We start from the raw sequence: 80984 nt of genomic DNA on the forward strand, positions 1-80984 counted from the left end.
ACAGTTTTGAAATAGTTTTGACATAAGAATAACACAAACATTTCTTATGTTAAAACTACTTGTCTTTAGTGACATTATTTACTAAGTTTTAGTAAATTTAATGCTCATAGATTGTAAAAAATGAAATAAGAGGAGTAAAGAATGACTCGAATTATTAGCAAATGCAAATTACAAAAGATAATAATCCTATGTATTGGCTGCCTATTCCTTAGTCTATTTATTATGAAGTTAAACACATCTGCTAAGACTGGTTCACCTTATTATATTAAGGTAAATAAACAGCAGAATTGTGTAACGGTATACGAAAAAGATAAAAACGGTAAATATACAAAACCGGTGAAAGCGATGACTTGTTCCACCGGTGTTGACACACCGCTTGGTACATATAATACCCAATCAAAATACAGATGGAAGTTATTGATGGGTGATGTATGGGGACAATATTCTACACGTATAGTAAACGGTATTTTATTTCATTCGGTATGGTACTATAAGATGGATGAAACCACATTATCCGCGACCCAGTATAATAAGCTTGGGATTGCCGCATCCCATGGATGTGTCCGGCTTGCGGTTACAGATGCAAAGTGGATTTATGATAATTGTCCGCTTGGAACTACAGTTGAGATTTATAACGCGAAAGATCCGGGGCCTTTGGGAAAACCGGAGACGATTAAAATTCCGGCAGGCTCAGGCTGGGATCCAACAGACCCAAGTAAAAATAATCCCTACCATAATAAAATACCTACTTTTAAAGGTGTAACGGACAAATCCATTACCTGGGGGAAGAAAACCAGTTTATTAAGCGGAGTAAAAGCTTCTTCAACAACAGGAGAGGATATTACTTCAAAGATACAAGTAACAGGAAAGATTGATATCTATAAAGCAGGAAAATATAAGGTTAAATACTCTGTTACCGATGTAATTGGGAGAACTGCCAGTGAAACAGTTACCTATACAGTAAATCAATGCAAAGAAAAGCCAAAAATTCTTGGTGTGGCCGATACAGTAATTGCTTCAGATACCACAGTTGATAAGAAATATGCCTTAACAGGAGTAACAGCATATTTATCCACTAAGAAGCTTCCAAAGTGCGACATTAATGTTAAGATTACAAAAAATACAGAAGATACTTATACAATTGATTATTCCATCAAAGCGGAAAATAAATTGACAGGTAAAGCTAAAGCTATTGTTCATGTGGATAATACACCGCCTGTAATAGAAGGCATCTACTTTAAAGAAATTACGCAGCAACAACTTAAGGCAGGTGCTGCTGAAATTAAGAAATTGGCTTTAAAAGGTATTACAGTAAAAGATAATTATTCTAAACTAAGTGCTGATAAAGTAAACATCACAGTAATGAAAAAAGATGATTATTCCTATTTCGTAACCTATGATTTAACGGATAACGTTGGTAATATAACAAGTGAAACAGTTCAATTTACTTATTTTAAAGGTGTAAGAATTGATGGTGTTGCGAATCATTTCAACCTCCCGGACAAAACCGTAATGTCAGAAGATTTCGTAAAACAAGGAATTACAGCTGTTAATAGTGAAAACGAAGAATGTACGGATACCATGACAGTTACTATAAACAGCACTGATAATAAAGTTTTTGAAGTTACGTATACCGCAAAAGATAAAGATGGCTCGGAAGTAAAAATCGTTTCTTACTTTACTATTAACGGGGAAGCGGGAACGGGTAGCGGAGTGACCGAAGACAGTGAGGGCGAGACAGAGAATAGTATGATAAAGGATCAAAAAGCCAATACAGGGAATGATGCCGCTGCAAGCGGTGAAGAAGATCAGAGCATGGATTGATATAAAGAAAGTATAAGAATAAAGCCGTTGATATATCCGGTTTACAGCAGCCTCAGACTTAGTTAATATTAAGTTTGAGGCTGTTTTTATATGGGAAAGGTATTATTGGGTAAGTTTAGTATAAATTTTATAGCTGCTAAACCGAAATAGATATACAAGGTTGTTTTTGTCTTATTTTATGTATCGTTATTATTTGCCGCCGAATTTATTAACTTGTTTTTGGGTTTCATCAATAATGTCCTGTAAACCGACTTGATACATTTCGTCATACATCTGAGGTACAATCTTTTCCGGATCGCTGGCTCCGCAGGCAAGTTCTGTCCAGTATTTATCATAAATCGCCCTGCAATTGGCAATCTGCGTCTCTATATTGGTTTTATCTAACGCGAAGCCACAGACTACGGAGGATTTTGCCTGTTCATTCATTCCCTTTATTAAATCGTATTTGTTGGCAGGATCCGTATCCAGAGGCGACATATTAAAGAAAGTGGCCTGATAAAAAGCGGGAAGTGTCCAATTATCGGAGAGTTTTGTAACCGTACCAGAGTCACCCTCCACATATTCCCAGTCTTTGCCGCGAATGCCGTAAGCCATCATGTTTCTTAAATAAGTATCGGTATTTAATAACTCAAGATATTTTAAGCATTTATCCGCATATTTTGAACCGGAGGAAATGGCATTTAAGGAGCCCTGAATGGTGCCGGTATCGTAAAATGGATCACAGATAGGAGTAATTACCGTTTCTTTGCAGCCTAAAGTGCCGGCCCATATACTTTCGGCTCCGGGAAAACCCTGCGCACACAGTATATTAGTTTTCGAAGGCATGGAGGAGAGGGTGGGAGCATCCTGATTAATAATGCCGTCCTTATACCATTGATGGTATATCTTTAAGGCATTCATGGGAGTTTCCTGTTCTAATACCGGAACGACTTTAAGTGATTCATCAAACATACCAACACCTATTACATAACCCAGGCCGGAAACTAAAGTACTGTAATCCTTGTAAAACCAGTTGGAAGCACCTCTCGAATATCCGGAGCAGGTCCAGACGTTTTTACCGGTATCCTTATTGATTTTATACATCCAGTCACTTACCTCTTCAATGGTGTCAACGTTTTTATAATCAATACCATATTTATCGATAAGTGCTTTGTCCCAGCAGACATAAAAAGTTGCTGAAGAGTCCTTATAAGTGGGTACACTGTATATTTTACCGTCAACCAATACGCCGTCCCATAAGTTTTGAGGAATAAAATTATAAAGTTGTTCCGAAACCGTCTTAACTTTATCCGTTATATCCGCAAATGCTCCCATTTGGGCATATTTCTTATAATTTGTGACATCAGTCCACATCATGTCGAAATATTCTCCGCTGTTAATGACCATGTTGACTTTTTCAGAATAATCGCCTGAGGAAGCAAGCTTTAAATCTAATTTTACACCTATTTTTTCTGCAGTGTAATCATTCATGACTTTTAATGCTTCATCAAAATCTTCAGGCTGGTCTCCGCCAAGCCACCAGGTGATAGTTACCGCACCATTATCCCCTTTGCTGCCGGAACTGCATCCGGTTGAGGATAATACCAGCACGGCAGCTGTAAGTAAGAGAATAAGACTTTTTAACACATTTTTCATAATAGCCTCCTTTTAAACTGTTTGTACTTATTCAGTGGAATTTTTTGGAACGTCCCACGGAATAGCTTTTTTATAGGAAATACATCATATAGAGTATAATCTATATCTGTCGTTACGAAATACACCTTATCCTTTTACTGCGCCGATTGTTAAGCCGGTTATGAAATACTTTTGGAAAAAGGGGTAAACGCAGGCGATAGGTAAAATAATAATGACAGCCATAGCCATACGAAAAGATTCTTTGGGAAGACTGGCAATCAGTTCGGCTTGTGAGAGCCCCATTTGGGAAGCATTTTGAGTAAGGAACTCTATATTTTTGGTGATTTTCTGCAATAAAGCCTGCAGGGAGTACAAGCGTTGATTATCAATATACAGCAGGGAACTGTACCAGTCATTCCAGTAACGAAAGCTTAAAAATAAGCCTATGGTAGCCAATAAAGGCTTGGATATTGGTAAGGCGATCCGAAAGTATATTCGGAACTGGGAAGCTCCATCGATTTTAGCTGATTCCAGCAATGCCTCAGGGATGGTAGTTTTAAAAAAAGTCCTGCAGATTATGATGTTGTAGGAGGACACCAGCAGGGGCAGAATAAGGGCGAGAAGTGAGTCCTTTAAATGCAGCAGGTTACTGTTGATGTAGTAGGTGGATACCAGCCCGCCATTAAATATCATGGGAATAAAAATATACCAGGTTAAAAAATTTTTACCTTTAAAGCTATGTATGGATAACACGTAACCCATGGCAGTTGTTAACAGGATTCCTGCAATTGTTCCGGTAACCGTGACAATAAAAGAAACGGAAAGTGCCCGTATCACAGAATTTATCTGTCCCCACAGGTATTCGTAAGCATTAAGGGAAAAGGAACCGGGAAACAATTGGTAGCCATAGGTATCTATATAGGTTTCATCAGTAAAAGAGATGATTGTTACAAAATAAACAGGAACAAGACAAAGAAAAGAAAGGGCGGCAAATAAAATATGAAAAATAAGATTCCAGGCTCTGGAAATTTGATTTAAATCTTTTTTACTTTTTTGCTTAAGAGATTTCATTTGTTCTCCTCCTTAGATCAGGGCACTTTCAGCGTCCAGTTTTGTTACAATCTTATTTGTTATCAGTACCAGACAGCAGCTTAGCACAGACTGTATAAAGCTTGCCGCCGAGGCCATACCGATATTGCCGTTTTCCCTTAAAGCTTTGTAAACATATACGTCCAGAACAATAGTCTTATCATAAAGAGAATTGGAGTCCTGTGTAATCTGATAAAACAGACCAAAGTCGGAGTAAAAAATGCTGCCGATATTCAGAATAAACATCATGATTATAATTGTCTTTATCAGGGGCAGGGTTATAAATCTTACCTGCTGGCGTATAGAAGCGCCGTCAATAACGGCGGCTTCATAATAGGAGGGATCGATGCCTGTGATTGCTGCGAGGTAGATAATCATTCCATAACCGGCTCCTTTCCATACATTCATAAAAACCAGAATAAAGGGCCAGTGGGTACCCTCCATATACCACTGAATTGGTTCCTTTCCAAGCTGAAGAAGTATGTGATTGATAAATCCGTCTTCATAGCTGAGGAAAGCCCAAACAAAATAGGTAACTACTACCCAGGACATGAAATGTGGGAACAGCATTGCAGTCTGATATAATTTTTTGGCACGTTTGCTTCTTATCTGACTGATTAACAGAGCGAGAGTTACCGGTATAATGATACCCAGTAGAATAAATATCAGATTATAAACTAATGTGTTACGCACGATAATTCGCATATCCCGGGATTCCAGAAGAAATTTAAAGTTAGAAAGGCCGGCCCAGTCACTTTTAAGCAGGTTGTATAAAAAGCTTTTTTGACCATCCACAATTCGAAATTTCTTAAAGACGATGATGATGCCGAACATAGGCAGATAGGAAAATACAAAAAACCAGATTATAGTCGGCAGTGACAGCAGGGTTAATTCCATATCATCCTTTCTTAAGTGAAATTTCTTTTTTATTTTCTTCTCCATTTTTTTCACATACCTCCCTATATTATTGAAAATTTAGGATCGAGTGTCAAAAGGTTCCTCAACCTGCATTTTATGAATATCGGTGTATATATATTCGATTTTGGTCGAATTATTTCGACTTCGACCGGCCGTGGACACTGCGTATATTTTGTTAAGACTCTGGCCATAAATCAAGCCTGACGGCTTGATTTTCCCGACGGTAGAGGCTTGTAAAAAATATAGTGTTTGAGAGAAAGGCAGCTAAATTGAATATATATTTACTATAGTAAATATTACGCTGGTATTCATTCATAATACAAAATTGACCTTTTGACACCCTAATCCTATTATTGAAAAGGAGCAAACTCATTATAACTAGAATTTGCTCCTTCGCCATTAAAATATTATTTTGTCATTTATGTATCCAAGAATATAAAACTCATAAGATAATGATAGTTCAGATTATTCATAATGTCAATCAATATTTGAAATAATATTTCACAAAAAATAATAAATCATATATTTTATTTCAAAGCCGGACAAAAAAATTAACTATATCTCTATAACTTATGAAAAAATAACCCTAAATAATAGCACTGACTGCGGCATTGTTAAAGGTATGCCTGAGAGTAACCAGCCCTGTATTTTCCCGTGAGGGATGTACCCGGTTGGTTAGCAGAATAAAACCTTTTCCTGCTTTTATATCTGCCAGTGCGGAAGTTCCTGTAAAGCCTGTATGGTATAAGCTTTCATCCGAGATAAAATCGCAGATATCATTCTCACTATATGGGTGGATCCAGCCAAGGCCCCTGTTAGTGCCCATTCCTTTTGTATGGTTTTGAAACAAAACCTGAACAGTGGAAGGATTTAATATCATCTGGTCATTTAAAATGCCACGGTTTAGAAGCATTTGCATAAACTTGACCATATCCAAAGAGGTGGAGAAAAGTCCTGCATGCCCGGTTATTCCTCCTAAAAGCCGGCATTTTTCATCATGTACCACACCCTGAATTATCCGGCCGCTTTGTTTGTCGTATTCGGTTGCGGCGCAAAGCTCCATTTGTTTTGCAGGCGGGTTATAAAAGGTATGGGTCATTTCAAGCGGTTTCAAAATATGATCTGTCACATAGGTTTCTAAGGATCCGGTAACATGTTCTATAACAAATCCAAGAATTATGTATCCGATGTCGGAGTAAATTACTTTCCTGTCGAAGTTCTCTTCCTTAATCCTGTCTGCATAAATAGCATCAACCAGTTCCCGTCTGTCGGTCATATTCAGGCAGTTGATATCGGCGGCATGGCCTGATGTATGGGTAAGCAGATGTTTTATTGTTACTGTAGGATTCTGATACTGTGGTAAAATGCGGCTGACCGGTGTAGACAGGCAGAATTCGCCGGATTCCATTAATTGAAGTATTGCAGTTGTTGTAGCTACGACTTTAGTAAGGGAGGCAAGATCATATAAAGTATCTCCTGTAACAGGCTGGGGGGAGGGGAGCAGGCGCCGATTCCCCAAATAATCTAAAATATATTCTGTTTTGGTAACTAATGCGTAACTCATTCCTGGCGCGGCACCGGCTTCTGAAGCTTTTGTGAGAAGAGTATGAAGAACTTCTTTTTTGGATGGTAGTATCATATTTAAATGCTCCTTTCTTATTTTGCAAATGATTGCTATTATAGGCAATTACAACCCATTGATTGCCTGGATACTCCCTCAGGGAAGTATTATAACCTGTATTATATCATAAGCTGCAATAATTTCATCACAGTTTTTAAATTTATATCTTTGATAAATATATAAGTAACTTAAGTACTCGGATTTATCAAAATTATCACTTATTATTTTAATAGATGTAAAGCACTTGTTAAAAAAATGCATAGTTACTGTGCGCTCTCCCTGCAAAAAGCAGCAATTCCGCGAACAATAACACACTTCGCGATGCACATAAAACATGAAAACAGTGTTCCTACGCTGCAATTTTCCGGTTTTCTGTGACAATACACTCACGAAAAACACGTCGTCTTGTTGCCTGTGAACAGTAACAATACATATATTATTAAGTTTTATTTTATTCTATTTAATTTGATTTTATAAAAATTGCATGTTATAATAAGTCAAGCAATGTCGAAACATGTAGAAGAGGAGTGATATCATAATAACTTTGAGGGCGGCAGTAAAAATCAGGTATTAACAGGATATTAAATAATATCAGAATAATTAATAAGATAATACAAATACAATAAGATTGCCAAAATTCCAAAAATAATTATGCTTATTAAGACAAATAAAAGATGAAATTATTAAATCACCCTATGGAGGAAAAAATATGAGCATTAAAAACAAATTGGTAACCGCATTCAGTATTATTTTAATTTTATTAACCGGATTGGGAATCATATCAATTAATTTCTTAGACCGTGTTAATCAGACCTCCACGATCATAGCAGAGAAGGTTATACCGCGCCTAGATTGTATAAATCAACTAAATTATGATATTGCAAGATTCCGTTCTTTTGAATTTGAACATATCACATTATCTAAAAAGGAAGATATGGATGCTTTGGAAAAAAGAATGGAGGAAAAGAAAACAATTATTAATAAAAATATAGATCTATATCAAAGTTATGATAATGATGAACACATACATATTGTTAAAGCAGAATGGGATAAATATTTAGCGGAACATGATAAATTAATACAAGTAAGTCGACAATTAGATATAATAAAGTCCACCGAAGTTATTAATGATGTAAGCAAAAGTGCATTTTATAATCTTTCTGACGCATTAAAGAGCTTAATTAAGGAAAATGAAGAAAATGCAAATAAAACGAGCCATAACGGAGATGAGATGTATGGATATATCAGTATGATTATTTTGGCTATAGTTACTGGAACCATCTTATTCGGAATAATTATGGCAGTTTTTATTACCTATAGTGTTACAAAACCAATAAAGAAACTAAAAATTAGATTGCAGGAATTGGTTCAAAAAGGCGGAGATTTAACTCAGTCTATAGATTTAAAGTCCAGGGATGAGATTGGGGAACTGGCAAGTGCCGTAAATCAGTTTATTGACAATATAAGGGGTATTATAATTGAAGTGAACCACAGCGTCAGCGGTGTTGACAATGCAGTTTATAGTGTAAAGGAGTGCCTGAATGTTTTAAATGAAAACGTAGATGAGTCTTCCGCTACAATTGAAGAATTATCTGCCGGTATGGAAGAAACCGCGGCGGCGGCAGAAGAAGTAAACGCTTCCTCCGCTGATATAGCAAGCGCTTCCGAAGCTTTAGCGGAAAGAGCTCAGCAAGGAGCGGAAGCGGTAAGTAAAATAAATGAAAGAGCTGCTTACCTGAAAAAAGGTGCAAGTGATTCCCAGATAGCTGCAAATGCTGTATATGAAAACACGAAAGTAAACTTGGAGGCAGCCTTAAAAAAATCTGATGGGATATCTCAGATTAATGTGTTGTCTCATGCTATACTTGAAATTTCTGAGCAGACAAATCTTTTGGCCCTTAATGCAGCAATCGAAGCTGCCAGGGCGGGGGAAGCGGGGAAAGGTTTTGCAGTAGTTGCAGACGAAATAAGAAAACTTGCAGAGGATTCAAAAACAACAGTAAGTGAAATTCAAAAAGTAACCGTGGAAGTATTATCATCAGTAAATGAACTGGCAGCTAACTCTAAAACGATTATGGAATTTTTTGATACGACGGTCTCAAACGATTATAAGGAAATGGTTAAAATCGGCACAGCATATGGTGACGACGGATTATTTGTAGATAATCTTGTAAGTGACTTCAGTGCCACTTCTGAGGAATTAACTGCTACGATTGATGGAGTTATAAAAGCTGTTTCAGAAGTTGCAATAACAGTAGGAGAAGGAGCAGCCGGAACGCAGGATATAGCAGAGAGAATCATTAAAATAGTAGAACTTGTGGAAGAAGTGAATAAACAAATGAACATAAGCTTGGAGAGTTCAGACAATCTAAAGAATGCGGTGAATAAATTTAAAGTTTAATATAGTTAAGGGGCTGTTGGAAATACAGCTCCTTTTTTAGACTTCCTGTATTGACTAATTGTAACCTTTTACGACTTTATCTACAGATGAGCTGGACAATATTTATACTAGTTATTTTCTTTAGAAAAATTCATTATTTTATGTAACTGAATAAAGGCATTACGTATACATAAATTTTATGAATAACGATGTTAGAATCTGCCGGTAACCGGTTCAGAGATTAGTGCAATACCATAAAAGCTGCCGGCTGCATAATCTAAGTTTTACCGGAATATGCAGCCGGAGTCAATCATTTAAGTATTATTTTAAAGAATATAGCTCCGCGTTTCCCAAAAGCCAATATCTTTAAAGATTTTGGAGAGTATTATTTTGGATGGTATTAGTTGGCATTTTTTAATGAAAATTAGTAATTATTTCTTTTTTGGAATTAATTTTTTAATCATTTCCAGTTTCTGCTTATCTGCCGGCGACATGTCTTTCGTTAAAATTTCAACCATTAAATTTGATTCATCGGGAGTAAAGGTAAGACCTAAGGCCTTCATTTTAGCATTCGCTTTAATAAGCAGCGGTAAGGCTTTATCTGCAGGTTTTCCTTCTGCCTCATTAGCTAAATCAACTAAAATTGCTAATTTTCTGGCGTCGATATTTTTCATTGCAGGATGGTTAATCCATTCTAAATCTTTCATATCTTCTCCTGTCTGCGTTTCAACGCTTATATTATATTATGGTTTATAAGTTAATCGGTCACTGCATTGCACTGAACATCGTATTAATATTATCAAAGGTGCTTTTTTGCTCCGGTGTTAACATGGAACTTAAGATTTCCATCATATCCGAGTTTCCAAAGCCGCTTGAACCGTCAGAATTTTCTGAATCTCCGGATTGTGAAGCCATCGTAGATGCAAAGGCAGAGTATGTATCATATAAGCTTTTGGCTTTCATAAAATTTAAGAACATATCAATTAATTCCCTTTCTTGATCGTAACAGACACCTCTTATATTGGTCAATAATGCTTCTATGTCAATATTTTCTTTCTTGAGGCTTAAGGTAGTTACTGAACTTTTTTGTTTCATGGTCTGAAAAGCATCCATTAATTCTCCTGTCTTAATAAACAAATTTACGGACTGCTGAGAATCACTGTCAAGATAAGGAAAAGCTGCTTTAATTATGTCCAGTATATGGCTAAATCCGTTTCGATTAGGTCTGACTGATGAAACTTTGGGGTTATTGTCGATATCCATGGCTTCTCCAATTCTCTTTTATCATTATACTATATTCAAAGGAAATGAAAATATTACTATTTAACATGCCATAAAGGGCAAGCCCTAAGTTGAAAGTATTGAAAGACTGGCATCTTCGTACTTAAACGGGCTTCCAGTCAATTGAAAGGCTCTTTCCGCCGGTCGGGCTTTTATTATATAGGAGGTTCGGAGTACTTTAATAAAATAAGAAAAAGAGGCTGTTGGTAACAGCCCCATTTATCGCATTAAATATAATATAGAGTTTTCAAAAACATGTTTATAGAGGTTATAATTTTAAACCGGATAAACTAAGTTAGGTTCGGCAATATCTAACAGAGTCTCTTCTAAAAATCTTTTTGCCAAATATTTAGCCATATTTAAGTTCATGTCAAGGTAATTTCCGCAATTTACAGCAGCAGCACCAGGGACATCACCCTCAAAATCTCTAATAAATTCAAACATATCCGTTAATAGCGGAATAATATCTTTTGATTCATAATCACCTGCAAGTATTAGGTAAAATCCGGTTCGGCATCCCATAGGCCCAAAATAAATTATTTTAGAAGAATAATCAGGATGATTTCTTAAATAAGTTGCAGCAAGGTGTTCGATCGTATGAATTTCCGCTGTATTCATTACCGGTTCAAAATTAGGTCTGGTCATACGAATATCAAAGGTGGTAAGGACTTCTTTTCCTGCCGTATCCTTTCTTGAGACATATACTCCTCTTAATAATTTCATATGATCAATAGTAAAACTGGCGATTTGTTTCATGATTTCCTCCTATAAAATTAATTAGCTTATTTTAAATTCTAGATTATTTATTTTGCATTATAGTTATAATAAAAATTATATTAATTATAACATAGAATGTCCAAACAAAGAAGAACAAGTTTTACGAAAATTTTAATTGATTCAACTGGATTTTTTACCTTTTTTCGTTTATAATTCAAGAGAATAGCAATTATAACAATCTGGAAAACTACTACATAAAGAGAAGAAAGGACATTAATATGATTGACAGCATAATATTTGATTTAGACGGTACCTTATGGGATTCTACCGATGCTGCTGCTGAGATATGGAGGGAAGCAGCAGGAAAGTATACAGAGGTAAAGGATATTATTAATGCCGACAGATTAAAGGCCTTATATGGTCTGCCTCTTGAAGAAATAGCCATAAAGTTGTTACCAAGCCTTTCTAAGGAGACAGCGATTGAAATTATGCGGGAAAGTACTACGAAACAATGTCCCTACTTAGAAAAAGTCGGTGGTATCCTGTTCGATGGTTTGGAAGATACGTTAATAAAATTAAAAGATAAATACAGACTTTTTATTGTCAGTAATTGTGAAGAAGGATATATTCAATGCTTTCTTAAAGCACACCAGCTTAAGGATTATTTTGATGATTTTGAATATCCCGGCAGATCCGGTCTTTTGAAAGCAGATAATATAAGAACGATAATAAAACGTAATCATTTAAATAAACCGATATATGTTGGTGATACTTTAGGTGATGCTTTAGCTACCAGGGAAGCCGGTATCCCCTTTGTTTATGCCAGATATGGTTTTGGACATGTTACTGAGTATGATTATGTAATTGATTCTTTTCCTGAACTTCTTAAGCTGTAAAAAGGGGATTGACTTTTCGAATTATCATAGATATACTTTAATTATAATATTTATCAATGTTGAAAATGAAATCCGGTGATTTCTCGGGACAATTTAATAGTTACAGATTTCCGATTATTAAGAATAGTAAGTATAATAATATATTAACAGAGAGCTGCAGAGGGTGGAACTGCGGTAATAAAGTTATACCGAATGGACTTATAGGATCAGGAAGAACAGTGCAAACTTAGTAAAACCTGACGGGACTCCGTCCGTTATCAAAGGAGAAGGTATATGAGAGGGAATGGTTTCATATACAGAATAGAGCGGGTGTTAAAACACCAAACCGGGTGGTACCGCAGAAGCTGATAAAACTTCTGTCCCAGTAATAAATACTGTGACAGAAGTTTTTTTATCGTATAAAAAATATGTCCTGTACGATAAAAAAGCCCGACCGACAGGATGCACAAGAAGTGACAGAGGAAGATTGTCACTAAAGTGACAGCATGTCAGCGCTAGAGTTTAGCGAACCGGACTACTGAATTGTATAAAAATTACGTATATGAAGGAGAATAACTTATGTTAGATGGAAAAAAGACATTATTTAGTGGAATGCAGGCTACAGGCAATCTTACGTTAGGTAATTATTTAGGCGCTTTAAATAACTGGCTGACTTTAAATGAAGAATACGAATGTTTTTATTGTGTTGTGGATCTTCATTCTATAACAATCAGACAGGACCCGGCTGAACTGAGAAAGAGAGCGAGAGCATTATTGACACTTTATATTGCTGCCGGTTTGGATCCGGTAAAAAACTGTATCTATTATCAGTCACATGTATCAGGCCATGCAGAATTAAGCTGGATTTTAAATTGTTTTACTTATATGGGTGAATTAAACCGTATGACTCAGTTTAAAGACAAAGCTGCCAAACATTCGGATAATATTAATGCAGGTTTATTTACCTATCCTGTATTAATGGCTGCTGATATTCTTTTATTTCAATCCGATGTAGTTCCTGTGGGTGCCGACCAGAAGCAGCATTTGGAGATTGCCAGAGATATTGCGGAGCGTTTCAATGGAATCTACGGCAATGTATTTACGATTCCGGAACCTTATATCGGTAAAGTCGGAGCTAAGATTATGAGTCTACAGGAACCATCAAAAAAGATGTCAAAATCCGATGAAAATGTAAATGCCAGTATCTATTTAATGGATGATCCGGATACGGTAATCCGAAAGTTTAAGAGAGCGGTTACGGATTCGGATAACCAGATTATCTATACCGATGATAAGCCGGGTATCAAAAATTTAATTGATATCTATAGCTTAACAACCAATAAAACCGTAGAAGAAGTAGTTAAGGAATTTGACGGAAAAGGATACGGTGATTTTAAAATGGCCGTAGGAGAAACGGTAGCTTCCATATTAAAACCGATTCAGGACAGAGTGGCTGATCTAAATAAGGATAAGGCATATGTTGATGGTATCATTAAAGATAATGCGGAAAAAGCAAACTATTACGCAACTAAAACTTTAAGAAAAGTACAAAAGAAAGTCGGCTTTCCGGAGAAGATACGCTAGTCTGCCGTATTTGTAAGCGGACAGCAAAATTTCGAACTGTAAAGCTGTGGAGGAATTACATGAAGGTAGTTTTTTTAGAAACTGATACCTTAGGTGAGGATGTGGATTTATCCATATTTCAAGAATTTAGTGAAGTCATAAAATATAATAAATCGGAACCGCTTTTGAATGCTGAAAGAGCAGCACAAGCCGATATATTGGTTGTTAATAAGGTACCCATGGATGAATCTACCTTATATAAAGCGGATAAGTTAAAACTCATCTGTATTACCGGTACCGGAACTAATATCGTTGATTTTACCTATACCAACAAGCGAAGTATAGCGGTGGCAAATGTGAAAGGATATTCAACCAATTCCGTAGTACAGCATACGTTTGCCCTGCTTTTCTATCTTTATGAAAAATTAAATTATTATGATAACTTTGTAAAAAGCGGAGATTATGTAAAAAGTGATATATTCAGCCGATTTGATATAAAATTTAATGAGCTTTACGGTAAAACGTGGGGAATCATTGGGCTTGGAGAGATTGGAAGAGGAGTAGCTAAGTTAGCAGAAGCATTCGGCTGCCGTGTTATTTATTATTCAACTTCAGGTAAGAATGTTAATACAGAATATGAGAGGGTAGATTTTAATACTCTTTTGACAAACGCTGATATTATATCCATTCATGCACCTCTGAATTCTGATACGGAGAATCTGATTGATGAAGATTCTTTACAGAAGATGAAAAATACAGCAATCCTATTAAATCTGGGAAGAGGGCCTATTGTAAATGAAGAGGCATTGGTAAAAGCTCTTGAGACAAATAAAATAGCCGCTGCCGGACTGGATGTTATAAAGGTAGAACCAATGACCCCGGATAATCCATTACTGCGGATTAAAGACAGCAATAAATTGATCATTACTCCTCACATAGCCTGGGCAACCGTGGAAGCACGACAGCGCTGCGTACAGGAAGTGTATGAAAATATGAAAGCTTTTTTACATGGTGAGAAAAGAAATATTGTAAAAGGCTAAGCGAAAGAATGGCAGAGATACGATTGATTTGAATCGGTTCAATCGTATCTCTGCCATTAACTATAAAACACAGCTGCAATTTAATTTGATTTTACTTCATTCCATTTATCCAGGTACAGTTTTTCCAGATCAGTGCCAAGATAATGATAAGTGGAGCAGCGTTCCAGAACAGAAGCATCCGGAAATGCTACTTCGCTGTTTTTAATATCTTCATCTTTGATTAAATCCCTGGCTGCTTTATTCGGAGTGGAATAGGTAATATATTCAAAGTTTTTTAAAGCTATTTCCGGATCGCACATAAAATTAATCCATTTTTCAGCATATTCTTTACTTGGTGCATTTTTAGGAATTACCCAGCCGTCAATCCAAACATTGGAACCCTCTTTTGGAACAACATATTCTAAATCAGAATTTTCCCTCTGTGTAAAGATTGCTTCACCGGAATAGATAACACCAATCGGATTTTCGCCACCGATCATTTTATCCCTTACCTGGTCTACAACATAAGCATCTACCATTGGAAATTGCTGCTGCAATAATTTTTTTGCTTCTTCCAGTTCAGACTCCTTAGTTGAGTTAATGGAATAACCCAAATAAGCTAAAGCAATACCAAAAGCATCTCTTACACTGTTAATCATAAGAATATCACCGGAGTATCCATTGGTTTTGATAAAATCCGGATCAAAAAGTGCGCCCCAACTGTCAACCGGACCTTTAATCATTGATTTGTTGTATAAAATACCGACAGTTCCCCAACAGTAAGGAACACTGTATTTATTACCGGGATCAAATTCTTCTGCGCTTTTTAAATAGGTTGGATCAATATTTTTGATATTTGGAACATTATCGTAATTAATTTCTGCCAGCATATCTTCATCAATCATTTTTTGAATCATATAATCAGAAGGACATACCACATCATATTTAACGGAACCTGTCTTTATAACGGGATACATATCCTCATTCTGTTCAAATTCCTGATAATTAACACGGATTCCGGTTTCTTTCTCAAATAAGTCTTTTACCTCAGGGTCTATATATTCACCCCAATTAAAAACATTGACAGTAGGTTTGCTGCTTTTCTGGCAACCGGTTAAACCGATCATACAAACAAAAGCGAGCAGTAAAACAACTGTAATTTTTTTCATTGTTATTCTCCTTTTATATTTGTTTGACAGGATTCAAATGTCAAAAGATCAATTTTTGACACTCGAATCCTATTGTTAGATGAGAGTAATATTGTGCCAATAATTAGTATCAGTTATTTATAAAGTATAAGTGTCAATCATTTATTTATCTGCTTTCTAGGGCTTTTACAGTTTTCACCGGTTTTCGCATCCGGTCGTTTCTGCGGTTAATTAAAACCAGAAGTACTAAAACCGAGACAAATAACAGAGTGGACAAGGCATACATTTCAGGTTTAATACCTTTTCGTACCTCCGTATAAATTTTGGTAGATAAGGTATCAATAGAAGCACCTTTTGTAAAATAGGTAATCACAAAATCATCTAAGGACATTGTAAAAGCAAGTAAAAATCCGGAGAGTACACCGGGAAAGATATCCGGAAATACAACTTTATAAAAAGCATAGCGCTGTGTAGCACCTAAATCTAAGGCTGCCTCGTAAGTACTTAAGTTTAACTGCTTTAATTTGGGCATGACGCTTAGGATGACATAGGGTATGTTAAAGGTTATATGAGCCATCAGAACACTGGAAAATCCTAAGGAATAATTTAAGGCTACAAACAATAACATGAGGGAAATACCGGTTACAATATCTGCATTTAACATAGGTATATTGGTGATGCCCATTAAAACAGCCCTGGGGATCCGTTTCATATTGTTCATTGCCAAGGAAGCAGCGGTGCCGATCACGGTGGCAATCAATGCAGACAATAATGCAATAAGTAAGGTGCTGTACAAAGCAGTCATAATATCTTTATCCTGAAATAGTCTGGTATACCAGTTAAAGGTAAAGCCGCCCCATTTGGAACGGGACTTTGATTTGTTAAAAGATAATATAATCAAAATCAGGATAGGTGCGTAAAGAAATAATAATATGAGTGCTAAATAGAAGCGTTGTAGAACTTTTTTTACCATACGCTTTTGCCCACCTCCTCTTTATCATATTTAGCAAGTACAGCCATACTGATTAAAATAAATATCATCAATACTAAAGACAGACCTGACCCGGTATGCCAGTTATTCATTGTCTTAAATTGCTGTTCAATTACATTGCCTATTAATACTACCTTACTTCCGCCAAGTATATCAGATATAACAAATGTTGTCAGAGAAGGGACAAAAACCATTGTGATTCCGCTGATTACACCGGGCAGACTTAAGGGTAAAATAATTTTTATAAACGTCTGCAGTGTGTTTGCACCTAAATCCCTGGCTGCATTGATGATATCGTCATTAATCTTTAAGATAACATTATAAATAGGCAGTATCATAAAGGGCAGGAAGTTATAAACCATGCCGAATACAATAGCCGACGGAGTATTGATAATATTTAAGGCGGGCAGATGAAAAAACCCAAGGATCGTATTAATAACACCGGTTTTCTCCAGTATATTCTGCCAGGCCAGGGTCCTTAATAAAAAGTTCATCCACATAGGTAAAATAAATATCATAACAATAAAAGAATTACTTTTTAATTTCATATTGTGGAGAATCAATGCCACAGGGTAGGCAAGGACCAGACATAATATGGTGCTGATAACAGATAACTTTAAAGAAAGCCAGAGTGCCTTCCGGTTAATGGGGTCTGCAATCATAGTCAGGTTAGTCAAAGTAATTCCGCCGTCTTCAGAGGAAAAACCATAATAAATAATCATTAGTAACGGAACAATGATAAACACTGCCATCCAGATAATATAAGGAAAGGATAGCTTAAGTTTACTGTTCATCCATAATCACCGCCTCTTCATCCTCCGATTCCGGTTTATTCATGATCTGGATGTCAAATGGATTTACCGAGATACCAACTTCACTTCCTACCAAAGAGAGATCTGTACTGTGTACCAGCCACTCATGACCTGCGGCCATAACTTCCATTTCATAATGAACTCCTTTAAAGATTAAAGAAGTCACCCGGCCGGTAATTATTCCGTCCTCCGGTTTCACCAAATCAATATCTTCCGGGCGAATTACAACATCAACCGGTTTATTTTTACCGAATCCAACATCCACACACGGAAAATTAGTTCCTAATATATTAACCAGTTTATCCTCAATCATTGTAGCGTGTAAAATGTTACTTTCTCCGATAAAATCTGCCACAAAAGCATTCTTTGGCTCATTGTATATCATTTCCGGGGTTCCCACCTGCTGGATGTAACCCTGATTCATAACGACAATCGTATCAGACATGGTTAAGGCTTCTTCCTGGTCATGGGTTACATAAATAAAAGTAATACCAAGTTCATTCTTAAGACGTATCAATTCATATTGCATATCCTGTCTGAGCTTTAAATCCAACGCACCTAAGGGTTCATCAAGAAGTAATACCTTGGGTTCATTTACAATCGCTCTTGCGATTGCAATACGCTGCTGCTGACCACCGCTTAAGGAATCAGGTGTCCGGTTTTCAAAACCCTCCAGGTTAACAAGTTTTAGTGCATATTTTATTTTATCACTTATATAGGATTTACTTTTTTTCTTTATTTTTAAGCCAAAAGCTATATTCTCGGCTATAGTCATATGGGTAAATAAAGCGTATTTCTGAAATACTGTATTTAATTGCCTTTCATTAGGGGGTAACTTTGTAATATCCTTATCATCAAATATTACTTTACCGGCATCTGGATTTTCAAATCCGCCAATAATACGCAGGGTAGTTGTTTTACCGCAGCCGCTTGGTCCTAGCAGGGTTAAAAATTCATTCTCCCTGATATACAGATTGAGAGAATCTAATACTGTATTATCATCATAAGTCTTTGTAATATCAATTAGATTAATCAGCTTATTACCAGCCATGTTATATCCTCCTTGGTATTATAATTTTAAAGTAAAACTTTCGTTACTAATCAGGCTGACTCTAGAAATTGGGTGGTGTGGAAATCCACAGCAGGGAAGCACCTTGTTTTTCCGAGGAGGTAATATAATGCTTTTTACCGGCTTTAAAATAAAAGGATTCACCTTTTTTGGCTTTGAAAGTTTTATTTCCAATATGCAGTGTAATACTGCCGTTTAATACGTATCCGAATTCTTCACCCTCATGGGGATTATCCGGGTAAGTGGAACCGCCTGGGTCAAGTGTCAATAGAATTGGTTCCAGCATATTTTTTTGAGCATTTGGAATGATCCACTTAATATCATTCTTTAAGTCATTATCATATTTTTCAAAATAATCCGACTTTTTAAAAACAACCTGTTCGGAAGTTGAATCTGAAAAAAATTCTTCTAAATTCGTACCTAAGCATTGAAGAATATCTACAAGGGTGGCAATAGAAGGAGAAGTTAAATCCCTTTCTAACTGAGAGATAAATCCTTTAGACAGTTCCGCCCGGTCTGCCAGTTCTTCCTGAGTTAAACTTTTTTGCACACGCAGCTCTTTAATCTTTTCTCCTATCTTCACAATATGCCTCCTTAATAAAGTTAAACTTTTTGTTTAGTCTCGCTAAACAAGCGGCATATTTTATTATACACGTAATCTTTGCTATGTCAATAAATTAATATGTAATTATATTAGTTTTTTGTATATATAAAACTCTTCATAAATAAAAACGAAGATATATGATAAATTCACTGATTACAGGGCACAAAATAAGGCCAAAATGCAAAAAGCCGGATGCTTAGTGAATTTTGACCTTACATATAAATAAAAGCAGTTTATTGAACATAGGTAACCTCTGAAAATGAATACCTTTTTCAAATCAATTTTAATGATCAAAAAAATGAATACTTATTAATTTTATAACATTGACAATTTCTTCGTCCATTCTGATGTAATAATATAACCCTTTTTTAATGATCAAAGAATTTTTTAATATTATCTATTCTTGAAGTCATACTCATAAACAGCATATCTACAATTGTAACCGCTGTCATAGCCTCAACAACAACTACCGCCCTAGGAACAATGATCGGATCATGCCGTCCTTTAATATTAACTTTTATATTTTCTCCGGATTTATTTATAGTATCCTGTGTCTTTGCTATGGAAGGTGTTGGTTTAACGGATGCTCTGAGAATAATTTCTGTTCCGTCACTGATACCTCCCAAGATGCCGCCTGCATGATTCGTTACTTTTCGTACTTTACCTTCCGTATCGAATCTGAAGTTATCATTATTATCAGAGCCCGACATCTGTGAGGACTTAAAACCTGAACCGAATTCAATCCCTTTTACCGCACCGATGGATAAGATGGCTTTGGCCAGATTCGCATCCAACTTATCAAATACAGGTTCACCTATTCCAGTTGGCATACCGCTTACAATACATTCAATAACCCCGCCTGCGGAATCAAGTTCTTTTATTTTGTCATCCAATAGAGCCTGAGCAGCTTTAGATGCTTCCAGATCGGGCATAGCGAGAGGGCTGAGTAAGATGTTTTCTTTATTGCAGCTTTTATAATCAATGGATATATCACCAATGGATTTGGTATAAGCACAAACATTGATACCCAGTTGATTCAGGATAGCCATAGCTATGGCACCGGCAGCTACACGTCCTATGGTTTCCCGTCCGGAGGAACGGCCTCCTCCCCGGTAATCACGAAATCCGTATTTTTCATCATACGTATAATCTGCATGTCCGGGACGATAATAATTTGCAATCTCAGAGTAATCACCGGATTGCTGATTGGTATTCATTATTACCAGGGAGATAGGGGTGCCGGTAGTTTTTTGTTCAAATACACCGGATAATATTTCGACCTGGTCCCTTTCTTTTCTGGGTGTAGCATATTTCGTCTGTCCGGGTCTTCGCCGATTCAGATAAACCTGTATCATTTCCTCCGTAAGAGTTAATCCTGCAGGACATCCGTCTACAACAACTCCAATGCCCTTACCGTGGGATTCACCCCAGGTTGATATTTTAAATAAATTACCGTATATAGAACCTGACATAATATTCACCTCTTTTTCTTTCTTATGTACATTCATACATTAATAGACATAGTATATAAGAAAAGATAGCCGTAATCAATATGTATTATGGACATTTGGGTAATAAATTCATATATTGTTATGATTGATAAATTAATTGGATTATAGAAAGAAATACATTTATAATCATTATAAGAATTAATTGATCAGTTTACAATGTATTTACTATACAAGGAGGTTACTATGCCAAATTATTATGACTTTAATAAAAGTAATGAATATCCAATACCAAGAAACTCACAAAGTGACTATTTATACACTTCCGGTGATACAAAAAGAGGCCGCGGTGAGAGATTATCAGATGATTTAATTATTGATGACAATTCCGTTTATGAAATAGATCAGGATTGCTATGAAAGGGTAAAACAGTTAAGGCTTAATCAAAAGCAGGACTGGAATAGGAAATAAAGATTGTGACGCTTCAGTTAGCGGAACTGAAGCGTCACAAATTAGAATAATTACAAGAAAAAAAGCTGCACCAGCAGCTTTTTTTCTTGTCACTTTTCAGTTAAAAACAGATAGGTATTAAGTAGATTAACAGAAGTTATTACCACCGCATAAGCAAAGGATTAAGATGATCCAAATGATAGAACTGCAGCCATCATTTCCACATCCAGTTCCACATCCACTGCCAAATCCGCCACCAAATAATCCATTATTACCATTGCCACAACAGCAAAGTAAAAGGATTATAAGGATCCAAGAACCGCCGAAACCTCCATTACAACCGATACCGCAATTTGTTGCTGCTAAATCACTCATGTAAGAGCCTCCTATTTGTTATTACACTGTATCATATGATTTATTGCTTGCCTCATTTCCTATATTTCCATATAAAAACGTACTCTTTTTATCGCAATTAACGACATTATTATCATATTAAGTTATGCTAAGGAGCAGGTTTTAGTTTTATTTTGAGAAATTCCGCATACATAGGCAGTAATTAAAATATAATTATCAGAAGTTGGTTTTCAAACTTCTGATAAAAGGCGCTGCTATTGCGCCGTGCATCCGACAATAGAAACAGCTTTTTGTTTCTATAACAGTTTAATGCTTTAATCAAATTATACAATTAGTTGTCGATATATCCGATAATGTGTAATAATATAAAATACAACATCTAAATATCAGAAATTATGGTATTAATGTTGAAACATTTATATAATTAAGGTATAATATCTGTAATAATTTAGAAAAGGAGGAAGGTTATGTATAACATTTTAATTGGTGGAGCTGCCGGTCAGGGCGTTGAAACAACGGCAGCAATACTGGAAAAATTATTAAAAAAGTCCGGTTATTTTGTATTTACTATAAGGGATTTTATGTCACGTGTCCGAGGCGGACATAATTTTTCCATGATACGTTTTGGTACTGATATAATTACATCTCATAACGATAAACTGGATGGCATGATAGCACTGAATGATGAAACAGTTTCATTACATAAAGATAAATTAAAAGAAACAGGTTTCATATTATGCGACAGTAGTTTAAAAGCAGAAGGCTCCCAGGTTGTAAAACTGGATATGGATAAAATGGCTAAAGAAATGGGTAACATCAGAGCTTCCGGAAGTATTGCCGTTGGAGCGGTATTGAAATTGTTTGGTGAGACTTTGGATTATGCAAAAGAGACAATGAGAACCTCCGTTAAAGAACAATACCTGGAGGTTAATTTAAAGGCAATTAAAGCCGGATATGATAGTGTGGGTAAAAAATTTGAACATATAGAGGGAAAGTTCAGTGATTGGATGCTTATATCCGGCAGTAAGGCTCTTTCTTTAGGAGCAATCGCTGCGGGGCTAAAATTTTACTCTGCTTATCCAATGTCACCCTCTACTGCAATTATGGAATATCTGGCATCTAAAAGCAATGAAACAGGTATCGTGGTTGAACAGGCAGAAGATGAGATAGCAGCGATTAATATGGCCCTAGGGGCTTCCTATGCCGGAGCATGCGCTATGACAGGAACTTCAGGCGGTGGTTTTTGCTTGAAAGTGGAGGCTCTGGGATTCTCAGGCATTGCCGAAATTCCGTTAGTTGCCGTTGATGTTCAGAGGCCGGGACCGGCTACCGGATTACCGACAAGAACAGAACAGAGTGATTTAAAGTTCGTAATTTCTGCAGCCCAGGGTGAATTCCCCAGGATGGTAATAGCATTGAGAAATCACAAAGATGCGTTTTATCAAACTGCAAGAGCATTTTATCTGGCGGAGAAATATCAGATACCGGTAATTATATTAAGTGATCAATACCTTGGTGATTCTACGGCATGCGTAGAACCTTATGATATAAGTAATATTCCTAAAGCTGAAACTGCAAAATCCGATGAAATAGACGGGGATTACTTAAGATATCGTCTAACCGAGAATGGTATATCACCAAGATTAATTCCGGGTAACTTAAGATACTTTGTCTCTGCAGATAGTGACGAACATGATGAATACGGATTTATCACTGAATCGGCTGAGGTTCGTAAGTCCATGATGGATAAGCGTATGAGAAAACTGGTGAAATTAGAAGAGGAATTATTGGAACCGGAGTTTATAGGTGAAGAGAACTGCACTACCCTGTTACTTGGATGGGGGTCTACGTATGGTCCGATAGCAGAAGCGGTTAAGAGTTTGAATTCCAAGGAACAAGGTAAATACGGCGCCTTAGTATTTGGTGATATATATCCTTTGCCAACTAGAAAGCTTAAAAAATTAACAGCTTCAGCGGAAAACATTATTAATGTAGAGCAAAATGCAACCGGTCAACTAGCTGATTTAATTTGCGAAAAAATTGGAATTACGTGCACGGATTCCATACTAAAATATGACGGCCGACAAATATCCGGTGAAGAGATTGTAGAGAGTCTACTGAAAGGAGGCTGTATTTAATATGGATACATTCACCACTTATGAAACAGCCTGGTGCCCGGGCTGCGGTAATTTTAATATCTTAAGATGTTTAAAAATTGCTTTGGAGGAACTTGGTAAAGATCCTTTTGAAGTACTTATGGTAGCTGGTATCGGCCAGGCTGCCAAAACTCCCCAATATATCAGCGCTAACCGTTTTTGCGGTTTACATGGAAGGTCACTGCCTGCTGCAGTGGCTGCTAAAATTGCCAATGAAAAACTTACGGTAATCGTTAATACCGGTGATGGTGACTCCTATGGTGAGGGCGGCAATCATTTTATACATAATATAAGAAGAAATGTAGACATAACTCATTTTGTTCATGATAATCAGATTTATGGTTTAACCAAAGGCCAGGCATCACCTACATCTGGAGAAGGGCATAGGACGGATGTACAAATAAACGGTAACAGTAATACACCGTTAAACCCTATACTTATGGCAATCTCAGCAGGGGCCGGATTTGTTGCAAGGTCTTTCAGCGGGGATACAGAACATCTGGTTTCTGTTATGAAAGAGGCAATCAGGTATAAAGGATATGCTTTTGTTGATATCCTGCAGCCATGTATCAGCTTTAATAAGATAAATACATTTTCGTTTTACAAAAGCAGAGTGTATCATTTAGAAGAAGAATATGATCCAACGGATAAAATGGCTGCATTTAGTAAAGCCATGGAGTTTGAAGATAAGATTCCCATAGGTATCATTTACCGTGAAACAAAACCAGATTTTCATACGAAAAATCAGATATTAAAATCAGGAGTTCCTTTATTAAACAGACAAACGGAACCAAAGGTTATCCAAAAATTGATACAGGAGTTTGTATAAAGGGAATTTATAGCTTCATACTATAAAACAGGTTACTATAAAAATGGTATAAATATAGGAGGTACATTATGGCAGTTAAAAACGCAATGACAAGTGACTTTTTACATTCCGCATATGGTGGTGAAAGTATGGCGCACATGAGATATCTGACCTGGGGTGCTGTTGCTGAAAAAGAGGGTTTCCCCAATATAGGTAAATTGTTTGAGGCCATATCCTTTGCGGAAAGAGTGCATGCCAACAATCATTTTAAGGAAATAGGCGGAGCAACTTCAGATGCTACCGTTACAGCCGGTGCAGTATTTGGAATGGGCAAAACAGTTGATAATCTGCAGGGAGCAATTAATGGTGAACTCCACGAAGTAGAGCAGATGTACCCGGTATACTTAAATGCTGCAGAATTTCAAGCAGAACAAGGTGCGAAACGATCCTTTCATTTTGCTCTTGAGGCAGAAAAAATACATGCAGATTTATTTGCGCAGGCACAAAATGCGGCAAAAGAAGGAAAAGATATGGAATTGAAATCTGTATATATCTGCCCGGTCTGCGGTCATACCGTTCTTGACGGAGCTCCGGATAATTGTCCTGTTTGCGGAGCTAAAAAAGAGATGTATAAGAAATTTTAATCGCTGCATACAGATGTTTATGTATTTATATATTGGTTGTATAATGGGTAATGGCCAAACAAGATTAATACAAAAATAAAATGTTTCGCCAAGGTTTGTAAATAAAAAAGCTGTTACAAGATAATTATTCTATCTTGTAGCAGCTCTTTTAATGTCTTGTTTTATTCCAATAATTTGGGAATATTTAACAATCCCCATCCCTGCTTTGACCAGGGATATCCTAAATCAACTGCGCTTTCCCTTAGTTTTAATTTAACTTCTTTATTTGTCATCTTCGGGTATTTGGAGAGTAATAAAGCAATCGCCCCGGAGACGATGGGAGTTGCCATTGAAGTTCCGCTTTTTATGGTATACATTAAATTGGAGTAGTCATTGCGCGGATTGTTAAGTAAATTATACCGATATCTTTGATAATTTTTCATTGTACCGCAGGATATAATATTAGAACCCGGTGCCACGATATCCGGTTTTTTAATACAGGAAGCCGTTGGTCCCCGTCCTGAATAGTCCATGGTTTTATTACCGAATAACTCAACGGTAATCCGGTCGTCGGAGGAACCAACCGTAATTACTTTTCTGCTGATACCCGGTGTTGATATGGACATGGGGCCGGGACCATTGTTACCGGCGGCTACAACCACCACAATTCCTGCATCCCAGACGGCATTAACACCTTTGACTAATAAAGAGTTCTCATCCACATTTTCTTTCGTAGTGGTTCCGACGGATATATTAACGACACGGATATTATATCTTTCTTTGTTATCAATAATCCATTGTAAACCGGCTAAAACATCTGATATATTGCCGTCACCCTTCTGGTCTAATACTTTAATACCAACCAGATTGCATTTTGGCGCTACCCCAATATACTTGCGGTTTGATAAAAATCCATTACCACCGATAATACCGGCCACATGACTTCCGTGCCCGTTGTCATCATAAGGTTCCGTTCTGCCGTGTATCAGATCATAAAAACCCAGAATGCGGTTACCGCCTTCCGTAAAATCTTTATGCATACATAGGCCTGTATCTACAACGGCTACTCCGATATTCTCCCCAAATATCTTTCTTTCATGTGCCCACTTTAACTCAATGATTTCCGCTGCGCGGTTCATTTGGGCGGTGATATGGGTGTCGACCTCATAACTCCATAATGCATTTTCTTCTTGCAGCTGATCCAGTCTGTCTTGTTCCACTTCAATGACATAAGAATCAATCATAGGTAGCCGATATTTAACCTTTCCCATAGCTGCTACTTCATTATAATTATTCTCATAGTCACTGCAACTAACAATGATTTGTATATTTTGCTTTGTATTCATGGCAGCCCAAATTCTTTCTTTATATCATTATTAATCTTATGAACTGCCGCCTTGTCTTTATGCAAATAATTACAAGATTATTTTATAATATGACAAGTATACTTATCATTTTAATACGAAATATGTTACAGTCAGCCTACGATTGAATTGTAACATATGATACCCAGAAATAATTTATGCATTCTGCAGATTCTCGCACATGCAGGTCTCGGGGTTTTCATTAACTTTGGCTTCGCTTCACTCACAGAAGGCAATCAGGTTCAGGACAATCTTTGGCAGCTTTCACAAATGTAAATACTACCGCCTAAATAAGCTTCTTTTTTAATGATACTACCGCAGACAGGGCAAGGTTTTCCGACAGTATTTTTACTTAATATTGTATGATATCCGCCGTTTTTTCCATACAAATCTTTTTCCGTATCCCGTCCGCCCTCGACCGCCATCCGGTTAATCACTGTTTTGACAGCATCAAATAAGCCATCAATTTCATCACTTGACAGGGTATTGATTTTTCTCTTCGGGTGAATATTTGCATAAAATAAGATATCTTGAAGAACACCATTACCAAGTCCCGGAATACGTTGATCTGTGGCCAAAAATGCTTTCACGGTTAAATTTGTTTTATTCGCTTCCTGAAATATGGTGTCAAAATAAGATTTTGTAAAATTCGAACTTAAAGGCGAAGGCATTCTTTTGGCAACCAGATAGTACGGATTCTCATTTTCACCCTCCTGATAGACCCATAAACCACCGTACATCTGTACACTGCAGACAAGGGAAGAATCATCTTCAAAATCGATCCGCAATTGATGCTTAGCCGGTATTTTAGTACCTTTTTCAAAAAAACGAATATTCACACCGTCATTCAATAAAATCCGAATGTTGCCCGCATATATTTCCACCTGACCAGCTACTGCTTTGCAATCTGAAATAGTCTGGTCTGTAAGTAAAAGACTGTAATTATTTGGATCACCAAAATACCAGGCAAACTTATGAGGTGAAGTGTTAGCAACGGCATTTTTAATTCTTTTACCTTTCAGAGTTTGATAAATCTGTTTTGATATTGAATAACTTTCCGGTAGTTCCAGCATGATATGCTCCTCCTTAAATACCATAATTTTACATACATTATAACAGTAATGTAATTATTTCTCAACATTTTTACATCTTAAGATAAACTTAAGATGACTTCTTACAAAAGTAAGAGTAGAATAAAGATCAGGGCGAAATTACATAATTTGAAGTATTAAAAAATTATTACCTTTAGGTATGGTTAGGCAATTGCGAAACTATATAGTTTTTTAATATACCTTACATTAATACGAATTTTGTAGCTTCAGTTGCCCCCCGGGCAAAATTCAGGTCATAAATTGTATTAATTGCATGGAATATAGAGACAATATGTGAGTTTCGCATTTACCTATTCAGGTATTACATTTATGAAAGGAAGAGAAGTATGTTAAAAAGAAGTAAAAAATTATTTGTATTAATACTTACTTGTATTATGGCTGTTTCTTCGGTTTTAATCCCCAAAGAAGTTAACGGAGCTGTAAAACAATATGGAATAATCGTTGCTGATAAAAATGGTAAGTATTCCTTTTATGATTTGAACGGTAAAACAAAAGCCGCCGGAATAGAAGTAACGCAAGGCGGCAGTATCATGGTACCGCTGGAGCAATTAACCAGTCTGATGCCGGTTTTAAGCTTTAGCTATGATTCAAAACTAAAAAAAGCAACAGTTACCAATACAACAAACGGCAAGAAAGTAACGTTTACGAAAGATAGTAATTACTGTAATTATTATGCTAATTCCAAATCCAAACCGGTTAAAAAATCAATGCCCTATAAAGCTTATATATCCACAGATAGTTCAGTAATGATGATTCATATGTCAGCCTTAAAATGGGTTATGTCAGCAACAACAGGAGTAAAATCTTTTAAAACGGAAGAAATGCAGACAGCGGGCTACGATACTTATACATACAGTGGTTTAATCGCATATAATCCATATGGTGCGGTATCAGCGATTCCTAAGTCTACCGGTGTTACAAATATATCGAATACAGTTAAAGTTACAATTCCTGAGGGGTATTCCGTAGCTCAGGTTTTTGATCTGCTTGTTAAAAAAGGAGTATGTCCCAATAAGGACGGATTATATGATGCGCTTAATAAGTATGATTACAGTAAATATTCCTTAGTCAGTGAGATAGCGCCTAATGAAAACAGGTGTTTTCGGTTGGAGGGTTATCTATTCCCTGATACCTATGAATTTTACCGGTTAAGTAAACCGGAAGATGCAATCGGCAAGTTTTTACGTAATACAGAGTCTAAGATTACTGCTGAAGACAGAGAAAAGGCGGAAACCCTGGGATATTCTATGGATGAGATATTAACAATTGCATCCCTGATTGAAAAAGAAGCGGGAAACTCACAACAGAAGGCGATGATCTCATCGGTTATCCATAACCGCTTGAATGATAATATGAAGTTACAGTTGGATGCTTCCATTTTTTATGTGGAACGTTATATTAAACCTTATATTTCTGGAGATATTAACCGTTACAATGCATATTATAATACTTATAAATGCAGTGCCTTACCCGCAGGACCGATTTGTAATCCGGGTATAACCTCCATTCAGGCAGCGCTAAATCCTGCGGATTCGGATTATTTATTTTTTGGAAGCGATGAAAACAGTAAATACTATTTCACGTCAACACTCGAAGAAATCCAAGCAATTTTAGGCAAATAAGTATGTATTTATAAGAAAATATTTTATATACGGTAATCGGATATATATTATTAAACGATAGTCAAGTTTGAACACTAAGTATCATACGTGTTCAAACTGACTATTTTTTTATTATATAAGGAAGTTCTCCGATTAGGATGCACATGATGCGATAGAGTCTAAGCAGACCATACTCTTTCTTATAGTTTATAAATAATTTAGAAATAATTAATAATTACTTAATTGTATATTTGTTATATATGATGTATAACATATATTACAAGGATGAGAAAAATATTGGATCCTTTACAATAGAAATGGTTCTATTGCAAATTAAAAGAATGGAGTGATTTTTATGTTAAGACCAATGTTATTTGAACAAACACAACCTTTATTATTCAGTAAGTTGTACAATGATTTCTTCGGAGATCTGATGAACCGCTTTGATAGTTTCAGTACCGATGTAATCGATAAAGGTGATCATTATCTGCTGCAGGCTGAAATGCCCGGTTTTAAGAAAGATGAAATTAATATAGATTTAGATAATGATACCTTAAGTATTACAGCTAATCACAAAGAAGAAAGCAAAGAGGAAAAAGATAACTATATCAGACAGGAGAGGCATTATAATTCTTACTCAAGAAGTTTTAGTGTAAGTGGTATTAATAAAGATAATATTTCAGCGTCCTATAATAACGGAATATTAGAATTAAAACTTCCGAAAGAAAATGCTGAAATAGTTGAAAACAAAAGAATTGAAATTCAATAAGCTTTATAAATAAAAATGGGGTGTCCTGGCAAAGGGGTCAGGACACCTCATTTTTATTTATAAGGATTTGAGTGCCGGCAGGCGGGTATGCTTAACTGATTTAACACCCTAATCTTGATTTATATTTGTGAAAAAAATGTGTCTCAGCATTTCTCCATAAAACCTCCACATAAATTAAATATACTCTAGGAGAAGATTAAGTTAAGGAGGCAGTATTAAATGAGAAAAAATGCAGTTATTATCTTAGCAGTTATTGCAATTTCAGTTGCATCTGTTAAAACAGGCTATGCTTTCTATGGAAAACAAATATCGAATAATCAGACAAATGTAACAAAAGTAACTAGTAATACAGGTAATTCAAAGGAAGGAGCAGCACAAACCACTTATTTTAAAACAGGAAATACTCTTGATAAAACGAATGAAACAACGGATTCAACATATGATTCCAGTGATCCTACACTGGCAGCTTCCGGACAGGCGGATAATAGTATAAACAGTGCGAATTGCTGTGGGAGCGGATCTATTTCCATGCTTGATGATAATGGTAATCTGATAGACCGTAAAACCTTTGAAAAAGAATTAAAGGATGCTTTGAATAATGGAGACATTACGGAGGATGATGTAGAGTACTATTCCTTTATGTATGAACAATGTGCCAAAGTATTTGGACCAGATTCTTCCGGTGCAGGCAATCCATCTGCCAATAATAACGGAAACTTTCCCTCCTGTCATTAATAAAACGATGCAACTACTTAGATTAGAAGAGAGGAATAAATAATGGCAAATAAGAAACAAATTAAAAAATCAGAAAAACAAAAGGTGAATCCCCTTATGATTGGAGCAGTAGCCGTAGCTGCTATTGCTGTGTCACTGGTTTTATTTGCACCAAAGGGCAGTAAAAATTCAAATGCAGGTTCTGTTAATACAACAGAAACAATTGCTTCCGCTAATACAGCAGAAGCTGCCGCTTCAAGTAAAAAAGCAGCTTTAAATGATGATGGAGATGTAGTGATTAATGTAGCTGATATTACGGAAAATGCAACATTTTATGAATACGATTTCAATGGAACAACGATGGGATTCTTTGCGGTAAAAGCAAGTGACGGCACCATCCGTACAGCATTAAATACCTGTCAGGTATGTAACGGCAGCCCATACGCTTATTTTGAACAGCAGGGCGATTCTTTTCAATGTCAGAACTGCGGTAACCAATTCAGCCTGGATATGATTGGACAGGAACGCGGCGGTTGTAATCCTGTACCTATTACGGAAGATGACGAAAAAGCTAATGATACTAAGATCGTAATTCCGGCTAAATACTTCAAGGATAATGCCGAGAGATTCACGAACTGGAAGAAGTTCTAATGAATCTGATAAAAAAGAAATTATCAGTTTCCGGTATGAGCTGCGCACATTGTGAACTGACAATCGAAAATACCTTATCCGGTATAAAAGGTGTAGAAACTGTTAAAGCAAGTTTCGGTAAAGGTGAAGTCTACGTATCTTTTGATGAGGATACTGTTAAACTTATAGAAATAAAGTCTGCTATTAGCCAGTTGGAATATAAAGTACTGGAAGACTCACCTGAAACGAAATCAACCATTAATTCTCAGGCTATCTATATTTTAATAATGCTGTTTGGCGGTTATGTCATATTAAAACATTTTGGATTATTGGATTTTACTAATTTTTTTCCTCAGATACAAAACAATATGGGATACGGAATGTTATTTCTGATTGGATTGCTCACTTCTCTTCATTGTGTAGCAATGTGCGGCGGTATCAATCTGGCGCAAAGCGTTAATTCAGTTAAGGACGGTCATTCCGTGATATTACCGAATCTTTTATACAATCTCGGACGTGTGGTATCTTATACAATTATCGGTGGTATTGTAGGTGAACTGGGTTCCGTAATTAGCTTCGGTGGAGGTTTCCGCGGTGCTATTGCAGTATTTGCAGGAGTTTTTATGGTAATCATGGGATTAAATATGCTTAATGTTTTTCCGTGGCTTTACAGGTTTAATATAAGAATGCCAAAGTTTATAGGTAAGAAGATCAGTAAAGAAAAATATAAAAAACATTCATCCTTTTATATTGGTTTGTTAAATGGATTAATGCCATGCGGTCCACTGCAAAGTATGCAGCTTTATGCTCTTTCTACCGGTAGTTTTATGGCAGGTGCTATCTCTATGTTTTTATTCAGTCTTGGTACAGTTCCATTAATGTATATCTTAGGTACCTTAAGCAGTAAATTAAATAAGCGATTTACAGAAAAGATGATGGCTGTCTGCGCTATGCTGGTTGTTGTATTGGGTATTGGGATGCTTAATAATGGACTTGCATTATCTGGTATAACGGTTCCACAGATACAGACAGGTTCAGAATCTGCTGATGTTGCAGAAATCAATGGTGATTATCAGACGATAACCACTTTCCTGGATTATGGAAGATATCCGGCAATAACTGTGAAAGCAGGGATTCCGGTTAAATGGACAATTAGAGCCGGTAAAGGAATGATTAATGGCTGTAATAATGAAATGATTCTTTCGGAGTATGATCTTAAGGTTAAACTGAAAGAAGGGGATAATGTTATAGAATTTACACCAACCAGAGCAGGAACATATGGGTATAGTTGTTGGATGGGTATGATACGCAGTTCCATTACAGTTATGGAATAGTTAATAATACAAGTCTGCAAATACGCAGTTTCTATTGTTTGACAAGAAGGGACATGATGTGAATGTAAATTTTACATCAAGGTCCTTTCTTCATTTGCGGGGTATTTTTTCTGTTTCTTTACATAAATTTAACAATTCATAAATACACACTTTACTTAAAATTGATATTCTGATTAGGAGAGAAGAAGAAAAAAGTAGAATATAAGTGATAAGAAAGTTGGGAAAAACTTATGAAAAAAGTAAAAGCAAAGTACAAAAAAGCCGGTAAACAAATAGGACAGGGCGGGATAAAAATAAGAGGAATCAACTATTACCGGAATAAATTTTTAAATTTATCCATCTATAAAAGATTAAATCTGACCTTTTTATACATAGGATTTATTGCTTTACTTATTGTGACAATTGGTATAATTAATATGAAGATAATTGATAGTAAATTAAATCGGTTTTATGAGGGACCTTATACGGTTGAGGAAAATGTTCTAAGGTCGCAGGTAGCCATGAAAAATATAGAAAATAATATTTATAAGGCTTATATGACTAAAAAAGAGGAACTGTGCAAAAAGTATATTGAAGCTTCAGAGGAGGAATACGATACATTAGAGTTAAGTGTTACTAAATTATCAGATGCCTTAAGTTTACTTAAAAATGATAATATAGAAACGGTTAATAATTTAAAATTAGAATTTGAGAAAGGTAACCGGTATCGAAGCCAGATATTAGAGAGCGCCAATTCCTTTGATCAGGATAAAATATATAATATCTATAAAAATGATTATGTTCCTATACTGGATCATATTGTTACAGAACTGAGTGATATTGAAAGTAATTTTGTAATCTATGGTAAAGATTATATGAAACAGTCGGACCAGACTGTTAGTATAAGTATAGTTGTATTTATTCTTTTAATTCTTACAGGAGCGGGCAGCTGCATATACTTATTGAAATTAACCTTAAAAAGTATTACGGAACCTATTGTCAAACTGGAGAAAGCAATGGGTTCCTTATCCAAAGGAGATTTAGGAATAGAAATTGTTAAATTCTCAGAAGATGAAATGGGAAAATTATGTGATTCTGTAATGGAAACCGTACATAAACTTAAAAATTATATTACGGATATTACGGATACGGTAAAACAACTGGAAGAAAAAGATATGACCGTTTTTGCCTCAATTGAATATGAAGGGGATTTTAAACCGATTCAGAATTCACTCAATAATACTGTAGTCGCGTTACGTAATATGATGCAAATAATTTCAGATACTGCAGATCAGATAATAACAGGGGCAGATCAAATCGCTCAGACTGCCAAAATTGTTGCAGAGGGTGGAATGGAACAAATGTCCGCAATTAATCAATTGACTGAACAGATTCAACATATTGTTGTTTTAACCGGTAAAAATGTTAAAGATGCCGCATATATTCGTGAGTTATCTAAAAATACAGTGACTGCGGCACAACTCGGCAACAGCCATATGACAGCATTGGAACATGCAATGGAAGCAATTGCAGAACACTCCGGTAAAATATCAAAGGTTATTCAAGTAATAGAAGCCATAGCGGAGCAGACGAATTTACTTTCCCTTAATGCTTCCATAGAAGCTGCAAGAGCAGGTAAAACGGGAAAAGGATTTGGAGTAGTTGCTGCCGAAATAGGTAAACTAGCTTCGGAATGCAGAGATGCGGTTAGATCCAGCACAGAACTTATAAATGGTACGGTTAATGCAATCAAAGATGGGGTTTTGGTAGCGAATGAAACAGCAGATCAATTTCAACTAATTCTTACAGAATCCGAAAAAACAAACCAGGTTATGGGAAGTATAGCAGATAATTCACAAAAAGAGGAAGAAAAATTACAAGAATCAATGACATATTTAAAACAGATTGCACATATTATTGAAACGAATTCGGCAGCTTCACAGGAAAGTTCAGCTATGAGTAATGATTTCATAAACCAGGCTGAAAAGCTTGAAAAACTGCTTCATTCTTATACTTTATCCTGATTAGTATAACCGGTGGAAAATGAGCTGGGTCTTATGTTAAATAAAATTGAATAATGATGAATTTTGTTGCACCTTTTTTATGCGAGAACCATATTATTATACTGTAAGGATTATATATCCTGATCTATTCAGAAAGGAGTTTTTGCATGAACGCTGATCACAATTCATCAACTTCCATATCTTCAAGTGATAATTTAAATGTAGATAAATCTGTTGTAACAGCTGCCAGTATGGGGAATTCATGGAATCAGGGACGCTCATCCGGCCCGTCAAACCAATGCCCGCCGGATTCCCCAAGACCCCCATATCCACCATGTCCTCCGGAACCGCCATGGCCGCCATGTCCACCCGGACCTCCGGGACCTCCAGGACCACCAGGACCGCCCGGACATCCAGGCCCGCAAGGCCCGCAAGGTCCACAAGGATTAATTGGTCCTATGGGACCTAGAGGCCCGGCAGGCCCGGCAGGTCCTCCCGGTCAACAAGGTCCGGCAGGAGCAACGGGAGCAACGGGAGCAACCGGTCCGGCAGGATCACCAGGTCCAATCGGTCCAACCGGCCCGCAGGGAGAACAAGGTCCTATTGGTTTAACGGGAGCAACAGGAGCAACCGGTGCTGTGGGCCCGGCAGGCCCTCAAGGTGAAGCAGGTCCTGCAGGTCCGACAGGAATTCCAGGTCCGGCAGGTCCAGCAGGCCCAGCAGGAGCAACCGGCCCGGCAGGCCCACAGGGTGAAGCAGGTCCGGCAGGAGCTACAGGGGCGACAGGAGCAACCGGTCCAGTAGGCCCAATTGGTCCAATCGGACCTGCAGGTCCGGCAGGTCCGGCAGGAGCAACCGGCCCAGTAGGTCCAATTGGTCCGGCAGGACCTCCAGGAGCAACGGGAGCAACCGGCCCAGTAGGTCCAATTGGTCCGGCAGGACCTCCAGGTGCAACGGGAGCGACCGGTCCGGCAGGCCCAGTAGGTCCTATCGGTCCAGCAGGCCCAACGGGAGCAACCGGCCCAGTAGGTCCGGCAGGACCTCCAGGACCTCCAGGACCGGCAGGTGGTTTAACGAGTTATGTATATCGTTACAGTACTGACCCGTCCATTACAATCCTTGGAGGAGATGATTTCACTTTTGCAAGCGGTAATGTACCGGCAGTACCAACAGGTATAACTCTTCCAAATGCTACAGAAACTATTTTAACAGAACCGGGTTTTTATCTGGTATCCTTTACTGCAGATGTTATTGGAGCTTTAACTTCAATATCCATTAATTTAAATGGTACACCAGTTCCCGGCGGAACGGCAGGAGCTTTTGCTGCTACCAATATTATTGAAATTAGTGCTATTATACAGGTTACTCAAGCTCCGGCAATTCTTACCATATCAAATAATTCATTTGCGACCATCGGATTCCCGATTCTTGCACCGGGCAGTGTAGTAAGTTCCTTATATATTTTGAAATTAGCATAATAAGTTTAGACAGAGGAGGGCTGTTGCTAAATTTTTAGCAGCAGCCCTGTTTTTATTCTTGACAAGAAAAGATAGTAGGAGTAAAGTAATATATACTAGTATACAAGATAAAAACGGAGGATATTATAATGAATATGACATTACGTTGGTTTGGAAGCAGATTTGATTCTGTTACCCTGAAACAAATAAGGCAAATACCCGGAGTTACGGGGGTAATAACAACTTTATATGATATACCCGCAGGAGAGGTATGGCCTTTCGAAAAAATTTTGGAACTGAAAAATGAAGTTATGGCTAGTGGACTTGAAATAGCCGGGATAGAAAGTGTTAATATTCATGATGCTATTAAAATCGGCCTTCCGGAAAAGGAAAAATATATCGATAATTATATTACAACCTTAGAAAACCTGGGAAAAGCAGATATACATATGGTCTGCTATAATTTTATGCCGGTTTTTGACTGGACTCGTTCTGATCTGGCCAAAATGAGACCGGATGGTTCTACGGTATTATCTTATGACCAGGATTTAATTGACAAAATTGATCCGGAGAAATTATTCGGACAGATAGACGGCAAGAGTAATGGTTTTATACTTCCTGGCTGGGAGCCAGAACGTCTGACACATGTAAAAGAATTATTTGAATTGTATAAAGGTGTAGATAATGAGCTGCTGTTTTCTAATTTAATATATTTCTTAAGAAGAATACAGCCTGTATGTGAAAAATACAATATAATGATGGCAATTCATCCGGATGATCCTGCATGGCCGGTCTTTAATCTGCCTAGAATCATAACCAATAAAGAAAATGTAATAAGGTTGTTAAATACGGTTGATGCTGAATTTAACGGACTTACATTATGTACCGGTTCATATGGCTCCAATCCTAACAATGATATATGCGGAATTATTCGTGCGGCAAAAGGCAGGATTCATTTTGCACACGTAAGAAATTTAATTCACCATGCTCCGGGCAAATTTGATGAAGCAGCACATCTGTCAAGTGATGGTTCTTTTGATATGTATGAAATAATGAGAACTTTATATGAAGTTGGATATGATGGCCCGATTCGCCCTGATCACGGACGTGCTATCTGGGATGAGGTAGCTATGCCTGGATATGGTCTGTATGACAGGGCTTTAGGTGCATCCTATTTAAACGGATTATGGGAAGCAATTGATAAGAACGATAAGAATAATAAAAAGTCTGTTAACTAAATATTGGTATCAAAAGGGGTAAACATATGAGATTAAAACAGAGTGAATTAAGAATTACGTCAGAATGGGAAGAAAAAGGATTTGAACTTCCCAAATTTAACCGTGATAAAATGATAGAACAGACCTTAAAAAATCCGGAGTGGATTCATTTTGGTGCAGGTAATATTTTTCGTGCTTTTCCGGCAGCAGTATGCCAGGAGCTTCTGAATAAAGGAATATTAAAGTCCGGAATCATTGTAGCGGAGGGTTTTGATTATGAAATTATTGAGAAAAGTTATAGGACATATGATAACTTAAGTTTGCTTGTAACATTAAAACCTGACGGTAACCTGGCTAAGAAAGTGGTTGGTAGTGTGGCAGAATCCCTTTGTATGGATACAGAGAATAAGACCGATTGGAACCGCTTGACAAAAATCTTTAAAAATCCCGGTTTAAAAATAGTTTCCTTTACCATTACGGAAAAGGGTTACAGTTTAAAAAATGATAAACAGGAATTTATCCCAAGCGTGTTAGAGGACTTTAAACATGATCCTGCTCAGGCAGTCAGCTATATCGGGAAATTAACTGCATTATTATATGAGAGATATCTTGCTGACAGATTACCTTTAACTTTAGTCAGTATGGATAACTGTTCCCATAATGGAACCAGGCTTTTTGAAGCTGTTACGACTTTTGCAGATAAATGGGTCGAGAATGGTATGGTAGAAGAGGGGTTTAATAACTATGTCCGGGAGAATATTTCATATCCCTGGTCAATGATCGATAAAATTACGCCAAGGCCCTCGGAATCAGTAATTCATATGCTGGAGGCGGTCGGATTTGAAGATACTTCGGTAGTTATTACAGCAAAAAATACATATGTTGCTCCGTTTGTAAATGCAGAAGAACCGCAATACCTTGTTATCGAAGATAACTTTAAAAACGGAAGATTACCTTTAGAACAAGGCGGAATTATTTTTACTAATAAAGAAATTGTAGATAAAGTTGAAAAGATGAAAGTATGTACCTGTTTAAATCCCCTGCATACCTCCTTGGCTATCTTCGGCTGTTTATTATCTTATGATAAAATTTCAGATGAAATGAAAGATAAAGAACTGTCAGCGTTAATAAATAAAATAGGGTATGTTGAGGGAATGCCGGTGGTATCTAATCCGGGAATTATAAACCCGGAAGCTTTTCTTAAGGAGGTTTTAAGTGTCAGATTTCCAAATCCCTTTATGCCCGATACACCACAGAGAATTGCCTGTGATACTTCCCAGAAGCTGGCCATCAGGTTTGGGGAAACGATGAAAGCATACATTGAAAATGAACATTTGAATGTAGAGAATCTGACATTTATTCCATTAGTATTAGCCGGTTGGCTTAGGTACCTTTGTGGTATTGATGATCAGGGAAAGCCGTTCACCTATAGTCCTGATCCTATGCTTTCTGATTTAACACCGGTTATGGAACAGATTAAATTAGGGGATAAAGAGGGAATTCATGAAATAGTGAAAGGAATACTTAGCAATAAATCTATATTCGGAATTGATTTATATGAAGCAGGTCTGGGTTATAAGGTGGAAAGCTTTTTTACTGAACTAATACAGGGACCTGGAGCCGTTCGGAATACACTTAAAAAGTATCTTGACTAGCTGGTTCTTTTATAATAACATGAATTCGGAGGGAATATCATGTACATTTTGGAAAGAAACGGCAAAGAAACAGCAAGGGAATATGCTTACAGGGTTATAAAATATAATATTATTTCATTAGATCTTGTTCCCGGCAGTATGGTTAGCGAAAATGAGCTGGCAGAAGAGATGGGTATCAGCAGAACTCCCGTCAGAGAAGCTCTGATTGAATTAAGTAAACTTAAAGTAGTTGAAATATATCCTCAAAGAGGAAGTTTCATTTCCCTGATTGACAATCAGTTAGTTGATGAAGCAAGATTTGTCAGATTAATTTTAGAACAGGCGATGGTTGAAACAGCTTGTGATAATGCAGATGATACTAATTTTCTTGCTTTGGATGAAAACCTTAGATTACAGGATTTTTATCTGGAACACAATGCAAAAGACAAATTGCTTCAGTTAGATAACGAATTTCATGAATTGTTGTTTTTAATCAGTAATAAGCAGTTTACGTATGATTTATTAGGTGGTATGATGACTCATTTTGACAGGGTGAGGAGATTAAGTCTTTCTGTAATAAAAGATTCCAAGAATATCTCGGACCACCGTAGTTTAGTCAATGCTATCAGAAAAAAAGATAAAGAATCAGCTAAAAGTATCATTACAAAACATTTAACCAGATATAAATTAGATGAAGAAGAATTAAAGAAACAATATCCGGATTACTTTAAAAATAACAAATAAAAATGGGGCTGCCGCAATAATAAAACCTGTTGCGTCAGCCCCTATGTAATAGGAAGAAAAATAAATATTTTATTAGGTGAGCTGGGGAGTATTATTTAAAATGACTTCCTAATTACCTTTTGATTTATTGCTTTTATTCTCTGATTTAGAATCATTTTTATCAGATTTTGATACTGAGGAAGATTTTGTATCTTCTTTAAAATCTTTATTATCTTTATTTGCTGAGCTTTCAACTGATAATTCCTGATTAATATCACCACTAACGGATTTACTTGCGACAGAAGACTTGTCCTTATTTATAGACTCTTTTTCCGCAGTTTCTTTAGCTTTATCAGCTTCTTTTTCCGCAGCTTCTTTAGCTTTATCAGCTTTTGTTTCCGCAGCTTCCTTAGCTTTATCGACTTCTTTTTCTGCAGTTTCTTTAGCTTTTTTTGAATCCTTATTTATTTTGGAAGTTTCTCTTGCAGATGCGGCAGTTATTTTTTCTGTCTCTTTTGAAGTTTTGGAAATTTCTTTTGCAGCAGTTTTATCCGCTTTCTTTTTATCCTTAGCAGCTTTCTCGGCAGCTTTTTGTTCGGCAGTTTTTTCTGCCTCTATGGAAACATCTTCAGAATCGGTTTCATCAGTAATTAATACTGCTTCTGAATTTGAATCAAAGGCATTAGCAATGGCAGATGTTTCATCCGTAGTTTCAGTGGTATTACCATCTTCTGAATCAGTGGTTTCCTTCTCCGATGCAGAACCGCTTTCTGCAGTTATCTGCCCGTCTGTAACAGATATGTCTGCTTTAGCAGCCTTTTTATTCGCTTTAATGGCACTCATTATTTCTTTTACTGGTTTATTCAGCCATTCTTCCAAAACTATGCTGTCCGGATTTTCAGAACTTGCAATTAATTTTTGGACAAGATTTAATTTTCCGGGAGTTACTCCTAATTTGGCTGCTTCTTTTACTCGTTCCAATCCAACACTGATTGCTTCTACTTCAACAACTTTATCGGTTTCCTTTAGGGTTTTTTCAACACTTTCTTTAAGGTCCTCAGCCATTTCCTCGGATTTATCATTATTTTCACCGGCAGTGGTAATAACAAGACCACCCTCCGCAGTTACGTCGAAATATCCCTCTTCAGCAATTTGGCCAACTGTTGAGGTTAAAGCCTGATTTATTGTTTGGTTTTCTAAATCACTTAGCTGTATTTCTTTCAGGATTTCTTCACCGTCATCATTTACAGCCTTAACACGTAATACACGGTCAAAGCGGTTTACTGTAAATTGGATGGATGGATTTACATCAAGACTCACGTAGGTATAAGGACTGGCATATGCAAAGCCGCCACTAAGACCGAGTAAAACTAAGACTGTGGCCGCAGCACAGGCTGCGAATTTTTTCGTTTTGAATATTGTATTTTTTTTCAGTTCAATCACCTGCCCAATCGTATAATTATGGTTTTTAATTTTCGTTATACAGCCATCATCAGTCAGGATTGCTGCAAAGTCATCTCTAATTTCTACAACAACGGATTTCATTTACCAATCTCCTCTCTGATGTATAGCAGATATTCTGCTAGGTGTGGATACTCTCCGGATAGTATCTCTACTGCTGCTATTATATACTTTCGGTGTCGTTCTAATAATTTTCGGGGTACTTTTGTATTTTTTTCAATAATTTTTAGTGGTAATTGTTTTGTATTAAATAAGTCCTGTTTAAATAAAGGATTGCTCATAATATAAGTTATTGCTTTCGCACAGGCTGATTTTGTTTTTTGGGAATGAGGGGAGCAGTCCGTCAGTTCAAAAAAAGTAAAGCCATAATGGGATAGGGTCTCATTTGCAGCAGCTATCTCCAGTTTGAGACTGTCATCCTTTTCTACCGTAACCTGTTTTACCACAGCCAGATGTACGGAGATATTATCGGTTTCTTCCTCCGGCTCAGTTTCAAAAATAACTGGGTCCACAAATACTTCCTGCTGATATTTTTCCTGGGACCTGTAATAATCGATAAGCCGTCTTCGAATAACCAATTCAGAATAACTGTAAAAACTCCCTTTTTCAAATTGATAACCTTGTACGGCTTCAGTAAATGCATGCAAAGCAATGGACCATTCATCATCACTTTTGGTTATAAATCGGTGGGTTATTGCAGAGACACACTTTATTATGTAATATTCATTTTGTTGTATAAAAAGGTTAAGCATATCATTGTCAGTGGATGCTTTCACTGCCATAGAATCGATTTCTCTCAATATAAACCTCCAAAAATGTTGTCGATTTAAGACGTTTTATTGTACAACTTGTAAAATAAAATATATTACAAGTATAACTTTTAATTATTCTGAAAGCAAGAGAGTATTTTTGAATGTGAATTTTTATTGAGAAAAGGTGGAAAAATGTGGTTATAATTCAGATAAAGAAATACTATTCTGTTATTTCTTGACAACCTGGAAAGCGTGATATATGATGCAGACATAAGGTTTATTTAAGAAAGAAAGGAGCATTATTATGCAGCAGGAAAATGTTTCAAAAAACAAGCTGATATATTTAGCAGGAGGATGTTTTTGGGGAACAGAGAAATATTTATCCGGCATTAAAGGAATTATAAAAACTGATGTGGGTTATGCCAATGGGAATACAGAAAATCCAACTTATGAAGAGGTATGTCATAATAATACCGGACATGCAGAAACGGTCAGAGTTGCTTATGATCCTGAAATCATAAGCCTTACCTTTATTCTTAGCCTGTATTATGACGTAATTAACCCTACTTCAATAAACAAACAGGGTGCGGATTCCGGAACACAGTACCGTACTGGTATTTATTATATTGATGTAGCGGATAATGAAGTGATAAAAAAATCTATCGCGGAACTTCAAAAACAATATGACAAACCTATCGCAATTGAAGTGTTGCCTTTAAGGAACTATTATTTAGCAGAAGAATACCATCAAAAGTATCTGGATAAAAATCCAAATGGCTACTGCCACATAGGCAGAGATAAGTTTGAGAAAGCAAAGACAGCAGTTAATTTAAGTAAAAACTCTGTATTATAAGAGCTTACTTAAGAAATAGTGAGGAAATAAAAATATTGATTAAAAAATATAGCGTTCCAAATGAAGAAATTATCAAAGAAATAAAAGCAGTTGAAACGATCTGTAAAGAATATGATAAGTTAAATGGTTATATATTTCTTGATACCTCAATAAATTTTAATCCAGAAATGAAAAGTTTATTTCTGCTTTATAAGGATGACAAGTTAGTTAGCCTTATATCAGTTTTCACTCCGACAAGTGAAGAGGCAGAGCTTTCAGCGTATACTTTACCTGAATACAGGAGGAAAGGATATTTCAAAAGTTTACTTAGTGAGGTTATACAGGAATTAAAGTTTTACAATATATCGGATATAATACTTGTATGTGAACCGCAATCAAAAGAAGGAATAGAAGCAATTAAAGGCTTAAAGGCAGAATTAGAATTTACAGAGTACTTTTTAAGGTATAAAGACTCATTAATTGAGACAGGCATAGAGCAGTTACCTGAAATAATGTTAGAGAAAGCAAAACAAAAGGATTTAGAAACTATCATTCATTTGAGCCAGGAGATTTTTCATGATAATTATGACGATGCCAAAAGCTTGATTACTAAAACTTTTAATTCATATAATAGAGTACAATATATGGCAGTGTTAGGTAGTAATATTATTGGTATGGTTTCCGTTGGTATTGAAAATGACGAAGTATCTATCTTTGGACTCGGAATTACACCCCAATATCAAGGAAAGGGTTATGGACAAATTATTATGAAGCTGCTACTGAAAAAATTAAAAAGTTCTGAAAAAGATAACATAACAATCGAGGTAGACAGTAGTAACGATAGAGCTTTTAAATTGTATAAAAAGCTGGGATTTATAGTTGAGACATCTTTTGACTATTATCGAAAGAGAATTAATTAAATTTTCTTTGAAAATATGAAACAGATTAAGGGAACCTTAAAATTGGGGTTTCCTTAATTTTTTTGCATGCCAGGTGGGCACACGTTCTAATGGGTGAAAGTCTCCAATCCGCTCGGCAATGGGGAGGATAGCCGAAGCCAAGGGTGTCCACGCGAGGTGGAATCTGAAGAAAGGATTAGGTAAAGCTCTGGCTTGTCACGAGAGGTCCGCAGAGGTAAAGGGTTACTGGAGAATGGCACAGGTGTTGAACTGCACCAAAATAAAATTTGGTTTTTGTTGGGCGAATCCTAATAATATTATAATCATAATTTTATAAGAATTGCAGATGATATTAGACGGGTAACAGTTTCAACCATTAATTCATGTAAATGATAAATGTTCTCATTTGTGTTATTGACAATTATTACTCTAATTATTTAAGATAGTAAATATTATATAAATGAGAACCATTTTCAATAAAATCACATAGATGTCAGGTTGAAAGATAATAACGAAGAGAAAGGATACCATATAATAAAATGTGCAATGATATTTTTAGTATGAGGGGAGATAAAATCACCTCTTATGTAGTATTTATATTAGCCAATAGCTGCATGCCGACATTACTAAAAACAAAACCCTCAACTTTGGTTAGTTTCCAAAAAAGGTATATAGAAGATAAAAATCATTTTTTAAGTGTTTTAAACAGGGAATCAGAACAATTTCAATGCAATTATGAGATACTATATGAAAGTAACAGTGCTTATTTAATTATATTATATCATATCAAACTATTAACGGAAGTATTTAACAGATTTTGTGATAACGATATATTATTACAAAATGGTTATTTACCGGGAGAAGATAACTTTTATAACAATCTTTGTAACTTAAAAAGGCGTTTTCGGAGTTTCAAAAATGGGAGTAGTGCTAAATTTCCTCATGAAGTCGGTATCTTTTTAGGATATCCGATATTAGATGTGGAGGAGTTTATAAAAAATAATGGTGAAAATTATATACTCTGCGGATACTGGAAAGTTTATCACAATGCGGAAGAAGCGGGGAAAACCTTTGACCAGTTTCGAAAATTAAGGGAAGCTGCGGTAAAATTATATTTTTCGGGAGGAAATTTAAAAGAAATCACCGCTTCTTCATAAAACACGTCTTGTAGAATCAGACCGAATAATTTATAATAATGTGAAAAATACAAAGAAGGGGATAGGAATGGCGGAAAGAATATGTTTCCTTGGTGGCGAAATTGTTGTGAATAACTCCGTATTTACTGGTAAAAAAGCTGGTAGAATAATCAAATGTCAGGATATTTGGCATCAGGCAGAATCATAACAATTGTTAAATAGATATCTCGGCTAAACTGTAACAGCAAATGCCTGTTTTATGATTCATCCGATTGACAGGGCAGAGATAAAATGCTATGATATTTCAGATTAAATTTATAGAATATATAGGAATGGAATAAATTCTTTCCGGAATTTATCATAGAACAGGAGTAAATCATGTTAAATCAATTTTCTAGAACCGAGCTTTTATTTGGAAAAGAAGCTATGGACAAATTAAGTCAGTCCCGGGTTGCCATATTTGGAATCGGCGGAGTGGGAGGATATACGGCAGAGGCATTAGCCAGAAGCGGAGTAGGTATCTTTGACTTATTTGACGATGATAAAGTATGTCTTACCAATATAAACAGACAAATAATAGCGACCAGGAAAACCGTAGGCAAATATAAGGTTGAGGTTATGAAAGATAGAATTCTTGAGATTAATCCACAGGCTGTTGTAAATATCCATCAGACCTTTTATACACCTGAGGTAGCGGATCAATATGATTTTTCCGAATATACTTATATTGTTGATGCTATTGATACGGTAACCGGCAAAATTGAACTTGTTATGCGGGCTAATCAGTGTAATATTCCCATAATTAGTTGTATGGGTGCCGGAAATAAACTGGATCCAACACAGTTTGAAGTAACGGATATCTATAAAACTTCCGTATGTCCTTTGGCTAAAGTTATGCGTAAGGAATTACGTGTCCGCGGAGTAAAAAAATTAAAGGTCGTTTATTCAAAAGAACCGGCCAGACAGCCGCTAAGCGATATGTCAATCAGCTGTAGAAGTAATTGCATCTGTCCTCCCGGTGCCGAAAGGAAATGTACAGAGCGCAGACAGATACCGGGAAGTACTGCCTTTGTACCGTCTGTCGCCGGATTGATAATAGCCGGCGAAGTGGTTAAAGATATTACAGGCATCCGTTAGTATGCCGGTTGGTAAGTGATTTTATAAACAGTATTCGGATTTACTTATACCGGATACTGTTTTTTCTTGTCAGAAATAACGTTTCGAGGGCTAAATTCCTTTTTTATACCATTAACTTATACTTGTCTTAATTTAATGGGTGAGATATGATAAAAACAGAACAAAGGAGGATTTACATGAAATTTTTACATATATCAGATCTACATATCGGTAAGAAGCTGCGGGAAGCAGATTTTACGGAAGATCAAATACACATATTAGAAGAAATTATCAGTATCGTTGATGATACAAAACCAGATGGAATCTTAATTGCCGGTGATATATATGATAGAAGTGTTCCACCTGCCAGTGCAGTGAATCTATTTGATGATTTTTTAACAAATTTGGAAAAGCGTAGCGTGAAGGTTTTTATTGTCAGCGGTAATCATGATTCACCGGAACGTTTAAATTTTGGAAAAGAAATCATGGGTAAAAACAGTATTTATATTGCAGGGGCTTTTAAAGGGAAAATGGACCGGGTAACATTATCAGATGAATACGGTCAAATTAATATCTATCTGCTCCCTTATGTAAAACCATCCATCGTTTCGAATTTTATAAAAGAAATGGATCTTGATACCTACGAAAAAGCAGTACAGGCTGTTATAGAAGCAGCAGAGATAAACCGGGAGCAGAGGAATATTCTGGTTGCGCATCAATATGTAACAAATCAGGGAATAGAACCGGAACGTTCGGATTCGGAAGTTATTTCTGTGGGAGGGCTTGATAATATCGATGCAGCGGTATTTGATTCCTTTGATTATGTGGCTCTGGGGCATATTCACAGACCTCAGAAAATTGGACGGGAAACGGTACGTTACTGCGGAACTCCGTTAAAATACTCATTCTCCGAATGCAATCATAAAAAGTCGGTAACCTGTATTCAGATTACCGATAAAAATAGTATCGAGGTCTCTCAGATACCTTTGCATCCAATCCGAGATCTGCGTGTAATCAAAGATAAACTGGATCATTTGCTTTATGATGAAAAATACATAAGTAAAAACTGTGATGACTATATCCATGCCATATTAACCGATGAGGAAGATATCTATGATCCGATCGGGAAACTTAGAACCGTATATAGCAATGTATTAATCCTGGAGAAGGAAAACACAAAAACAAAAGTCAATGAAAATTCTAAAACCTCAGCCTCCGGTGATGTAACGAAACGAAACCCACTTGATTTATTTGAAGAATTTTACCAAAATCAAAACAATGTTGAATTAAATGATATCCAAAGAAAATTATTATTGGATTTATTTACAGAGCTTGGAGGTGAGATTGAATGAAACCGCAGAAACTTATGATAAGTGCTTTTGGTCCTTATGCAGGTACTGTAACCATTGATTTTGAAAAGATGGGACCATCCGGACTTTTTCTTATATCAGGCGATACGGGGGCAGGTAAGACAACCATATTTGATGCCATTTCCTATGCTTTATTTGAAAAAACCAGCGGACTTACCAGGGAAGTAAATTCAGTAAGAAGTGATTTTGCTACTCTTGAGGTGTTTACGGAAGTTACTTTAACCTTTACCCATAAGGGACTAAATTATACCATTAACCGTTATCCCGACCAGACCAGGAAAAGCGACAGGGGCAAAGGAGTTGCGGAACAGAAAAAAGGAGTATCCATACTGTTACCGGACGGAAAGAAGATTGATAACCGTAATGAGGTGAAAAGAATTATATCAGAAATCTTAGGCGGATTGGGTTATGATCAGTTTAAGCAGATTGTCATGATTGCTCAGGGTGAATTTTTAGAACTGCTGCTGGCAGATAATGATAAAAGAAATGAAATATTACAGAAAGTTTTTAATACGGAGTTATATAAACTATTTTCCGCTAAATTAAGAGAAAAGGAAGTACTTTTAAAAAACGAAAATGAAGATATGGAAAAAAGTCTGCAGCAATACATAGACGGTATAAGATGTCTTGAAGAATCAGAGTATTTTCAAAAAATTGAATCTTATAAAAGCAGTAAAAATATAAATTTTATTTCAGATATTCTTAATAATCTTATCTTAATAATAGATGAAGATAACCGGTTCTTAGATGATGTTAACGAGAAAATGGTTTCAGTAGATAAACAAAAAGAAAAGTTTATTAAAAAAGAAGTTTTGGGAAGAACCCTGAACCAAAATCTGGAGGAAAAAGAGAGACTTCAGTGCAGAAAAGATGAGTTGGAGCTAAAGAAAGATGAAATGAAAGCACTGGAACAGAAGGGATTAGTCGGACAAAGGGCATTGTCCTATGTAAAACCTCTGGAAGACGCAAAAAATCGGGAAGAGGTAATATTAAACCAGCTGTCAGAAAAGATTAAGTCTGCAAATAAAGACAAGGATTTATTTGAAAACAGGCTTTTATTGGCTAAAAAACAATATGAAGAAGAATATAATAAAAACGATTTAAGAAACAGCCTTAACTTATATATTAACAATTTAGAAGAAAGTCTTCCGTTTTATGATACTCTAAATACACTTATTGAGAGAGAAAAACAATATTTTAATACCGGGAATCAATTAGATGATACAATTTCATCCATATCAGAAAAAGTTACAGAAGTTCAGAAATTATACCAGAAGTATCTAATTGAACTGGATACAATAAAGGATAGTCCGATTAAACACCTAAAGTGTATCGGTGCACTGGAAAAAGAAGAAACTGCTAAAAACCGTATGAAGCAAATGGAAAGCAATGTTTCCAAATTAATTACACTGGAAGAGGCGGTAGAAAAGTATAAGAAAGCATTTTTACTGGCAGAAGAAAGATATGAGGAGTGTAATCTGGAATTTGAGCGGAAGCAGAGAGCTTATTTAAGAGAGCAGGCCGGAATACTAGCGAAAACTTTGGAGGAGGGAAAACCCTGCCCGGTATGTGGCTCCCTGGATCATCCAAATGCAGCGCAGCTTCTTATGGAAGCTCCCACAAAAGCAGAGCTAAATAACTTGAAAGTGAAACGGGATACACTAAGTGATGAAATGCTTAAGGCAGGTAAAATAGTAAGCGAATACAAAAAAGAGTATGAAACCAGATTTGATACAATAAAAGAGTCCATGGACAATATAACTTATGAAACAGATTTTCATACCCTTAAGGACAGAAAGTTTTATTTACAAACACTGATATCAGAAGCAGAAGCAAAAATACAGGTGTTAAAAGCAGAAGAGGTGTTGTTAAGAAGTAAATGTGACAGAAAAGAAATCTGTGAAACTGAGATAAAAAAAGCCTTAGAGAGTATAGAAGACTATAATTCAAAATCAGCCTTACTAAAGGAGAAACGAAATTTATTAGCTGCCGATTTAAGCGCCTGCAGGAAAGAAATAGAAATAACAAAGAAAAATCTTGAGTTTGATTCTTTAGAAAAAGCAAATACAAAAATATCTGAGAAAAGGGCTGAACTTGCAGAATTAAAAAAGAAATATCTAGAAACCGAAAATGAATTCCATAAAGCAGATAACGGATACAAGACGGCAATTAGTTTGTTATCAGAATTTACGATCCAGTATGAAAGTTCAAAGAAATCTCTAGGCAAAACCGCCATAGAATTTTCACTAAAACTGAAAGAGAATGGTTTTAAGACAGAAGAGGCGTATAGAGAAGTTTTATTATCTCAGGAAGAAATTGATAATATGAAAGACCTATGTAAAAAATATGAGCTTGCGAAACAGGAAATAAAGGCTCAATTAGATAAGTTAAAAGAAAAGACCTACGGTAAAGAACGAGTGGACTTAGAAGAAATTAGAAATAACTTAAATTTGTTAAAAGATAACCGGACGCAATTAGAAAAAATGCAAAAAGAGGTACACACCAGAATATCAGCGAATAAAAGTGCTTTGATTCATATAAAAGAGATTGAAAATATCAGGGAAGAAAAAAACAAAGAATATTTAGAGGTTAGTGCCATGTCCAAAACAGCGAATGGAAGACTTGAGGGTAAGCAGAAAATAAGCTTTGAGACTTATGTTCAGGCGGCTTATTTTGTACAGATTATCCAGGAAGCAAACAAAAGATTCTATGAAATGTCCGGTAAGCGATATCGGTTAATGAGACAAGAGGAAGGTAATCTTAAGAGTGCAAGTGGACTTGAATTAAACGTGCTGGATACCTGGACCGGTAAGCTTAGGACTGTAAAATCCTTATCCGGCGGGGAATCTTTTATGGCGGCCTTATCCTTGGCGTTAGGATTTTCCGATATAATACAGAATCATTCCGGTGGAATTGAAATTGAAACCATGTTTGTGGATGAAGGGTTTGGTTCACTGGATACGGAAGCGCTGGAACAAGCTATCTCTACATTGACGAATCTTACCCTTGGAAACCGTATGGTGGGAATTATATCTCATGTGGATGAACTGAAAGAACGGATTGATAAGCAGATTATTGTGAAAAAAAATATTAAAGGGAGTTATATTGATAAAATAATATGCTGAAACCTCTATTGCAGACAAATCACTTGTGTCAAATTTATTTTTTCTGTGGCGAAAACAGGAATATTATGGTATAATATGTAATTAAATATTATATTGTTTCGATCGGGGGGGACGCTAATGAGAAAATTACATTTGTCTGCAAAGTTTTTACTATTCCTGCCAATTTTTATCGTCTTTTTCTTACTCAATTATGATGTTTCTGGCTCCAATACGGTTTCTGGCAGTGAAACTGATAAACATGTCTTATTTATCAGTTCCTATAGTGAAAGTTTTTTAAGTATCCCGGATGAGATAAAGGGTATGAGGGAAGTTTTTACTCCGCTTAATATACAGCTGGATGTGGAGTATATGGATACGAAACGGTTTGACACCAAAGAGAACGAACGGCTATTTTATAATTTATTAAAGTATAAGCTTCATAATCTAAAACCTTATGATGCCATTATAGTAGGTGATGATAATGCATTACAATTTGCCATGGATTATCAGAACGATTTATTTCATGGGCTGCCCATCGTTTTCCTGGGAGTGAATGACTATAACAGGGCCAAGCGTGCCTGGGATAATAAATATATTACCGGTATTATAGAAGAGATGTCGTTAAAGGATAATATAGAATTAGGATTAAAAATTAACAAAAAAGCTAAAAAAGTAGCAGCGATAGTTGACGATACCCTGACCGGTCAAGGTGACTGGGTACAATTCTATAAAAATAAGGATATATTTAAACAGTTAACCTTTGAAGAAATTAATGCATCGGATTATACTTTTAAAGAAATGGAGGATGTTTTAGAAAGTATAGGCGAAGATACTATACTGTTATACTTAAGCATGTACACGGATAAGACCGGTGCAACACTTACTATACCGGAGGCTGTTGATTTGATTAGGGAACATACCCACATACCTGTACTCAGAGCAGAAGTAGGAGGTGTCGGACAGGGAATCTTAGGAGGTAAGATGGTATCTTATCTTGAAGCCGGAAGAATAGCTGCTAAGATAGTGAATAAGGTTTTTGACGGAACGCCTGTTAAATCCATTAATATCATTACGGACAGTCCCAGCGTATATACGTTTGATTACAATCTGATCAAAAAATATAAGATTGATAAGGCTGTGCTTCCAAAAGATGCTGTTTATATCAATAAGAAAGAAAGTTTTTTTCAAGTTTATAAAACACTTGTAATAAATACACTTATAGTACTATTATTTCTGGTTGCTATTGTTATTATCTTAATTATAGACAACTTAAAGCAAAGAAAAACCGAAAAAGCATTACAGGAAAGCCATGAGGAACTAACTCAGACCTTTGAAGAACTAACTGCTTCTGAAGAAGAATTAAGAGCCCAGTATGATACCATACAGGAACATACTGAGGAAATAGAAACCTTAAATCAGAAATACAGTATTGCAATTGAAAGTACGGACAGTGCAGTCTGGGAATATAATCTGGACACCAGGGTAATGAATATCTCCCCTCAGTTTATTAGTGATATTAACAAGTCTATAAAAGAGCAGGAGGAAATTCAGAGAGTATTTGAATTGCTGCTCGATCCCGTTGAGCAAGAGAAACTGCTGAAAGAATTTCATAGTTATAAAGAGGGATTAAAAGATGAGATTCATATAAAAATATCAATTACAGATTATGATAATAAAAAACGATGGCTGTTGGTAAGAGGAAAAGGGCTGAAAGACAGTAATGGTAATTTAAGGATTATTCATGGTATAATATTGGATATAACCAGGTCGAAAGGTCAGGAGGAATATATCGAATACTTGGCAAAACATGATTATCTGACGGATCTTCCTAACCGAAGGGAGTTTATGAATAAGTTAGAGGAGGAATTATCACAAAAGAAACAGGGGTCGATTCTTTTACTTGATATAGATGATTTTAAAAGTATCAATGATACTTTGGGCCATATATATGGCGATAAGATGCTGCAGGAAATATCTCAGAAATTATCCGGTTTAATGGATGATAAACTATTTATCTCACGATTTGGAGGAGATGAATTTTTAATATTAATATCAGGTGAAGATGGTTCCATGCAGATACAATCCTATGTTCGAAAAATCATGCAATTATTTGACGAACCTTTGGTTTTATACCAAAAAGAAAATTTTGTAAAATTCAGCATAGGAATCACACGTTTTCCGGAGGATAGTGATAATATAAACCAGTTATTAATGAATGCGGATACGGCTATGTATAGAGTGAAGCATGGCGGGAAAAATAATTTCATGTTTTTTAATGTGGATATGTTAGATGAATTAAAACATAGAACCGATATAGAGGTTATTTTAAGAGAAGCTATCAAAAATGATGGTTTTTCTTTAGCTTACCAGCCCCAGGTAAATGTTATAACAGGAGAAATTATTGGATTTGAAGCATTGTTGAGGCTTAAAAATTATTCGATTCCTCCGAATAAATTCATAAACATTGCAGAGGAGACCGGACTTATTAAAGAAATCGGCAGATGGGTTACCAAGCAGGCTATAAGACAAATTAAAATCTGGCAAGAGAAAGGATATGAACCAAAGTCCGTTGCTGTTAATTTTTCCAGTAAACAGATAAATGATTACGGTTATCTAGCTTTCTTAAGAGAAACCCTTGATCAGTATCAGGTAGCACCTGAGTATCTTGAAATTGAAATCACCGAGAGTATATTGCTGGAACAAGATGCCAATACGATAGTTTTTTTAAATCAGTTAAAGAAAATTGGTGTCAGAATGGCTTTGGATGATTTTGGTACCGGGTATTCATCTCTGAATTATTTGACTTTTATACCAGTGGATAAAATAAAACTGGATAAAACTCTATGTGAAAAATTTCTGGGTTTAGATAACTTACGGGTGATGAATAGTCTGATTGCTTTGGCCCATAGTTTAGAACTGGTCATTATAGCAGAGGGAATTGAGCAACTGGAGCAGTTTAAGCGTTTAAAAGACGGTGGCTGTGATTATATACAGGGTTATTTATTCAGTAAACCGCTGTATGAAGATGAAATAGAAGAAATTTATAATTTCAATTTTCTGGAACATATTGTATTATAGTATAGAAGCGGATATCCGGTTGCTTAAATCGGAGTTTCTCCTTTAATTGTAATGCTTGGAGAACTCCATCATATTACGGATATTTTTATTGTAGTTATAAAAAGTTAATTGACAAAAATACAAAAATTGATTGAAAATGAGGTATACATGAAATCATTAATTATTGCTGAAAAACCATCTGTTGCAAGAGATATAGCAAGAGTTCTGAAATCTTCGAGAAATAATAACGGAGTCCTGGAAGGGGAAAGGTATGTAGTTACTTGGGCATTGGGGCATCTTGTCACTTTGGCTGATCCGGAGAGTTACGATGAAAAATATAAAGAATGGAAGATAGAGCATCTTCCCATGCTTCCTGAAAAATTTGAACTGGTTGTTATCAAACAAACCGGTAAGCAGTACCAGGTGGTTAAGAATCAGATTCACAGAAAGGACATATCGGATATTATCATAGCTACCGATGCCGGTCGGGAAGGGGAGCTGGTTGCCCGATGGATACTTAACAAGGCAAATAACAAAAAACCGATTAAAAGATTATGGATATCCTCTGTTACCGATAAAGCAATTAGAGAAGGGTTCAACAGACTAAAGGATGGAAAGGAATATGAAAATCTTTATAAGGCAGCTGTTGCCAGAGCAGAAAGCGATTGGATTGTAGGTATGAATGCAACCAGGGCACTGACATGTAAGTATAATGCAAGTCTTTCCTGTGGAAGAGTTCAAACTCCAACTCTGGCCATGATTGCAAAAAGAGAAGAGGAAATAAAATCGTTCATTCCGAAACCATATTATGGACTTATGGGAAAAACAAAAGAAATGACAGTCACCTGGAGAGATAAAACAACAAAAGAGAAGTCTGTTTTTGATAAATCCAGGATAGAAGAAATATACCGGAAAGTGAATGGAAAAAAGGGTATAGTAACCGACGTTAAAATAACCGGTAAGAAAACATATGCACCAGGACTTTACGATTTAACGGAGTTACAGCGGGATGCAAATAAATTATTTGATTTTTCAGCAAAAGAAACTTTAAATATTATGCAGCGACTCTATGAGAATCATAAAGTTCTGACCTATCCCAGAACCGACTCCAGATATCTGCCTTCCGATATCGTGGGAACACTTAAGGAAAGAATAGAATCAGTCAGTGTCGGTCCATACAAGCTGCTGGCAGGAAAGTTAGCGAAGAAGCCGATTTCGACCAATTCCTCTTTTGTGGATGACAGTAAGGTAAGTGATCATCATGCAATTATTCCTACTGAAGAATTTGTTCGTCTGGACAATATGAGCCTGGATGAGCGAAAGATTTATGATCTTGTGGTAAGAAGGTTTTTGGCAGTTTTATATCCACCCTGTCAATTTGATGAAATATCAGTTATCGTTAAGGTGGAGCAGGAAGAATTTATTGCTAAAGGAAAAGTGATTAAAGATTTAGGTTATAAAGCGGTTTATGAAAGTATAACAGAGGAGGAAGAAGAAAGAGTATTAAAGACAGAGAAAGGGGAAGTGCTAAACAAGATTGAATTTATCATAACGGAAGGGAAAACAGCTCCTCCGTCGCCGTTTAATGAAGCAAGTCTTCTTTCTGCTATGGAAAACCCGGTGCATTTTCTTGATGACAGAGATAAAGAGGTAGTAAAAACACTGGGAGAGACCGGGGGACTTGGTACTGTTGCAACACGTGCAGACATAATTGAGAAGCTTTTTAATACTTTTTTAATAGAAAAACGGGGCAAAGAAATCTTCATTACTTCAAAAGGAAAGCAGTTATTGGAATTGGTACCTGAAGATCTAAAAAAGCCTGAACTGACAGCCCAGTTGGAGATGAAATTATCCAAGATAGCTCAGGGAAAATTGCGGCAGCAGGAGTTAATGGAGGAGATGGTAACTTATACAAAAGAGATTGTTTCTGAAATTAAAGAAAGTGACGGTAAATTCCGTCATGATAACATGACCAATACCAAATGCCCTGTTTGCGGTCAGAAGATGCTCTCCGTTACGAATAAAAACAATAAGATGCTTGTGTGCAGTGACCGGAACTGCGGACATAAAGAAATTATTTCAAGAACCAGTAACGCAAGATGTCCGGTATGCCACAAAAAAATGGAATTGCAGGGAAAAGGGGAGAAGCAGATATTTACCTGTGTCTGCGGTTATAAAGAAAAGCTGACTGCATTTAAAGACAGACGGGAGAGGGAAGGAGCCGGAGTAACCAAAAGAGATGTTGCAAATTATATGAATAAATTAAAAAAGGATTCGAAAGAACCTGTCAACAATGCGTTTGCAGATGCATTTGCTAAAATCAAACTGGATAAATAATGGAAAGAAAAGAGTTATGTTTTTGTAAAGACGAAAACATAACTCTTTTCCTTTAAGCGGGTAGGGTTTGGATTCTGAAATAACAGCGGTCAGCTCCGGTAGTCAGACATATTTTATATAATAGACGAAATATCACTTATTTGCATAAAAACATCTTATCCTTTTTACTTTTTTGTATAAATAAAGTAAATTTGGAGAATTTAATATCAATTATATATTTTTATAATTTCTATTTTATTATATCTATAGGAAGGAGGATTATATTATGCAGGAAAGGAAAGAAAAATCACTCAGTGGGATTGATAATAAGAGACTTAATAAAACGGATTGTACCAATAACGAGGGTACTGCAGCATGGGCTAATATGGACAAGATGGTACCAGAGAGCCATGTGAATATTCCGGATGATTATAATGTGGAAAAAGCAAAAAACTGGGTAGATAACGGTAGTAAATTATAGAATTGGAGAAAAACAATGGCTAAAACGCAAATGACTTTAGATGGAAATTCAGCAGCCGCTTATGTAGCGTATGCTTTTACTGATGTAGCAGCCATATATCCCATAACACCATCCTCCGGTATGGCAGAAATTACAGATGACTGGGCTGCAAAAGGGAAAAAGAATATATTTAATCAGGAAGTAAATGTAGTTGAAATGCAGTCCGAAGCCGGTGCGGCGGGGGCTTTTCACGGATCTTTGCAGGCCGGTGCACTGACAACGACCTTTACTGCTTCCCAGGGATTGTTATTAATGATACCGAATTTATACAAAGCCGCCGGAGAATTACTTCCGGGGGTATTACATGTCAGCGCAAGAGCACTTGCTGCCCATGCGCTCAGTATATTTGGCGACCATCAGGATGTAATGGCAGTAAGGCAGACAGGCTGTGCCCTTTTAGCAAGCGGTTCTGTCCAGGAAGTAATGGATTTGGCACCTATTGCCCACTTAGCAGCAATTAAGGGCAGATTACCTTTTGTACATTTTTTTGACGGCTTTCGTACTTCTCATGAAATTCAGAAAGTAGAAGCTTTAGAATATGAAGACTATGCAAACCTGGTTGATTATAAAGCAATTGAAGAATTCAGAAGCAGAGCTTTATCCCCGAATCATCCGGTGACACGAGGTACTGCACAAAATCCGGATATTTATTTTCAGGGAAGAGAATCAAGTAATCCATTTTACAACAACCTGATACCGGTTGTAGAGGAGTATCTGGAAAAAACCGCTTCCTTAACCGGCAGGAAATACGGACTTTTTGATTATTATGGAGTACCGGATGCGGAATATGTCATTATAGCAATGGGGTCCGTAACAGAAACCATAGAAGAGACAATCGATTATCATAATGCGAGGGGGGAGAAGTACGGTTTAGTAAAAGTTCATCTTTATCGTCCTTTTTCTGCAAAGCATTTCTTAAGCTGTATACCCAAGTCAGTTAAGAAAATTGCTGTTTTAGACCGTACCAAAGAACCGGGAGCATTAGGAGAACCTTTGTATCTGGATGTATGCGGCTGCTATTGTGATATTGAGAGCGCCCCAACCATAATCGGAGGACGTTATGGACTTGGTTCGAAAGATACCAGACCAAATCATATTTCTGCAGTATTTGAAAATTTAAAACAGAAAAATTCTAAAAATCACTTCACTTTAGGTATTAATGATGATATTACCAATTTGTCACTGGAATCCGTTGATCATATATCAACGGAACCTGAGGACAGAAAAGCATGTAAGGTATGGGGCTTAGGTTCTGACGGTACGGTAGGTGCCAATAAACAGGCTATTATGATAATAGGTAACCAAACCGATCAAAAAGTACAGGCATATTTTGATTATGACTCAAAAAAGTCAGGTGGTATTACCATGTCCCATTTACGTTTTGGTAAATCACCCATTAAGTCCACTTATCTGGTGGAACACGCGGATTATGTTGCCTGCCATAATCAGTCTTATGTAAATAAGTACGATATTGTCAGTGATTTGAAACCAGGCGGAATATTTGTTCTTAATTGTGTTTGGTCCGATGAGGAAGTTGAAACTCATTTGCCGGCCAAATATAAGAAAGTAATAGCAGAGAAAAATATCCAGTTTTATACCATTAATGCAGTCCAGATAGCAGAAGAAATTGGATTGGGAAACCGCATTAATATGGTTATGCAGGGTGCATTCTTTAAATTGATTAATATCCTGCCGGAAGAGGAATTTATTAAAGCTCTTAAAGATGCGGCGACGTATTCCTATAATAAAAAAGGTGATAAAGTAGTTCAGATGAATCATGATGCCATTGACAAGGGTGTCAGAAGAATTCATAAAGTAGAGGTTCCGCCTGAATGGAAGAATGCAAAAGAAACAGAGGAAGAAGATGACGTTAAAGAACCGGATTTCATAAAGGATATTATGCGGCCTATGGAACAGCAGAAAGGCCATAAACTTCCGGTCTCTGCTTTTAAAGGAAGAGAGGACGGTACTTTCCCTTCTGGCTCCACTGCTTATGAAAAACGAGGAATTGCAGTGAATGTACCGGAATGGATTGAAGAAAATTGTATCCAATGTAACCAATGTTCTTATATTTGTCCCCATGCGGTTATCCGGCCATTCCTTTTAAATGATAATGAGCTGGAAAAAGCACCTAAATCATTTGAGACTATAAAAGCAATCGGTAAAGGCGTGGAGGGTTTACATTTCAGAATTCAGATAAGCCCCATGGATTGTACCGGGTGCGGCAATTGTGCAGATATCTGTCCGGCGAAGAATAAGGCTCTGGTAATGAATCCGATCGCAACACAGGTGGAGGAACAGGTAGAAAATTGGAAGTTCGCTTCTTGTGAAGTAGGTTACAAGACGGATTTAGCACTTGGTAAATCCTTTAAAGACAGTCAGTTTAAAGAACCCTTGATGGAATTCTCCGGTGCTTGTGCAGGCTGCGGTGAAACACCTTATATTAAATTAATTACCCAGTTATTCGGTGAACGAATGATGATAGCTAATGCTACCGGTTGTTCCTCCATATGGGGTGCATCCGCGCCAAGTACTGCATACACTACAAATAGGGAGGGAAAAGGACCGGCCTGGGCTAATTCCTTATTTGAAGATAATGCGGAGTTTGGTTTTGGTATGTATCTGGCTTCCAAACAGATGCGAAAGAGTATTGAAGAAAATATACTGAAACTGGTAGAAAAAACTATTGAACCACATGTAAAAGAATTATTGGTTGACTGGTTAAATTATAAAGAAGATGGTGATGTTAGTAAAGTAACCAGCGAAAAATTAATGGAAGAATTAGTGAATTATAAATCTGCAGATACAGAAGTAATGTATCTGATTGATCAAATTAAGCAGCGGAGTGATTATCTTGTGAAACGTTCCCATTGGATATTAGGCGGTGACGGATGGGCATATGATATTGGTTACGGCGGACTTGACCAGGTAATGTCATCCGGTGAAGATATTAATGTTCTTGTATTTGATACGGAAGTTTATTCGAATACCGGCGGACAGGCATCCAAATCCACTCCCACAGCAGCAGTTGCAAAATTCGCAAGCTCCGGCAAAAAGGCCGGCAAAAAAGATCTTGGACGTATGATGATGACTTATGGCAATGTTTATGTTGCACAGGTTGGTATTCATGCAGATAACAATCAGTTAATCAAAGCCGTCAGGGAAGCGGAAACCTATAAAGGTCCATCTATAATTATCGCTTATGCACCTTGTATCAGTCACGGGATCAGAGAAGGTATGGGCAGAAGTATGGAAACCATCAAAAAGGCAGTTAAAGCAGGTTATTGGCATCTTTACAGATATAATCCGGATCTTAAGAAAGAGGGCAAAAATCCTTTTACTTTAGATTCCAAAGAACCGACAGAAAGCTTCCGTGATTTCATTATGGGTCAGGTACGTTATAGTTCCCTTGCACGTACTTTCCCGGATGTGGCAGAAGAATTATTTAATAAGGCGGAAGAAAATGCAAAAGAGCGGTATGAGACTTATAAGACATTAGCTTCATTATAAAACAGTAGATATTTTTAATAAATGGGCCTGTATCAAAGATCTTACAGGCTCTTTTTTTGCAATATAGTGCTTCTTCTATTGACAATTTACTATAAAATATAGTATAAATTCTTATGTTATTACAGTACGAATGATCAATAATTTTGGATTAATTATAACTCGAGACATACATGCTTTAATGCAAAAAAGTACTTGACAAAATATGAAAATAGTAGTATAAATATTCATACAAATCATATCAGATAAGTATGAATTATATAAAATACAATATGAAAAAAAGGTGACGGTATGATTCAGGTAAAAGATTTAACAAAGGAGTTTAAGACCGGCAAAAATAAAAAGCTGACAGTATTAAACAACATTAATTTAGAAATCGAAGACGGAGATATTTACGGAATTATCGGTATGAGCGGTGCCGGAAAAAGTACTTTAATTCGGTGTATAAACCTTTTGGAAAGGCCTACAAAAGGACATATTATTATCGATTGGATCGATATTACGGAAATAAGAGGGAAAAATTTACTTGCATTAAGAAAAAATATAGGTATGATATTCCAGAACTTTAATCTTCTCATGCAAAAGAATGTCAGAAAAAATATTGCATTTGGTTTGGAAATTACAAAATTAAAGAATTTTAAGATTCCCGGAATGAGCGCTGAGGAATATAAAAGGCTAAACTATTTTCAAAAAAGGAATATGAAAAAGGCAGAAATTAGAAAACGCGTGGATGAACTGTTGGAATTAGTGGACCTAAAGGAAAAAGAATATTACTACCCGGCAAAGTTAAGCGGTGGTCAGAGACAGCGAGTAGCGATTGCAAGAGCATTGGCAACCAGACCGTCCATACTTTTATGTGATGAAGCAACATCGGCTCTAGATAGTAAAACAACGGATTCTATTTTAAAATTGTTAAAAAGAATTAATGATGAAACAAAAGTCACCATAATAGTTATCACTCATGAAATGAATGTAGTTCAAAAAATCTGTAATAAAGTCGCAGTTATTGATAAGTCAGAAATTGTGGCTTCCGGTTATACGAAAGATGTGTTTCAAAATAGTACTTCAGAAATTGTCAGAAATTTAGTAGGGGGGAATATTGTATGAATCAGATAATAGAATATTTGAAAGTGCTGTTTGAAGAAAACGGCGCCATGATTGCGCAAGGTATTCTAGATACACTGTATATGACATTTACCGCAACGGCTGCAGCATACATATTCGGGCTTCCTATAGGGATTCTGGCTGAAGTAACAAGAAAAGGCGGTATTCATCCCATACCAATCCTAAATAAGATTTTAGGTTTGATAATTAATATTGGCAGATCTATACCGTTTATTATACTTTTAGTGGCTGTTATGCCGATTACAAGAATCGTCGCCGGAACCACCATTGGTCCTAAGGCAGCAACGGTTCCCCTGATAATAGCAGCTACACCCTTTGTAGCCAGATTGATTGAAAATACTTTAAGAGATGTTGACGGTGGAGTGATTGAAGCAGCAAGAGCAATGGGGGCCAATGCTTTACAGATAATATTTAAAGTTATGCTTCCGGAATCCCTGCCATCTTTAATAATGGGTGCTTCCTTAGCTACAATTACCTTGGTAGGTTATACAGCAATGGCCGGTATCGTCGGCGGAAGAGGACTCGGCGATATTGCCATGCGGTTTGGTTATTACCGTTATCAGACGGATATTATGATTGTTACAATTGTTTTGTTGGTATTATTTGTACAAATTATACAGAACATTGGACATATAGTTTCAAAGAAAATTGATAAAAGAGGAAAAGGAGAAAATTAATATGAAAAAAATGAAACGCTTTGCCAGCTTATTATTATCAGTAGTACTTATCAGTGTACTTTTTACCGCTTGCGGTACCAAAAAGAGTAATGATACTAATAATGCCGGAAGTGATGCTACAGGATCATCAGAAGTTTCAACATCAGAAGCAACCACGGGAGAAACTACTTCTGGGGAAACTGCTTCTGGAGATACTGCAAAAGGTGAATTAACTGAAATTGTTGTTGGTGCAACGGTGGAACCTCATGCTACTATATTAAATTCCGATGCTGTAAAAAATGCATTAGCAGAACAGGGTTACTCCATTAAAGTTGTTGAATATTCAGATTATATCCAGCCTAATGTAGCTACTGAAGATGGAAGCTTAGATGCAAACTTTTTTCAGCATGTACCTTACTTAGATGATTATAATAAAAAAAATGGAACTAATTTAAAGGCAGTTGCAAACATTCATTTTGAACCCTTGGGGATCTACCCGGGAAAAGCTGCTTCTATAGATGCAGTTGCGGATGGTGCACAGATCGCAGTTCCCAATGATACCTCCAATGAAGCGAGAGCTTTATTATTACTTGAAAAAGCCGGACTAATTAAATTAAAAGAAAATATCGGATTAGATGCAACAATCAATGATATTGTAGAAAATCCTAAGAAACTGGATATCGTAGAAATAGAAGCAGCTCAGACTGTAAAAGTATTGCAGGATGTTGACCTTGCAGTAATTAATGGAAATTTTGCATTATCCAACGGGTTATCTGCCAGTGAAGATGCTCTGTTAGTGGAAGATTCAGCTTCCGATGCTGCGGCAACTTATGCAAATGTTATTGTTGTTAAGGAAGGCAATGAAGAATCCGATAAAACCAAAGCCTTAATAAAAGCAGTCACTTCTGAAGAATCTAAAAATTTTATTAATGAACAGTGGAAAGGCGCAGTTATACCTGTATTCTAAGCTGATCCTGTTTAATTAATCCTTAGGTATTGATGCAAACGAATGGAATGATACAATAATAAAAAAATGATTCGGGAATTTTTTCCTGAATCATTTTTTTATTTCATACGAGGAAAGTTCCCGAACTTCCCTTTGAAATAAAAAGCCCGGCCGGCAGGATGCATATGAACACACAAAAGGATAATATTCTTTGGTGGATTGTCACTAAGTGACAGTTCGTCAACGCTAGAGTCTGGCAAGCCAGATTCTTTCATATAGAAATTTTTGTTGTAAATATCATATTTATGTAATACAATTCTCGTAAACGGAATGTATAAAGCAATACATAAGATGATAGCGGATTACCAAGTTACATTACAGGAGGACTATGACATGAAGATTAAGTGGAAAATAGTATTAGCAACAGTTGCGGCAATATTAGGATTTATAATAATCACTAATTTTTTATTTTTGCAGATTGTAACTAAATTAGTAAATGATGAAACAGAAAAAGAATTGACTAACTACTCAAAGCTAGGCTTATCTCTTTTGGATACACACTACCCTGGAGACTGGCGGCTAGAGGAAGATAAAATATATAAAGGGGAGACTCAGATTAATGATAATTTTGACGCTGTAGATAATATAACTGGAAAAACAGGTATTCTTGCAACTGTGTTTGCAGGAGATACAAGAGTTTCTACAACGGTTAAAAATTCAGACGGAAAACGTCAGGTGGGAACGAAGGCATCGGATAAGATTATTAATACGGTTCTTAAGAATGGAAAGGAATATCTTGGGACTGCGGTTGTTGCAGGAGATAATGCTGATACTTTTTATGTACCTTTAAAGGACAAGGATGGAAACGTAATTGGTATGTGGTTTGTAGGTGTTTATAAAAAAGATGTGGAAGCTAAGATTCACAATTCCGTTTTATCAATAACCGGTATGCTTATAATAATTTTATTTATTGGAATCTTATTATCTTATTTGCTGGGTAACGTTATCTCAAAAGGTTTCAGACATATTAAAGTCAATCTGGAAAAGCTGGAAAAGGGGGATCTTACTATCAGTTTTGACTCAAAAGCAGCTAAGAGAAAAGATGAAGTCGGTGATATCACCAGGTCGTTTATTAATATGCAGAATCAAATCAGCAAGACCATGTTCTCTATTAAAGAGGAGAGCAGAAAGATAGAAGATGCTGCCATTGTTTTGGCTGATAATGCAAATGATGTCTATCATAATGTGGAAGACATATCAGCTACTACACAGGAATTATCAGCCGGCATGGAAGAAACTGCAGCTTCTTCCCAGGAGATGAGTGCCACTGCAGTAGAAATAGAAAAAGAAATCAGCAGGGTTTCAGATCAATCAAATCACGGATTAGAACTTACGGCAGAAATTAAAGACCGAGCGGAAAAATTAAAAGAGGTAGCTTTAGAATCCCAGAAAACAGCGTTGGAAATTTATGAAAAGGCAAACAAGCAGTTAAGACAGTCAATTAATAAAACCAGTGCAATAGAAGAGATAAAGGCGTTATCCAAAACGATACTAAGCATAACTTCCCAGACAAATTTATTGGCTTTAAACGCTGCGATTGAGTCCGCAAGAGCAGGGGAAGCAGGTAAAGGATTTGCGGTAGTTGCCAATGAAATACGATTACTGGCAGAAAACTCCCAGGATGCAGTGTCCAGAATTGAAGCTATTACAATGGATGTGTCCGGAGCAGTAGAAGAATTAGTTGCTGATTCCAGAAATATTTTAGATTTTATAGATAACAAAGTTAGCAAGGATTATAAAATATTAGTTCAAACGGGGGAACAATATAGTGATGATGCCAATACGGTAGAAGATATGGTGGCAGAAATAAAAACTTCTACGGTTCAGTTATTTGAGTCCATTCAGTTTATTAGGCAGGCAATTGATGAGGTTACCGTTGCAACCAATGAAGGAGCAAGCGGTTCTTCTGAAATAGCTGGTAAATCATCAGTGATAGCTGCAAAGACCAGTGAGGTATTAGAACAGGCGAATCGTAATAAAGAAAGTGCCGTACGTTTAAATGAACAAATAAAATTCTTTAAATTTTAATTACTTCCGATTAGGAGAGATCGGCTGTTTTTAAAAAGCTTGCGTTTATACCTTTTTGATTTGCTTCAAATAAGAGAATGTTACTATTAGTGAAGTACTATACTGAATAAAGTATAAACTAATTGTAACATCCCCTTTCGTAATATTCACACTTTACCTTATAATGCTCCAAAACGATAATCAGAGTAGTATTTGTATCTTATATTTATCCAGCCAGTAGTTTACCTGAAGCATATAGGCTAACATCTGAGGACCTGCCATAAGCTGGCCAAACCATGGTTTTCCATAATCAGAGGGTGTAGAGATAAAATTTTTAATTTTACCTTTATCGATAAGGGCATTAATAGGAGAAGCGGAGTCCTCTAACACTGCCATAAGTCTGTCTGCTAATAGTTTTTCATAATTAGGATTATAGGTTTTCGGATAAGGGCTCTTCTTGCGATTAAGTACTTCATCCGGCAGCAGCCCCCTTGCAGATTCTCTTAGAAGGTGTTTTACCACACCATCTTTACATTTTATATCCCATGGAACATTCCAAACATATTCCAATATTCTGTTATCTGCTAAGGGTACTCTGGCTTCCAGGCCGGAATACATACTGGTTCGGTCCATACGGTCTAATAAGGTAATCATAAACCATTTTATATTCAGATAAGCGATTTCACGCCTTCTGGCTTCCATAGAATTTTCCCCCTCAAGTTTAGGGGTTTCTTTTACTGATTTTTCATAGGCGGCTAAGATATATTCTTCCAGATTAACTTCCTGTAACAGATCATCTTTTAATAACTGTTTCCTTGGTTCAACATTTTTAGACCAGGGAAATGTATGCATTTCAAATGACTCCTTATTATGGAACCATGGATATCCACCGAATATTTCATCAGCACATTCTCCGGTTAGAGTAACTTTGTTATATTTTTTTACTTCAGAACAAAAATATAATAAAGAAGAATCAACATCTGCCATACCGGGCAGATCTTTTGCATCCACAGAAGCATACAGGTAATCAGCCAGTTTTAAGTTGTCACATTCCAGATAAGTATGATTGGTTTTTAAATGGGACACCATCATATCTACGTAAGGACGATCTCTGGAGGGCTGAAAGGAGTTTGCTTTAAAAAATTTATCATTACCATCAAAATCAAAAGAGAATGTGTTAAGCTTTTCACCAAGTTTTTCTAATTCGATAGCACAAACTGCTGTTACAATACTGCTGTCTACACCTCCTGATAAAAAAGTACAGATAGGAATATCGGATATCATTTGACGTTTTATAGAATCTTTAACCAGAAAGGCTGTTTTTTCAATTGTTTCTTCATAGGAATCCGTATGAGGGCTGCTTACTAATTCCCAATATTTTATTGATTTAAGTCCATCTTTGCCATAAACATTATAATAGCCGGGTAAAACTTCATAGCAATCTTTAAAGACACCGTTGCCATAGGTTTTTGCCGGCCCAAGACCGAATACTTCGCACAGACCCTGTTTATCAATAACCGGTTTACAGCCCGGATATTCAAATAGCACTTTTAATTCTGATCCAAATACGAGAGTATCATTTATAATTGTATAAAAAAGAGGCTTAATTCCAAGACGGTCCCTGAAGATACTTAAAGTCTGGTTATATTCATCCCATATAGCAAATGCAAAAATTCCATTTAACTCTTTAACGAATTCATTACCATATTCTATAATTCCAAGCAAAATAACTTCCGTATCGCTGGTGGTACGAAACTTCCATCCTTTTAATTCTAAATCCTGTCTTAATTCAGCTGTATTGTATAATTCACCATTGTAGATTATGGTAAACATTTTATTAGCGATTCTTCTGCTCATAGGTTGTTTGCCACCCGTTAAGTCTATTATTGACAGCCTGGTATGAGCCAGACCGGCGTGTTCAGTAAGATACTGACCGTTATCATCCGGCCCCCTGTGTCTTATAGTGTATTTCATTTTGTTAAGAATATCATACCATTTTGGTGACTCTTCCATGTAGTTTCCTTTAAAATTACAGAATCCGGCTATTCCACACAATTTAAGCACCATCCTTAATTATAATAGTTATAGTATGCCTGACATTTATTTCTGATACTTAGGTTATCTGTTAGAATTAAAAAACATCTGGCATATCTTGTAATTATTACTTGATTGATTTATAATAGATAACATAATGTATGGCTATAATAATATTTTAAAGCTTTATTACAGCAGTAATTATCTGTTATGCAAAAATATTATACAAAGGAGAAACGAATATGAAGGGTACAGTTGTATCGACTTGGGTTGAATCCTGCAGAAAATTATTTGGGGATACCGTAGTGAATAATGCTATGCAGGCTTATAATTTATCCAATGATCATATATTTACACCTTTTGAAGATGTAGAAGACAGAATAGCTTGGGGGATAGTGGATCATATTGGTAATGAAGTTGGAAAAAACCATCAGGAAATCTGGTTTACTATGGGCGAAGAAAATATTAAAACATTCAGTAAGGCTTACCCTGGATTTTTCCGTCATGAATCCGCTTACCAATTTTTAAAATCCATGAACGATGTTCATGTAATTGTTATGAAACGTATTAAAGGAGCCGAACCGCCGGTTTTGGATGTATCACCGGTTTCTTCCCATGAAATTTTGTTCACCTATCGTTCCAAAAGAGGTATGATAGATTATCTTACCGGATTAATAAGTGGTGTTGCCGATTATTTTAAAGAAGATATAAAAATTGAAGTAAAAAGCCAGAAAGAAAATGAAACCCAGTTATCGCTTACTTTTAAAAAAGAAATCCAATACACAAAAAAGTACCGTATAAGTCAATTATTTTCTTTTGGCATATTTAAGAATACAGCGGTTAAAACAGCCATAGTAAATACTATAGTTATTACTTTATTATCCTTTGCATTGTCGGCAGGGATTATAAACAGTTGTGTAATCGGTGGTGTTACCCTGATGGTATCCTTAATTACTTCAGTGCTGTTTCATCGTCCGCAAAAATTAATCCAGAAAGAACTTGAGAAATTAAGTCAACGAAATTTTGTTGAATCTGTTACTCTTAAATCCAAGGATGAATATGAAGCTATAATGAATAGCATAAATGAAATAAAAAGGAATGTTCAAAAGGATTTTATCGGATTTAATGCAATTGTAGATGAGCTATATACTTTCAATATATCAGTAGCAGAGATAGCGAATACCATGCAGAATACTTCCAATGACATTACTACTGTACTTGATCAGGTAGCGGTTGCAGCCACAACGCAGGCCGAAGATACAAGCAAAGCCATTACAGTGCTCGATGGCAGTATACATAATGTATCAGAAATTTCTGATGACGGACAGAAAAATAAAACACAGATTGAAGAGGCAGTTGTTGGAATTGAAGGCAGTTTTCATAATGTACAATCAACCGCTTCACAAATCACTGCAGTACTTGCTAAATTCAGTAATATTCGCGAGCGTAGCAATGAACTGAAAGTGAATGCGGATGACATCACTCAGATTGTATTAATCGTAGCTGCCATAGCGAAACAGATTAATCTGCTTGCTTTAAATGCATCAATTGAAGCAGCGAGAGCAGGGGAAGCCGGCAAAGGATTCACCGTAGTTGCCGAAGAAGTAAGAAAATTATCGGAAGAAACCAATAGTGCGGTAAATCAGATTAATGAGAGCTTAACGAATTTTGTTTCCAGTATTAATGTGGTTGTAGAGGACATTGATGTACAATATGATGTATTGAAACTGGAAAACACAAAACTTACTGAAGCAGTGAATTCTTCCAGTCAAACAAACGAACGCTTAAAAGTAGTTTCAGATTTAATGATTCAGAATTCCCAGGATCTAAAATTGGAAGCGGATAATATCTCACATTTATTTGATGGTATTCAGAATCTTGCTGCTATTGCACAAGAAAACTCAGCCTCCACGCAGGAAGCTAATTCTAATGTAACAGTGTATGTTGAGCAAATTAACGAATTAACCCGTCAGATTACCGTATTTGAATCTATGATTAAGAATTTCCAGGAAGATTTAAGTAATTATGCAGTTTAAGAGCAGCCAATATTTTTAAATCATTACGCATTATGATATTTAAATAATAACGCTTTCAATGAAAAAAACCCGATTTGGAATTTTCCAAAATCGGGTTTTTTTATGGAATTATACCAGCAAGGCTGACCTCACTAAGCGCACAAAGTGTGAAAGCCCCTCATGAATGAGGAAAACGGGCTTACTCACTTTGTACTATCATAGAAAGTTGAACTTCCCTATTATACAAAAGTCATTACATGCCAGTATGAGTATCTTGCGGAATGGAAGTTGCTGTTTTACAACCCCTCGAGGGCGAAAGCGAAAGCGTACTGACATCCTTTTATTAGTTTATAACTCTGGTACCGGTCTTGCCATGAATGGCGTCTTTTGCTTTTTCAATATGTGTAATAATAGCTTGTCTGTTTGGAGCTGAAGAGATAAATTGTACGGAAGCATCAATTTTAGGCAGCATGGAAACCGCATCAAAATAACCATTACCAATATATTCTTTTGCTTCTTTGACAGTTATTGTATCCAAAGGTTGTTCTTCTTTTGTACCATAATGTATTGCTACTTTTTCTACGCCTGTTAAAAAGAGCAAAGTATCAGCCTGAACCAATTCAGCTAATAATTCACTGGTATAGTCTTTTTCAATAACAGCACTGGCTCCTTTTAAAGTAGTCCCCTGCTCCAAAACCGGAATTCCTCCTCCGCCTCCGGCTATAACAATCTGATTGGAATCTAATAGTGCTTTAATCGCATCTATTTCGTAGATATCTTTAGGTTTCGGAGAAGCTATAATTCTGCGGTAACCTTTGCCCTCTTCATAGATAACGTAATTTCCTTTCTTTTTTTCTGATTCGGCCTCTTCGAATGACATATAGCGGCCGATGATTTTGGTCGGGCTGCTGAAAGCTTTATCAAAAGGATCTACTTTAACCTGTGTAATTAATGTGGAAATCGGTTTGAAAATTCCACGGTTTAATAATTCCGTACGGATAATATTCTGTAGATCATAACCTATATAACCCTGACTTAAAGCACTGCAGACAGACATCGGAGCTACCGTATATTTTGAATCGAGACGGCTGAATTCGGTCATGGCTGTATGGAACATACCAACCTGCGGGCCATTGCTATGTGTAATAACAAGATCAAAATTATCTTCAACTAAATCAACAATCGCTTTAGCTGCTGCTTTAACTGCTTTCTGCTGTTCAGGAAAAGTATCACCGAAAGCAGCTCTTCCTAATGCAACTACAAGTTTCTTTTTTGGCATAGTTTTTACCTCGCTTATTTTATAATAAAATTACCTTTAATACTGGATTTCTTTCATTTAATTATATAACAGACCTATGAAAAAATAAAGGTAATTTATAATAATAAATCCAGAGTTTAATACGTTAAAACGATAATATGATAATTAGCTACATCATAAAAATTGTTCTTGACAATGTCGGTATAATTGTATACAATAAAACAGAATTATTGGTGTTAAAGTAATATCATAAGAATATATTCTTATATATTGTAAATTTTTTAGTGGTAAGGAGACGTATAACATGGAAAACAGGAAAGTATTTATGAATCCACACAACAATTTACTTCAATTAGAAGAGCATTTATATCCTTTAGTTGATGTAGAGCAGCCTAACGTATTTCGAAATTTATTTCCTTATGATGAGATCCCAAAGATAGCATTTAATGATAGAATCGTACCGCATAATTTCCCCGAAGAAATATGGATTACGGATACTACCTTTCGTGACGGTCAACAATCCAGAGCGCCTTATACAACGGAACAAATAGTTACAATATATGATTATTTACATAGATTGGGCGGCCCTAAAGGTATCATAAGACAAAGTGAATTTTTCCTGTATAGTAAAAAGGACAGAGACGCAGTATATAAATGTATGGAAAGAGGATATAAATTTCCCGAAGTAACCTCATGGATCCGTGCAAGCAAAAAAGATTTTGAATTAGTAAAAGAAATTGGTATGAAAGAAACAGGAATTTTAGTTAGTTGTTCCGATTATCATATTTTTTATAAAATGAAAATGACAAGAAAAGAAGTAATGAATCATTATCTCAGTGTAGTTCGTGAATGTCTGGAGACAGGCGTAGCTCCCCGCTGCCATTTAGAAGATATAACAAGATCTGATATACATGGATTTGTAATTCCGTTTTGCCTGGAATTAATGAAGCTTGGAGAACAGTATGGTATCCCGGTTAAAATCAGGGCGTGTGACACTATGGGTTATGGTGTCAACTTCTCCGGAGCGGTTATACCGCGTTCTGTACAAGGAATTATTTATGGTCTATTGACCCATGGCGGAGTTCCATCAAATATGTTAGAATGGCATGGACATAATGATTTCTATAAAGCAGTTACCAACTCTACTACTGCATGGTTATATGGTGCCTGCGGTGTAAATTGTTCTCTCTTTGGTATTGGTGAGAGAACTGGTAATACACCTCTTGAAGCAATGGTATTTGAATATGCACAGTTAAAAGGCACATTAGATGGTATGGATACAACAGTAATAACAGAAATAGCCGATTATTTCACCAACGAACTTGGATATAAAATTCCTCATAGGACACCTTTTGTAGGTAAGAATTTTAACGTTACCCGAGCAGGAATCCATGCAGATGGTTTACTGAAAAACGAAGAAATCTACAATATATTCGACACGGAGAAGTTTTTAAACAGACCTGTGTTAGTATCGGTTTCAAATACTTCCGGCTTAGCTGGTATCGCTCACTGGATGAATTCTTATTTTAAGTTAAAGGGCAAAAATACTGTTGATAAGAATGACCCTGTTGTTATTAAAGTAAAAGAGTGGGTAGATAAAGAATATGAAGGCGGACGTGTTACTGTTATTACAGATGAGGAATTAATTACAGTAATAAATGAAGTTAGAGAAAGTATTTAACTAGTTAGTTAAATTTTCTACAAAAAACATATATCTGATTTGACAAGCAGAGCAAAATGAAATAAACTGATATATAGCTGGCAAATTATAATAACTATGGAGGATAAAAATGACTGATTATATTCAAGCAGCAAAGGAACAATTCGGCAAATTACTGGAGGAGCAGTTAAAACGCGTAGAAATAATGAAACAGCAAGGCGATTTTGTAAACTATAAAGAATTATCTAAAATAGTAATCGGTGTTTGCGGCGGAGACGGTATTGGACCTGCAATTACATCACAGGCTCAAAGGGTATTGGAGTATTTATTAGCTGATGATGTAAAATCAGGCAAAGTTCAATTTAATGTAATAGACGGACTGACAATTGAACGCAGAGCAGAAGAGATGGCTGCGATACCTCCGGCTGTATTAGAAGATTTGAAAGATTGCCATGTAATTTTAAAAGGACCAACAACAACTCCAAGAAAAGGCGATTCATGGCCAAATGTGGAAAGTGCAAACGTTGCAATGAGAAAAGAACTAGATTTATTCGCGAATGTTAGACCGGTCAGAATTCCTGAACAGGGAATCGATTGGACTTTCTTCAGAGAAAATACAGAAGGTGCTTATGCCGTAGGAAGCAAGGGTTTCCATGTGAATGAAGATCTGGGTGTTGATTTTACAGTGGTAACCTCACAAGGTACGGAAAGAATCATCAGAGCTGCATTTGATTTTGCAAAAACCAATGGTAAAACCAGAGTCACTGCTGTCACAAAAGCTAATATCATAAAGACGACGGATGGTAAATTCTTGGATATGTTCAGAGAAATTGCCAAAGAATATCCGGATATTACTGCTGACGACTGGTACATTGATATCATGACGGCCAAATTAGTAGACGAGAAGAGGAGAAAAGACTTCCAGGTACTCGTATTACCTAATTTGTACGGTGATATTTTAACCGATGAAGCAGCAGAGTTCCAGGGCGGTGTAGGTACAGCCGGGAGTGCTAACATTGGCAAAAAATATGCTATGTTTGAAGCAATCCATGGATCAGCACCGCGTATGGTTGAAGAGGGAAGAGATATTTATGCAGATCCATGCAGCGTTATTCGTGCAGGTGCTATGCTTCTTGCTCATATTGGATATACTGCAGAATCTGAGAAATTATATAAAGCTCTCGATATTTGTACAATAACAGAGAAAAAACTGGTTATCACAGGAAGAGATACAGGAGCGACCAGTGCGGAATTTGCAGATTATCTCATGAGTACGATTGAAAAACTATAGGAGGTTTTTTTGTGGACGATAAAGATGTTCATAAGGAAGTAACAGATAAGTATTCTCTCCGTGGCCGTGTGTTCAATAAAATACGTGAAGATATTTTATCAGGTAAATATACTCAGAATGAAGAATTAAAAGAGACATCGATAGGTTCAGAACTTGGTGTCAGCCGAACTCCGGTTAGAGAAGCGCTTAGACAGCTTGAACTTGAGGGTTTGGTTAATATTATTCCGAACAAGGGTGCCTATGTAAATGGTATATCTGAGAAAGATATTCATGATATTTACATTATTCGTTCTTATCTGGAAGGCTTATGTGCAAGATGGGCTTGTGAGCATATAACGCAGGAACAAATTGATGAATTAGAGGAAGTAGTTTATTTATCAGAATTTCATGCAAAGAAAGAACATCATGAGCAGATAGTCGAATTGGATAATAAGTTTCATCAGCTAATTTATGATGCATCAGACAGTAAGATATTAAATCATGTTTTGTCGGATTTTCATCATTACGTTCAGAGGATACGCAAAATTACTTTATCCTCCGACAACAGGGCTGCTAACTCCAATAAAGAACATACGGCTATATTAGATGCAATACGCCAGAGAGATTGTGAAAAAGCTGAGTTTTTAGCTCATGAACATATCATGAATACAATTAAGAATATTAGTGAACAGGGATTATAAACCTGACTTACATAATTTATGAAATTGTTATCATAGGGTTCAATTTAACATCAGCAGATGCGTTTATCTTAACGCGGAACTTTAAGAAAAGGTTATTACATAAGCAGATTTAATCTGGTTCGTAATAACCTTTCTTTATTTGAATAAATACAGGTTAAAATATTTAATTATTCTGCTAATTCTTCCCATAAAATTAATAATTCTTCCAGATGTTTTTCAATCTCTTTCTTTTCATTATTTAATTCCAGTAATTTAGTGACATTTGTAAATATCTCTTCCTGAGATAGAAGTGCATCAATCTCTTCATTCCTGGTTTCCAGTTTATTAATTTCATCTTCGGTTTTCTTTAAATCATTTTGGCGTTTTCTCAATCTGGCCTGTTCTTCTTTCTGTTGTTTCCAATCCAGTTTACTATCGGAATTTATAACATCTGCAGTATTTAATGAAGCAGTACCGGAAGGAAAGGATAAATTAGCAGCTTCTTCCAGTTTGATCCGCTCCATTTCCGGTTTTTTCTCCAAATAGTAATCATAGTTGCCGATATAATTTATTAAGTTGCATCCGGCTAAATCCAAAATTCTGGTGGCCGTCTTATTAATAAAATAACGGTCGTGAGAAACATACAAGACTGTTCCGGTATAATTATTTATGGCGTTTTCTAATATTTCTTTGGATGTAATATCTAAATGGTTGGTAGGTTCATCCAGAATTAGAAAATTTGCTTCTGAAAGCATAAGTTTTGCAAGAGATACCCTGCCTCGTTCACCACCGCTGATATCTTTTATCCGCTTAAATACATCATCATTTGTAAAAAGAAATGCGGCTAAAACATTACGAATTTCTGTATTGTCCATATCTGGGTAAGTATCCTGTAATTCGTCAAATAAGGTTTTATCCTGATTTAATACCTGATGCTCCTGATCGTAATAACCGATTTTGACTTTGGCTCCTAATTTTATTTCTCCCTCATCTGCAGCAATCAATTGATTAATAATCTTTAAAATAGTAGTTTTACCGGTACCGTTATTACCTATGATTGCAACTCTTTCGCTCCGCTTTATATCAAAATTAATTTGTTTAAATAATTTAAGGGAACCAAAGGACTTGCTTAAGCCGATAATACTAAGAACATCATTACCGCTGGTCACGTGGGGCTCCAGACGAATGGACATATGTGATTGCTGGGTTATCGGTTTTTCTATCCGTTCAATTTTATCCAGCATTTTTTCACGGCTTTCCGCACGTTTAATGGATTTTTCACGATTAAATGAGCGAAGTTTGGCAATTACTTCTTCCTGATGTTTAATTTCTTTCTGCTGATTTAAATAGTGCTTTAACATAGCATCTCTTAAGAATGCTTTTTTATCAGCATAAACAGAATAATTTCCCTCATAGGAAGTTGCTTTGGTGTTTTCAATTTCGATAACCTTGGTAACGACCCTATCCAGGAAATAACGGTCATGGGCTATTACCACAACTGCACCTTTATAATTCACTAAAAAGGTTTCGAGCCAGGCTATAGACTCCATATCCAAGTGGTTAGTCGGTTCGTCTAACAGGATCAAATCAGGTGTACTTAACAGCAATTTACCTAAGGCCACCCGGGTTTTCTGACCTCCGGACAGGGCAGTTACCGGTTTGCTAAATTCATCTTCCGTAAACCCAAGGCCTTTTAAGACTCCGACTACTTCACTTTTATACGCATATCCATTTTTTAGTTCAAATTCATGGGTCAATCTGGTATAAGCAGCCAATAAACGTTCCAGTTCATTACCGGAAGCATTTTTCATTTCCAATTCTAATTGATGAATGGTATGATCCAATTCAATAATGTCTTTTTTCACGGTTAAAATTTCGTCATAGATAGAATTATCGGAAGACAGCTCCTGATGTTGTGCCAGGTATCCTACTGTACTTCCTTTCGCAAAAATAATTTCACCGTCGTCCGCAGCTAATTCACCCATGATTATTTTAAAAAGGGTAGATTTACCTGCACCATTGGCGCCGACTATGGCAGCCTTTTCTCTATCATTAACATGAAATGAAACATTATTTAAAATCTGGTCCGTACCGAAACTTTTACTTATATTTTTACATGCTAAAATCATATTATATTCTCCGTCAGTTTTTTGAAATCATTATATATCTGTTTATAAAACTTTACTATAAAATCATATTGTAATACGGTATAAATGTCAAGCAAATGGGAAAGAAACAAGGTATTTAGGAGGGTGGTAAACTATATTTGACAATTTTATATCAATCACATATAATTAATTTAAATTGGTTTTATGAAGTTAAATCAGTAAAGGAGGAATATTCGTGCACGAAAAAGAAATATCATTGGCTGTAATACAAAGACTACCGAGATATTACAGGTATTTGGGGGAATTACTTGAGAATGATGTAGTTCGTATCTCCTCGAAAGAACTAAGTGAAAGAATGAAAGTAACAGCTTCACAAATCAGACAGGATCTTAATAATTTTGGTGGTTTTGGACAACAGGGCTACGGCTATAATGTGGAATATTTATATACAGAGATTGGTAAAATTTTAGGATTGGATAAATGTTACAATTTAATCATAATCGGTGCCGGTAATCTGGGCCAGGCACTGGCCAATTATACGGATTTTGAAAGACGCGGATTTTATATTAAAGGCATTTTTGATGTCAATCCAAGATTAGAGGGAATCTCAATCAGAGGTACTGAAATCCGTATGATAGACGAATTGGAGGATTTTGTGAAAAACAATACGGTGCACATTGCTGCTTTAACCATTCCAAAATTAAAAGCACCGGCAATAGCTAAGGATTTAGTTCGTATGGGAATAAAAGCTATTTGGAATTTTGCACCTACAGACCTAAATTTACCTAATGAGGTAATGGTTGAAAATGTCCATCTTGCGGAAAGTCTAATGCGTTTATCCTATAATTTAAAAGCATTGGAAGAAAGTAATGAAGCTGATGATAATTAATACAACCTGAACCATACATTAACTTAAGTACAATCACTTTGGTAAAGGAAGTGAAACAAATGAGAAAAAAGAATGAGATAGACTTTGAGAGAATATTTAAAGGTAAAAAAATTCCAATTCTGACTCTCGATGAACGTTGGCATGAATTGTTTCCCGAATACGACAAGCCGGTTCATTTAAAAGAAATTGAAGTAAAATTAAACGAACTGATCAAACAACAGGGTAAACTGGCAAGTGATATGAAAGATATGAAGGCTTTAAAGAATAAGCTTATGCAGGAAATCATAACCCACATGGATGTGAATGATACGGAAATAGGTAAACTTAAAGCCAAAACACTGGATAGAAATCAGCGATATATTAAAGAACTCAGTGAAAAGATGAACCGCACAGAAGATGAATTAATGGAGCTGCCTTATCAAATAAAAGCTGTAAATGAGCAATTGATTGTAGAAAGTGCTAAAGTATGTTATGAAAGATTAAACAGCAATAACAAAAAAGTTGGTGAAATAGCACTTTGGGTATCAAAAATAAGAAATGAATTAAAAGAAAAGATATTGGAAAAGCAAGATATGGAAATGAAAAATACGGCTATTTATTCTTATATGCATGATATGCTGGGACCTGAGTTACTGCAGGGGCTTGATGAAGAATTAAAAAATAGCTTATAAATTTTTGTATACACAAAACTGCTTTGGGAGCCTGATTTATGATTGTTGGTATAGGAACAGATATGATAGAAATTAACCGGGTGGTTAAGGCATGTGAAAAAGAAACGTTTCAAAAAAAGTATTTTACGGCAAGCGAAATAGAATTAGCAGCATCCTGCAAAAATCGATTCGCAGATAATTTTGCAGTGAAAGAGGCAGTTTCTAAAATGTTTGGCACTGGTTTTCGTAAAATCAGACCGATTGATATAGAGGTATTAAGAGATTCCTTAGGAAAACCCTATGTAATTTTATATGATTCTGCATTAGTAATTTCAAATTCTTTATCTATCACTAAAATTTTTGTCAGTATAACAAATACAAATAAGTATGCAAGCGCTTTTGTCGTAGGAGAAAGTATTACCTGAGCGGTATTTTTATTAGTGCCGGCAGAAGTTTTGATTGAAAGGCAGTAACATAGATGTGGATAGATATGTTATGCAATGGGTGTAAATATGAAGACGGTTGTTAATTCTGCTCGTATGAAAGCAGTTGACGATTATACAATTGAAAAAGTTGGTATACCTGCTGTCGTATTAATGGAACGTGCTGCGTTATCAGTTGTAGATGCAATGAAAGAACATGGTTTAGCAAAGGAAAAAATACTGGCAGTGTGCGGTATGGGTAATAATGGTGCAGATGGAATAGCAGCTGCACGTATCTTGTATCAGCAAAGATATGCGGTTGATATTTTGCTGGTTGGCGATGAAGATAAAGCATCTCCTCTGTTAAAACAGCAAATAATAATTGCCAGAAATTTAGGTATATCTATATATAACAATATAGCTATCGCTGAATATACTATTATAATAGATGCGATCTTTGGAATCGGGCTTAGCAGGGATGTAACCGGTATTTACAAAGAAATTATCAAAGAAATTAATTCAGGCTGCCATAAGGTATTTTCCGTTGATATACCCTCGGGGTTGTCGGCAGATACTGCAAAACCTATGAATATTGCCATAAAAGCGGATTATACCATAACTTTCGGGTTAAACAAAATTGGTCTTATTTTATATCCGGGTTGTGAATATGCCGGCAATGTGCTAGTTGCGGATATTGGATTTCCGGAGCTTGCAGTTAAGCAGGTTAATTCGCCCTATTATATTTATGATACGAGTGATCTGAATAAATTACCGAAAAGATTAAATTATTCTAATAAAGGAACCTATGGTAAAGTATTAATTATTGCAGGTTCTGTAAATATCAGCGGAGCTTGTTATTTTTCGGCAAAATCGGCATATCGATCAGGTTCCGGTTTAGTTAAGGTGGTAACTGTGGAGGAAAACAGGGTTATAATACAGTCGCAATTACCGGAAGTCTTACTTTATACTTACCAATCTGCTTCCTGGGATGATTATACTGACGAACAAATTCTGAAAGAAATAGAATGGGCAAATGTTATAGTAATCGGACCGGGTATTGGTATGAGCAATGCATCGGAACGATTATTGGAGTTAGTTTTAAAACATGCAAAAACTCCGGTAATAATAGATGCCGATGGTATAAATTTATTAGCTGAAAAAGTTAATTCGATGCATAATAATAAAAGCAGATTAGAAAATATAGGATCTATCTTACCGAAAGAAACAATCTTAACTCCTCATTTAAAAGAATTATCAGTTTTACTGGAAGTGCCGATAGATAAAATTGTAAATAATTTATTGGATACTGCAGATTTATGTGCTTTTAATAATGAAACAATTACTGTATTAAAAGATGCTAGAACCATCGTTGCTAATGATAATGAAAGATATATTAATGTTTCGGGAAATAATGGAATGTCAACCGGTGGTTCAGGAGATGTATTAACGGGGATTATTGCAGCTTTTATTGCACAGGGAATAGAAGCAAAAGAAGCGGCTAAACTGGGAGTTTATATACACGGTCTGGCCGGTGATAAAGCACGCGAATCGAAAGGAAGCTATGCTTTAATTGCCAGTGATATAATAGATGCACTGGAACAGGTATTTGATGTTAATGAATAAATATTTGGGCATATGAGGATACCCTGGTATGGATTGGAGGAACATATGACAACAGGTTTCACACATTTAACTTCGCTTGATAAAGCAGAAGAAAGATATTTTAGGGTAACAGCTGGTATTAACCTTGATGCTATTTGCGAAAATATATTAAACACTAGGAAATTAGTAAATAACACCACTAAAATAATGGCAATAATAAAAGCAGATGGTTACGGTCATGGTGCAGTACCAATAGCAAAAGCATTGGATCAGATTGGTATTGATGCATTTGGAATTGCTATTTTAGAGGAAGGAATCGAATTAAGAAAAGCAGGAATTAAACAGCCACTTTTGATTCTTGGATATACCCCTGCAGAACAGTTTAAAGAACTGGTAAAGTATGATATTACTCCGGCTATTTTTCAGTACTGTGCGGCTGAAGAACTGTCAAAAGAAGCAATTAAACAGAACAAAACAGCGAATATCCACATTAAACTGGATACAGGAATGAGTAGAATTGGATTTAGCGATAAAATAGAGAGTATTGATGAAATTAAGAAAATTGCATCACTAAAAGGGGTAAAGATTGAGGGTATCTTTTCCCATTTTGCCTGTGCTGATGAAAAGGATAAAACATCATCCAGAAACCAATTAAAAAGATATCTTACTTTTGTAAAACAGCTGGAAGAAGAAGGTATAGTAATACCCATTAAGCATATTGCAAACAGTGCAGGAATTATAGAATTACCAGAAGCACAGATGGATATGGTTCGCAGCGGAATCTCTACTTATGGACTGTATCCTTCCGAAGACGTTGATAAGACTAAAATTAAGTTAAAACCGGCCTTGGAAATTAAGACTCATGTTAGTTATGTTAAAGAGGTAGATGCAGGTGTTGGTGTAAGTTATGGCAGTACATATGTTACAACGAAGAAAACGCGAATTGCTACTATACCTGTTGGCTATGGAGATGGTTATCCAAGACTTTTATCATCAAAAGGCAGAGTTTTAATTCATGGTAAATATGCTCCTATCATAGGAAGAGTATGTATGGATCAATTTATGGTTGATGTTTCTGATATAAATAATGTCAAACAGGGTGATACGGTTACTTTACTTGGTAATGACGGGGAGTTGACAATTACAGTAGAAGAATTAGCGGCTATGGCATATTCCTTTAATTATGAGTTTATTTGTAATGTAGGAAAAAGAATACCACGGATTTATTTTCAAAAAGGTAAGATAATTGACATAAAGGAATAAATTTTATTTATTCTCATTAACAGTAGTTATGGGTAAATGATTGCCACTGTAAAATGAAAAGTTTACAAGTTTCTTAAGGGGCATCTGAATAAGTACTAAATTTTTGCGATTCATCACATAAAAGAAAACATTTTATGGAATACACCAGTCAAAATTGGGAAATAATAAGACTAAAGCCATAAAATGGAGTGTGATAAAAGTGATAATTAAAAGAGGCGATATATTTTATGCAGATTTAAGACCAGTTATTGGATCTGAACAGGGAGGAGTAAGACCTGTTCTGATTATTCAAAATGATACAGGAAATAAACACAGCCCAACTGTAATATGTGCTGCTATTACGTCTAAAATGAATAAGGCGAAACTTC

General features: G+C 36.1%; 62 protein-coding genes, 1 pseudogene and 1 other annotated feature (1 of these 64 cut by a window edge). Of the genes and pseudogenes, 43 read left to right on the forward strand and 20 right to left on the reverse strand.

Annotated features, from left to right (window positions below; genetic code table 11):
- Positions 1 to 141: 141 nt before the first annotated feature.
- On the forward strand, positions 142 to 1824 hold the full coding sequence (locus RBU59_RS28030; protein ID WP_308145753.1) for a L,D-transpeptidase family protein: 1683 nt from the start codon (positions 142 to 144) through the stop codon (positions 1822 to 1824).
- A gap of 189 nt (positions 1825 to 2013) precedes the next feature.
- Here the strand turns inward: RBU59_RS28030 and RBU59_RS28035 are convergent, their stop codons facing one another.
- The 4 genes from RBU59_RS28035 to RBU59_RS28050 all read right to left on the reverse strand — a co-directional run bounded on the left by RBU59_RS28035 (position 2014) and on the right by RBU59_RS28050 (position 7084).
- Positions 2014 to 3459 (reverse strand): ABC transporter substrate-binding protein, encoded by a 1446-nt coding sequence (locus RBU59_RS28035; protein ID WP_308145754.1) that lies wholly within the window; start codon positions 3457 to 3459, stop codon positions 2014 to 2016.
- A 126-nt stretch (positions 3460 to 3585) separates the two neighbouring features.
- Positions 3586 to 4509 (reverse strand): carbohydrate ABC transporter permease, encoded by a 924-nt coding sequence (locus RBU59_RS28040; RefSeq protein ID WP_308145755.1) that lies wholly within the window; start codon positions 4507 to 4509, stop codon positions 3586 to 3588.
- A 12-nt stretch (positions 4510 to 4521) separates the two neighbouring features.
- Positions 4522 to 5469 carry an ABC transporter permease gene (locus tag RBU59_RS28045; protein ID WP_308145756.1) on the reverse strand — a complete coding sequence of 316 codons (948 nt, stop codon included), beginning with the start codon at positions 5467 to 5469 and terminating at the stop codon, positions 4522 to 4524.
- A gap of 562 nt (positions 5470 to 6031) precedes the next feature.
- The gene (locus tag RBU59_RS28050; protein ID WP_308145757.1) at positions 6032 to 7084 is read right to left on the reverse strand and encodes a serine hydrolase domain-containing protein; all 1053 of its coding nucleotides are present in this window, start codon (positions 7082 to 7084) and stop codon (positions 6032 to 6034) included.
- A gap of 691 nt (positions 7085 to 7775) precedes the next feature.
- Between RBU59_RS28050 and RBU59_RS28055 the strand changes: the two genes are divergently transcribed.
- Entirely contained in the window at positions 7776 to 9467 is a 1692-nt protein-coding gene (locus RBU59_RS28055) for a methyl-accepting chemotaxis protein (RefSeq protein WP_308145758.1), read from the forward strand.
- A 410-nt stretch (positions 9468 to 9877) separates the two neighbouring features.
- On the opposite strand, the gene RBU59_RS28060 is transcribed toward RBU59_RS28055, so the two are convergent.
- The 3 genes from RBU59_RS28060 to RBU59_RS28070 all read right to left on the reverse strand — a co-directional run bounded on the left by RBU59_RS28060 (position 9878) and on the right by RBU59_RS28070 (position 11483).
- Positions 9878 to 10153 (reverse strand): hypothetical protein, encoded by a 276-nt coding sequence (locus RBU59_RS28060; protein ID WP_308145759.1) that lies wholly within the window; start codon positions 10151 to 10153, stop codon positions 9878 to 9880.
- A gap of 58 nt (positions 10154 to 10211) precedes the next feature.
- Positions 10212 to 10709 (reverse strand): hypothetical protein, encoded by a 498-nt coding sequence (locus tag RBU59_RS28065; protein WP_308145760.1) that lies wholly within the window; start codon positions 10707 to 10709, stop codon positions 10212 to 10214.
- Between the two features lie 294 nt (positions 10710 to 11003).
- Positions 11004 to 11483, reverse strand: a complete 480-nt coding sequence (locus tag RBU59_RS28070; RefSeq protein ID WP_308145761.1) for an S-ribosylhomocysteine lyase — start codon at positions 11481 to 11483, stop codon at positions 11004 to 11006.
- A 239-nt stretch (positions 11484 to 11722) separates the two neighbouring features.
- Between RBU59_RS28070 and RBU59_RS28075 the strand changes: the two genes are divergently transcribed.
- From RBU59_RS28075 to RBU59_RS28085, 3 genes are all read left to right on the forward strand, one after another.
- On the forward strand, positions 11723 to 12340 hold the full coding sequence (locus RBU59_RS28075) for an HAD family hydrolase (protein WP_308145762.1): 618 nt from the start codon (positions 11723 to 11725) through the stop codon (positions 12338 to 12340).
- 104 nt (positions 12341 to 12444) lie between these two features.
- Positions 12445 to 12707: a binding site (T-box leader), on the forward strand.
- A gap of 191 nt (positions 12708 to 12898) precedes the next feature.
- Positions 12899 to 13903 (forward strand): tryptophan--tRNA ligase, encoded by a 1005-nt coding sequence (trpS, locus tag RBU59_RS28080; RefSeq protein ID WP_308145763.1) that lies wholly within the window; start codon positions 12899 to 12901, stop codon positions 13901 to 13903.
- A gap of 59 nt (positions 13904 to 13962) precedes the next feature.
- Positions 13963 to 14922, forward strand: coding sequence for a D-2-hydroxyacid dehydrogenase (locus RBU59_RS28085; RefSeq protein ID WP_308145764.1), 960 nt, complete (start codon positions 13963 to 13965; stop codon positions 14920 to 14922).
- 80 nt (positions 14923 to 15002) lie between these two features.
- Here RBU59_RS28085 and RBU59_RS28905 read toward each other — a convergent pair.
- The 5 genes and pseudogenes from RBU59_RS28905 to aroC form a co-directional block, all read right to left on the reverse strand.
- A pseudogene (locus RBU59_RS28905) lies at positions 15003 to 17022 on the reverse strand (extracellular solute-binding protein).
- Positions 17016 to 17834, reverse strand: coding sequence for an ABC transporter permease (locus RBU59_RS28100; RefSeq protein ID WP_308145766.1), 819 nt, complete (start codon positions 17832 to 17834; stop codon positions 17016 to 17018). Before RBU59_RS28100 ends, RBU59_RS28905 begins: the two are co-directional and overlap by 7 nt.
- Positions 17824 to 18903 (reverse strand): ABC transporter ATP-binding protein, encoded by a 1080-nt coding sequence (locus RBU59_RS28105; protein WP_308145767.1) that lies wholly within the window; start codon positions 18901 to 18903, stop codon positions 17824 to 17826. Before RBU59_RS28105 ends, RBU59_RS28100 begins: the two co-directional genes overlap by 11 nt.
- 61 nt (positions 18904 to 18964) lie before the next feature.
- Entirely contained in the window at positions 18965 to 19504 is a 540-nt protein-coding gene (locus tag RBU59_RS28110; RefSeq protein WP_308145768.1) for a helix-turn-helix domain-containing protein, read from the reverse strand.
- A 389-nt stretch (positions 19505 to 19893) separates the two neighbouring features.
- Positions 19894 to 20997, reverse strand: a complete 1104-nt coding sequence (gene aroC, locus RBU59_RS28115) for a chorismate synthase (protein ID WP_308145769.1) — start codon at positions 20995 to 20997, stop codon at positions 19894 to 19896.
- A gap of 222 nt (positions 20998 to 21219) precedes the next feature.
- On the opposite strand from aroC, the gene RBU59_RS28120 reads away from it, so the two are divergent.
- Entirely contained in the window at positions 21220 to 21444 is a 225-nt protein-coding gene (locus tag RBU59_RS28120) for a hypothetical protein (protein WP_308145770.1), read from the forward strand.
- Positions 21445 to 21570: 126 nt separating this feature from the next.
- On the opposite strand, the gene RBU59_RS28125 is transcribed toward RBU59_RS28120, so the two are convergent.
- A complete protein-coding gene (locus tag RBU59_RS28125; protein ID WP_308145771.1) occupies positions 21571 to 21798 on the reverse strand; it encodes a chorion class high-cysteine HCB protein 13 in 228 nt (75 codons plus the stop codon).
- 446 nt (positions 21799 to 22244) lie between these two features.
- On the opposite strand from RBU59_RS28125, the gene RBU59_RS28130 reads away from it, so the two are divergent.
- The 3 genes from RBU59_RS28130 (at position 22245) to RBU59_RS28140 (ending at position 25385) form a co-directional block, all read left to right on the forward strand.
- Positions 22245 to 23915, forward strand: a complete 1671-nt coding sequence (locus RBU59_RS28130; RefSeq protein ID WP_308145772.1) for a 2-oxoacid:acceptor oxidoreductase subunit alpha — start codon at positions 22245 to 22247, stop codon at positions 23913 to 23915.
- Between the two features lies 1 nt (position 23916).
- Entirely contained in the window at positions 23917 to 24762 is an 846-nt protein-coding gene (locus RBU59_RS28135; RefSeq protein ID WP_308145773.1) for a 2-oxoacid:ferredoxin oxidoreductase subunit beta, read from the forward strand.
- A 68-nt stretch (positions 24763 to 24830) separates the two neighbouring features.
- Positions 24831 to 25385, forward strand: coding sequence for a rubrerythrin family protein (locus RBU59_RS28140; RefSeq protein WP_308145774.1), 555 nt, complete (start codon positions 24831 to 24833; stop codon positions 25383 to 25385).
- 161 nt (positions 25386 to 25546) lie between these two features.
- Here the strand turns inward: RBU59_RS28140 and RBU59_RS28145 are convergent, their stop codons facing one another.
- On the reverse strand, positions 25547 to 26503 hold the full coding sequence (locus tag RBU59_RS28145) for a S8 family peptidase (RefSeq protein ID WP_308148658.1): 957 nt from the start codon (positions 26501 to 26503) through the stop codon (positions 25547 to 25549).
- 467 nt (positions 26504 to 26970) lie between these two features.
- On the reverse strand, positions 26971 to 27801 hold the full coding sequence (locus RBU59_RS28150; protein ID WP_308145775.1) for an endonuclease VIII: 831 nt from the start codon (positions 27799 to 27801) through the stop codon (positions 26971 to 26973).
- Between the two features lie 365 nt (positions 27802 to 28166).
- Between RBU59_RS28150 and mltG the strand changes: the two genes are divergently transcribed.
- From mltG to RBU59_RS28200, 10 genes are all read left to right on the forward strand, one after another.
- Positions 28167 to 29462, forward strand: a complete 1296-nt coding sequence (mltG, locus tag RBU59_RS28155; RefSeq protein WP_308145776.1) for an endolytic transglycosylase MltG — start codon at positions 28167 to 28169, stop codon at positions 29460 to 29462.
- Positions 29463 to 29796: 334 nt separating this feature from the next.
- Entirely contained in the window at positions 29797 to 30210 is a 414-nt protein-coding gene (locus RBU59_RS28160) for an Hsp20/alpha crystallin family protein (protein WP_308145777.1), read from the forward strand.
- A gap of 219 nt (positions 30211 to 30429) precedes the next feature.
- Positions 30430 to 30945, forward strand: coding sequence for a hypothetical protein (locus tag RBU59_RS28165; protein WP_308145778.1), 516 nt, complete (start codon positions 30430 to 30432; stop codon positions 30943 to 30945).
- 42 nt (positions 30946 to 30987) lie between these two features.
- Positions 30988 to 31575: a DUF2318 domain-containing protein gene (locus tag RBU59_RS28170; RefSeq protein ID WP_308145779.1), complete on the forward strand. Its 588-nt coding sequence runs from the start codon at positions 30988 to 30990 to the stop codon at positions 31573 to 31575.
- The gene (locus RBU59_RS28175; RefSeq protein ID WP_308145780.1) at positions 31575 to 32888 is read left to right on the forward strand and encodes an urease accessory protein UreH domain-containing protein; all 1314 of its coding nucleotides are present in this window, start codon (positions 31575 to 31577) and stop codon (positions 32886 to 32888) included. The genes RBU59_RS28170 and RBU59_RS28175 overlap by 1 nt, the downstream gene beginning before the upstream one ends.
- A gap of 230 nt (positions 32889 to 33118) precedes the next feature.
- Positions 33119 to 34891, forward strand: a complete 1773-nt coding sequence (locus tag RBU59_RS28180; protein ID WP_308145781.1) for a methyl-accepting chemotaxis protein — start codon at positions 33119 to 33121, stop codon at positions 34889 to 34891.
- A 146-nt stretch (positions 34892 to 35037) separates the two neighbouring features.
- Positions 35038 to 36348, forward strand: a complete 1311-nt coding sequence (locus RBU59_RS28185; RefSeq protein ID WP_308145782.1) for a hypothetical protein — start codon at positions 35038 to 35040, stop codon at positions 36346 to 36348.
- 128 nt (positions 36349 to 36476) lie between these two features.
- A complete protein-coding gene (gene uxuA, locus RBU59_RS28190) occupies positions 36477 to 37565 on the forward strand; it encodes a mannonate dehydratase (protein ID WP_308145783.1) in 1089 nt (362 codons plus the stop codon).
- 26 nt (positions 37566 to 37591) lie between these two features.
- Positions 37592 to 39199, forward strand: a complete 1608-nt coding sequence (locus RBU59_RS28195; protein ID WP_308145784.1) for a mannitol dehydrogenase family protein — start codon at positions 37592 to 37594, stop codon at positions 39197 to 39199.
- Positions 39200 to 39238: 39 nt separating this feature from the next.
- On the forward strand, positions 39239 to 39922 hold the full coding sequence (locus tag RBU59_RS28200; RefSeq protein WP_308145785.1) for a GntR family transcriptional regulator: 684 nt from the start codon (positions 39239 to 39241) through the stop codon (positions 39920 to 39922).
- Between the two features lie 108 nt (positions 39923 to 40030).
- On the opposite strand, the gene RBU59_RS28205 is transcribed toward RBU59_RS28200, so the two are convergent.
- Positions 40031 to 41446 (reverse strand): anti-sigma factor domain-containing protein, encoded by a 1416-nt coding sequence (locus RBU59_RS28205; RefSeq protein WP_308145786.1) that lies wholly within the window; start codon positions 41444 to 41446, stop codon positions 40031 to 40033.
- Positions 41443 to 42162, reverse strand: coding sequence for an RNA polymerase sigma-I factor (gene sigI, locus RBU59_RS28210; RefSeq protein WP_308145787.1), 720 nt, complete (start codon positions 42160 to 42162; stop codon positions 41443 to 41445). The genes RBU59_RS28205 and sigI overlap by 4 nt, the downstream gene beginning before the upstream one ends.
- Before the next feature lie 256 nt (positions 42163 to 42418).
- Here sigI and msrA point away from each other — a divergent pair, with 256 nt between their 5' ends.
- From msrA to RBU59_RS28280, 14 genes are all read left to right on the forward strand, one after another.
- Positions 42419 to 42967, forward strand: coding sequence for a peptide-methionine (S)-S-oxide reductase MsrA (msrA, locus tag RBU59_RS28215; RefSeq protein WP_308145788.1), 549 nt, complete (start codon positions 42419 to 42421; stop codon positions 42965 to 42967).
- 35 nt (positions 42968 to 43002) lie between these two features.
- On the forward strand, positions 43003 to 43866 hold the full coding sequence (locus RBU59_RS28220; RefSeq protein WP_308145789.1) for a GNAT family N-acetyltransferase: 864 nt from the start codon (positions 43003 to 43005) through the stop codon (positions 43864 to 43866).
- A gap of 518 nt (positions 43867 to 44384) precedes the next feature.
- On the forward strand, positions 44385 to 45002 hold the full coding sequence (locus RBU59_RS28225) for a DUF3793 family protein (protein WP_308145790.1): 618 nt from the start codon (positions 44385 to 44387) through the stop codon (positions 45000 to 45002).
- Positions 45003 to 45359: 357 nt separating this feature from the next.
- Positions 45360 to 46118: a tRNA threonylcarbamoyladenosine dehydratase gene (locus RBU59_RS28230; RefSeq protein ID WP_308145791.1), complete on the forward strand. Its 759-nt coding sequence runs from the start codon at positions 45360 to 45362 to the stop codon at positions 46116 to 46118.
- A 176-nt stretch (positions 46119 to 46294) separates the two neighbouring features.
- Entirely contained in the window at positions 46295 to 47449 is a 1155-nt protein-coding gene (locus RBU59_RS28235; RefSeq protein ID WP_308145792.1) for an exonuclease SbcCD subunit D, read from the forward strand.
- Positions 47446 to 50592: an AAA family ATPase gene (locus RBU59_RS28240; RefSeq protein ID WP_308145793.1), complete on the forward strand. Its 3147-nt coding sequence runs from the start codon at positions 47446 to 47448 to the stop codon at positions 50590 to 50592. The genes RBU59_RS28235 and RBU59_RS28240 overlap by 4 nt, the downstream gene beginning before the upstream one ends.
- 117 nt (positions 50593 to 50709) lie before the next feature.
- The gene (locus RBU59_RS28245) at positions 50710 to 53649 is read left to right on the forward strand and encodes an EAL domain-containing protein (RefSeq protein WP_308145794.1); all 2940 of its coding nucleotides are present in this window, start codon (positions 50710 to 50712) and stop codon (positions 53647 to 53649) included.
- 147 nt (positions 53650 to 53796) lie between these two features.
- The gene (locus RBU59_RS28250) at positions 53797 to 55965 is read left to right on the forward strand and encodes a DNA topoisomerase III (RefSeq protein ID WP_308145795.1); all 2169 of its coding nucleotides are present in this window, start codon (positions 53797 to 53799) and stop codon (positions 55963 to 55965) included.
- 265 nt (positions 55966 to 56230) lie between these two features.
- Positions 56231 to 56425: a DUF3787 domain-containing protein gene (locus tag RBU59_RS28255; protein WP_308145796.1), complete on the forward strand. Its 195-nt coding sequence runs from the start codon at positions 56231 to 56233 to the stop codon at positions 56423 to 56425.
- A gap of 15 nt (positions 56426 to 56440) precedes the next feature.
- Positions 56441 to 59974: a pyruvate:ferredoxin (flavodoxin) oxidoreductase gene (nifJ, locus tag RBU59_RS28260; RefSeq protein WP_308145797.1), complete on the forward strand. Its 3534-nt coding sequence runs from the start codon at positions 56441 to 56443 to the stop codon at positions 59972 to 59974.
- Positions 59975 to 60262: 288 nt separating this feature from the next.
- Complete coding sequence (locus RBU59_RS28265) at positions 60263 to 61078, forward strand: methionine ABC transporter ATP-binding protein (protein WP_308145798.1); 816 nt, start codon at positions 60263 to 60265, stop codon at positions 61076 to 61078.
- On the forward strand, positions 61075 to 61773 hold the full coding sequence (locus tag RBU59_RS28270; protein WP_308145799.1) for a methionine ABC transporter permease: 699 nt from the start codon (positions 61075 to 61077) through the stop codon (positions 61771 to 61773). Before RBU59_RS28265 ends, RBU59_RS28270 begins: the two co-directional genes overlap by 4 nt.
- A gap of 1 nt (position 61774) precedes the next feature.
- Entirely contained in the window at positions 61775 to 62719 is a 945-nt protein-coding gene (locus RBU59_RS28275; protein ID WP_308145800.1) for a MetQ/NlpA family ABC transporter substrate-binding protein, read from the forward strand.
- A 372-nt stretch (positions 62720 to 63091) separates the two neighbouring features.
- A complete protein-coding gene (locus tag RBU59_RS28280; RefSeq protein WP_308145801.1) occupies positions 63092 to 64786 on the forward strand; it encodes a methyl-accepting chemotaxis protein in 1695 nt (564 codons plus the stop codon).
- Between the two features lie 180 nt (positions 64787 to 64966).
- On the opposite strand, the gene asnB is transcribed toward RBU59_RS28280, so the two are convergent.
- On the reverse strand, positions 64967 to 66820 hold the full coding sequence (asnB, locus tag RBU59_RS28285) for an asparagine synthase (glutamine-hydrolyzing) (RefSeq protein WP_308145802.1): 1854 nt from the start codon (positions 66818 to 66820) through the stop codon (positions 64967 to 64969).
- A 221-nt stretch (positions 66821 to 67041) separates the two neighbouring features.
- On the opposite strand from asnB, the gene RBU59_RS28290 reads away from it, so the two are divergent.
- Entirely contained in the window at positions 67042 to 68835 is a 1794-nt protein-coding gene (locus tag RBU59_RS28290) for a heme NO-binding domain-containing protein (RefSeq protein WP_308145803.1), read from the forward strand.
- A 322-nt stretch (positions 68836 to 69157) separates the two neighbouring features.
- Here the strand turns inward: RBU59_RS28290 and arcC are convergent, their stop codons facing one another.
- Positions 69158 to 70093: a carbamate kinase gene (gene arcC / locus RBU59_RS28295; protein ID WP_308145804.1), complete on the reverse strand. Its 936-nt coding sequence runs from the start codon at positions 70091 to 70093 to the stop codon at positions 69158 to 69160.
- 283 nt (positions 70094 to 70376) lie between these two features.
- Between arcC and RBU59_RS28300 the strand changes: the two genes are divergently transcribed.
- The 3 genes from RBU59_RS28300 to RBU59_RS28310 all read left to right on the forward strand — a co-directional run bounded on the left by RBU59_RS28300 (position 70377) and on the right by RBU59_RS28310 (position 73703).
- Entirely contained in the window at positions 70377 to 71753 is a 1377-nt protein-coding gene (locus RBU59_RS28300) for a 2-isopropylmalate synthase (RefSeq protein WP_308145805.1), read from the forward strand.
- 109 nt (positions 71754 to 71862) lie between these two features.
- Complete coding sequence (locus RBU59_RS28305; protein WP_308145806.1) at positions 71863 to 73023, forward strand: isocitrate/isopropylmalate family dehydrogenase; 1161 nt, start codon at positions 71863 to 71865, stop codon at positions 73021 to 73023.
- Between the two features lie 11 nt (positions 73024 to 73034).
- Entirely contained in the window at positions 73035 to 73703 is a 669-nt protein-coding gene (locus RBU59_RS28310) for a GntR family transcriptional regulator (protein WP_308145807.1), read from the forward strand.
- A gap of 167 nt (positions 73704 to 73870) precedes the next feature.
- Here the strand turns inward: RBU59_RS28310 and abc-f are convergent, their stop codons facing one another.
- Entirely contained in the window at positions 73871 to 75811 is a 1941-nt protein-coding gene (gene abc-f, locus RBU59_RS28315; protein ID WP_308145808.1) for a ribosomal protection-like ABC-F family protein, read from the reverse strand.
- Between the two features lie 214 nt (positions 75812 to 76025).
- Between abc-f and RBU59_RS28320 the strand changes: the two genes are divergently transcribed.
- The 6 genes from RBU59_RS28320 to RBU59_RS28345 all read left to right on the forward strand — a co-directional run.
- Complete coding sequence (locus tag RBU59_RS28320) at positions 76026 to 76679, forward strand: redox-sensing transcriptional repressor Rex (RefSeq protein WP_308145809.1); 654 nt, start codon at positions 76026 to 76028, stop codon at positions 76677 to 76679.
- 59 nt (positions 76680 to 76738) lie between these two features.
- Positions 76739 to 77350: a hypothetical protein gene (locus RBU59_RS28325; protein WP_308145810.1), complete on the forward strand. Its 612-nt coding sequence runs from the start codon at positions 76739 to 76741 to the stop codon at positions 77348 to 77350.
- A 38-nt stretch (positions 77351 to 77388) separates the two neighbouring features.
- The gene (gene acpS, locus RBU59_RS28330; RefSeq protein WP_308145811.1) at positions 77389 to 77754 is read left to right on the forward strand and encodes a holo-ACP synthase; all 366 of its coding nucleotides are present in this window, start codon (positions 77389 to 77391) and stop codon (positions 77752 to 77754) included.
- An 87-nt stretch (positions 77755 to 77841) separates the two neighbouring features.
- On the forward strand, positions 77842 to 79374 hold the full coding sequence (locus RBU59_RS28335) for an NAD(P)H-hydrate dehydratase (protein WP_308145812.1): 1533 nt from the start codon (positions 77842 to 77844) through the stop codon (positions 79372 to 79374).
- Positions 79375 to 79419: 45 nt separating this feature from the next.
- Entirely contained in the window at positions 79420 to 80616 is a 1197-nt protein-coding gene (gene alr / locus RBU59_RS28340) for an alanine racemase (protein WP_308145813.1), read from the forward strand.
- A gap of 199 nt (positions 80617 to 80815) precedes the next feature.
- Positions 80816 to 80984 carry the start of a type II toxin-antitoxin system PemK/MazF family toxin gene (locus RBU59_RS28345; protein ID WP_161839357.1) on the forward strand. The gene runs 188 nt beyond the window's last position, so the window shows 169 of its 357 coding nt (coding positions 1-169); it begins with the start codon at positions 80816 to 80818; its stop codon lies off the right edge, out of view.

Origin of the sequence: Anaerocolumna sp. MB42-C2, assembly GCF_030913705.1 — a bacterium.
Classification (GTDB): Bacteria; Bacillota; Clostridia; order Lachnospirales; family Lachnospiraceae; genus Anaerocolumna.

Excerpts from the sequence above, each read along its gene's own strand:
- RBU59_RS28160 (WP_308145777.1), top strand. The coding sequence starts at position 29,797 with ATGTTAAGACCAATGTTATTTGAACAAACACAACCTTTATTATTCAGT.
- RBU59_RS28290 (WP_308145803.1), top strand. The coding sequence starts at position 67,042 with ATGAAGGGTACAGTTGTATCGACTTGGGTTGAATCCTGCAGAAAATTA.
- acpS (WP_308145811.1), top strand. The coding sequence starts at position 77,389 with ATGATTGTTGGTATAGGAACAGATATGATAGAAATTAACCGGGTGGTT.
- RBU59_RS28235 (WP_308145792.1), top strand. The coding sequence starts at position 46,295 with ATGAAATTTTTACATATATCAGATCTACATATCGGTAAGAAGCTGCGG.
- RBU59_RS28180 (WP_308145781.1), top strand. The coding sequence starts at position 33,119 with ATGAAAAAAGTAAAAGCAAAGTACAAAAAAGCCGGTAAACAAATAGGA.
- RBU59_RS28055 (WP_308145758.1), top strand. The coding sequence starts at position 7,776 with ATGAGCATTAAAAACAAATTGGTAACCGCATTCAGTATTATTTTAATT.
- RBU59_RS28250 (WP_308145795.1), top strand. The coding sequence starts at position 53,797 with ATGAAATCATTAATTATTGCTGAAAAACCATCTGTTGCAAGAGATATA.
- arcC (WP_308145804.1), bottom strand. The coding sequence starts at position 70,093 with ATGCCAAAAAAGAAACTTGTAGTTGCATTAGGAAGAGCTGCTTTCGGT.
- RBU59_RS28130 (WP_308145772.1), top strand. The coding sequence starts at position 22,245 with ATGTATAACATTTTAATTGGTGGAGCTGCCGGTCAGGGCGTTGAAACA.
- aroC (WP_308145769.1), bottom strand. The coding sequence starts at position 20,997 with ATGTCAGGTTCTATATACGGTAATTTATTTAAAATATCAACCTGGGGT.
- RBU59_RS28205 (WP_308145786.1), bottom strand. The coding sequence starts at position 41,446 with ATGAAATCCGTTGTTGTAGAAATTAGAGATGACTTTGCAGCAATCCTG.
- RBU59_RS28305 (WP_308145806.1), top strand. The coding sequence starts at position 71,863 with ATGACTGATTATATTCAAGCAGCAAAGGAACAATTCGGCAAATTACTG.
- RBU59_RS28300 (WP_308145805.1), top strand. The coding sequence starts at position 70,377 with ATGGAAAACAGGAAAGTATTTATGAATCCACACAACAATTTACTTCAA.
- nifJ (WP_308145797.1), top strand. The coding sequence starts at position 56,441 with ATGGCTAAAACGCAAATGACTTTAGATGGAAATTCAGCAGCCGCTTAT.
- RBU59_RS28135 (WP_308145773.1), top strand. The coding sequence starts at position 23,917 with ATGGATACATTCACCACTTATGAAACAGCCTGGTGCCCGGGCTGCGGT.
- RBU59_RS28050 (WP_308145757.1), bottom strand. The coding sequence starts at position 7,084 with ATGATACTACCATCCAAAAAAGAAGTTCTTCATACTCTTCTCACAAAA.
- abc-f (WP_308145808.1), bottom strand. The coding sequence starts at position 75,811 with ATGATTTTAGCATGTAAAAATATAAGTAAAAGTTTCGGTACGGACCAG.
- RBU59_RS28335 (WP_308145812.1), top strand. The coding sequence starts at position 77,842 with ATGAAGACGGTTGTTAATTCTGCTCGTATGAAAGCAGTTGACGATTAT.
- RBU59_RS28185 (WP_308145782.1), top strand. The coding sequence starts at position 35,038 with ATGAACGCTGATCACAATTCATCAACTTCCATATCTTCAAGTGATAAT.
- RBU59_RS28065 (WP_308145760.1), bottom strand. The coding sequence starts at position 10,709 with ATGGATATCGACAATAACCCCAAAGTTTCATCAGTCAGACCTAATCGA.
- RBU59_RS28255 (WP_308145796.1), top strand. The coding sequence starts at position 56,231 with ATGCAGGAAAGGAAAGAAAAATCACTCAGTGGGATTGATAATAAGAGA.
- RBU59_RS28085 (WP_308145764.1), top strand. The coding sequence starts at position 13,963 with ATGAAGGTAGTTTTTTTAGAAACTGATACCTTAGGTGAGGATGTGGAT.
- RBU59_RS28100 (WP_308145766.1), bottom strand. The coding sequence starts at position 17,834 with ATGAACAGTAAACTTAAGCTATCCTTTCCTTATATTATCTGGATGGCA.
- RBU59_RS28140 (WP_308145774.1), top strand. The coding sequence starts at position 24,831 with ATGGCAGTTAAAAACGCAATGACAAGTGACTTTTTACATTCCGCATAT.
- msrA (WP_308145788.1), top strand. The coding sequence starts at position 42,419 with ATGCAGCAGGAAAATGTTTCAAAAAACAAGCTGATATATTTAGCAGGA.
- RBU59_RS28150 (WP_308145775.1), bottom strand. The coding sequence starts at position 27,801 with ATGCTGGAACTACCGGAAAGTTATTCAATATCAAAACAGATTTATCAA.
- RBU59_RS28225 (WP_308145790.1), top strand. The coding sequence starts at position 44,385 with ATGTGCAATGATATTTTTAGTATGAGGGGAGATAAAATCACCTCTTAT.
- RBU59_RS28165 (WP_308145778.1), top strand. The coding sequence starts at position 30,430 with ATGAGAAAAAATGCAGTTATTATCTTAGCAGTTATTGCAATTTCAGTT.
- RBU59_RS28175 (WP_308145780.1), top strand. The coding sequence starts at position 31,575 with ATGAATCTGATAAAAAAGAAATTATCAGTTTCCGGTATGAGCTGCGCA.
- RBU59_RS28195 (WP_308145784.1), top strand. The coding sequence starts at position 37,592 with ATGAGATTAAAACAGAGTGAATTAAGAATTACGTCAGAATGGGAAGAA.
- RBU59_RS28120 (WP_308145770.1), top strand. The coding sequence starts at position 21,220 with ATGCCAAATTATTATGACTTTAATAAAAGTAATGAATATCCAATACCA.
- mltG (WP_308145776.1), top strand. The coding sequence starts at position 28,167 with ATGTTAAAAAGAAGTAAAAAATTATTTGTATTAATACTTACTTGTATT.
- RBU59_RS28200 (WP_308145785.1), top strand. The coding sequence starts at position 39,239 with ATGTACATTTTGGAAAGAAACGGCAAAGAAACAGCAAGGGAATATGCT.
- RBU59_RS28275 (WP_308145800.1), top strand. The coding sequence starts at position 61,775 with ATGAAAAAAATGAAACGCTTTGCCAGCTTATTATTATCAGTAGTACTT.
- RBU59_RS28145 (WP_308148658.1), bottom strand. The coding sequence starts at position 26,503 with ATGAACCGCGCAGCGGAAATCATTGAGTTAAAGTGGGCACATGAAAGA.
- uxuA (WP_308145783.1), top strand. The coding sequence starts at position 36,477 with ATGAATATGACATTACGTTGGTTTGGAAGCAGATTTGATTCTGTTACC.
- RBU59_RS28045 (WP_308145756.1), bottom strand. The coding sequence starts at position 5,469 with ATGGAGAAGAAAATAAAAAAGAAATTTCACTTAAGAAAGGATGATATG.
- RBU59_RS28230 (WP_308145791.1), top strand. The coding sequence starts at position 45,360 with ATGTTAAATCAATTTTCTAGAACCGAGCTTTTATTTGGAAAAGAAGCT.
- RBU59_RS28245 (WP_308145794.1), top strand. The coding sequence starts at position 50,710 with ATGAGAAAATTACATTTGTCTGCAAAGTTTTTACTATTCCTGCCAATT.
- alr (WP_308145813.1), top strand. The coding sequence starts at position 79,420 with ATGACAACAGGTTTCACACATTTAACTTCGCTTGATAAAGCAGAAGAA.
- RBU59_RS28270 (WP_308145799.1), top strand. The coding sequence starts at position 61,075 with ATGAATCAGATAATAGAATATTTGAAAGTGCTGTTTGAAGAAAACGGC.
- RBU59_RS28070 (WP_308145761.1), bottom strand. The coding sequence starts at position 11,483 with ATGAAACAAATCGCCAGTTTTACTATTGATCATATGAAATTATTAAGA.
- RBU59_RS28125 (WP_308145771.1), bottom strand. The coding sequence starts at position 21,798 with ATGAGTGATTTAGCAGCAACAAATTGCGGTATCGGTTGTAATGGAGGT.
- RBU59_RS28030 (WP_308145753.1), top strand. The coding sequence starts at position 142 with ATGACTCGAATTATTAGCAAATGCAAATTACAAAAGATAATAATCCTA.
- RBU59_RS28105 (WP_308145767.1), bottom strand. The coding sequence starts at position 18,903 with ATGGCTGGTAATAAGCTGATTAATCTAATTGATATTACAAAGACTTAT.
- RBU59_RS28240 (WP_308145793.1), top strand. The coding sequence starts at position 47,446 with ATGAAACCGCAGAAACTTATGATAAGTGCTTTTGGTCCTTATGCAGGT.
- RBU59_RS28075 (WP_308145762.1), top strand. The coding sequence starts at position 11,723 with ATGATTGACAGCATAATATTTGATTTAGACGGTACCTTATGGGATTCT.
- RBU59_RS28040 (WP_308145755.1), bottom strand. The coding sequence starts at position 4,509 with ATGAAATCTCTTAAGCAAAAAAGTAAAAAAGATTTAAATCAAATTTCC.
- RBU59_RS28170 (WP_308145779.1), top strand. The coding sequence starts at position 30,988 with ATGGCAAATAAGAAACAAATTAAAAAATCAGAAAAACAAAAGGTGAAT.
- RBU59_RS28280 (WP_308145801.1), top strand. The coding sequence starts at position 63,092 with ATGAAGATTAAGTGGAAAATAGTATTAGCAACAGTTGCGGCAATATTA.
- trpS (WP_308145763.1), top strand. The coding sequence starts at position 12,899 with ATGTTAGATGGAAAAAAGACATTATTTAGTGGAATGCAGGCTACAGGC.
- RBU59_RS28035 (WP_308145754.1), bottom strand. The coding sequence starts at position 3,459 with ATGAAAAATGTGTTAAAAAGTCTTATTCTCTTACTTACAGCTGCCGTG.
- RBU59_RS28325 (WP_308145810.1), top strand. The coding sequence starts at position 76,739 with ATGAGAAAAAAGAATGAGATAGACTTTGAGAGAATATTTAAAGGTAAA.
- RBU59_RS28060 (WP_308145759.1), bottom strand. The coding sequence starts at position 10,153 with ATGAAAGATTTAGAATGGATTAACCATCCTGCAATGAAAAATATCGAC.
- RBU59_RS28265 (WP_308145798.1), top strand. The coding sequence starts at position 60,263 with ATGATTCAGGTAAAAGATTTAACAAAGGAGTTTAAGACCGGCAAAAAT.